Source organism: Rhodococcus sp. GA1, from assembly GCF_024321955.1.
GTDB classification, from domain to species: Bacteria; Actinomycetota; Actinomycetes; order Mycobacteriales; family Mycobacteriaceae; genus Rhodococcus; species Rhodococcus pyridinivorans.
On sequence record NZ_CP097186.1, the window covers coordinates 4,826,816 to 4,942,158 of the forward strand.

At 68.7% G+C, this 115,343-nt stretch carries 101 protein-coding genes and 7 pseudogenes (2 of these 108 running past the window's edge); 43 read left to right on the top strand and 65 right to left on the bottom strand.

Annotated features, from left to right (window positions below):
* A protein-coding gene (locus M3330_RS22510) for a non-ribosomal peptide synthase/polyketide synthase (RefSeq protein WP_255026408.1) crosses the window boundary here: on the bottom strand, window positions 1-2,131 show its 5' portion. It extends 19,943 nt beyond the left edge of the window; the window shows 2,131 of its 22,074 coding nt (coding positions 1-2,131); its start codon is at window positions 2,129-2,131; its stop codon lies beyond the left edge, outside the window.
* A 541-nt stretch (window positions 2,132-2,672) separates the two neighbouring features.
* On the opposite strand from M3330_RS22510, the gene M3330_RS22515 reads away from it, so the two are divergent.
* Window positions 2,673-3,260: a hypothetical protein gene (locus tag M3330_RS22515; protein WP_033098325.1), complete on the top strand. Its 588-nt coding sequence runs from the start codon at window positions 2,673-2,675 to the stop codon at window positions 3,258-3,260.
* A gap of 24 nt (window positions 3,261-3,284) precedes the next feature.
* On the opposite strand, the gene M3330_RS22520 is transcribed toward M3330_RS22515, so the two are convergent.
* Window positions 3,285-3,626: a hypothetical protein gene (locus M3330_RS22520; RefSeq protein ID WP_006554803.1), complete on the bottom strand. Its 342-nt coding sequence runs from the start codon at window positions 3,624-3,626 to the stop codon at window positions 3,285-3,287.
* A gap of 232 nt (window positions 3,627-3,858) precedes the next feature.
* Between M3330_RS22520 and M3330_RS22525 the strand changes: the two genes are divergently transcribed.
* The 5 genes from M3330_RS22525 (at window position 3,859) to M3330_RS22545 (ending at window position 8,920) form a co-directional block, all read left to right on the top strand.
* Entirely contained in the window at window positions 3,859-4,197 is a 339-nt protein-coding gene (locus tag M3330_RS22525) for an RNA polymerase-binding protein RbpA (RefSeq protein ID WP_006554802.1), read from the top strand.
* Window positions 4,198-4,456: 259 nt separating this feature from the next.
* Entirely contained in the window at window positions 4,457-4,837 is a 381-nt protein-coding gene (locus tag M3330_RS22530) for a chorismate mutase (protein WP_019289573.1), read from the top strand.
* 8 nt (window positions 4,838-4,845) lie between these two features.
* Window positions 4,846-7,017: an aminodeoxychorismate synthase component I gene (gene pabB, locus M3330_RS22535; protein ID WP_255026414.1), complete on the top strand. Its 2,172-nt coding sequence runs from the start codon at window positions 4,846-4,848 to the stop codon at window positions 7,015-7,017.
* Window positions 7,014-7,928 carry a prephenate dehydrogenase gene (locus M3330_RS22540; RefSeq protein ID WP_033098292.1) on the top strand — a complete coding sequence of 305 codons (915 nt, stop codon included), beginning with the start codon at window positions 7,014-7,016 and terminating at the stop codon, window positions 7,926-7,928. The genes pabB and M3330_RS22540 overlap by 4 nt, the downstream gene beginning before the upstream one ends.
* A complete protein-coding gene (locus M3330_RS22545; protein WP_006554798.1) occupies window positions 7,925-8,920 on the top strand; it encodes a diiron oxygenase in 996 nt (331 codons plus the stop codon). The genes M3330_RS22540 and M3330_RS22545 overlap by 4 nt, the downstream gene beginning before the upstream one ends.
* 114 nt (window positions 8,921-9,034) lie before the next feature.
* Here M3330_RS22545 and M3330_RS22550 read toward each other — a convergent pair whose 3' ends face one another.
* The 4 genes from M3330_RS22550 to M3330_RS22565 are packed head-to-tail and all read right to left on the bottom strand — an operon-like array spanning window position 9,035 to window position 13,607.
* Entirely contained in the window at window positions 9,035-9,811 is a 777-nt protein-coding gene (locus M3330_RS22550) for a polyprenol monophosphomannose synthase (RefSeq protein ID WP_006554797.1), read from the bottom strand.
* Entirely contained in the window at window positions 9,811-11,439 is a 1,629-nt protein-coding gene (gene lnt / locus M3330_RS22555; RefSeq protein WP_200886518.1) for an apolipoprotein N-acyltransferase, read from the bottom strand. Before lnt ends, M3330_RS22550 begins: the two co-directional genes overlap by 1 nt.
* On the bottom strand, window positions 11,436-13,046 hold the full coding sequence (locus M3330_RS22560) for an amidohydrolase (protein WP_039586453.1): 1,611 nt from the start codon (window positions 13,044-13,046) through the stop codon (window positions 11,436-11,438). Before M3330_RS22560 ends, lnt begins: the two co-directional genes overlap by 4 nt.
* Window positions 13,047-13,064: 18 nt before the next feature.
* Window positions 13,065-13,607: an FxsA family protein gene (locus M3330_RS22565; protein ID WP_219129115.1), complete on the bottom strand. Its 543-nt coding sequence runs from the start codon at window positions 13,605-13,607 to the stop codon at window positions 13,065-13,067.
* 105 nt (window positions 13,608-13,712) lie between these two features.
* On the opposite strand from M3330_RS22565, the gene M3330_RS22570 reads away from it, so the two are divergent.
* From M3330_RS22570 to M3330_RS22580, 3 genes are all read left to right on the top strand, one after another.
* Window positions 13,713-14,477, top strand: a complete 765-nt coding sequence (locus tag M3330_RS22570; RefSeq protein WP_039586459.1) for a TSUP family transporter — start codon at window positions 13,713-13,715, stop codon at window positions 14,475-14,477.
* Window positions 14,478-14,540: 63 nt separating this feature from the next.
* Complete coding sequence (locus M3330_RS22575) at window positions 14,541-16,052, top strand: TldD/PmbA family protein (RefSeq protein ID WP_255026417.1); 1,512 nt, start codon at window positions 14,541-14,543, stop codon at window positions 16,050-16,052.
* Window positions 16,049-17,419: a metallopeptidase TldD-related protein gene (locus tag M3330_RS22580; protein WP_255026418.1), complete on the top strand. Its 1,371-nt coding sequence runs from the start codon at window positions 16,049-16,051 to the stop codon at window positions 17,417-17,419. Before M3330_RS22575 ends, M3330_RS22580 begins: the two co-directional genes overlap by 4 nt.
* Before the next feature lie 45 nt (window positions 17,420-17,464).
* On the opposite strand, the gene M3330_RS22585 is transcribed toward M3330_RS22580, so the two are convergent.
* The 3 genes from M3330_RS22585 to M3330_RS22595 all read right to left on the bottom strand — a co-directional run bounded on the left by M3330_RS22585 (window position 17,465) and on the right by M3330_RS22595 (window position 19,026).
* Window positions 17,465-17,998, bottom strand: a complete 534-nt coding sequence (locus M3330_RS22585; protein ID WP_006550017.1) for a glutathione peroxidase — start codon at window positions 17,996-17,998, stop codon at window positions 17,465-17,467.
* Between the two features lie 105 nt (window positions 17,999-18,103).
* Entirely contained in the window at window positions 18,104-18,604 is a 501-nt protein-coding gene (locus M3330_RS24440) for a DapH/DapD/GlmU-related protein (protein ID WP_006550018.1), read from the bottom strand.
* Between the two features lie 5 nt (window positions 18,605-18,609).
* Complete coding sequence (locus M3330_RS22595) at window positions 18,610-19,026, bottom strand: PPOX class F420-dependent oxidoreductase (RefSeq protein WP_039586457.1); 417 nt, start codon at window positions 19,024-19,026, stop codon at window positions 18,610-18,612.
* Between the two features lie 74 nt (window positions 19,027-19,100).
* On the opposite strand from M3330_RS22595, the gene M3330_RS22600 reads away from it, so the two are divergent.
* The 3 genes from M3330_RS22600 (at window position 19,101) to M3330_RS22610 (ending at window position 22,949) form a co-directional block, all read left to right on the top strand.
* On the top strand, window positions 19,101-19,865 hold the full coding sequence (locus M3330_RS22600; protein ID WP_255026419.1) for a precorrin-3B synthase: 765 nt from the start codon (window positions 19,101-19,103) through the stop codon (window positions 19,863-19,865).
* A 96-nt stretch (window positions 19,866-19,961) separates the two neighbouring features.
* A complete protein-coding gene (locus tag M3330_RS22605; RefSeq protein WP_255026421.1) occupies window positions 19,962-21,425 on the top strand; it encodes an NAD(P)/FAD-dependent oxidoreductase in 1,464 nt (487 codons plus the stop codon).
* A 1,251-nt stretch (window positions 21,426-22,676) separates the two neighbouring features.
* On the top strand, window positions 22,677-22,949 hold the full coding sequence (locus M3330_RS22610; protein ID WP_157126969.1) for a hypothetical protein: 273 nt from the start codon (window positions 22,677-22,679) through the stop codon (window positions 22,947-22,949).
* A 773-nt stretch (window positions 22,950-23,722) separates the two neighbouring features.
* Here M3330_RS22610 and M3330_RS22615 read toward each other — a convergent pair.
* Entirely contained in the window at window positions 23,723-24,703 is a 981-nt protein-coding gene (locus tag M3330_RS22615) for an IS481 family transposase (RefSeq protein ID WP_255029009.1), read from the bottom strand.
* Between the two features lie 111 nt (window positions 24,704-24,814).
* A complete protein-coding gene (locus M3330_RS22620; RefSeq protein WP_041803832.1) occupies window positions 24,815-25,921 on the bottom strand; it encodes an IS110 family transposase in 1,107 nt (368 codons plus the stop codon).
* A 599-nt stretch (window positions 25,922-26,520) separates the two neighbouring features.
* Here M3330_RS22620 and M3330_RS22625 point away from each other — a divergent pair.
* Window positions 26,521-27,558, top strand: coding sequence for an Lrp/AsnC family transcriptional regulator (locus M3330_RS22625; protein ID WP_100167941.1), 1,038 nt, complete (start codon window positions 26,521-26,523; stop codon window positions 27,556-27,558).
* Between the two features lie 46 nt (window positions 27,559-27,604).
* On the opposite strand, the gene M3330_RS22630 is transcribed toward M3330_RS22625, so the two are convergent.
* From M3330_RS22630 to M3330_RS22670, 9 genes are all read right to left on the bottom strand, one after another.
* Window positions 27,605-28,258, bottom strand: coding sequence for a 3,4-dihydroxy-2-butanone-4-phosphate synthase (locus tag M3330_RS22630; protein WP_006553257.1), 654 nt, complete (start codon window positions 28,256-28,258; stop codon window positions 27,605-27,607).
* A complete protein-coding gene (locus M3330_RS22635; protein ID WP_039958322.1) occupies window positions 28,242-29,696 on the bottom strand; it encodes an NAD-dependent succinate-semialdehyde dehydrogenase in 1,455 nt (484 codons plus the stop codon). Before M3330_RS22635 ends, M3330_RS22630 begins: the two co-directional genes overlap by 17 nt.
* Before the next feature lie 59 nt (window positions 29,697-29,755).
* Window positions 29,756-31,417 carry an amidohydrolase gene (locus M3330_RS22640; RefSeq protein WP_006553255.1) on the bottom strand — a complete coding sequence of 554 codons (1,662 nt, stop codon included), beginning with the start codon at window positions 31,415-31,417 and terminating at the stop codon, window positions 29,756-29,758.
* On the bottom strand, window positions 31,414-31,740 hold the full coding sequence (locus M3330_RS22645) for an EthD family reductase (protein ID WP_006553254.1): 327 nt from the start codon (window positions 31,738-31,740) through the stop codon (window positions 31,414-31,416). Before M3330_RS22645 ends, M3330_RS22640 begins: the two co-directional genes overlap by 4 nt.
* Window positions 31,741-31,745: 5 nt before the next feature.
* On the bottom strand, window positions 31,746-33,191 hold the full coding sequence (locus tag M3330_RS22650) for a cytosine permease (RefSeq protein WP_006553253.1): 1,446 nt from the start codon (window positions 33,189-33,191) through the stop codon (window positions 31,746-31,748).
* Entirely contained in the window at window positions 33,188-33,361 is a 174-nt protein-coding gene (locus M3330_RS22655) for a hypothetical protein (RefSeq protein WP_170318536.1), read from the bottom strand. The genes M3330_RS22650 and M3330_RS22655 overlap by 4 nt, the downstream gene beginning before the upstream one ends.
* Window positions 33,361-34,536, bottom strand: coding sequence for an LLM class flavin-dependent oxidoreductase (locus M3330_RS22660; protein WP_255026425.1), 1,176 nt, complete (start codon window positions 34,534-34,536; stop codon window positions 33,361-33,363). Before M3330_RS22660 ends, M3330_RS22655 begins: the two co-directional genes overlap by 1 nt.
* A gap of 103 nt (window positions 34,537-34,639) precedes the next feature.
* Window positions 34,640-36,127 (bottom strand): aldehyde dehydrogenase, encoded by a 1,488-nt coding sequence (locus M3330_RS22665; RefSeq protein ID WP_006553251.1) that lies wholly within the window; start codon window positions 36,125-36,127, stop codon window positions 34,640-34,642.
* A gap of 40 nt (window positions 36,128-36,167) precedes the next feature.
* Window positions 36,168-36,680: a flavin reductase family protein gene (locus tag M3330_RS22670; protein WP_170318535.1), complete on the bottom strand. Its 513-nt coding sequence runs from the start codon at window positions 36,678-36,680 to the stop codon at window positions 36,168-36,170.
* A 358-nt stretch (window positions 36,681-37,038) separates the two neighbouring features.
* Between M3330_RS22670 and M3330_RS24565 the strand changes: the two genes are divergently transcribed.
* The gene (locus M3330_RS24565) at window positions 37,039-37,533 is read left to right on the top strand and encodes a helix-turn-helix domain-containing protein (protein WP_369683126.1); all 495 of its coding nucleotides are present in this window, start codon (window positions 37,039-37,041) and stop codon (window positions 37,531-37,533) included.
* Between the two features lie 438 nt (window positions 37,534-37,971).
* Window positions 37,972-38,829 (top strand): CoA ester lyase, encoded by an 858-nt coding sequence (locus tag M3330_RS22675; RefSeq protein WP_006553248.1) that lies wholly within the window; start codon window positions 37,972-37,974, stop codon window positions 38,827-38,829.
* A gap of 416 nt (window positions 38,830-39,245) precedes the next feature.
* Here the strand turns inward: M3330_RS22675 and M3330_RS22680 are convergent, their stop codons facing one another.
* Window positions 39,246-40,490 (bottom strand): IS256-like element IS1164 family transposase, encoded by a 1,245-nt coding sequence (locus tag M3330_RS22680; RefSeq protein WP_255026428.1) that lies wholly within the window; start codon window positions 40,488-40,490, stop codon window positions 39,246-39,248.
* 314 nt (window positions 40,491-40,804) lie between these two features.
* On the opposite strand from M3330_RS22680, the pseudogene M3330_RS22685 reads away from it, so the two are divergent.
* Window positions 40,805-41,831: pseudogene (locus tag M3330_RS22685) on the top strand (integrase); the annotation flags it as partial.
* Between the two features lie 281 nt (window positions 41,832-42,112).
* On the opposite strand, the gene M3330_RS22690 reads toward M3330_RS22685, so the two are convergent.
* Window positions 42,113-43,267, bottom strand: coding sequence for a cell wall metabolism sensor histidine kinase WalK (locus M3330_RS22690; protein ID WP_255026430.1), 1,155 nt, complete (start codon window positions 43,265-43,267; stop codon window positions 42,113-42,115).
* Complete coding sequence (locus tag M3330_RS22695) at window positions 43,264-43,941, bottom strand: response regulator transcription factor (RefSeq protein ID WP_033098383.1); 678 nt, start codon at window positions 43,939-43,941, stop codon at window positions 43,264-43,266. Before M3330_RS22695 ends, M3330_RS22690 begins: the two co-directional genes overlap by 4 nt.
* 76 nt (window positions 43,942-44,017) lie before the next feature.
* On the opposite strand from M3330_RS22695, the gene M3330_RS22700 reads away from it, so the two are divergent.
* The 5 genes from M3330_RS22700 to M3330_RS22720 all read left to right on the top strand — a co-directional run bounded on the left by M3330_RS22700 (window position 44,018) and on the right by M3330_RS22720 (window position 49,789).
* Window positions 44,018-44,455, top strand: a complete 438-nt coding sequence (locus tag M3330_RS22700; RefSeq protein ID WP_225623907.1) for an SHOCT domain-containing protein — start codon at window positions 44,018-44,020, stop codon at window positions 44,453-44,455.
* Entirely contained in the window at window positions 44,448-45,956 is a 1,509-nt protein-coding gene (locus tag M3330_RS22705; protein WP_303627220.1) for a multicopper oxidase family protein, read from the top strand. Before M3330_RS22700 ends, M3330_RS22705 begins: the two co-directional genes overlap by 8 nt.
* A gap of 77 nt (window positions 45,957-46,033) precedes the next feature.
* Window positions 46,034-46,690 (top strand): DUF305 domain-containing protein, encoded by a 657-nt coding sequence (locus M3330_RS22710; RefSeq protein ID WP_230810838.1) that lies wholly within the window; start codon window positions 46,034-46,036, stop codon window positions 46,688-46,690.
* Between the two features lie 46 nt (window positions 46,691-46,736).
* Window positions 46,737-48,905: a copper-translocating P-type ATPase gene (locus M3330_RS22715; RefSeq protein WP_255026435.1), complete on the top strand. Its 2,169-nt coding sequence runs from the start codon at window positions 46,737-46,739 to the stop codon at window positions 48,903-48,905.
* Window positions 48,906-48,946: 41 nt separating this feature from the next.
* Complete coding sequence (locus M3330_RS22720) at window positions 48,947-49,789, top strand: F510_1955 family glycosylhydrolase (protein ID WP_006554866.1); 843 nt, start codon at window positions 48,947-48,949, stop codon at window positions 49,787-49,789.
* 96 nt (window positions 49,790-49,885) lie between these two features.
* Here the strand turns inward: M3330_RS22720 and M3330_RS22725 are convergent, their stop codons facing one another.
* On the bottom strand, window positions 49,886-50,248 hold the full coding sequence (locus tag M3330_RS22725) for a metalloregulator ArsR/SmtB family transcription factor (protein WP_006554865.1): 363 nt from the start codon (window positions 50,246-50,248) through the stop codon (window positions 49,886-49,888).
* Between the two features lie 97 nt (window positions 50,249-50,345).
* Here M3330_RS22725 and M3330_RS22730 point away from each other — a divergent pair, with 97 nt between their 5' ends.
* Window positions 50,346-52,313 (top strand): heavy metal translocating P-type ATPase, encoded by a 1,968-nt coding sequence (locus M3330_RS22730; protein ID WP_052040155.1) that lies wholly within the window; start codon window positions 50,346-50,348, stop codon window positions 52,311-52,313.
* Between the two features lie 211 nt (window positions 52,314-52,524).
* Here M3330_RS22730 and M3330_RS22735 read toward each other — a convergent pair whose 3' ends face one another.
* The 3 genes from M3330_RS22735 to M3330_RS22745 all read right to left on the bottom strand — a co-directional run bounded on the left by M3330_RS22735 (window position 52,525) and on the right by M3330_RS22745 (window position 54,259).
* Window positions 52,525-53,073: a recombinase family protein gene (locus M3330_RS22735; protein ID WP_065996229.1), complete on the bottom strand. Its 549-nt coding sequence runs from the start codon at window positions 53,071-53,073 to the stop codon at window positions 52,525-52,527.
* 227 nt (window positions 53,074-53,300) lie between these two features.
* A complete protein-coding gene (locus M3330_RS22740; protein WP_255026438.1) occupies window positions 53,301-53,903 on the bottom strand; it encodes a cadmium resistance transporter in 603 nt (200 codons plus the stop codon).
* The gene (locus M3330_RS22745) at window positions 53,900-54,259 is read right to left on the bottom strand and encodes a helix-turn-helix transcriptional regulator (RefSeq protein ID WP_006590980.1); all 360 of its coding nucleotides are present in this window, start codon (window positions 54,257-54,259) and stop codon (window positions 53,900-53,902) included. The genes M3330_RS22740 and M3330_RS22745 overlap by 4 nt, the downstream gene beginning before the upstream one ends.
* A 193-nt stretch (window positions 54,260-54,452) precedes the next feature.
* On the opposite strand from M3330_RS22745, the gene M3330_RS22750 reads away from it, so the two are divergent.
* Genes M3330_RS22750 through M3330_RS22760 form a run of 3 tightly spaced genes read left to right on the top strand, consistent with a single transcriptional unit; the run spans window position 54,453 to window position 57,269 of the window.
* Entirely contained in the window at window positions 54,453-55,049 is a 597-nt protein-coding gene (locus M3330_RS22750) for a recombinase family protein (protein WP_064441666.1), read from the top strand.
* A 7-nt stretch (window positions 55,050-55,056) separates the two neighbouring features.
* Window positions 55,057-56,454 carry a Mu transposase C-terminal domain-containing protein gene (locus M3330_RS22755; protein ID WP_082937603.1) on the top strand — a complete coding sequence of 466 codons (1,398 nt, stop codon included), beginning with the start codon at window positions 55,057-55,059 and terminating at the stop codon, window positions 56,452-56,454.
* Entirely contained in the window at window positions 56,451-57,269 is an 819-nt protein-coding gene (locus M3330_RS22760; RefSeq protein ID WP_064851817.1) for an AAA family ATPase, read from the top strand. The genes M3330_RS22755 and M3330_RS22760 overlap by 4 nt, the downstream gene beginning before the upstream one ends.
* 468 nt (window positions 57,270-57,737) lie before the next feature.
* Here the strand turns inward: M3330_RS22760 and M3330_RS22765 are convergent, their stop codons facing one another.
* Both M3330_RS22765 and M3330_RS22770 read right to left on the bottom strand, forming a co-directional pair.
* Window positions 57,738-58,484, bottom strand: coding sequence for an SDR family NAD(P)-dependent oxidoreductase (locus tag M3330_RS22765; RefSeq protein ID WP_006552186.1), 747 nt, complete (start codon window positions 58,482-58,484; stop codon window positions 57,738-57,740).
* Window positions 58,485-58,631: 147 nt separating this feature from the next.
* Window positions 58,632-59,762, bottom strand: a complete 1,131-nt coding sequence (locus M3330_RS22770; protein WP_255026439.1) for a Xaa-Pro peptidase family protein — start codon at window positions 59,760-59,762, stop codon at window positions 58,632-58,634.
* Between the two features lie 35 nt (window positions 59,763-59,797).
* On the opposite strand from M3330_RS22770, the gene M3330_RS22775 reads away from it, so the two are divergent.
* The gene (locus M3330_RS22775; RefSeq protein ID WP_006552184.1) at window positions 59,798-60,775 is read left to right on the top strand and encodes a 5'-3' exonuclease; all 978 of its coding nucleotides are present in this window, start codon (window positions 59,798-59,800) and stop codon (window positions 60,773-60,775) included.
* A 10-nt stretch (window positions 60,776-60,785) separates the two neighbouring features.
* Here M3330_RS22775 and M3330_RS22780 read toward each other — a convergent pair whose 3' ends face one another.
* The 7 genes from M3330_RS22780 to pafA all read right to left on the bottom strand — a co-directional run bounded on the left by M3330_RS22780 (window position 60,786) and on the right by pafA (window position 69,446).
* Entirely contained in the window at window positions 60,786-61,667 is an 882-nt protein-coding gene (locus tag M3330_RS22780; RefSeq protein ID WP_255026440.1) for a DUF4333 domain-containing protein, read from the bottom strand.
* A gap of 106 nt (window positions 61,668-61,773) precedes the next feature.
* The gene (locus M3330_RS22785) at window positions 61,774-64,530 is read right to left on the bottom strand and encodes an RNA helicase (protein WP_033098354.1); all 2,757 of its coding nucleotides are present in this window, start codon (window positions 64,528-64,530) and stop codon (window positions 61,774-61,776) included.
* A complete protein-coding gene (gene tatC / locus M3330_RS22790; RefSeq protein ID WP_019289529.1) occupies window positions 64,527-65,489 on the bottom strand; it encodes a twin-arginine translocase subunit TatC in 963 nt (320 codons plus the stop codon). Before tatC ends, M3330_RS22785 begins: the two co-directional genes overlap by 4 nt.
* A 104-nt stretch (window positions 65,490-65,593) precedes the next feature.
* The gene (gene tatA, locus M3330_RS22795) at window positions 65,594-65,848 is read right to left on the bottom strand and encodes a Sec-independent protein translocase subunit TatA (RefSeq protein WP_254582888.1); all 255 of its coding nucleotides are present in this window, start codon (window positions 65,846-65,848) and stop codon (window positions 65,594-65,596) included.
* 127 nt (window positions 65,849-65,975) lie between these two features.
* Complete coding sequence (locus M3330_RS22800; RefSeq protein ID WP_071935038.1) at window positions 65,976-67,007, bottom strand: YafY family protein; 1,032 nt, start codon at window positions 67,005-67,007, stop codon at window positions 65,976-65,978.
* On the bottom strand, window positions 67,004-67,999 hold the full coding sequence (locus M3330_RS22805; RefSeq protein WP_064062096.1) for a YafY family protein: 996 nt from the start codon (window positions 67,997-67,999) through the stop codon (window positions 67,004-67,006). Before M3330_RS22805 ends, M3330_RS22800 begins: the two co-directional genes overlap by 4 nt.
* Before the next feature lie 88 nt (window positions 68,000-68,087).
* Window positions 68,088-69,446 carry a Pup--protein ligase gene (pafA, locus tag M3330_RS22810; protein WP_006552177.1) on the bottom strand — a complete coding sequence of 453 codons (1,359 nt, stop codon included), beginning with the start codon at window positions 69,444-69,446 and terminating at the stop codon, window positions 68,088-68,090.
* Between the two features lie 31 nt (window positions 69,447-69,477).
* On the opposite strand from pafA, the gene M3330_RS22815 reads away from it, so the two are divergent.
* Entirely contained in the window at window positions 69,478-71,076 is a 1,599-nt protein-coding gene (locus M3330_RS22815; protein ID WP_064255671.1) for a bifunctional phosphatase PAP2/diacylglycerol kinase family protein, read from the top strand.
* Here the strand turns inward: M3330_RS22815 and prcA are convergent.
* The 6 genes from prcA to arc form a co-directional block, all read right to left on the bottom strand.
* Window positions 70,977-71,789, bottom strand: coding sequence for a proteasome subunit alpha (prcA, locus tag M3330_RS22820; protein ID WP_006552175.1), 813 nt, complete (start codon window positions 71,787-71,789; stop codon window positions 70,977-70,979). The genes M3330_RS22815 and prcA overlap by 100 nt on opposite strands.
* Window positions 71,786-72,547 carry a proteasome subunit beta gene (gene prcB, locus M3330_RS22825; protein ID WP_228045135.1) on the bottom strand — a complete coding sequence of 254 codons (762 nt, stop codon included), beginning with the start codon at window positions 72,545-72,547 and terminating at the stop codon, window positions 71,786-71,788. Before prcB ends, prcA begins: the two co-directional genes overlap by 4 nt.
* A gap of 89 nt (window positions 72,548-72,636) precedes the next feature.
* Window positions 72,637-72,828 carry a ubiquitin-like protein Pup gene (locus M3330_RS22830; protein ID WP_006552173.1) on the bottom strand — a complete coding sequence of 64 codons (192 nt, stop codon included), beginning with the start codon at window positions 72,826-72,828 and terminating at the stop codon, window positions 72,637-72,639.
* Between the two features lie 166 nt (window positions 72,829-72,994).
* The gene (dop, locus tag M3330_RS22835; protein WP_006552172.1) at window positions 72,995-74,488 is read right to left on the bottom strand and encodes a depupylase/deamidase Dop; all 1,494 of its coding nucleotides are present in this window, start codon (window positions 74,486-74,488) and stop codon (window positions 72,995-72,997) included.
* 55 nt (window positions 74,489-74,543) lie between these two features.
* Window positions 74,544-74,930 (bottom strand): nitroreductase family deazaflavin-dependent oxidoreductase, encoded by a 387-nt coding sequence (locus tag M3330_RS22840; protein WP_064255670.1) that lies wholly within the window; start codon window positions 74,928-74,930, stop codon window positions 74,544-74,546.
* A gap of 92 nt (window positions 74,931-75,022) precedes the next feature.
* Complete coding sequence (gene arc, locus M3330_RS22845; protein ID WP_024101038.1) at window positions 75,023-76,792, bottom strand: proteasome ATPase; 1,770 nt, start codon at window positions 76,790-76,792, stop codon at window positions 75,023-75,025.
* A gap of 187 nt (window positions 76,793-76,979) precedes the next feature.
* Between arc and M3330_RS22850 the strand changes: the two genes are divergently transcribed.
* Window positions 76,980-77,459 carry a hypothetical protein gene (locus tag M3330_RS22850; protein WP_024101037.1) on the top strand — a complete coding sequence of 160 codons (480 nt, stop codon included), beginning with the start codon at window positions 76,980-76,982 and terminating at the stop codon, window positions 77,457-77,459.
* A 21-nt stretch (window positions 77,460-77,480) separates the two neighbouring features.
* Here M3330_RS22850 and M3330_RS22855 read toward each other — a convergent pair whose 3' ends face one another.
* Window positions 77,481-78,332 (bottom strand): tRNA (adenine-N1)-methyltransferase, encoded by an 852-nt coding sequence (locus tag M3330_RS22855; protein ID WP_019289521.1) that lies wholly within the window; start codon window positions 78,330-78,332, stop codon window positions 77,481-77,483.
* An 89-nt stretch (window positions 78,333-78,421) separates the two neighbouring features.
* On the opposite strand from M3330_RS22855, the gene M3330_RS22860 reads away from it, so the two are divergent.
* Both M3330_RS22860 and M3330_RS22865 read left to right on the top strand, forming a co-directional pair.
* Window positions 78,422-79,297, top strand: a complete 876-nt coding sequence (locus M3330_RS22860) for a RecB family exonuclease (protein ID WP_255026450.1) — start codon at window positions 78,422-78,424, stop codon at window positions 79,295-79,297.
* The gene (locus M3330_RS22865) at window positions 79,294-80,133 is read left to right on the top strand and encodes a thioesterase family protein (RefSeq protein ID WP_255026452.1); all 840 of its coding nucleotides are present in this window, start codon (window positions 79,294-79,296) and stop codon (window positions 80,131-80,133) included. The genes M3330_RS22860 and M3330_RS22865 overlap by 4 nt, the downstream gene beginning before the upstream one ends.
* Before the next feature lie 41 nt (window positions 80,134-80,174).
* Here M3330_RS22865 and hisG read toward each other — a convergent pair whose 3' ends face one another.
* The 6 genes from hisG to metH form a co-directional block, all read right to left on the bottom strand.
* Entirely contained in the window at window positions 80,175-81,038 is an 864-nt protein-coding gene (gene hisG / locus M3330_RS22870; protein WP_006552165.1) for an ATP phosphoribosyltransferase, read from the bottom strand.
* A gap of 93 nt (window positions 81,039-81,131) precedes the next feature.
* The gene (locus M3330_RS22875) at window positions 81,132-81,413 is read right to left on the bottom strand and encodes a phosphoribosyl-ATP diphosphatase (RefSeq protein WP_170318512.1); all 282 of its coding nucleotides are present in this window, start codon (window positions 81,411-81,413) and stop codon (window positions 81,132-81,134) included.
* A 40-nt stretch (window positions 81,414-81,453) separates the two neighbouring features.
* Window positions 81,454-82,341 carry a pseudouridine synthase gene (locus tag M3330_RS22880; protein WP_255026456.1) on the bottom strand — a complete coding sequence of 296 codons (888 nt, stop codon included), beginning with the start codon at window positions 82,339-82,341 and terminating at the stop codon, window positions 81,454-81,456.
* A 4-nt stretch (window positions 82,342-82,345) separates the two neighbouring features.
* Window positions 82,346-83,206 carry a rhodanese-related sulfurtransferase gene (locus M3330_RS22885; protein WP_255026458.1) on the bottom strand — a complete coding sequence of 287 codons (861 nt, stop codon included), beginning with the start codon at window positions 83,204-83,206 and terminating at the stop codon, window positions 82,346-82,348.
* Between the two features lies 1 nt (window position 83,207).
* Window positions 83,208-83,915: an HAD family phosphatase gene (locus M3330_RS22890; protein WP_255026461.1), complete on the bottom strand. Its 708-nt coding sequence runs from the start codon at window positions 83,913-83,915 to the stop codon at window positions 83,208-83,210.
* A complete protein-coding gene (metH, locus tag M3330_RS22895) occupies window positions 83,908-87,477 on the bottom strand; it encodes a methionine synthase (protein WP_024101032.1) in 3,570 nt (1,189 codons plus the stop codon). Before metH ends, M3330_RS22890 begins: the two co-directional genes overlap by 8 nt.
* Window positions 87,478-87,528: 51 nt before the next feature.
* Here metH and M3330_RS22900 point away from each other — a divergent pair, with 51 nt between their 5' ends.
* Both M3330_RS22900 and M3330_RS22905 read left to right on the top strand, forming a co-directional pair.
* Window positions 87,529-88,428: a PAC2 family protein gene (locus M3330_RS22900; protein ID WP_006552160.1), complete on the top strand. Its 900-nt coding sequence runs from the start codon at window positions 87,529-87,531 to the stop codon at window positions 88,426-88,428.
* The gene (locus M3330_RS22905) at window positions 88,425-89,570 is read left to right on the top strand and encodes an MFS transporter (RefSeq protein ID WP_071935030.1); all 1,146 of its coding nucleotides are present in this window, start codon (window positions 88,425-88,427) and stop codon (window positions 89,568-89,570) included. The genes M3330_RS22900 and M3330_RS22905 overlap by 4 nt, the downstream gene beginning before the upstream one ends.
* A 151-nt stretch (window positions 89,571-89,721) precedes the next feature.
* Here the strand turns inward: M3330_RS22905 and M3330_RS24570 are convergent, their stop codons facing one another.
* Both M3330_RS24570 and M3330_RS24575 read right to left on the bottom strand, forming a co-directional pair.
* On the bottom strand, window positions 89,722-89,871 hold the full coding sequence (locus M3330_RS24570) for a helix-turn-helix domain-containing protein (protein WP_369683109.1): 150 nt from the start codon (window positions 89,869-89,871) through the stop codon (window positions 89,722-89,724).
* A 272-nt stretch (window positions 89,872-90,143) separates the two neighbouring features.
* Window positions 90,144-90,611: pseudogene (locus tag M3330_RS24575) on the bottom strand (AraC family transcriptional regulator ligand-binding domain-containing protein); the annotation flags it as partial.
* Between M3330_RS24575 and M3330_RS22915 the strand changes: the two are divergent.
* The gene (locus M3330_RS22915; RefSeq protein WP_255026468.1) at window positions 90,499-91,098 is read left to right on the top strand and encodes an SDR family NAD(P)-dependent oxidoreductase; all 600 of its coding nucleotides are present in this window, start codon (window positions 90,499-90,501) and stop codon (window positions 91,096-91,098) included. The pseudogene M3330_RS24575 and the gene M3330_RS22915 sit on opposite strands and share 113 nt — an antisense overlap.
* A 25-nt stretch (window positions 91,099-91,123) precedes the next feature.
* Here the strand turns inward: M3330_RS22915 and M3330_RS22920 are convergent, their stop codons facing one another.
* Window positions 91,124-91,585, bottom strand: coding sequence for a 6,7-dimethyl-8-ribityllumazine synthase (locus M3330_RS22920; protein ID WP_006552156.1), 462 nt, complete (start codon window positions 91,583-91,585; stop codon window positions 91,124-91,126).
* A gap of 120 nt (window positions 91,586-91,705) precedes the next feature.
* On the opposite strand from M3330_RS22920, the gene M3330_RS22925 reads away from it, so the two are divergent.
* The 4 genes from M3330_RS22925 (at window position 91,706) to M3330_RS22940 (ending at window position 96,961) form a co-directional block, all read left to right on the top strand.
* Window positions 91,706-92,773 (top strand): helix-turn-helix domain-containing protein, encoded by a 1,068-nt coding sequence (locus tag M3330_RS22925; RefSeq protein WP_255026470.1) that lies wholly within the window; start codon window positions 91,706-91,708, stop codon window positions 92,771-92,773.
* A 72-nt stretch (window positions 92,774-92,845) separates the two neighbouring features.
* Window positions 92,846-93,697 (top strand): trehalose-phosphatase, encoded by an 852-nt coding sequence (otsB, locus tag M3330_RS22930; RefSeq protein WP_230810854.1) that lies wholly within the window; start codon window positions 92,846-92,848, stop codon window positions 93,695-93,697.
* A gap of 65 nt (window positions 93,698-93,762) precedes the next feature.
* Window positions 93,763-96,180: a glycoside hydrolase family 65 protein gene (locus M3330_RS22935; RefSeq protein WP_198162506.1), complete on the top strand. Its 2,418-nt coding sequence runs from the start codon at window positions 93,763-93,765 to the stop codon at window positions 96,178-96,180.
* A 16-nt stretch (window positions 96,181-96,196) separates the two neighbouring features.
* Window positions 96,197-96,961, top strand: coding sequence for an HAD family phosphatase (locus tag M3330_RS22940; RefSeq protein WP_006552152.1), 765 nt, complete (start codon window positions 96,197-96,199; stop codon window positions 96,959-96,961).
* Between the two features lie 3 nt (window positions 96,962-96,964).
* Here M3330_RS22940 and M3330_RS22945 read toward each other — a convergent pair whose 3' ends face one another.
* Window positions 96,965-99,331: a phosphoketolase gene (locus tag M3330_RS22945; protein WP_255026471.1), complete on the bottom strand. Its 2,367-nt coding sequence runs from the start codon at window positions 99,329-99,331 to the stop codon at window positions 96,965-96,967.
* Window positions 99,332-99,604: 273 nt separating this feature from the next.
* Between M3330_RS22945 and M3330_RS22950 the strand changes: the two genes are divergently transcribed.
* Window positions 99,605-99,787 (top strand): hypothetical protein, encoded by a 183-nt coding sequence (locus M3330_RS22950; protein ID WP_230825377.1) that lies wholly within the window; start codon window positions 99,605-99,607, stop codon window positions 99,785-99,787.
* Window positions 99,788-99,870: 83 nt separating this feature from the next.
* Window positions 99,871-102,890: pseudogene (locus tag M3330_RS24580) on the top strand (Tn3 family transposase).
* A 389-nt stretch (window positions 102,891-103,279) separates the two neighbouring features.
* Here M3330_RS24580 and M3330_RS22970 read toward each other — a convergent pair.
* The 9 genes and pseudogenes from M3330_RS22970 to M3330_RS23010 all read right to left on the bottom strand — a co-directional run bounded on the left by M3330_RS22970 (window position 103,280) and on the right by M3330_RS23010 (window position 108,058).
* Window positions 103,280-103,750: a hypothetical protein gene (locus M3330_RS22970; RefSeq protein WP_255026475.1), complete on the bottom strand. Its 471-nt coding sequence runs from the start codon at window positions 103,748-103,750 to the stop codon at window positions 103,280-103,282.
* A gap of 51 nt (window positions 103,751-103,801) precedes the next feature.
* Complete coding sequence (locus M3330_RS22975) at window positions 103,802-104,230, bottom strand: hypothetical protein (RefSeq protein ID WP_255026477.1); 429 nt, start codon at window positions 104,228-104,230, stop codon at window positions 103,802-103,804.
* A gap of 167 nt (window positions 104,231-104,397) precedes the next feature.
* Window positions 104,398-105,531 (bottom strand): NAD(P)/FAD-dependent oxidoreductase, encoded by a 1,134-nt coding sequence (locus tag M3330_RS22980; RefSeq protein WP_255026479.1) that lies wholly within the window; start codon window positions 105,529-105,531, stop codon window positions 104,398-104,400.
* A 100-nt stretch (window positions 105,532-105,631) separates the two neighbouring features.
* Window positions 105,632-105,778, bottom strand: a pseudogene (locus M3330_RS22985) (FAD-dependent oxidoreductase); the annotation flags it as partial.
* A 66-nt stretch (window positions 105,779-105,844) separates the two neighbouring features.
* Complete coding sequence (locus tag M3330_RS22990; protein ID WP_235194085.1) at window positions 105,845-106,390, bottom strand: cytochrome C biosynthesis protein; 546 nt, start codon at window positions 106,388-106,390, stop codon at window positions 105,845-105,847.
* Entirely contained in the window at window positions 106,387-106,749 is a 363-nt protein-coding gene (locus M3330_RS22995; RefSeq protein ID WP_235194086.1) for a hypothetical protein, read from the bottom strand. The genes M3330_RS22990 and M3330_RS22995 overlap by 4 nt, the downstream gene beginning before the upstream one ends.
* Window positions 106,749-107,264, bottom strand: coding sequence for a hypothetical protein (locus M3330_RS23000; protein WP_005180213.1), 516 nt, complete (start codon window positions 107,262-107,264; stop codon window positions 106,749-106,751). Before M3330_RS23000 ends, M3330_RS22995 begins: the two co-directional genes overlap by 1 nt.
* A gap of 87 nt (window positions 107,265-107,351) precedes the next feature.
* A complete protein-coding gene (locus M3330_RS23005) occupies window positions 107,352-107,675 on the bottom strand; it encodes a hypothetical protein (RefSeq protein ID WP_005180211.1) in 324 nt (107 codons plus the stop codon).
* The gene (locus tag M3330_RS23010) at window positions 107,672-108,058 is read right to left on the bottom strand and encodes a helix-turn-helix transcriptional regulator (protein ID WP_004018626.1); all 387 of its coding nucleotides are present in this window, start codon (window positions 108,056-108,058) and stop codon (window positions 107,672-107,674) included. Before M3330_RS23010 ends, M3330_RS23005 begins: the two co-directional genes overlap by 4 nt.
* A gap of 122 nt (window positions 108,059-108,180) precedes the next feature.
* On the opposite strand from M3330_RS23010, the gene merA reads away from it, so the two are divergent.
* The 3 genes and pseudogenes from merA to M3330_RS24590 all read left to right on the top strand — a co-directional run.
* Window positions 108,181-109,617 carry a mercury(II) reductase gene (gene merA, locus M3330_RS23015; RefSeq protein ID WP_005195274.1) on the top strand — a complete coding sequence of 479 codons (1,437 nt, stop codon included), beginning with the start codon at window positions 108,181-108,183 and terminating at the stop codon, window positions 109,615-109,617.
* Window positions 109,618-109,651: 34 nt separating this feature from the next.
* Window positions 109,652-109,789: pseudogene (locus M3330_RS24585) on the top strand (MerR family DNA-binding transcriptional regulator); the annotation flags it as partial.
* A gap of 333 nt (window positions 109,790-110,122) precedes the next feature.
* Window positions 110,123-110,380: pseudogene (locus M3330_RS24590) on the top strand (alkylmercury lyase); the annotation flags it as partial.
* A 32-nt stretch (window positions 110,381-110,412) separates the two neighbouring features.
* Here the strand turns inward: M3330_RS24590 and M3330_RS23025 are convergent.
* Window positions 110,413-110,801, bottom strand: a pseudogene (locus tag M3330_RS23025) (IS3 family transposase); the annotation flags it as partial.
* Window positions 110,802-110,909: 108 nt separating this feature from the next.
* Here M3330_RS23025 and merB point away from each other — a divergent pair.
* Window positions 110,910-111,245 carry an organomercurial lyase gene (merB, locus tag M3330_RS23030; RefSeq protein WP_255029056.1) on the top strand — a complete coding sequence of 112 codons (336 nt, stop codon included), beginning with the start codon at window positions 110,910-110,912 and terminating at the stop codon, window positions 111,243-111,245.
* Between the two features lie 35 nt (window positions 111,246-111,280).
* On the opposite strand, the gene M3330_RS23035 is transcribed toward merB, so the two are convergent.
* Entirely contained in the window at window positions 111,281-114,292 is a 3,012-nt protein-coding gene (locus M3330_RS23035; protein ID WP_005203168.1) for a Tn3 family transposase, read from the bottom strand.
* Window positions 114,293-114,561: 269 nt separating this feature from the next.
* Window positions 114,562-115,343, bottom strand: the 3' portion of a protein-coding gene (locus M3330_RS23040; protein WP_204650704.1) for an IS3 family transposase. 103 nt of this gene lie beyond the right edge of the window; 782 of the gene's 885 nt are visible here — the last part of the coding sequence; the start codon falls outside the window, past its right edge; the stop codon is at window positions 114,562-114,564.

A 115,343-nucleotide genomic window follows, 5' to 3' on the forward strand; every position in this document is an offset into this window, starting at 1 on the left:
GCCGGTCCTCGCACACCACCGCCTCGGTGTCCGGCACCACCGCGGCGACCGCGCACAGGATCTCCGGCAGGGTCTGCGCGGAGCGGGCCGGGTCGCCGTGCGCCGGGACCAGACCGGCGACCTCGTCGCTGCCGACGAACGGCAGATCCCCGATGGGCAGGTGCGGGTCGGTGAGCACCGCGGTCAGGGCGCGGCCGAGTCGCCGGCCGGTGGTGGTGGCGGTGTGCGCGTCCACCCGGTCGGGCCGGTAGCCGGTGCGGACCTGCAGGGCAGTGCCGGTGGTGTCGATCGTCACGCGTAGCACCGCGTCCGCGGGGGCGGAGGTCGGGTCGTCGAGGGTGAGCACCACCGGGCAGGCGGAGGCGAGGCCGGCGAGCACGGCCGGGTCGACCTCGGCGTGGGCGGCGAGATCGGCGCCGAGGGTGCGCACGCGCCGCACCAGCTCGGCGAAGGGCTCGGCCGGGTCCAGCTCGACGCGTAGCGGCAGCACCCGCCCGTCGCGGGCCACGCCGACGAGGACGTCGTCGTGACCGGTGAGCCGGGCGATGAGAGCCGCCGTGGCGGCGTGCAGTACGGCGGCGACGGTGGTGTCCGGGGCGTCGCCCTCGGTGGTGGCGAAACGCGCGGCGAGCGCCGCGGCCGTGACCGCCAGGCGGTCCTCGACGTCGGCGGGGGTGTCGTCGGCGGGGGCGGTGACGGGGCGGGGCAGTTCGAGGCGTTCGGCGGCGTCGGCGAGCTGCTGCCGCCAGAAACCGGCGTCGGCGGCGGCGCGGCGGCGCTGCTCGCCCAGGGTCACGCTGGCCGGATGGATCACGGCGACCGCGCGGTCGGGGGCGCTGCGCAGGAAATCGTCGAGCAGTTCGACGAACCGGTCGTGGTGGGCACGGAGTTCGTCCTCGTCGTAGCGGTGCGGGTTGCCGCGGAAGTCGAGGAAGGTCCGGGCCGGGTCGCCGCTCTGATAGATGTTGACCAGCAGGTCCTCGACGGGACCGGAGGTCATGATGTGGAACTCGCCGCGGATGTCGCCGAGCACGATCTCCTGCCGGAACAGCATGACGTTGACCATCGGCCCGGCATAGCGGTACGGGTCGCCGGCGGCGCCGGTCTCGCGGCGGATGTCCTCGAGGCTGAATCGCTGGTGGCGCAGCGCCCCGGTGAGTTCGAGCTGCACCCGCCGCACCAGGTCGGTGCGGGTGTCGTCCGGTTCGAGAAAGATGTGCAGCGGCGCGGTGTTGACGAGCATGCCGCCGGAGCGGCGGGCCATGGCGGTGGTGCGGGCGAAGACCGGCAGGTTGATCATCACGTCGTCGCGGCCGGTCATCCGCGCCAGATAGCACGCGAACGCCGCGATGACCGCCGCCGTCGAGGACAGTCCCGGTTCGTCGTCGACCGCGGTCAGCGCGTCGACGAGGTCGTCGGGGAGGGTGTGGCTCGACAGCAGCGACACCGCCGCGGTGGGGGCGTCGCGTTGCGCCAGAGTCGAGCCGTCCTCGAGTCCGGCGACCCGCTCGATCCAGTAGTCGCGGTCGGTGCGGTAGCGCTCGGAGGTGCGGTACTCGCGGTCCCAGTCGTACAGGGCGCGCAGGTCGGCGGCTTTCGACGGTTCCGGCTCGCGGCCGTCGATCTCCGCGGTGTAGAGGGCGGCGATGCGGTTGACCATGGTCATCGCCGCGAATCCGTCGAGGGCGACGTGGTGGATGCGGGCGTACCAGAGGAACCGGTCGTCGGCGACCTGCAGGATCGTCATGTTCACCAGCAGGTCGTTCGCCAGGTCCACCGGGGTGGCGTAGTCGGCGGTCATCCACTCGTGCGCCGCGGCCATCGGGTCGGGTTCGCCGCGGAAGTCGAGCAGCGGGATCCCGTTGCGGTCCTCGACGGTGGGGTCGACGTACTGGACGGGTTCACCGTCGACGTCGACGACCCGCAGATAGGCGGACCGGAACTCGGCACCGGCGCGATATCCGCAGCGACGCAGCAGATCCAGGTCCGGGGCGCCGCGCAGATCCACATACTGCGCGATGCACACGGGTACCTCGGGTGCGAGCTGCTGCGCGAACCAGATGGCCCGTTGCGCGGACGACAGCGGGAAAGCGCCGGCCGGTATCTGCGGACGACGGTGTCGCAGCGACATGTCCCCTCCGAAAGCGATGTTGTTGGCCGTGATCGGCGTGTGTCCCCCGACATCGCGTGCAGGGGCCGACCCCGGTGCCGCTGGGCGTGCGGCGCCGCGATCGGACCCCCGTTCGATCGTGTGATCCCGTGTGACCGGGACCACACAACAAGCTAGACCACCTGTGCGACCGGTACGACCGGATTGCGGCGACGACCGCACCACTACCCGCCGATGCGCCCCGGAGGCCGTGCCCGTGCCGCGACAGGACCGGTACGGAACCGCGAGTGACCTCGGAAATCGTTCCCGTGCAGGGGATCAGTCGCGTTTCGATAACGTTTTCCCGACGGCCGGGAGGAATGCCCTGTTCGTGACCGGAGTGACGAATGAGGTCGGCGTCGAAGCAGGATCGGGCTCGCCGGAAACGCCCCGAAACCGGACAGCTCTCCTTATTCTCGAAGCGGCCGTCACCTTCGTGCCCCCGTGCCGCGACCCGTGCGTGATCGGATCGCGACCGGATCGTCTCGTCCCGCCCGCTCGACCCGATTCGAAGGAGCCCGAGATGTTGCGTCGCCGATCCGCCCCGCTCGTCACCGCCCTGCTCGCCGCAGCCCTGCTCGCGGCCCCCGCCCAGGCCGCCGCCGACACCGCCCCGCCGGGGGTGCCGCTCGATCAGCTGCGCGCGGAGGTCGCCGACTCCCCCGAGACCCTCGCCGCGCTCGAGCGGCTCGTCGCCGACTCCGGCTCGGCGGATCCGTTCGCGCCGCCACCGAAGAACATCCCGCAGCCGTTCTCGTCACCCGCACCGACCGTCGGTCCGGGCTGCGGCGGCGGTTTCGTGCCGTTCGCGATGACCACCGCGTGGGTGCATCCCGGCCCGCACGGTCAGGTGCCGTTCGGGTCGATCGAGGTGATCGTCGAACCCACCGCCGGTGCGCCGGTGACCGCCTCGGACCTGAAATTCGTGTGGATCAACATGGAGAACATCCGGGCCGGGGTCGCCACCCTCGACAACAACGGCGGCGGATTGCAGTCCACAGTGATCGACAGCGGTCCCGGCGCGGTGCTCGGCGCCCTGTTCGGCTCGCTGCAGTACGCCAACGGTGCGTTCTGCCAGGTGATCTACACCATGGGTGGCTTCTTCGCCTGAGCCCGCGCTCCCCGATCGGGGCGGTCAACGCAGCCGTTCGGCGTCGCGGGCCAGATCGAGCAGCTCCGCGCACAGGGCGGTCAGCTCGTCGGCCGCGGCGCCCTCGGCGACCGCGGTGGCGACGTCCTCGGCGGCGCAGCGCGCCCGGAACGCGCGGTCGGCGAGTGCCTCGACCTCGCCGGCGGTGAGCACCACCGAATCCTCGGGCAGTCCGGCGCGGCGGGCGCTGCTGCGCTGCTCGTAGGCGCGTTGCCGACACGACTGGCGGCAGTAGCGGCGTCGCCGCCCGGTGCCGATCTCCGGTACCGGGCGCCCGCACCACAGGCACGTGCTCGCTCGGGTGTCACGTCCGGTCACGAGCGTCACTGTACTGCCCACCTGCACCCCCGGCGGGGCGGCGGGAACCCCGGACGCACGGGCCGGTGCGGGCACCGTGCGCGCGGCGGTGCGGCGAGTCGGTAGACTGGTCCCTCGGCTCCTCGGTGGGCCGCGGGAACGGAATCGGCTCCGCAGACGTTGAGCACAGTGGACGTCGAGCCCGGTGTCGATGCCGCACGGCATCGTCACCCGGGCGGAGCACACAAGGAAGGACACCACCATGGCAGATCGTGTACTGCGAGGCAGCCGACTCGGGGCGGTGAGCTACGAAACCGACCGCGACCACGATCTGGCGCCGCGGCGAATCGCGCGCTACCGCTGCGACAACGGCGAGGAATACGACGTGCCGTTCGCGGACGACGCGGAGATCCCCGGCACCTGGATCTGCAAGAACGGCCTCGAGGGCACCCTGGTCGAGGGCGCCGCACCGGAGCCGAAGAAGGTCAAGCCGCCGCGCACCCACTGGGACATGCTGCTCGAGCGTCGCTCCGTCGAGGAACTCGAGGACCTGCTCAAAGAGCGCCTGGACCTGCTCAAGGCCAAGCGCCGCGGCGCCTGACACCCGCGCCGCCGAACACGTACGTGTGCCGCCCCGGACGATCGTCCGGGGCGGCACACGTCGTTACGGACCCCGCAAGCGCAGCCCGACGGGACGGTGGTTCCGCGAATTCGATTGCGGCCCCGCCACGAATCGATCAATCGTCGATATCGGCCGGACGGTGCGTGCAATCATGATCGCACGCCGATCGATCATGATCGGCACGCCCGATCCACGACCTTCGCGCCGGTGCTCCGGCGGGTCGCTTGCAAGGGGGTGAATGTCCGTGACCGACCGTCACCACACTGCGGCGGACGCGCCGTCGACACAGGCCGCCGCCGATTTGGCCGACCTGCGTGCCGAACTCGACGACATCGACCGGACCCTGCTCGACGGGATCCGCGCCCGCCTCGAGGTGTGCGGACGCGTCGCCGAACTCAAGCAACGCCACGGCCTCGACGTGCTGCAACCCGGCCGCATGGAGGTCGTGCACCGCCGCGCCCAGGACTACGCGCACAGGCACGGCCTGTCCGGCGACTTCGTGCGCTCGCTGTACACCCTGCTCATCGACGAGGCATGCCGGGTCGAGGACCGCATCGTCTCCGGCGGCGCCCCCGCGGACCGGGTCGGCTCCGGTCGCCGCGGCGACGGCACGAACTGAGGCCCGTCGTGTCCGCGCCCCGACCGATCCGCACGGTGTTGATCGACAACTACGACTCGTTCACCTACAACCTCTACGACCTGATCACCCGCGTCAACGGCATCCCGCCGCGGGTGCTCACCAACGATCGCAGCTGGGACGAGCTCGTCGCCGAACCGTTCGACAACATCGTCATCTCCCCCGGCCCGGGCCGACCCGACCGGGCCAGGGACTTCGGGATCAGCGCCCGCGCCCTCACCGACGCCGAAGTGCCGCTGCTCGGGGTGTGCCTGGGCCATCAAGGGCTGTGCCAGCTGTTCGGCAGCGCCGTGATCACCGCCCCCGAACCGGTGCACGGCCGCACCAGCCCGATCCTGCACGACGGCACCGGCCTGTTCGCCGGGCTGCCGTCGCCCTTCGAGGCGGTGCGCTACCACTCGCTGATCGCCGACCCCGTCCCCGACGAGCTCGTCGCCACCGCCCACACCCCGGACGGGTTGCTCATGGCCGTCGCGCACCGGCACCGGCCGCTGTGGGGGGTGCAGTTCCATCCCGAATCGATCGGCACCGCCCACGGCGCGCAACTGCTCGCCAACTTCCGCGACGCCACCCCGCCGCGCAGCCCGATCACCGTCACCGCCCCCGTCGATCCGGAACCGGTACCCGAACCGGCTCCGCGCTATCTGCTGGCCAGCCGCCGGCTGCCGCTGCACCCCGACCCGTCCGCGGTGTACGAGGCGCTCTTCGCCGCCGGCCCGCACGGCTTCTGGCTCGACGGCAGCGCCGCGCTGGAGCCGCAGTCGCGGTTCACCGTCCTCGGCAACGGCGCCGGACCCCGCGCCGACTACCTGACCTACCGGGTCGGGGAGGGCATCGTGCGCGAACACCGCGCCGACGGCACCGTCGAGGAACACCGCCGCCCCGTCTTCGACCATCTCACCGCCCGCCTCGCGGAGCGCCGCGCCGCCGCCCGCGACGACCTGCCGTTCGGGTTCGCGCTCGGCTACGTCGGGTATCTCGGCTACGAACTCAAGGCCGACGCCGGCGCGCAACTCGTGCACACCTCCCCCTACGCCGACGCCGCGCTGGTCTTCGCCGACCGGGCGGTGATCGTCGACCACGACGACCGCTGCTGCTATCTGCTCGCCCTGACCGAGGACACCGACGATCCCGAGACCCTTGCCTGGTTCGACGCGACCGCCGCGATCCTGTCGGCGCTGCCCGAACCGGTGACCGACGAGCAGATCCCGGTGCCGCTGATCGGCGCGGACGGTGGCCCGCAACTGCGGCTGCGGCACTCCCCGCAGCGCTATCTCGATCTGATCGCCCAGTGCCAGAACGAGATCCGCAGCGGCGAGACCTACGAGGTGTGTCTGACGAACACCGTCACCGTCGACGGCGGCATCGACCCGCTGAGCACCTATCGGGCGTTGCGCCGCATCAGCCCCACCCCCTACAGTGCGCTGCTCGACTTCCCCGAGGTCGCGGTGCTCAGCGCCTCCCCGGAACGGTTCCTGCGGATCGACGCCGACGGCACCGTCGAATCGAAACCGATCAAGGGCACCCGCCCACGTGGCCGGACCCCCGGCGAGGACGCCGCGTTGCGGGACGAACTGTGGGCCAGCAAAAAGGACCGCTCCGAGAACCTGATGATCGTCGATCTGGTGCGCAACGACCTGTCGCGGGTGTGCGTGCCCGGCTCGGTGCACGTGCCGGCACTGTTCGCGGTGGAAACCTATGCGGCGGTGCATCAGCTGGTGTCCACGGTGCGCGGCACGCTGCGTCCGGACGTCTCGGCGGTGGACTGTGTGCGCGCCGCCTTCCCCGGCGGATCGATGACCGGTGCCCCGAAGCTGCGCACCATGGAGATCATCGACAAGCTCGAGGACGGCCCCCGCGGGGTGTACTCCGGGGCCATCGGATATCTGTCGCCGACCGGCGCCGCCGACCTGTCGGTGGTCATCCGCACCCTCGTCGCCACCGCCCACGAGGTCACCTTCGGGATCGGGGGGGCGATCGTGGCGCTGTCCGATCCGGACGACGAACTCGACGAGACCCTCGTCAAATCCGTGGTGATGCGCCGCTGCCTCGCCGCGGCCCGCGACACCACCCCGACCAACGGGACCGATGCGGTCGGCTCCGCGGACCCGGACGATCTCGTCGACGGGCCACCGGTGCTGCCGGGGCGGGCCGGGCCGTGACCACGCCCGGCCGGGTGATCGTCGCCGGCGGATGCGGCGCCGTCGGCGCCTTGCTCACCGCGGCGTTGCGCGAGGCCGGCCGTCAGGTGCTCGTCGTCGACCCGGCCGCCGCCCCGGCTGCACCCGGGATGCTGCGCGCCGATCTGACCGCCCCCGACACCCGCCTCGCCGCGGCACTCGACGGCGCCGACATCGTGGTCCTCGCCGTCCCCGACGTCGTCGCCGGTGCCGCCCTGCCGGTGCTCGCGCGGCTGCTGCCCCCGCACACCCTGCTGGTGGAGACCCTGTCGGTGAAGACCCCGATCGCCGCGGCGCTGCACACCTACCGGCCCGGCGCCCCCACGCTCGGCATCAACCCGATGTTCGCCCCCGATCTCGGATTGCCCGGCCGGCCCGTGGTGGCGGTGCGTCACCACGACGCACCGGTCGTGACCGAGTTCGTCGCGGCGCTGCGCGACTGGGGTGCCACCGTGGTCGAGACCACCGCCGACGAACACGACCGGATCACCGCCGCCGTGCAGGTGCTCACCCACGCCGCGATCCTCGCGTTCGGTATCGCCCTCGACCGGCTCGACGTGCCGGATGCCGCCGCGCGGGTCGCCGCGCCCCCGCACACCGTGCTGCGCGCGCTGCTCGCCCGCGTCTCCGGTGGCACCGCCGAGGTCTACCACGACATCCAGCTCACCAACCCGTACGCCGCCACCGCCCGCCGCGCCCTCGCCGGCGCGGTCGCCGATCTCGACGCCGCCACCGACGCCCTGCCCGACTTCGCGGCGCTGCTCGACCGGGCCCGCGCCGCGCTCGGCGACGGGCAACCGGCCGCCACGCAGCTGTGCGGGCAGCTGTTCGCGGCACTGCCCCGCGATCCGGGCGCGGTCGGCGGTCCGAGCGAGGAAAGGAGCCGGACATGAACGAATCCGACATCCCCGGCCCGCAGCTGCGCGCGCCGGAACTCCCGCAGTACGACCCGTCCGATCCGGCGGAGAGCGCGGTGATCGCCGGGCTGACCCGCTCGTGGCCGCGCCGCGCCGCCGTCAAGAAACCCGAGGTCGACCTCGACGCGCTGTTCGAGGCGGACCGCGCCGACTATCCCGAGCAGATGCTGCCCTTCGCCGAGCATCCGCGTTATCTCGCGCTCGACGAACAACAACAGGCGCGGCTGCGGGCCTGGGCGTGGATCGCCTACAACAAGAGCGTCGTCGACATCGAACAGCACGTCGTCAACCCCGGCTTCGCGTTGATCACCGAGGACGCCTTCGGTATCGGCCCGTCCGACACGGTGGTCACCGGGGTGCTCCAGGCGATGGTCGACGAGCAGTACCACACCCTCATGCACCAGCAGGCCAACGTGCTCACCCGCCGCCGCCGCGGCTGGGCGCTGAAGGAGTCGGTGCTGCCGCCGTGCCCGACCGTGCGCGAGCATCGCGCCGCGGTCGCGCACGCCGAGACCCCGCGGGACGCGGCGCTGGTGCAGCTGGCGTTCACCACCGTCGCAGAGACTTCGATCAGCGCCTATCTGGCGTTGCTCACCACCGACCCGGAGCTGCAACCGGTCAACCGCGCGACGGTGGCGGTGCACCGCCGCGACGAGCTGTGCCACGCCTCCCTCGCGGGTGGGCTGCTCACTGCGGTGCTCACCGAACTCGACGACACCGATCGGGTGCGGCTGCTCGACGCGCTTGGTACCGCGGTCGCGGCGTTCACCGGCGCCGACACCTCCACCTGGGCGGCGATCATCGCGCGCGAGAACATCCCCGGCGGCGACGAGTTGGTCGCCGACACCATCGCCGTGACCGAGGGCCGGCCGGTGGTGCAGGACTGCAGCGCCATCCGCCGGCTGTGCGCGGGACTGGGGCTCGGGGAGGAACTCGACGCCCGCTGGCCGTGGCCGCGCAGCGCCTAGCGCCGTGGCCGCACAGCGCCTAGCGCCTCGGCCGCGCAGCGCCTAGCGCCGTGGCCGCACAGCGCCTAGCGCCTCGGCCGCACAGCGCCTGGTATCCCGGCCGCGCGGGCCGAGTCAGCGACCCAGCAGTGCCCGCAACCGCGCGAGACGACTGCGCAGCCCCCACACGGTGACCCGCACGAGGGCCTCCTGCACGATGTTGCCGTTCATCTTCGACTCGCCGATTTCCCGTTCGGTGAACGTGATGGGCACCTCGGCGACGGTGAATCCGGCCTGCAGGGTGCGCCACGCCAGATCGACCTGGAAGCAGTAGCCGTGCGAGGCGATCGCGTCGAGGTCGAGCTTCTCGAGCACCTCACGGCGGTAGGCACGGTAGCCGCCGGTGATGTCCTGGATCGACACCCCCAGCGCGAGACGCGAGTAGATGTTGCCGCCGCGGGAGAGCACCTCGCGGTGCCACGGCCAGTTCACCACCGTGCCGCCGGGCACGTAACGGGAGCCGAGCACCAGATCAGCGCCGGCGTCGACCTTCTCCAGCAGCAGGTGCAACTGCTCGGGGGCGTGGCTGCCGTCGGCGTCCATCTCCACGAGCACCGTGTAGCCGTGCTCGAGCCCCCACCGGAAACCGGCGATGTAGGCGGCACCGAGACCGTTCTTCTCGGTGCGGTGCAGCACCGCGATGCGCTCGTCGGCGGCGGCGAGGTCGTCGGCGAGGTCACCGGTGCCGTCGGGACTGCCGTCGTCGACGACGAGGACATGGGTGTGCGGCAGCGCAGCGTGCAGCCGCGTGATGATCCGACCGAGGTTCTCCCGCTCGTTGTAGGTCGGAATGATCACCAGGGTGCGGGCGCTGGGTGCGCTGTCGTTCCCGGCCGGCGTCGCCGCTGCCATCAGAGGTCCTCCTTGTCGAACCGGCCACCGGCCGGTGCTCCTGCTGCGCCGGTGCTGGTGCGAGCTGCCGCACCGGCCTTCTCCCGCCGTCCTCGCACCAGGACGAAACCGGCGGCGGCCACGGCCGCGGCGCAGAGCACAAGCTCCGGCGCCACTCCGAGCCGACTAGCCAGCGTAACGTCTGCGCGCACGGGCACCTGCGCCACCAGGGCATCGGGCACGAACAACGGTGTGCTCTGCTGCACCCGACCGGCCGGATCGACGATCGCGCTGACCCCGCTGGTCGCCGCGACGATCACGGCCCGGCCGTGCTCGACGGCCCGCACTCGCGACATCGCCAGCTGCTGATAGGTCATCTCGGTGTCGCCGAAGGTGGCGTTGTTCGTCGGCACCGCCAGCAACTGGGCGCCGGCGTCGATCGAGTCGCGGAACGCCCGGTCGAAGGCCACCTCGTAGCAGGTCGCCACCCCGATGTCGATGCCGCCGGCGGTGACCATGCCGTCGCCGTCGCCGGGCACGAAATGGCCGGCGCGGTCGGCGTACTCGGAGAACAACCGGAAGAACGACCGCCACGGCAGGTACTCGCCGAACGGCTGGATGATCTTCTTGTCGTGCCGCTCCCCCGGACCGGTCTGCGCGTCCCACACGATCACCGAATTGGTGGTGGTCCGGTCGTCGTTGACGAGCACCGCCCCGACGAGGATCGGCGCGTCGATCGCGGCGGACGCGGCGGAGATGTCGCGTGCGGCATCGGCGTTGCGCAGCGGGTCGATATCGGAGGCGTTCTCCGGCCAGATTACCACATCCGGGGCCGGGGCCCGTCCGGCGGCGACGTCCTCGGCGAGGACGAGGGTGCGGGCGACATGATTGTCGAGCACCGCCTTGCGTTGGGCGTTGAAGTCCAGGCCCAGGCGCGGCACACTGCCCTGGATCGCCGCGACCGTCACCGTCGACGACTCGTCGGTGGCGGTGCGCACCAGCGGCCACGCCGCCGCGGCGAGCAGCGGACCGAGCAGCGTCACCGCGACCGGCACCGTCCAGGCCCGCACGGGGCGGGGACGGCGGGAGGCGGTCAGGGCGAGGGCGGCGAGCCCGGCGCCGGTCGCGGCCACGGCGAACGACACCAGCGGGGCGCCGCCGACGACGGCGAGGGAGACGAACCCACCGTCGGGCTGGCCGAACGCCAGCCGACCCCACGGGAACCCACCGAACGGCACGCTCGAGCGCAACCATTCGGTCAGGCTCCACGCCGCCGCGATCCACAACGGCGCGACCGGCAACGACCGCAGGTGCACCACCAGCGCCCCGAACAGGCCGACGAAGACCGCCTCGGCGGCGGCGAGCGCCAACCACGGCAACGGACCGACATAGACGCCGATCCAGGGCAGCAGCGGCACCAGGAAACCGAGGCCGGCGAGATAGCCGTAGCCGAACCCGGCGCGTCGCCGCATCGGTACTGCAGTCGATACACCGACCAGGAGCGCGATCCCGACGGGGGCGAGGAACCACAGCGGCCGCGGCGGGAACGACGCGAACAGCAACACTCCCGCGACGACGGCCAGCAGCGCGCGCAGCGCGACGACACGCACCGCCCGCACGGTGACCGTCGCGAAGGGCCGGCCGGTCACCGCGCGTACACGACCCGGCCGCGGTGCACACTGCGCACCAGCACCGGATCGGCGGTGCCCGGGGCGAGATCCGGCAGCGGCGCCACCCGCGACCGCGGATCCGTCGACCACCGCTGCACCGAATCCTTCGGAGCGCTGACCACCAACTCCCCGACCTCCCAGATCGCATACGACGCCGGCGCCCCCGGATCGAGGGTGCCGGCCAGACCGTCACGCACCCCACCAGCGCGCCACGCCCCGCGGGTCGCAGCGGCGAACGCCGCCCGCGGCGAGATCCCGCTGCCCTCGGTGCGGTGGTGCACCGCCGCCCGCAGCATCGGCCACGGCCGCGGCGCCGTCACCGGCGCATCCGAGCCGAACGCCAACGCCAGCCCGGTCGCTGCCAGCGGCGCGAACGCGTTCAACGCCGCGGCGCGGTCGGCGCCGAGCCGCTGCGCGTACATCCCGTCCGCCCCGCCCCACAAGGCGTCGAAGCTCGGCTGCATGCTCGCGATCACCCCGTACCGCGACAACACCTCCGCCTGCGCGACCGTCAACGACTCGACGTGCTCGAGCCGATGCCCGCGCGCGGCGAGCACCGGTCCCCCGACCTCCGCGGCGACCGCCTCGAAGGCCGCGACCGCGGCGGTGGTCGCCGCGTCACCGATGACGTGGAAACCGGCCTGAATGCCCGCCGAGGTGCACGCGCGCACGTGCGCGGTCAGCTCGTCCTCGGTCAGATAGCGGGTGCCGCAGCAGTCCGGCAGATCGTCGTACGGGCGGGCCAGCGCGGCGGTGTGCGAACCGATCGACCCGTCGACGAACAGATCCCCGCCCAGGGCATCGGCGCCGGTCTCGGCGAGCAGCTCCGCGGCTTCCTCGCCGGTGCGCACCGCCTGACCCCAGTAGCCGCGCACCTGCACCGGATGGTCGGTGCCGAGCAGTTCGGTGAAGTCGTCGAGCCCGGAGATGTCGGGGCCGGCGCATTCGTGCACCGCGACGTAACCGTGCGCGGCGAAATCGTCGAGGGCCGCCAGGCGGGCGCGGGCACGCTGCGCGGCGGTCAGCCCGCGGCGGGCGGCGCCGCGCACCGCATGATGCGCCGCGGCGGTCAGCGGCTGCTGCGGATCGAAGCCGGCCAGCTCGTCGAGGGGTTCGGCGACGGCCCGCAACGCGCTCGACGCCGCCGCCGAATGCGCATCGATCCGGCCGAGATAGACGAGCCGGGCCGGGGCGGCGGCATCGAGGTCGGCGGTGGTCGGTGGCGTCGGGTCGGGCCAGCGGGTCTCGTCCCAGCCGTGCCCCCAGATCACCGCGTCGTCGTGCGCATCGGCGTGCGCGCGGACCCGGCGCAATGCGTCGTCGCGGTCGACGGCATCGGTCAGATCCAGCCCGGTCAACGCCAGGCCGTGGCTGGTGGTGTGCACGTGGGTGTCGACGAAACCGGGGGCGACGAACGCGCCGTGCAGGTCGACGATCTCGGCGTCCGGGTGCAGGGCGCGGCCGGGCCGGTCCTGCCCGACCCACACGACCGTGCCGTCGGTGACGGCCATCGCGGTGGCATCGGGGGCGCTGGCGCTGTAGATGCGGCCGCCGACGAGAAGCTGGGTGTGCGGTGCAGGGCTCACGAGTGCCCAGTCTGCCCGTTACCGCTCCTCGCGGCGGCGCGGGGTCTCCACGATCTCCCCTTCGAGCACGGTGCCACGGTCGTCGACCTGCTCGGTCACGGCCGCACCACCGGTCAGGTGCGGGGCACCACCGACGACACTGTGATCGACGACCTGCCCGTCGACCACCACCAGCCGCTGCGCGGAGAACCCGGTGACGCGGGCCCGCCGCGCGACCAGCGTGCGCACCGCCGGACGCAGCGCGGCGCGGGACGGCAGCAACAGCAGCACCCCGAGCACGGTGCTGACGATGCCGGGAATCAGCACCAGGGCCGCGCCGGCGCCGACGAGCGCGCCGTCGGTGAGCACCCGCTCCGGGGAATTCGCGTGCGGCGCCCGGCCACCGCGCAGCTCACCGAGGTTGCGCAGCGCGCGGCGACCCAGGGCGGCGAGCACGAGATAACCGGCGGCGCTGACACCGAGGAAGATCAACACGGTGGCCAGGGCTCCGAGGGTGGAGCCGAGCCAGGCCAGCACCGCGATCTCCGCCACGACGTAGAGCACGAACAACAACGGGTACACGGCGGGACTTCCTTCCGTCGGCGGTTTCTGTCCGGTCAACGAACGGGCCACCGGTTTTGCTCCCGCACCCGACCCGCGGATGCGGCGCGTGATCGAATGGCCGCCATGACTGCAGGTGACTGGGCGTTGCTGATGACCGCCGCGACAGCCGCCGGCTGGGTGGACGCGGTGGTCGGCGGCGGCGGGCTGATCCTGCTGCCCGCCCTGTTCCTCGTCGCCCCGCAATTGACGCCACAGGCGGCGCTGGCGACGAACAAGCTCACCGCGATCTGCGGGACCGGCGCGGCGGTGCTGACCTTCGCGCGGCGCATCCCGCTGCGCTGGTCGCTGCTCGGCCCCGCCGCCCTGGTCGCCGCGCTGGCCGCGGCGGCGGGGGCGGCGGCGGTCTCGCTCATCGACCGGGAGGTGTTCATCCCGATCGTGATGGTCGTGCTCGTCGCGGTGGCGGTGTTCGTCACCGCCCGCCCGAAACTCGGCACCGGCAACACCCGCCGCCCGTCCACGCTGCGGCTGGCCACCGTCGTGGTCACGGCCGCGGCGGTGATCGGCTTCTACGACGGGATCCTCGGGCCCGGCACCGGCACCTTCTTCATCATCGTGTTCGCGGCGATGCTCGGCAGCGAGTTCGTCACCTCGGCGGCGATGGCGAAGGTGCTCAACTTCGGCTCGAATCTCGGGGCGCTGGTCCTGTTCGCCGTCGGCGGGCACGTGTGGTGGGCGCTCGGGGCGGCGCTGGCGGTGTGCAATGTCGCCGGCTCGGTGCTCGGCTCCCGGATGGCGCTCGCCCGCGGCGCCGGGTTCGTGCGGGTGGTGTTGCTGGTCGTGGTGATCGCCATGGTGATCCGGCTCGGCATCGAACAGTTCGGCTGAACCACCCCGCGGGGCTCGGTGCGGCGACCCCGATGCCGCACATCCCGGCGTTACCGTGGGCGGGTGAATGCGGTGGACGACAATTTCCTGGCCCTGCCGTTGCACGCGGCCGCCGACGCGGGCCTGACGGTCGCGCGGGCGGCGGGCGCGAGTCACGCCGATGTGCGGGTGCATCGGATCCGGACCGGGACGAGCACCCTGCGCGACGGCGCCCTGCAGGCGGCGGTGGACGACAGCGACTGCGGGGTGGCGGTGCGGGTGCTGCTCGACGGCACCTGGGGATTCGCGTCGCATCCGGTGCCCGGCCCGGACGGCGCCGCCGACGCCGCGGCCCGCGCCGTCGCGGTCGCCCGCACCCTGCGCGCGTTGAACCGGGATCCGGTGCAGTGGGCCGACGAAGCGGTCCACCGGGACGCGGTGTGGGTCTCGCCGTACGAGATCGACCCGTTCACCGTCCCCGCCGCCGAGCGCATCGCGGTGCTCGAGGACCGTTCGCGGCGACTGCAGGACGCCGACGGCGTCGACCACGTCGCCGCGAATCTGACGCTGGTCAAGGAACAGACCTTCTACGCCGATCTCGCCGGGTCGACGATCACCCAGCAGCGGGTGCGGATCCACTCCGACCTCGACGCGACCCGCGTCGACCGTGAGGCCGGCACCTTCGAGTCGATGCGCACCCTGGCCCCGCCGGCCAGCCGCGGCTGGGAGTATGTGGCCTCGGACCGGTGGTGGGACTGGAGCCGTGAGCTCGCCGAACTGCCCGAGCAGCTCGCGGAGAAGGCGCAGGCCCCGTCGGTGATCCCGGGCCGCACCGATCTGGTGATCGACCCGACGAATCTGTGGCTGACGATCCACGAATCGGTCGGGCACGCCACCGAATACGACCGCGCCATCGGCTACGAGGCCGCCTACGCCGGCACCTCCTTCGCCACCCCCGACCTGCTCGGCAGCCTGCGCTACGGCAGCGACGTCATGCACGTCACCGCCGACCGCACCGAACCGCACGGCATGGCCACCGTCGGCTACGACGACGACGGGGTCGCCGCCCAGTCCTGGGATCTCGTGAAGGACGGGGTGCTCGTCGGCTACCAACTCGACCGGGCGTTCGCCCCGAAGCTCGGGGTGGCCCGCTCGAACGGCTGCGCCTACGCCGATTCGGCGCATCACGTGCCGATCCAGCGGATGGCGAACGTGTCGCTGCGACCCGATCCGAGCGTCGATCGCAGCACCGCCGATCTGATCGCCGGGGTCGACGACGGGCTGTACATCGTCGGCGATCGCAGTTGGTCGATCGACATGCAGCGGCACAATTTCCAGTTCACCGGTCAGCGGTTCTACCGGATCCGCGGCGGCCGGCTCGCCGGGCAGGTCCGCGATGTGGCCTATCAGGCGTCGACCACCGAGTTCTGGGGTGCCCTCGAGGCGGTCGGCGGCGCGTCGACCTGGCAGCTCGGCGGCGCGATGAACTGCGGCAAGGCGCAACCCGGGCAGGTCGCGTCCGTCTCGCACGGCTGCCCGTCGGTGCTGGTGCGCGGCGTGAACGTGCTCAACACGGTGCAGGAAGGTGGCCGATGATCCCCGGAGACCGACTCGTCGAAACCGCCCTGGCGACCTCCCCTGCCGACGAGACCATCGTGATGGTCACCGACAGTGCCGAGGCGTCGCTGCGGTGGGCCGGCAGTTCGATGACCACCAACGGCTCCGCCCGTGCCCGCGGCGCCACGATCCTCGCGATCCGCCGCACCCCCGACGGCGCACACTGTGGGGTGGTCAGCGCCCCGATCGTCGACGCCGACGACATCGGCGCGGTGGTTGCCGCGGCGTGGGCGGCCGCGCAGCAGGCCCCGGCGGCCCCGGATGCGATGCCGTTGATCGACGGCGACGACACCGACCCGCAGTGGGGCGACGAGGCCGTCGGCACCGACGTCGAGGTCTTCGCCCCGCTCCTCGACGGGCTCGCCGCCGGCTTCGACGACACCGACGCCCTCTACGGATTCGCCCACCACCAATCCACGACGATGTGGCTGGGCACCTCCACGGGGGTGCGGCGCCGCTGGGTGCAACGCGACGGGTCGCTCGAGATCAACGGCAAACGCGGCGGCCTGGCCGGGGCGAGCGCCTGGGTCGGCGCCGGCACCGTCGACTTCACCGACATCGCGATGGATCCGCTGCGTGCCGAACTGGCGCGGCGGCTGGACTGGGCCGGTACCCGCGTCGACCTGCCCGCCGGACGGTACGAGACGCTGCTGCCACCCTCGGTGGTCGCGGACCTGATGATCCCGCTGCTGTGGTCCCTGGACGGGCGCGGCGCCGAGGAAGGCCGGTCGGTGTGGGCGGGGCCCGGCGGAACCCGCCTCGGCGAGCAGATCGCCGCGCTGCCGGTGACGTTGACGTCCGATCCGGCCGCCCCGGGGCTCGGTTATGCGCCGTTCGTGGTCGCCACCGCCTCCACCGACAGCGTCTCGGTGTTCGACACCGGGATGAGCGCCTCGCGGGTCGACTGGCTCCGCGACGGCGCCCTGCACGCGCTGGCGTATCCGCGGGCCGCAGCCGCCGAATTCGGGGCCACCCCCACGGCGCCGGGTGAGAATCTGCTGCTCACCGGTGGCAGCACTGCCGATGTGGACGACATGATCGCCCGCACCGAACGCGGTCTGCTGCTGACCACCGTGTGGTACCTGCGGGAGGTCGATCCGGCGGTGCTGTTGCTGACCGGCCTGACCCGCGACGGGGTGTATCTCGTCGAGGACGGGCAGGTGCGGGCGGCGGTGAACAACTTCCGGTTCAACGAATCCCCGGTCGATCTGCTCGGCCGCGCCACCGAGATCGGCGCCACCGAACGCACCCTGCCGCGGGAGTGGAAGGACTGGTTCACCCGCACCGCGATGCCGCCGGTGCGCATCCCCGACTTCCACATGTCCTCGGTCAGCGCCGCCCACTGACCTCCGGTCCGGTCGGTGACGTCCATCGATCGGACCGGTAGGGGCTCAGAGCAGGTCGGTGAGTTCCTTGCCGATCTCCTCGGGGGTGACCGTCGGCTCGAAGCGGCGCACCACCGCGCCCTGCGGGTCGACGAGGAACTTGGTGAAGTTCCACTTCACCTCGTCGGTGCCGATCGCCTCGGGGCGGGTCTTGCTCACGTGCTCGAACAGGAAGCCGTGCTGCGGCCCGAAATCACCGGGAGCCTCGGCGCGCAGGTGCCGGTAGAGCGGGTGCGCATCGTCGCCGTTGACATCGACCTTCGCGAACACCGGGAAGGTGACGTCGAAGTTCACGCGGCAGAACTCCTGGATCTCGCTGTCACTACCCGGTTCCTGACCACCGAACTGGTTGCACGGGAACGCGAGGATCTGCAGGCCGCGCTCGCCCAGCTCGCGGTGCAGCGCCTCGAGGGCCTCGTACTGCGGGGTCAAGCCGCACTTGCTGGCGACGTTGACGATCAGCAGATGCCGGCCGGCGAAGCGGGCGAGATCCTCGCTGCCGCCGTCGGCGGTGGCCACGGTGTACTCGTGCACGGACATGCGCTCTCCTGAACTGGGTTCGATCGGCTCGGCCCCGCAGGTGAGGCCGAGATCACCACGGACCCTACGGGATCGGACGACCCGGGCGGGGCTGCTGGTGCGGGGTCAGTCCAGGTCGCGGACGTGCCGGGCGGGGCTGCCCAGATGCAGCGTGTGTGGGGCACAGTCCTTCGTCACCAGCGAGTTCGCGCCGATCACCACACCGGCGCCGATGCTCACGCCCGGCATGATCACCGCACCGGAGCCGATCCACGCGCCGTCGCCGATGGTCACCGGCTCCCCCGTCAGCGTCGACGCGCGCTGTTCGGCGGTGCCCATGCGGTGGCTGCTGGTGAGCACCCGCACGTGGTCGCCGAGGAACACCCGCTGCCCGAGGGTTATGTCGGCGACCGTGTCGAAATAGCAGCCGTGGTTGACGAACGAGCCCGCGCCGAGGGTGAGCCGGCCGAGGCCCTGCACCACCACGCCGGTGTGGATCAGGCTCGGCGGTGCGGCGTCGACACCGGCGCGGCGCAACCACTTCCAGCGACTCGAACCGGAGATCAGCGGGTTGCTCGCGAGCGCCACCGCGATCGCCTGGGACCGGTAGGTGTGAGAGCGCGCCACGACGTCTACCGGCCTGCCGTGTCGTCGGCGGGATCGAGCGCACACGCCAACCCGACGGTGCCGGTGCGGCCACGACGCACCACGCTCGCGCCGACGATGATCCGGCCGAGCAGCCCGTACTTGCGGGCGATCACCGACCGGGCGTGCGCCGAGCCGTCGGCTTCGAGCACCTCCCCGGTGCCGGGCACCGCCGCCGACTTCGGGTTGCCGCGCGCGTCGCAGATCGCCAGGGACACCCGCGGATCGCGGCGCAGTCGCCGCACCTTGTAGGCGTCGGCGACCGTCCACACCAGCAGCCGGTTCCCGTCGGGCGCCGCCCACACCGGGGTGTCCACCGCGCTGCCGTCCTTGCGGTAGGTGGTCAGCAGCACGAACTTGGCGGCGGCGAGGTCCGCGAAGGTGGGGGTCGTCGACTCGGGCATGGCCACCACCCTACAAACCGCACGGTCTCACGGCACCGCTCGTCCCGCCGGCGCCGCGTTCTACGCTGGCGGTCATGGCCGATACCGCTGTCGACGTGCACCTGCCCGCCGGGCATCTGACCTCCGCGCAGGTACAGCTGCTCGCCGAACTCGCCCACACCCACGGCGGCGGCGAACTGCATCTGACCGCCCACGCCCAGCTGCAGGTGCGGGGTGACCACGCCGCGATCAGCGCGGCGCTCACCGCCGCCGGTCTCACCGTCGACGTGCCCACCCGCGCACGGCTTCTCGTCTCCCCGCTCAGCGGCCGCATCGGCGGACACCACGACCTGCGCGAACTCACCGCCGCGGTGCTTGCGCGCCTCGACGAGCGGCCGGTGCCGGCCGGCACCGTCCTCGGGCTCGACGACGGCACCGGCGACATCGTCGCCCTCGCCCCCACCGTCGCGGTCCTCGCCCGCCCCGACGGCCGCTTCGCGGTGATCCGCGACGGCGCCGACACCGGGGTGCGCGTCGACCCGCAGGACGCCGCAGAGGCGCTGCTCACCCCACCGACCGACCCCACCGGGGATCCGGAACCAGTGCCCGAGCAACCGCGGCCACCGATCGGCTGGCTCGACCAGCCCGACGGGGCCGTCACCCTCGCCGGCGGGCTGCCCAGCGGGATCCTCCCCGCGCGCCTGGCGGAATTCCTGGCCGCCGTCGAACGTCCGGTGATCGTCACCCCGTGGCGGTCGGTGCTGCTGTGCGATCTCGACGAGTGGACCGCCGAACAGGTGGTGCGGGTGCTCGCCCCCATGGGGTTGATCTTCGACGCCGACTCCCCGCACCTGCACTGAGCCGCCGCTGACCTGCACGAACGGGCGGACTTCGCGAACCGGGCCGTCGCCCCCGATCCGGCCCGCCGACGGTTCGGCCGCGTCTATCGTGGACGGATGAGCGGTCCGACAGCGGAATCCGACAGCTATGACGTGATCGTCCTCGGCGCGGGCCCGGCCGGGGAGAACGCCGCCCAGTACGCCATCGCCGGCAGCGACCGCACCGCGGTGCTCGTCGAACACGAACTCGTCGGCGGCGAATGTTCCTACTGGGCCTGCATGCCCAGCAAAGCCCTGCTGCGCCCCACCCAGGTGCTCACCACCGCCCGCAACATGCCCGGCGTCGCCGACAAAATCAGCGCCCACGGCGTCGAGGTACCGGCCGTACTCGCCCGCCGCGACAGCTTCACCCACAACCGCGACGACAGTTCCCAGGTGGACTGGGCCGAGGGCGCGGGTATCGACGTCGTCCGCGGCCACGGCCGCCTCGCCGGCGAACGCACCGTCACCGTCACCGGCAGCGACGGGGAGCGTCGCCTGCAGGCCCGGCACGCCGTCGTCCTGGCCACCGGCACCGTCGCGTCGATCCCGGACCTGCCCGGTCTGCGCGACGCGCTGCCGTGGACCTCCCGGGATGCGACGAATCTGCTCGAGGTCCCCCGCCGGGTGCTGGTGGTCGGCGGCGGTGTCGTCGCCTGCGAAACCGCCACCTGGCTGCGGCAACTCGGCGTCGAGGAACTCACCCTCGCGGTGCGCGGCGACCGGTTGCTGCCGCGCGTGGAGCCGTTCGCCGCCGAACGCGTCGCCACCCGCATGGCCCACAAGGGCCTGAATGTGCGCTACGGCACCGAGATCCGCTCGGTGCAGCGCCCCGACGTCAAGGACACCGGCGTCGGCCGCATCCACGGCGGTCCCGCCACCGTGGAGTTGTCCGACGGCAGCACTGTCGAGGTCGACGAGATCGTCGTCGCCGCCGGCCGCTGCCCCGCCGTGGACGGGCTCGGTCTCGACACTGTCGGCCTGACCGACGGGAAGGTGACCGTCGCCGACGATCTCACCGTCGACGGGGTCGACGGCCAGTGGCTGTATGCGGTCGGGGACATCGCCGGTCGCGCCGCACTGACCCACATGGGCAAATACCAGGCGCGGGTGTGCGGGGACGTCATCGCCGCCCGCGCCGAGAACCGCCCCACCGACGGGTCACGATTCCGGGCGAGCGCCGACCACGGCCAGGTCCCGCAGGTGATCTTCACCGTCCCGGAGATCGCCGCGGTCGGCCGCACCGCCGAGCAGGCCCGCGCCGACGGACTCGACGTCGAGGTCCTCGAGTCCGAGATCGACGTCGCCGGGGCCTCGCTCGCCCGCGACGACTACGCCGGACACGCCGCGCTCGTCGTCGACCGCGCCACCGACACCCTGGTCGGCGCGACCTTCGTCGGTCAGGAGGTCGCCGAACTCGTCCACGCCGCCACCATCGCCCTGGTGGGGAAAGTGCCGCTGGACGCCCTGTGGCATGCGGTGCCGTCCTACCCCACCATCAGCGAGATCTGGTTGCGGCTGCTCGAATCCCACCGCAGCTGACCGCTTCTCGAACGTGCAGTTGTCGTCGTGACACGCCGCGTGGCGACGAGAACTGCACGCCGACGGTCAGCGCGGCAGACGCCGCCACACCGCGCGCGGCAGCAGGCGCATCCCGAAGAACACCGACGACATGCTGCGCCGCACCCTGCGCTCCCCCGACGGTGCCGAGGGCACGCAGTTCCCCGCGGTCTACGTGCATTTCGGCACGTAGACCGGCGACTTGTTGGAGCCCGGGCCGACGATGAGCGCGGGTTGCCTCCGGTGATGCGGACGCCACGGACCTCATCAACAGCGGTGACTGTCACCTGATGCGCCGGTGCCGCCACCTACCTGCTCACCGTTAGTTTCACGCCCGTAGTTCCCTGGCTCCGACCGACACCACCACCAGGACGGTGGGTTTGACAATGTGACGGCCGACCGGCGCGGACGACATCGTGAACGATCGAAGATCGTCATTCCGATTCCCTGTCGATGTCCTTGTCGGCTCCCCGCGCCGGTGAAGGACAGTCGGACCGTAGGCTGGGACCAGGACGCGAGCGAGGGAAGGAGGCGATTGTGCTGGTAGGTGTGCTGGCCACAGTCCTCGGTTGTCTGCTCCATAAATGGGCAGCCGTGGCAGCCGCTCGACTGAATTTCGGCTCTCGGTTTCCTTATCTGTGGGGCATGTATCCGGTGCGTCCGACGCGTCGGGTCAAGCGCGCTCAGACAGCAGGGTGGCTGCTCAGCATTGTCGGTGCGTTCGGTGTCGCGAGGCGTTGTGGAATACGGCCCCTGGACGGAGTCTCGACGCCGTCCTCTCCATACTCGTCGTGGTCAACGCAGGTCCGAATCTCGTCACGACAGTCATTCATAACCGCACTGTTCCCCAACCTTGAGCAGTGGCGGTATCGGCTGTCGGGAACTTTCGCTCACGAATATTCAACATTCCCACAGACATCCGGCTGGTCCTGCAAGGTCGTGGACGCGATCGAGCGCTCCGAGACGGGCTGGACACGGACAAACGTCTACCTCGGGGTGCACGAGCGACGATGACCCTAGTCTCGGAAAGGTGCCTTTCGGAGAACTGGTCGCTCCGTCTCTGGGGCGGTAGGTGGACCCCTACCCGCAACGTCGCTGCTGAGGGGACCCCTGTGACTTTCCGAGACACGTCTCGACACCGATATCGTCCGGGTGTTCGCGCTGGCAGGTGTCGCCGTCGGCCTGATCTTGTATGTCGCTGCCTTCTTCATCACCGCACCGACCGAGGTGTGCATGACTCGACTGACATCGCACATGACCGGCTCCGAGGCAGTGGTAGCGACCTCAGCGAGCGCCGACAAGCAGTGGGTGGGGATCGTCGCATCCCGCTGTCAGTGGACGTTCGCGACCGGGCCCCACGCCGGCGCTTCCGTGTCCGAGCATGTCGTGGAATGGGGGCCGTCGGCATTGGCGATCGTTGGCCTTGTCGTCGCGGTGGCCGGCGTGGGGAGCTGGATGTGGTTCCGCACCAAGCACATAAATGTTGCGCGGACCGACCGCGGGTGACGTCACATCACGGAGGCGCGGATCGAGCGAGCGACACAGCAGACTCGGGGTCGTCTACCGATGCTGAATGCCGTTGTCGCTACGACAATATTTGTCAGACCTGCCCCTGGTTCTGCAAAGTTATGGACGCGATCGGCCGGTCTCCGGCACCGTCCCGGTCCAGAAAACGCGCTCACCTTGGGTTTCGAGGCTGATGGTGCGTAATTGGCGATTAGCAGCACTGACGTCGCACAAACCATGAGTGACAAGGGTCAGCGTCAAGTTATCGTGCGGTTTCGCTCAGCTGTAGGTGTCGAGATGCAGCGAAGATTAGCGAGATGGGCGGGGCAGATTAACTGGGCCGACGGCAGCTTCATAAGGCTTCTGAGCTGCGGTTTCCCGGAATGAAACCCTGACCGGCGCTCACGTCTCACCGAGCCTCTGTCAATCTGTAGCGGCGTGTCCTGTCAATCTTCACTGCATCTCGACAGTGTAGGTTCCGCCGGAACGTGTCATTTCTAGATTCCGTTTCGGTAGGGCGCCCTCATCTCCGCATTTCCCCAGTTCAGGGGATCAGGAACACAGCGAGACGGGGCCGGAATTTCTGAGGATTCCGACAAGTTCGTTCTCGATCCACGGGTAGTCGCGGAGCACCCAAAAGAAATCTGATGCCGTTACGAACACAGAATCGCGATCACCTCGGTATTTGGAAGTTACCGCACCAGTCGAGAGACGATGCATGTTCCGGAGGTTTCCGTGCCAGCTCCTGCCCCTGGCCGATGCGATACGGAAGGCTAGCTGTATGAGGCCATGACGTTGGTGACACCGGTCCGGAGTTTGCTCGCGGGCGGCCGATTACCGACGGCAGTATGCGGACGATGATAGTTGTAGTGCACATTCCACACCTGTAGCGACTGGGCGCGTTGCCGTTCGCTGACCCAGACGCGGGCGTAGAGGAACTCCTCGGCCAGAATCCGGTTGTAGCGCTCGACCTTCCCGTTGTGACGAGGGGTGTACGGGGTGATCCGTTGATGCCGGCCACCGTGGAGCACTTTCGCGAAGTCCTTCGCCCGGTAGCAGGACCCGTTGTCGGTGACCACCCGGTGGATGTGCACGATGCCGTGGGCGGCGAAGAACACCCTCGCCCGGTGCATGAACCCGATTGCCGTGGCGGCTTTCTCGTCGGCCAGGGCCTCGGTGTAGGCGAGGCGGGAGAACCCGTCGACCGCCGAGTGCAGGTAGACGTAGCCGGCGCGGGCACCGGCGGTCTTGGCGCGCTCGACTTTCTTGGCCTGATCCGAGCCCTTGCCGTGGACCCGCCAGCCACCGCCGTCGGGGATTCGGCCGACTTTTTTGATGTCGACGTGCACCATGTGGCCGGGCCAGCGGGCGATGATCCGGCGTGGCTGGCGGTTGTTCTCGCCGTTCGGATCGAGGAACCTGCGCCGGTTCAAGCCGAGGTGAGCGAGGTGCCGACTGACGGTGCGTACCGAGATGCTGATGCCGTCGGCGGCGAGCTCGTGTGCGATACGAGCCGCGGACCACTTGTGCTTCCGTCGCAGGGTCTCGATCCGCGCCACAGTCTCGGCCGGGGTCGCGGTGGGCTGGTGGTGCGGGACGCTGGGGCGGTCGAGCAGGCCGAGTTCACCGTGTTCGCGGTAGCGGGCCATCCATTTGCTGGCGCAGGCCCGGGAGATCCCCATCTCGGCGGCGACATGGGACAGCGGACGAGTCTGGCACCGCTCGACGAGACGGCGGCGACCTTCGACGGACAGCGGGGCGTTACGGCACCTCTCTGTGTCAACCGGGAAGCTGCGTCCGGGGTTGTAGAGTTGCCTGTGGTGGGTCCGGGAAGTGACCGATCCGAAGTGCCGGTGTGCGGGGTGTCAGCCGGCCGCGCAGGACATGAGAGCCGCCCCCGACTGTCCTCCCGGATCTGCCGCCAGCGCCGTTGCCGCATCGCGGAGGAGCTGTCGGTAGACGACATCGGACAGTTTTCTCTTCAAGCAGCGCAACGCTTCCCGGTGGCTCTTACCGGCTTTTCTTTTCCGTTGGTAATAGGCGCGGCCGGGGGTGTCTCGGCTGATCTGGGTGATGGCCATGATGTGCAGGCAGCAGTTCAATTGCCGGTCACCGGCGCGGGAGAGCCGGTGCCGAACGACATCGCCGGAGGACGCCTCGATCGGAGCGGTACCGGTATACGAGGCGAACGCGGCCGCGGACCGAAACCGGTGGATCGATCCGACCCGGGCGACGATCTTGCCCGCGGTCAAGTTCCCGATCCCGCACAGCTCGGTCAGTGAGCTGCCGGATTCAGTGACTGCAGATTCGATATCACTGGCGGCCTTGGAGATCCGCCGGTCGAGTTGTCGCACCTCAGCGACCAGGTCCACCGCCAACCCGCGAAGTGTTCTATCGGCGACGTCGCGCGGACGCACCCGGCGCAGCATGTTGGCGGCCTGGTCGGCGGTCAGTCCCCGGGGAGCGCCCGCAGCGATCAGGTGTGTAAGCACGACGTGGAGCCGGTTGACGGTTTGGGTGCGCGTCTTGACCAGGTCGTCGCGGTGCTCGACGATCGCCCGTAGCGCGATAACCGCGGCGTCCATCCGGGTTGTCTCCAGGCCCTGTGCGGTCCACGCAGCGACCCCGACGGATATGGCGTCGGCATCGTCGCTTTTACGGCCGTGGCCGGTGGAGAGCAACCTCACCCGAGCGGCAAGCTTGGCGGGGACGTCGACCACGTCCATGCCGTCCGCATTCAAGCGCCTGGTCAGCGGGGCCCCGAGACCGGTAGCTCCCTCGATGGCCCATCCGGTGTCCGACCAGCGCCCTGCGAATCGGCGTAGCCTTCGGTATCCGTCGTCGCTGACCGGAACTCGGAGGGTGGCCAACGGCCGCAGCGAGGCGTCGACCGCAGCTGCGGTCCACGACACTTTGTGCGGGTCGATGGCGATCACCACCGGAGTTGTGCAGTTGTTGAGTTCCTGCGTCATCACCACTCCCTCGACTCGATTCGATTCGATGAGCGAGGAGGGCACACCAACTTCCGGCTATGCAGACCTCTCTCGAGCCACTCCCCGCGGCGGAGATGGCCGGACCGCATGCCGTAACTGAGTCGACCCGCAACGGGCGACAGGTGGAGCATGAGCGTTGCCCGACCACCGCCTCGGACATCATGGCTGCAGACCACGACGCCTGCACCAAATTGAACAAGTTGGTGGAGCACGGACGGGTTCTTTCGTTCGGCGGATGAGTTGGTGGTACTTCCCATCCTGCCGTCGGAAGGCCCGTCCGCCTTCGTCAGCCCCTGGTGGTGTCTACAACGTCATGACCCGCAACAGCTAGCGGCGGTGTGTACTAATTGACTGCTGCGCGTCGATGTCGGCTACCGCTGAACCTCACCGCGCTGGTCCAGAGCAGATTCCCGGACAATGCCGGCGGTGAGCTATCGCGGTGAGAGCGGTCGACGTGTTTCGCCCGGGCTACCGCCGTCAACAAAGGATCTCCGACCTTTCCGAGAAGTGTGTGCGACACAACTGCGTTGACTCACTCGTCCTCGGGCCTTGTCGGGGCCGGAATGTAGGGTTCATGGGTGAAGGTTCAATCGACTGACCGTGAGGACGTAGGTGAGCCGGTGGCCGTACATGCTTCGGGAGGCAACGGTCGGACTGCGTCCGCTCTCACATCGCTTCCGGTCGATGATGTCCGACTCGACGACCTCGATCGACTGCTGATAAACGAACTTCAGCACGATGGAAGAGTGCCGTTCTCTGATCTGGCTCGGCTCACCACCAGTACCGAGAAGACGATTCGGCGCCGTGTCAACCGCCTGATCGCCGAGCGCTACCTCACTATCTCCGCTGTGACCGACCCCACCCTGCTCGGCTTCGGCGCCCTTGCATTGGCCATGATCACTGTCGGGGACTCCGGGGACCTGTCGGCATTGGCCGAGGATTTGGCGGGATTCGAGGAAGTTGACTACGTCACGATCACAACGGGTCGGTTTGGTCTACAAGCTGAGTTGATCTGTGTCGATTCCGCGGAGTTACAGTCGGTCACTCGCCGTATCCATCAGTTGGCAGGTGTGCTGAATGTCGAGTTGCTGGCATACCTGCGCGTGCATTACCAACAGGCAGAGATGACTCCCTCCACGTCCGGCACATCCGGCCTGGGGGTCCGGCCGCGGGTGTTGGACGACCTGGACCAGAAGATCATCGCCCGACTGGCCGCCGACGGCCGCATTTCGCTCCGCGAGATAGCACGAGACGTTGATATGTCGGAAGCTACTATACGGCAACGCTATTCACGCCTGTGCGAGTCCCGAGCTGTGCGCGTCATGGCTATCGTGAATCCGCTGCGCATGGGCTATCGATACACCAGCTGGGTGGGCATTCGAGTGTGTGGATCGAGTCGTGTGCAGGACATTGCCGAGATACTTGCCGATCTTCCCCACGTCAGCTACGTCGTGCTGACTGCTGGCCGTTTCGACGTCCTGGCTGAAGTGGTCAGTTCATCAGGCGGAGAACTCATCTCGTTGCTCGATGACAGTATTCGACCGATTCCCGGTATCGCCGTGACGGAGACATGGGTGTATCAGGATCTGTTCTACAAGCCGCTGTATCCGCGTTGACCTGGCGAGGGCCCGATCCTTTTAAGATGTCGGGCCCACCGCCAGGTCAGCGATATACGCTGAGGTCGTGCAATGCGGCGAACTCACGCCCGTCGTTCTCGTCGAGGACTTCCCCCTGATCGTCGACGAGTCGGCATGCGCCTGCAACGGGGGCGTAGCCATGGGCGACGAGGACCGCCAACACCCGTTCCCACACAGTGGCCGCGAGTCCTGACTGGTGCGGCCGGCACCGGACGGGAAGCACGTGACCAGGGCGCCGTAGGTCCGAGGTCGTGGTGGTGGGGTCGGCGAGGGTACGCAGGGTAAGTGCCCGATCGAATGCCGAGATACCGGTTCCGACGCCGACAGCGTCCACGGCAACAGTGAAGTCCAGACCACTGAGTTCCGTGGCGAAGACGGGCTGATCCGGTATCCGTAGGCGGTCGAGATCGTCAGCGTGCATCGCTGCGTGGATCAGACCGGATGAGAACCGGATGGCGAACGCCATTTGTTGTGTTGTGACCGCCTGCGCGTTAGCGAACAGTACTGCTCCATCGTGGTCGAGGAGAACTCCCATCCCGTCGGCCTCCAGACTCCCTGGCGCCGCGGCAGTGGTGTGATCGAGGACGAATGACGTCATGGCGTGCTCCTCACCAGACATGGGTGGCTGCTGTTCAGCCCTGCGCTGCAGTCGGGTGAAGGGTTCATCGGAAGGCCACATACTTTGCCTCCAGGTATTCCTCGATCCCCTCGCTTCCGCTTTCGCGGCCCAGCCCGGATTCCTTGACCCCACCGAATGGTGCGGCCACATCGGAGATGATCCCCCGGTTGACTCCGATCATTCCGGCATGCAGAGCGTCGCTCACACGCCACGCCCGCTCGAGACCCTCGGTATAGATATAGGCGGCCAGACCGTATTCGGTGTCGTTGGCGAGTTGGATACCCTGCTCTTCGCCGTCGAAGCCGACGATCGCAGCGACCGGTCCGAAGATCTCTTCCTTGAGCAACTGGGCAGTAGGCGGAACCTCGGCCAGAACTGTCGCTGCGTAGAAGTAGCCGGGGCCCTCGACCGACTTTCCGCCGACGGTCGCCGTGGCCCCCTTCGACAACGCGTCATCGACCAGCGCGGTGACGGTGGATCGTTGCTTGTCGCTGATCAGCGGCCCGAGCTGAACACCTGATTCGGTACCGGGTCCAATCGTTACTGCTGCCATACGTGCACTGAGTTTCTCGGTGAATTCCGCACGGACCCGGTTGTCGACGTAAATGCGATTGGCCGCAGTGCATGCCTCGCCGCCGTTGCGCATCTTCGCTGCCATGGCGCCCTCGACCGCTGCATCGATGTCCGCATCGTCGAAGACGATGAAGGGCGCGTTACCGCCCAACTCCATCGACGAGGTCATCACGGATCCGGCGGCTTGTGCGAGCAATCTCTTGCCCACTGCCGTGGATCCGGTGAAGGTCACCTTGCGCAGTCGTGCGTCACTGAACATCGGCGCGGTCAGCTCCGCGGCACTGCGGGTGGGCAGTACCGACAGAACGCCGGCAGGAAGACCGACGTCAGCGAAGACCTTCGCCAGCAGGAGCATCGTCAGCGGGGTTTCCTCAGCAGGCTTCAGGATCACCGGGCACCCCGCCGCGAGGGCCGGCGCGATCTTCCTGGTCCCCATGGCGAGGGGAAAATTCCACGGTGTGATCGCCAGGACGGGCCCGACCGGAGTCTTGGTGACCAGGATCCGACCGTTTCCACTGGGCGAGCGGGTGATCCGACCGTTGATACGTACCGCTTCCTCGGCGAACCAGCGCAAGAAATCAGCACCGTAGTCGACTTCACCGTAGGCCTCGGCTAGGGGCTTGCCCATTTCGAGGCAGATCAACAATGCGAACTGGTCACGCAGTTCGGTCACACGTTCCCAAGCAGCATTAAGCAGTTCGGCTCTGATCCGCGGAGCTGTCCCGGCCCACTCGTCGGCAACGGCCACCGCCGCGTCGAGCGCGCGACGCCCGTCCTCCGGTTGAGCATTGGCGACCGTCGCGAGTACCTGCTCTGTCGCCGGATCTACAACGTCAAAAGTGCTCGCGTCTGCAGCCGGTAGCCACTGGCCGGCGATGCACAGACTGGTAGGAACCGATGCGAGCAGGCTTGTGCGGTCGATCACCTCGGTGTCTCCCCGCAGATTCGTGTCAGGGCGACCCGGTGTGGTGTTCTCGGTGTCCGTCATCGCGTACCTCCGGTGTAGACCTGTTCGCCGCCGAGGAGCACGTCGGTGACTCGGATGCAGAGAAGGCGGTCCGGGTTGGCTGTTAGCGGATTGTCATCGAGGACAATGAGATCCGCATACTTCCCGGTCTCGATGGTTCCGCGGGTGTCGTCGATTTCCATGGCTTGCGCGGCGGCGATGGTGTGCATCTGCAGCGCTTCGTAGGTGGTGACCGCCTGTTCGGGTGAGAGCACCTGACCATGGAAGGTCCGGCGAGCGACGGCACTGGCGATGCTCAGGAACGGGTTGGTCTGCCCGACTTCGGAGCCCACCCACACGTCAGAGCTACCGGAGATGGGCCACCCGTCGTCGAGCATCCGTCGGAACGGGAATTGCCGCTCTCGGGCATACTCGCCGAGATAGTCGGGCATGAATTCGCCGAAGTTGTAGATGAACACTGGCTGCGGCACCGGCACGATCGCCGCAGCCTTCCATGCTGCGGACAGAGCGTCGTAGTCGGGAACGAAGTTGCCTGCATGTTCGATGCGGATCCCGGGGCCGTCGGTGAGTTCACCGGCAGCCTTGGCGAGCGCCTCACAGACCGACAACTGTGCCCAGTCTCCGTTGGCATGGATCGCCAACTGTAGGCCGGCGCTGCGCGTGGCGCGTGCGATCTCGGCGACCTGCTCGACAGACAACGCCAGCTCACCGTGTGAGTGGCTGTCGTCGGCGTAGGGCTGGGACAAGGCGGCGCGTTTGGCGGAGTATCCGCCGTCGGCGAAGACCTTCACACCTCGAATTGACATTCTCTCCGGCGGCGCGGTGAATTGCGTCCACTCGGCGTGCGTGCATGCTTCTTCGAGAGTGACTGTGCCCGGTGCCCACAGGTAGACGTGCATGCGCACGCCGATGCGTTTCGCGGCGATCGCCCGGTCGAAGGTCCGCAGGCCGTCCACAGACTCGGAGATCTCCCCGATGGTGGTCACGCCGTTGGCGGTGAACAGCTCGGTGATTCCCTGCTCGAGTGCCTTCTCGATCTCGGTGTCGCTGAGGCTGGGGAACGGGATGAGCTTGTCCATCTCGGTGATGACACCAGTAGGTTTGCCGGCTTCGTCACGTTGGACGGTGGGCTTGCCGGTGATGCTGTAGTCGACCGCCTCGTATTCGGAGGTGATGCCTGCCAGCTCGAGTGCGCGGCTGTTGAGGATGCTCAGATGACCCCCTGCGCGCACTGCCACTGCGAGTTCCGTGCTAACCGAATCAAGTTCTCCGCGGGTGGGGAATCGACCTTCGGCCAGCTTCTGATCGAAGAACAGGTTGGCCTGTCCGACGAGCCAACCGTCGCGGGCCTGCGGGATGGAATCCCGAAGCCTTTGCAGTACGGATGGGATGTCAGGACATTCCGGAGCACGCACATCGACCATCTGGTACGTCGCCTTGGCGGCGACCTCGCTGTGCGCGTGCGGATCGACGAAACCCGGCATGACGGTACGGTCACCGAAGTCGTGGACCACGGTGTGCTCACCGATCCACGGCTGCGCCGCATCGGCTGGCAGCACCGCGGCAATCTTTCCGTCTCGGATACACACGGCGGTCCGCACGCCCGGTTCGTTCTCCTCACCGGTCATGGTGAGAACTCGATCGGACAGGACAACGGTATCGGCGCTCGGTGTGTTCATTGGGTGAGTTCCTCGCTCGCAGCAGCAGCGGCCCGTGGGACGTGGAGGACCGTGACGCCGGCGCCCGCGAAGCGGTCGAGGTCCTCGACCGAGGCCGTGCCCGCTGGCGATCCGAATGAGTCTGCCGCGGCCTGAGCATCGGCGAAAGTCATTCGCGCAATCACGTAGTACGGTGCGGCCTCGTTGTCTGCATCGACTTTGCCCCAGGTGAATTCGATCAGTCCCGGAAGCTGGTGGACCAGGTGAACGTGGGTACTCGCGTAGTGCTGGTCGAATGACGGCCGGTCCTCGGGATGGTTGTAGAGAACGATGACGTCGTGCACAGGTTTCACCTCACGAGGTTGTGTGTCGAGTTGAACAAGTACCCGCCTGTGTTGCTTCGTGAGTACGCCAGGCGGGAAAGGATCCAGTACGTCGCGCCGGAGACCACGACTGTGGGGATAGACGCCGTCAGATACTGGAATGGGGTCCGCGACAGGTATGTCACGGGGTTGAGCAGGTACAGGTAGAGCGCGACGCCCACAGCAACGGAGGTGAATGCGACCGGGTTGATGCCGCGCCAGTAGTGGTAACACGACTCGCGCGTGGTGTCGTACATTGCGGCGACCTCGTAACGTTGGCCGCGCAGGAGGAAGTAGTCGACGATCTGAATCCCGCACATTGGTGCGAACGCGATGGCCAGGAAGGCCAGGAACACGCTGAAGTTGTCGAAGACCTGACGGTGGAAAAGCCCGACCGACACGAGAATGGGAAGCGCCCCGACGAGCGTGGTCGACCTCCATCCCCAACTTCCGAAAATCGGAAGCTGACGCAATGCCAGTGTCGCGGAATACATTCCAACCGTCGTCGTGCCGAAGCTCGACACGATGATGAACCCCATCGCCACGATCCCGAAGGCGGTGCCTCCGAGCGCAACGATGAACTGCGTCGGGTCGCCGGCGGAATCCGGTACTGCGAGCCCGCCGTAGAATCCCGCCAGCGATCCAAGTCCGACACCGAGTCCGAGCGCGAACACGACTGGCCATAGCGAGGCGCGGGCGCTCTTGCCGTTTCGGACGATTGCACCTGTGTAGGCCCACCATGAGAGGTTCACCGAGATCAGCACTTCCAGGCCGCTGGCCCAGTTCGCTTTCGAGTCAGTGTTCGGGCCTGCCGGCGGCAGGGAAAACAATGTCGACCAGCCGGTGTGGGTGCCGATGAGCACGATGATGACGGCGGCAAGGACGATCACCACGACCGCGATGAGGCGGGTGAAGTCCTTCACCGAGGCTGCTCCGTTGCGGAGGATCAGCACGACCAACAGTGCGGCGACAACACCGGTCCCGCCGACCCAGCCCTGGGCCAGGTGCAGGCCCAGAGTGTCGGCGATCGACACCACCGACCTGCCCAGCAACACGATCAGGTAGATGTTCCACCCCGTGGTGGCCAGATAGATCAGTGCGACGGCGAAGTACTTCCCCCGTGTACCCAGCTGCGGCACCGTCGAGGTGACAGCGTCGAAACCGTACTTCGCCGTGACCGGCACGCAGGCCAGGGCGATGAACAGGATTCCGATCAGTGAACCGGCGATGATCGCCAGCGTTCCAGGCCGTGCGGACAGAAAGTACGACACGAAGCCGCCGATGATGAAACACCAGGTGGCCACGGCGGTCGCGGTCGCGGTGGAGAAGATCGAGTAGGTGCTCCAGGTTCGCTGTGAACGCACCAGCGGCCACCCGTTGTCGAGCGCGGCGGTGTCGGCCGGGAGGCTGGCCTCGTTGGCGCTGTCGTTCACGACACTGCTCCGATCACCATCAGCAGTGCGGGAATCATCACCGTGATTGCGACCAGCCAGAGGTAGTCGCTGGTCCGCAACGGGATCCCTTGCTGGTCGACGTCGTCGATTGCGTCGATCAGCTGGGCCAGACGGACGTCGGTGCCTGGCCCGCCCGTCACCGCGGACATCAGCCCTTCATTCCGGCTGCCGCGGGATCAACCACCGGGATCACCTCATGGCCGATCAGCTCCAGCGATTTCATGATGTTGTCGTGTCCGACACCGTCGATTCGCAGCAGCACCTCGTCGATGCCCATGGCCTCGAGCTTCTTGATCCGCTCGATGAAGTCGGCCGGCGTGCCGACCATTACCGATGGGCTGTACTCACAGAGCCAGTCCATGTCGTCCTGGTGCTCGATCAGCTGCTCGAGGGTGTCGAGGTAGGTGTAGCCGGGCTTCTTCGCCAGCGGGATGTAGAGATCGAGGATGAACTTGAAGTAGTCCATGGTGACCCGTCGGGCCACACTGCGCGCCTCCTCTCGGGACTCTGCACAGTAAGCGGTGGCGACGTAGAGACCACGGTAGTTGTTCGGTGCCAGTACCGCGCTGTGGTCGGCCTCGGCGAAGACCTGGTTGTAATCGTCGATGCATTCCTGCAGGTAGTCGAATCCGAAGTAGTTCTCGAAGGAAATGACTCCGATCCCCCGACGTGCGGCGTTGCCGTGGCTCTCGACGCTTGAGGCCGCGACCGACACCGGAGGGTGCGGCATGGTGATCGGCTTCGGGACGACCTCGACCGAGGGGATCTTCCACGTCGGCCCATCATGCTCGAGCCGCTCCTCGGTCATCGCCTTGAACAGCACGTCCATCGAGTCTTCCCACTGGGCGCGGGTGTCCTTGGGATCGACACCGAACGCACCGAGCGTGGTCAGGTTATTCGACCGCGCAGTACACACCTCGGCCCGTCCGCGAGAGACGATGTCGAGAGTGGCCAGACGCTCGGCCACCAGGATGGGATGGTTCCACTTGAGCATGACCGACGCCATCGTGCGTAGCTTGATGTTCTGCGTGCGCATCGCGATCGCCGAGTACAGAACCTCGGGCGCGGCGATGGAGAAACTTGGCGGGCTGAAGTGCTGCTCCGAGGTTCCCCACGTGGAGAATCCGAGGGTGTCGGCGAGAGCGACTTCTTCGATGAGTTGGTGGTAGCGATTCTCAACGGTAGTGCCGGTGAGATCACCCTCCTGCAGTAGACCGACTCGCATGACTATTCCTCCTCGTATGGATGGTGCTGTTGATGGTTGCGGGGACGGACCTCGCATGGCTGGTATTCGGTGCCGGTGGCCGTGGGTGTGGCCGGTCAACGGCGGTGAGGTTCCCCGTGTGACCTGGGACGGTGGGTCAGACCACGCCGGGAGGCGTGGGCATGCGCGAGATCAGCGGTTGGCTCCGCTGACGGGGATCCACCTAGGCCAGAGACATCCAGACCGTCTGGGTGTCGAGGTACTTGTCGAGTCCTTCGGGGCCACAGTCTCGGCCGATTCCGGAGCTCTTGAAGCCGCCGAACGGTGCCGCGGCGTTGTAGTCGGCGTAGGTGTTCACCCACACGGTGCCGGCGCGAAGGTTCTGCGCTACTCGATGTGCCTTGCGTGCATCGTCGGTCCACACGCCGGCAGTGAGTCCGAAGTCGCTGGCGTTCGCGCGAGTGAGCACCTCGTCTACGGAGTCGAAGGTCTGGATGGTCAGCACCGGACCGAAGATCTCCTCGCTGACAACGGCATCGGTGTCCTTTGGGTTGACGATGGCTGTCGGCTTCAGGAAGTACCCTTGGCCAAAGTTGGGGCGAGAGCCGCCGAAAGCGATCGTGGCACCGGTCGATCCGACCGAGGACACATACCCCTCCACCTTTTCGCGATGCTCACTCGAGACCAGGGGTCCCAGTGTGGTGTCGCGCTCCAGCCCGGGACCGATCACCAGGTTTGCGGCGTAGGACTCGATAATGTTCAGGACTTCGTCGAGTGCCGATGATTCGACCAGCAGCCGGGAGCCGCTGAAGCACACTTGTCCGGAGTAGAAGAACGCCGTCGTTGCGGCTGCGGTGGCGGCCTTGGTGAGATCGGCGTCGGCAAACACGATGTGCGGGTTCTTTCCGCCCAGTTCCAGCGACGAGTGCTTGAGAAGGCGCCCCGCCTCGGCCCCGAGGTGGCGACCGACTCGTTCGGATCCGGTAAACGAGATCTTGGCGACGTCGGGGTGCGACACCAATGTCTGTCCCGCCGTCGTACCGCGACCGGTCACGACGTTGACGGTGCCTGACGGCAGTCCCGCTTCTCGGGCCAACTCGGCCAGTCGCAGGGTAGACAGTGAGGTCAGTTCGGAGGGCTTGATGACAACGGTGTTCCCCGCGGCCAGAGCCGGTGCGATCTTGATCGCTGCCTGACAGAGCGGAAAGTTCCATGGCGTGATGGCCGCAACGACGCCGAGGGGTAGTTTGCGTGTGTACACGTGTGCGTCTGGCGTCGATACAGGAACCGTCTGCCCCGCGATTTTCGTCGGCCATCCGGCGTAGTAACGGAACTGTTCCACTGCCAAGGGCAGGTCTACGGCTTCGACGAAGCTCACCGGCTTGCCGCCTTCGAGGGCGTCATAGCCGGCAAGTTCGGCGGTGTGCTTCTCGATCAGATTGGCGAAGCGGTTCAGCAGGATTTCACGCTGTGCCGGCAGCATCGCCCCCCACTCCGACTCGAAGGCAGCCTTTGCCGAAGCGACTGCCTGGTCGACGGTATCCGGATCGGCATCGGCGATGGTGGTCAGCGTCGCGCCGGTCGACGGGTCGACGGTGGTGAAAGACTCGGTCGCGGTGACGATCTCCGCATCGCCGACCAATGACCCGTGTGGACGATGGGCGTAGTCGAGAACAGCGGACAAGGTGTCCTGCTGCAAAGTCGAAGTCATTTCGATACTCCTCGGGTGTTGAATAGCTTGCGGCGGAGGCCTACTGGGACGATGTCGCGAACATCCTCTGGCGGTGGTACACGACCGGAGATCGATCAGCGGCATGGTCGATCGCCAGAATGTTTCCCACCACGATCGTGTGATCCCCGCCCGGAGTCATCGACTCGACGGAGCACTCGAAAACGACGGTTGCCTCGTCAAATCTCGGGCATCCAGAGCCAGAAAGAGACCACTCGGTTTTTTCGAACTTCTCCTTACCCTTCCCGGCAAACGCCATCGCGACGTCCTGTTGGGACTCGGACACGATGTGAACCAGGAATCCTCGACCGATCTCCAATGCGGCCAGCGTCTCCGAGTTTGCATCCAGGCATACCAGCAGCATCGGCGGTGTCTTCGACAGCGAGGTGACCGCCGAGATCGTTGCGCCGTGCAACTCCCCTGTCGCCGACGTGGTGGTGACGATCGAGACCGCGGCCGGCAGGTCCGCCATTGCTGCACGAAACGCGTTCGGATCCACCGGTGGGTAGTGGTACGCGTCACTCCGGGAATTCATGGGAGGCACTGTATGCGCGAAAATCTGAACACGCAAGACCTGATTGCGAAGTAGTATGCCGCCAACCGGATTGTTTGCGTATTCGAGTGGTGCTCGGCCTGAGCGGCCAGCTTCCGCCCCGACTGCCCGCCGCATGCGAAGTTCGCCCCCAGCCGGACGTCGCCTCCAGCCCCTTGACAGGTGGATCAACCTGTAGAACACTGCGTGAAGTGCCACTGAACATAAGTGTTCAGTGGAGGTCGTAGGTGTGCACCAAAGGCGGATCATGGAAGAGGGAGCCAGTAACCGAAACCCGGCGACCAATGTGGTCGACGATCCGATCGGACCCCGAGTTCGCGAATTACGTGAAGCCCGACGCATGTCAGTGCGATCGCTGGCAGGTCACGCCGGTGTGAGTCCGAGCTTCCTCAGCCAGTTCGAACGCGGACAGTGTGATGCGAGCGTCGGTACCTTGCGGCGGATCTGCGCCAGCTTGGGGGTCACTCCTGCCGATGTGTTGGCCGGAATCGCCTCGACGGGATATCACCTAGCCCGCGTACACGAGCAACCCCAGATCCACGCCGCGGGAGGCACGCGAAAGTTTGTCCTGTCCCGAACCCCCTCCCTTGATGTCGAGATGTACCGAGGTGAGGTAGACCCAGGCTCGTGCACCAGCGAAGAACCGTATGTGCACGGCGATTCCACCGAGGTACTTCATGTCGTGCGAGGCGAGGTCACCTACGAACTCGGTGGTCGATCGATAGTGATGACCACCGGAGATTCGATCGAACACCGATCGTCAGAGCCACACCGACTGATCAACACCGGCGACGTTGTCGCCGAAATCATCTGGGTCGTCGCACCCCCAGTCTGACCAACATTCAACAGACGGTATCCCGTGAAGAGGATCGTCGATCCAGTCGCGCCTGACCGCTACTACCGTCCCGTTTCCGCGAATCGAATCGCTGAACATGGCTGCACCTGACTCCGCCATCAACTCCCACAACGGAAGGTCTCTCGATGCTGATCCGAATGGCGACCTGGGGCGCCAGGCCAGACACTGACGAGCTCGGTCGCTCGCTGTTGAGCGATGAAGGCGGTCCTATCTGGTACAGAAATCCGGTACTACTGAATGCCCGAATCCTGCAGAAGCGAGATAGCGCCGAACGAATGACGCTATCGGGGTGGCAGGATGCAGGGTCCCGCCAACGCTTCACACAGAGTCCCGACCTCCGGCGTATACAGGACCCATATCTGGAGTTTTACACGCCAGGCAGGCACCCGCGAGCTACCGAGTGGGAGGTTCTCGTCGGTGAATGATAGCCACGAATCCTCTCGCGGCGGCGCGGAACGAGATCCATCGAATACGGCTGATCAAGAACCAATCAGCAGTGAGTACGCCAGATCATGGCTTCTGGTGCCTGCCACACAGGCAGCGGAGCTGCCGTTGGTTACCGCAGACAGGCTTGTTCTCGATCTCGAAGACGGTGTCCCTATCGGACAGCGTTCCCACGCACGGCAGGTACTCCGGGGATGGGCCAACAACGGCGGTCAGGCGTGGGTGCGAATCAATCCTGCGACGACAGCGGACTGGTGTCACGACCTCGAGACGATCCAAGACTGCGTGGGCATCCGCGGTGTGGTGCTCGCCAAGACCGAGTATGGGAGCGAGATCGGCCGCACCACAGCCGCTTTGAACGGCTCGCGTGAGGTTATTGCTCTCATTGAAACAGCCGTAGGAGTGTTGAATCTTAGGGAGATCACCCAAGCTCGACCTACGCGTCTCGCCCTGGGCAGCGGCGACTTCAGCAGAGACACTCGCGCCAAAGACGGATCGCCTACTCTCACCGCGGCCCGAGTCGCGATGGTGTTCTCCAGTGCAGCCGCTGGGCTACCGGCTCCGATCGATGGCCCAACGCTCAGCGGCGACGAAGCCACGATCCTTCACCGCTGTAGTCAAGCCCGTGATTTGGGAATGGGTGGCAAGTTATGCCTACGTGATTCCGACGCGAAGATCGTCAACCGGGGTTTCTCACCATCACAGGATGAAATCTACGCGGCACTTCAGCTGGTGAACCAATCCGCCGATAAGGTCGATGGCAGCTACCCGCCACGACGAAAGCGTGCCCAGGCAATCCTCAACCACGCTGGTGCTCTCAACTTGCTTTGACCGTCCGATCAGATACAGATGACCGACGGGGCCCGACAGTCTGGATGATGGAGATCACCTGCGGCGGTGAGAGCGTAACAGTGATGAGGGCTCATCGAAGATGGATCTGGCGCGATTCTGGGGAGCTTCGCCAGCACGACGGAGTCCGAGCCAGTCCATAGTCCCACGACCGGCCCGAACCGCGCACAGTCGTCAGTCCAGGCGAGCACCGCGTCACGATGGGCGAATTCTGCGGGTCTGGCGCCCACCAACGTGGATCGTCGCCTGCGCGTTGAAGCAGCAGTCCTGGCACCTACCGACGCATGTCCCGTCCGACTGCCTAACCACACGGCTAGGCTGCGCCGCTATCCGCACCCCCTGTGGTCAAGTCCCGTGAGGTGGTGTACGACGTCGTCGCGTGATTCCTCGTCGGTGGATCAGGCGGTCAAGGCCGGTGTCACCTCCTCGGTGCCCTCGGTGACACTGTCGGCGGGCTTGCCGGTGCGGGAGCGGGCGAGTACGTCGAGGCCGAGGTAGCGGCGGCCTTCGATCCACTCGTCGTGCTGCTCGGCCAGCACCGCCCCGACGAGTCGGATCAGAGCGGTGCGGTCCGGGAAGATCCCCACCACGTCGGTCCGGCGGCGGATCTCCTTATTGAGGCGCTCCTGCGGATTGTTGCTCCAGATCTGTTTCCAGATCTGCTTCGGGAACGCGGTGAACGCCAACAGATCCGACCGGGCGGCGTCGAGGTGATCGGCCACCTTCGGCAGCTTCTCGGTGAGTGCATCGATGATTCGATCGTATTGTGCGTGAACGGAATCCGCGTCGGGCTGGTCGTACACGGAGTGCAGCAGTGTCTTCACCCAGGGCCACGACGACTTCGGTGTGACGGCCATGAGGTTCGTCGAGTAGTGGGTGCGGCACCGCTGCCAGGAGGCGCCGGGCAGGGTTGCGCCGATCGCCGCGACGAGGCCGGCGTGGGCATCGGAGGTCACCAACCGCACCCCGGACAGGCCGCGGGCGACCAACCCGCGGAAGAAGGTCAGCCAGCCGGCGCCGTCCTCGGCGGAGGTGACGTCCAGCCCCAGGATCTCGCGGTAGCCGTCGGCGTTGACCCCGACCGCGACCAGGGCGTGCACGTTCACCACCCGTCCGTTCTCGCGGACCTTGAGGACCAGGGCGTCGGCGGCGACGAACGTGTACGGGCCCGCATCGAGGGGTCGGTTCCGGAAGGCCTCGACCTGGGTGTCGAGGTCTTTCGCCATCACCGAGACCTGCGACTTCGACAGCGAGGTGATCCCGAGGGTATCGACGAGTTTCTCCATCCGCCGGGTCGAGACCCCGAGCAGGTAGCAGGTCGCAACAACCGAGGTCAGGGCTCGTTCGGCCCGCTTGCGCCGTTGCAGCAGCCAGTCCGGGAAGTACGAGCCGGACCGCAGCTTGGGGATGGCCACGTCGAGGGTGCCGACGCGGGTGTCGAAGTCGCGGTGCCGGTAGCCGTTGCGAACGTTGACGCGTTCGTCGGAGCGTTGGCCGTAGTCGGCGCCGCACAGGGCGTCGGCCTCGGCGCCCATCAGGGCGTGGATGAACATCGTCAGCAGCTCGCGCAGCAGGTCGGGGCTGGCGCCGGTGAGTCGGTCTTCGACAAGCTGGCGGAGGTCGATATCGTGGGCAGTGGTCATCGCGTGCTCTTTCGTCGAGTCGAGTTGGTAGCTCTCTCGAAGAATCACGCGGTGACCGTCTTTCGTCCGGTTACGACACGCCGGTCATCGGATCCGATCCGGCTCGTACACCATCCTGATGGACGCAACCCCCCCTGTTTTTGTGCTCGTCGGTAGTCAATCCCTCCAGTGAGCTGGGGCGACAGATCAGCATGTAGTCGTCGGCCACACGTGCAATGCGGTCCATCTACGCCCTCTACGTCGATGCCAGCACCGGCTCGCGTCCGCGGCCAGGTCCCTCGGATGTCGGTGGGGACTTTTAGCCTGCCTCTGTGATGCTGCGTGACGCCGATGGTGCTGGTTTGGGTTCGACGCCGACGGTGGTAGGCGGCACTCCGCCCGCGGCAGCTGTGTTGGCGGCCGAGTCGGCTGCTCTGGTGAGCGGGGCGGTGGGGGTATCGAAGTCGGAGAACACCCGGCGGGCGTACGTGTCGGACTGGAGGCGGTTCGAACGCTGGTGCGGCGCCTCGGGCCATCAGATGTTGCCGGCGGACCCACCGGCATCGCGCCGCCGGCTATACGGCGCCGGGGTCCGCGGAGGTGGTCGCGGCGACACTGTCGGGGATCCGCCGCACCTACGCTGCGGCCGGGGACCGCCCACCGAAACGTGTCGCCCCTTTGTTGGCTGAGGATGTGGTCGCGATCGTCACCGCCGCCCGCCAGTCCCCGACCTCGTGGGCGGGCCAGGTGTACGAACGCCGGGACAGTGCGCTGTTGTTGATGGGGTTCGCGGGCGCGTTCCGCCGCTCGGAGCTCTCCGGTTTGCAGGTCGGCGACATCACCAGACACCGGCACGACGGCCTGCATGTGCGGCTGGGGAAGTCGAAGACCGACCAGGACGGGGTCGGCACCATCCGGGCCCTGTCGTACACCGACTCGCACCGATCCTGTCCGCCGTGCGCGTATCTGCGGTGGCTGCAGGTCGTCGCCGCCTTCGACATCGGCGGCCGCCCCTCGGTGATCCGGCTCCTGCGCACTACCCCCGGTTTCGAGGGGCATGGGTGCCGGGGCGCCTGGCCCCAGACACCGGACAGGCTCGCGCCGGTGTTCCGGTCGGTGCGCCGCAACGGCAACCTCTCGACCACCGGGCTGTCGGGGGCGGCGATCCACAAACGGATCCGCCAACGGGCCGCCGCCGCCGGCTATGACTCGGTGCTGGTCGATCAGCTCGGTGGGCGTTCGCTGCGGGCCGGGTTCGTCACGCAAGCCTTCCGCAACGGCGCCGATGCGCACGCGATCATGCGGCAAACCGGGCACGCGAGCCCGGCCATGCTCGAGGTCTACGCCCGCAAGCATTCCCCCGACGCCACCGGGCACAGGGCCACCTCGCCGACACACTACCGCCTCATGTCAGCCGGGTACCGGTACGAACTCGTTCTTCGGCTGACCATCGACACCGGTGCTGTTTGACGATCCCTAACCAGCATGATTTCGAGTACAGGGCCAGAGCAGTGGTGAGACTTCGTTGCGCCGGGATGGACGCCCTGACTCTGGCAGTTGAAGTGGCTCCTGGTTCTTTGCAGCAGTCAATTCGTGGCCGAATCCGATGCTTGGCGGAGTAGGAACTTCGTGAGGTGAGCGCCCTACATCCGCGGTGCGCTGCTGATGGGCAGGTCGATGATGAACCGTGCCCCGCGGCCAGGGCCAGCACTGTCGGCGCGGATCCGGCCCTGGTGGGCCTCGACGAGTGCGCGGGTGATGGTCAGGCCGATTCCGCTGCCGCCGTGGCGGCGGTTGCGGGCGAGATCGGCTCGGTAGAAGCGGTCGAAGAGGTGATCGAGGTGTTCGGCGGCGATACCTTCTCCGGTGTCGGCGACGACGATCTCGGCGTGGGTGGGGTCGGTCTGGCGGCAGGTGATGGTGACGGTGCCCCCGTGGGGGGTGTGGCGCAGCGCGTTGTCGAGCAGGTTGCCCAGGACCTGCCCGAACCGGTCCGGGTCGACAGTGACCGGCACGGAGTGCTCGATGCAGGTCTCGAGGGTGACGCTCTTGTCGTCGTAGCGCGTGCGGACCGCCTCGGCGGCTGCGGTGATCAGGGTTGCGGTGTCGGTGGGGACCGGGATGATGCGGGTGAGATGTTCCTCGGCGCGGGAGACGGCGGTGATGTCCTGGGCGAGGCGGTCGAGGCGTTGGGTGGCGGCACGCAGGATTTGCAGAGTGTCCTCGTCCAGGCTGCGGACGCCGTCTTCGAGGGCTTCGAGGTAGGAGTCGAAAGTGGCGATCGGGGTGCGCATCTCGTGACCGAGGTCGGCGAGCATCCGGCGCCGGGTGGTTTCGGTGGCTTCGAGGCGGCGGGCGACTTCGTTGACGGTGACGGTGAGATCGTCGAATTCGCGGCCAAGTCCGGGGCTGTGCATGCGGGTGTCGTAGCGGCCGGCGGCGATCTGGGCGGTGGAGGTGGTCACCGCCGTCAGCGACCGTTGAACGCGCCGGGCGATGTACCAGCTCACCGCCAGGGACAGCAGCACCGCGATGGCGATGGCCAGTCCCCAGGCGAGGATGATCGCCCAGGTGAAGGCCTCTTCGACGTGATGGGCCTGGTTGGAGTTGTGGTCGATGCCGGCTTGACCGAGGTGATCGTGGAAGATGCCGGGTGCGAGCGCCGAGGCCACGATCCAGGCGCTGACGGCGCAGCCGAGCACCACCACGGTCAGGGCGAGGAACAGTCGGGTGCCGAAACTCGCGGTGTTGATGGTGCGGCGCAGGGACCCGCCTGGTGTGGACGATCGGGCGGTCATGATCCGGTGCCCATTCGGTAGCCGACACCGCGGATGGTGCGCACGTAGCGGCCGCGGGTGGCGTCGTCGCCGAGTTTGCGGCGCAGGTGCCCGATGTGCACGTCGACCAGGTGTTCGTCGCCGACCCAGCTCGGCCCCCATACCGCTTCGATCAGCTGGGTGCGGGTGAGCACCACTCCGGGATCGCGTGCCAGGGCGGCAAGGATGTCGAATTCGGTGCGGGTCAGGGCGATCGGCCGCCCGGCGACGGTGGCCTCGCGGCCGTCGACGTCGAGGGCCAGGTCCCCGAAGCGGTGTGGCTGCGCAACGGTCGCGGCGATGGTGGTGCGGGGACGGCGCAGCATGGCCTGGATGCGCGCTGTCAGCTCGCGGGGGCTGAACGGTTTGGTCATGTAGTCGTCGGCGCCGACGGACAGCCCGATCAGGGTGTCGATCTCCTCGGTGCGGGCGGTGAGCATCACGACGTAGGCGTCGGAGAAGGTCCGCAGTTGCCGGCACACCTCCACCCCGTCCAGGCCCGGCAGTCCGAGGTCGAGGACCACCACATCGGGATCGACCTGCCGGGCGAGGGGAACGGCCTCGGCGCCGTCGCCGGTGACCGCGACCTCGAAACCGTCCCGCTCGAGATAGGAGCCCACCAGATCCGCCAGTGACGGTTCGTCCTCGACGACCATCGCCCGCAAGCCGGTGGAGGGACGCGCCGGCGTCGCCGGGTCGCTGCCGGGTGCGGGTGGTCGAGCAGAGGAGGTCATGGGGTCCATCATCGCCAGCACCGTCGCGGTGCCGGTATCGCGGCGACGCGACAGGGAGTTTCTTGAGCAAATCTTCATACGACCTCCATCGAACCTGTGGGGTGGGAACCCGATGCTGAAGCTACGAAACCGAGGGATGGAGACGATCATGATGGGCTGGGTCGGTGACATCGGTTGGGCGGGATGGACCGTCATGGCCGTGTGCATGCTCGCGTTCTGGACGGTGGTGATCTATCTGGTGGCCGTCATGTTCCGCGCCGACCGTACGAGCGGTCCTGCTGGCATCGAGCATGAGGGTGATCCGCTGCGGATGCTCGAAGAGCGGTTCGCCCGAGGCGACATCGACTCCGATGAGTTCGTCGCCCGGCGGCAGGTATTGACGCAGACCGGCAACCTCGCTGCGATTGCTGATCGGCGAGGGCAGGTCCGTGGGTAGATTGACCCGCCGAGCCTTCCTGATCGGCTCGATGCTGACCGGTGCCGGAGTCCTGGCGGCCTGTTCCGGGGCGGGGGCGGCGACCGGCGTGCCGGTGGCCGCCACGTCACCGGTGGTGCGTCGTCTCGAGCAGCAGCGACGTGTCCCGGGCCAGCAGGTGGTCTCGGCCCGGTTGACGCCGCGTCCGGTCGAGGTGGACCTCGGGGGACGCATCGTGTCCACCTGGGCCTATGACGATCAGGTGCCGGGACCGCTGATCCGTGCCCGAGCCGGGGATCTCCTGCGGGTGGAGGTCGACAACCAGCTACCAGCGGAGACGAGTGTGCACTGGCACGGGCTGGCGTTGAGCAACGACATGGACGGTGTTCCCGGGCTGACCCAGGACCCGATCGCCACCGCAGACCGATTCGTCTACGAGTTCACCGTCCCTCATGCGGGCACGTACTTCTATCACTCGCATTCGGGTCTGCAACTCGACCGCGGGCTCTACGGTGCGCTGATCATCGATGATCCGGCCGAGCCGGGCGACTACGACCACGAATGGATCGTGGTGCTCGACGACTGGCTCGACGGCACCGGCCGCACCCCCGACCAGGTGGCCCGCGAGCTCGGCATCGGCAGCGGAGCAGGAAACGGTGACGGCGCCGCGATGGGCACGATGGACCACGACGCCACGGACATGGACATGGGTGGGGAAACGATGTTCTCCCCGCTGCTCGGGGGCGCCGGGGACGTGCGCTATCCCCACTTCCTGCTCGGCGGGCGCGTGCCCGAAGATCCGATGGTCTGGACCGCCGCACCCGGACAACGAGCACGGATCCGGTTCGTCAACGCCGCCGCCGACACCGCCTTCCGGGTCGCGTTGGGTGGACACCGGATGACGGTCACCCACACCGACGGTTTCCCGGTCGTACCGCAGGACACCGACGCAGTGCTCATCGGCATGGGTGAGCGTGTCGACGTACTCGTCACCCTCGACGACGGGGTGTTCCCGCTGTTCGCTCAGGCCGAGGGCAAGACCGGGCACGGGCAGGCCGTGGTGCGCACCGCCTCTGGCGAGCTGCCACCACAACCCCGTCCCGACGAGCTCGATCGGCGGGTACTGCTCGGCACCGACCTTGCGCCACGGGAGTACGTGCGGCTGACCGAACGTGATCACGATCTGTACCACAGCGTGGACATGGGCGGCACCATGTCGCCGTACCGCTGGACCCTCAACGGTCGCGCCCACCCCGACAGTGCACCGCTGACCGTCAACGAAGGGCAACGGGTGCGCATGCGGATGCGCAACATGTCGGACATGTTCCACCCCATGCACCTGCACGGACACACCTTCGCGCTCACCGATACCGGACTGCGCAAGGACACCGTCACCATCGGGCCCATGCGCACCGTCGAGATCGAATTCGACACCGACAACCCCGGTCAATGGGCGTTGCACTGCCACAACGCCTATCACCAGGAAGCCGGAATGATGACCACCGTGTCCTACCTGGCGTGACCTGGGTCCTGCCGACCGGCGAGGCCGAACTGGGCCATCACGATGCCTGTGCTCGTTCGAGAAAGGAACACACCCTGATGAACAAGAAGACCCTTGCTGCCGGCGTCACCGCCCTGGCGGTGGTGTTCACCGCCGCTGCCTGCAGCGACTCCGACACCGGCACCACGGCCGCGACCTCGACCTCGCCAGCTTCGGCGAGCACGCCCACCGAACAGACCGCGGCACACAACGATGCCGATGTGATGTTCGCGCAGATGATGATCCCGCACCACAGTCAGGCCATCGAGATGAGCGACATGATCTTGGCCAAGGACAACATCCCCGCCGAGGTCAGTGCCTTGGCCGAGCAGATCAAGGCCGCGCAGGGTCCGGAGATCGACCAACTCGAGTCCTGGCTCGATCAGTGGGGTGCACCCACCTCGATGCCCGACGGGGCTCACGACATGCCCAGCATGGACGAGGACATGGGCATGGATGGGATGAGCGACGGCATGAGCGGGATGGACGGGATGATGAGCGACGAGGACATGCAGGCACTATCGGATGCCCAGGGCACCGACGCGGCCCGCCTGTTCCTCAAGCAGATGATCACCCACCACGAAGGCGCCGTCGAGATGGCACGGACCGAGATCGCCGAGGGACAGTTCCCCGAGGCGGTGGTGATGGCCCGCAGCATCGTCGAGACCCAGCAGCAGGAAATCGAGACGATGCGCCAACTGCTCGACACCCTCTAACGCACCCCGCTCACCCCCGTCGGCCGCCCCAGACAGGAGCTTTTCGATGTCGCACCCGGAACACCGACACTCCCATCCGGCACCGGCCGGACACGATCACGGCACCTCCACACAGAGCCCGCCGCCCGACGCGGAAGATGCGCATGCCGGGCACGGCGAACACCTCGCCCACCTCGGCGGGTCCGCCGAACACACCGGGCACGGCGGCCACGACCGGCACGCCGGGCACGGCGCGCACGGGGAGATGTTCCGCCGCCGCTTCTGGGTGTCGCTGATCCTGTCGATCCCGGTCGTGGGGTTCAGCCACATGGTCGCCGAGCTGCTCGGCTATCCCATGCCGGACTTCCCCGGGGCCATGTGGATTCCGCCGGTGCTGGGCACGGTGATCTTCGCCTACGGCGGCATGCCGTTCCTCACCGGCGGCTGGGCCGAACTGCGTTCGCGCCGCCCAGGAATGATGCTGCTGATCGCGATGGCCATCAGCGTCGCCTTCGCCGCCTCGTGGATCACCACGCTCGGCCTGGGCGGCTTCGACCTGGACTTCTGGTGGGAGCTGGCGCTGCTGATCGTGATCATGCTGCTCGGGCACTGGCTCGAGATGCGTGCCCTCGGTTCGGCCTCGGGAGCGCTCGACGCGCTGGCGGCGATGCTGCCCGACACCGCCGAGAAGATCACCGACGACGGCACCGAGGAGGTGCCGCTGTCGGAGTTGACCCTCGACGACGTGGTGCTCGTGCGGGCCGGGGCCCGCGTCCCGGCCGACGGCACGGTCGTCGACGGGCGCGCAGAGGTCGACGAGTCGATGATCACCGGCGAATCGAAGACCGTTACCCGCGAGAGCGGTGACACGGTGGTCGCCGGCACCGTCGCCACCGACAGCGCCCTGCGCGTACGGATCACTGCCATCGGTGAGGACACCGCCCTGGCCGGCATCCAACGCATGGTCGCCGACGCTCAGGCCTCCTCCTCGCGGGCACAGGCGCTGGCGGACAAGGCCGCGGCGTTCTTGTTCTACTTTGCCGCCATCACCGGGCTGCTCACCTTCGTGGTGTGGGCGTTGCTCGGCAACGTCGACGAAGCGGTGGTGCGCACGGTCACCGTGCTGGTCATCGCCTGTCCCCACGCCCTGGGGTTGGCGATCCCGCTGGTGATCGCGATCTCCACCGAACGCGCCGCCAAGGCCGGGGTGCTGGTCAAGGACCGTCTCGCCCTCGAACGCATGCGCACCGTCGAGGTGGTGCTGTTCGACAAGACCGGCACCCTGACCCAGGGCCAGCACCAGGTCACCGGCGTCGCGACCGCCGATGGGATCGGCGAGTCGTATCTGCTGGCCCGCGCCGCCGCGGTCGAAGCCGACAGTGAACATCCCGTCGCGCGTGCGATCGTGGCCGCAGCGGACACCGGTGTCCCGACGGGCGAGAAGATCACCGCCACCGACTTCCGGTCGTTGCCCGGCCGTGGCGTGCGCGCGGTCGTCGACGGCACCGAGGTCACCGTCGGCGGCCCCGCGATGCTCACCGACCTGGCGTTGTCGGTACCCGAGGAGGTCACCGCCGTCACCGAACAGTGGGTGCAGCGCGGAGCGTCGGTGCTGCACATCGCCGAAGGTGGTCGGGTGCTCGGTGCCGTGGCGCTCGAGGACGCGGTCCGGGAGGAGTCCCGCCAGGCGATCGACGCCCTGCACGCCCGCGGAGTCAAGGTCGCGATGATCACCGGTGATGCCCGGCAGGTCGCCGACGCCGTCGCCGCCGATCTCGGCATCGACGAGGTCTTCGCCGAGGTGTTGCCCGAGCACAAGGACGCGAAGGTCACCGAACTGCAGCAGCGCGGGCACAAGGTCGCCATGGTCGGCGACGGGGTGAACGACGCCCCGGCCCTGGCCCGCGCCGACGTGGGGGTGGCGATCGGTGCCGGTACCGATGTGGCGATCGAATCCGCCGGGGTGGTGCTGGCGGCGAACGATCCGCGGGCGGTGCTGTCGATCATCGAGCTCTCCCACGCCAGTTACCGGAAGATGTGGCAGAACCTGGTGTGGGCGACCGGCTACAACATCATCGCTGTGCCCCTGGCCGCCGGTGTGCTCGCCTTCGTCGGGGTGGCGATCTCCCCGGCGGTGGCCGCGGTGCTCATGTCGGTTTCGACCATCGTCGTTGCCCTCAACGCACAACTGTTGCGCCGCCTCGACCTCGACCCCGCCCACTTAGCCCGCACCTGACCTGCGTGGCCCTGCCCCAGAGAGAAAGTTCTTCTGCGTCCATGTGGATATCGTTCGCGCGCCCCTGCCGGGGTGTGCTCGTCGCCGCTGCCCTGACCGTGCTCGTCGGATGCTCGACCCAGCAGCCCGCTACGACACCGACCCGATCGGGGTCTGTCCCGACCGCGGAGGTGCCCGCGGTGGCATTGACCCCTGCCCTCGATCACCTGCACGGGTTACACCTCGGTGCCGACGGCACGATCCTGGCCGGCACTCACACCGGCCTGGTCACCCTCGGCGTCGACGGGCGCACCACCCGGGTCGGCACCTCCGACGACGACTTCATGGGACTGACCGGGGTGCCCGGCACCGATCGGCTCTTCGCCTCCGGACATCCCGGACCGTCGAGTTCGGCACCGAACCCGCTCGGACTGATCGACAGCATCGACGGCGGACGGACATGGACCCCGAAATCCCTGACCGGAGAGGTGGACTTCCACGCCCTGGCCACCGACGGGACGGTGCTCGTCGGCTTCGACGGAACCACCGGACTGCTGGTCTCCACCGACGCCGGCACCACGTGGAGTTCGGGAGCCCCGCTGGCCGCCGCAGCACTGGCTGTCACCGACAGCGGTGTCTGGGCGGCCACCGCCGAGGGGCTGCAGCACAGCACCGATACCGCCCGCACCTTCACCACCATTCCCGAGGCCCCCACACTGGTATTGCTCTCCGCCGCCGGTGACGGATCCCTGTGGGGTGTCGACACCGACGGTGTCGCCTGGCGCAGCCACACCGGTCGAAATTGGGAACAGAAGGCAATGGTCGGTCCGGTCGAGGCGTTGCTGGCCGTCGATGCCGACACCGCCTATGCCGCCACCGCGCACGATCTCTACACCCTCGAGTGACCCGATACTGCCGAGCGCGGTCCCACCACTCGGCGCCGCCGACCGAGGGGACCGGTACCAAGTGCACCTCGCCTCGGCATCGGTCGCGGGAGGGGCTCAGCCGGCGGTTTCGGGTTGATCGGACAATCCCAGGCGCAGGTGCTCGCTGTGGTAGACGGCCTCGTCGAGAAGTTGGGCGACGTGGTTGTCGTAGAGGCTGTAGACGATGGAACGGCCCGCTCGGGTGCCGACAACCAAGCCGAGATTGCGGAGCAGGCGAAGCTGGTGGGAGACCGCGGACTGCTCCATTCCGACGGCCTCGGCCAGTTCGGTGACCGGGCGCGGGCCGTGGCGCAGTTCGGTGAGGATCAACAATCGGCTCGGCGTCGCCAAGGCCTGCAAGGTGGTGGCGACATGGGCGGCGGACTCGGCGTCCAGCCGGGCGGCCGGGCGGTCGCGGCCCTCGATTCCGTGTCCCATGACCGCGGAGCCTACCCCGAAATCAATACATGAAGACCTCTTCATTTGTTCTGTTATCGTGGTTCGCATCTGTTGTCTGTCGCCCTGGAGGTGACCTGTGGTCGCACCGACCGCCACATCCACCCATCCGCATCCGACGCCCCCGTCGACAGCGGTACGCCGTACGACCCTGTTCGAACTCACCGAGGTCCGCTGGGCCGGCGCAGCCCTCGTCCTGTTCCTCCTCGGTCTGATCGCCCAGTTCGCCGGTGCGCCGACCTGGACATGGTGGGCGCTGTATCTGGCCTGCTACGCCGCCGGCGGCTGGGAACCCGGCGCGGCCGGGATCCGGGCGCTGCGGGACAAGACCTTGGATGTGGATCTGCTGATGGTCCTCGCCGCGATCGGCGCGGCGGCCATCGGGCAGATCACCGACGGCGCACTGCTGATCGTCATCTTCGCTACCTCCGGCGCGTTGGAAGCATGGGCGACCGCCCGCACCGAGGACTCGGTGCGCGGACTACTGGAGCTCGCCCCGGAGACCGCCACCCGCCTCGATGCCGACGGCCGGGAACACTCGGTTGCCGCGGCCGAACTCGAGGTCGACGACCTGGTGCTGGTGCGCCCCGGGGAGCGGATCCCGGCCGATGCGACGGTCATCGGCGGGGGCAGCGAGGTCGATCAGGCCAGCATCACCGGCGAGCCCCTGCCGGTGGACAAGACCGCCGGGGACGAGGTGTTCGCCGGGACCGTCAACGGCACCGGTGTCCTGCGGTTGCGGGTGGTTCGCCGGGCCGCCGATTCGGTGATCGCCCGCATCGCCACTTTGGTCGAGGAGGCCGGCCGCACCAAGGCCACCACGCAGTTGTTCATCGAGAAGATCGAGCAGCGCTACTCGGTGGGCATGGTCGCGGTGACCCTCGCGGTGTTCACCATCCCACTGCTGTTCGGCGAACCGCTCGAACGTGCACTGGTGCGGGCGATGACATTCATGATCGTCGCGTCCCCGTGTGCGGTGGTGCTGGCAACGATGCCACCGCTGCTGGCTGCCATCGCCAACGCCGGCCGCCACGGGGTGCTGGTCAAATCCGCCGTGGTGATGGAACAGCTCGGCACCGCCACCCGCCTCGCATTCGACAAGACCGGCACCCTGACCCACGGCACCCCCGAACTCGTCCGGATCGAGGCGGTGGACCCGCGAGTCGACCCCGACGAAGTGCTGCGGTGGGCGGCCGCTGCCGAACACCCCAGCGAGCATCCGCTCGCCGCGGCGATCATGCGCGCCGCACATACCCGCACCCTGACCTGGCCGGCAGCACAGCAATTCACCGCACTGCCGGGCCGCGGGGTCTCCGCCCTGATCGACGACCACATCGTCACTGTCGGCGCCCCGGCCGCGCTGCTCGAACGACACAGCACCCACACCCCCGCCGTTACCGTGGTCGAGGACTTCCAGAACCAGGGTTACACCGCGGTGGTCGTCACCCGCGACGATCATCCCGTCGGGGTGCTGGGCCTGACCGACACACTGCGCCCGCAGGCAGCGATCGCCGTGGCCGCCACTCGGGCGCTCATCGGCACCGCCCCCACGCTGCTGACCGGCGACAATCCGGTCGTCGCCGCACGGCTCGCCGCCGAGGTCGGCATCAGCGAGGTACAGGCCGGGCTGCTGCCCGACGACAAGGTCGCCGCCGTACGCGCGCTGCAGGCCGACGGAGAAAAAGTTGTCGTCGTCGGCGACGGCATCAACGACGCCCCCGCGCTGGCCGCTGCGCATGTCGGTATCGCCATGGGCGGCGCCGGATCGGACCTGACCTTGCAGACCGCCGACGCGGTCGTCGTCCGCGACGACCTCACCACCATCCCCACGGTGATCCACCTGGCACGGCGGGCCCGACGCGTGGTCATCGCCAACCTCGCCATCGCCGCCTCGGTCATCGCGGCCCTGGTGACCTGGGACCTGGTCGGCACCCTGCCGTTGCCGCTGGCGGTGGCCGGCCATGAAGGCTCCACCATCCTCGTCGGCCTCAACGGACTGCGGCTGCTGCGAGAGACCGCATGGCGCCGTGCTGTCCGCACAGGCTGACACGGTCCCGCGGCACACGTGTGACCTCGCCACCGGTGGTGATCTGGCCGAATCCACCTTCGGCGCTCACCCAACCCGGCCGTGCGGGACAGCACGGTCGAACCCGAACGCCGCGGAACGATCAGCCCTTCGCTGCGTCGGCGCTCGCACAGTTCATTACGGGCGAAGCGTTTCCGCAGGGCGTGACTGCCGGACTGTGGTCACCCCACCTCTACTGCAAATGCCGATACAGCGTCGTACGACCAACCCCAAGAATCTCCGCGATCTCGACCTGACTCATTCCGTTGTCGCGCATCAACTTCGCCTGCTTGATCTTCTTCGCCGTCATCTTCGGCGGCCGGCCCCCGACCCGGCCCCGAGCTCGGGCCGCTGCAAGTCCGGCCGAGGTGCGTTCACGGATGAGGTTGCGCTCGAACTCGGCGAGCGCACCGAAGATCGAGAAGATCAGCTTGCCGCCGGCCGTGGTGGTGTCGATCGACTCGGTCACCGACCGGAACCCGATGCCCCGTTCCTCGAGATCGGTGACCACCTGAAGCAGATGCGGCAGGGAGCGGCCGAGCCGATCGAGCCGCCACACCACCAGGGTGTCGCCAGCCCGCAGGTGCGAGAACAGGTCGTCGAGTTGCGGCCGGGCGGTCGTGGCACCGCTGGCGGTCTCGGTCCAGATCCGCGAACACCCCGCCGCCCTCAGCGCGTCGCTCTGCAGATCGAGGGTCTGATCGGTCGTCGAGACCCTCGCATAGCCCAAAAGTTCGCTCACAAGCTCGCAGTGTTCCATAACTCGCCGACAAGGCTGGTTTTGAACCAGAGGTTTTAGACATGGGTTTCGGAACAGTTTGTGGCTTCGTTCGCTTGGTGGCGGGGTTTTTGCAGCGCTCCGTGGCGGTCTTGTTGCCGCGATCGCACAGGACTGGCTGCAGGTAGGTGTCGCGGTCTGAACCGAGAGGGGTGCGCCCGGTCGGGGCCGTTTGGATCGCTGCCGCTACGTCAGAGTCCGAAGGCTCCGCCGCTGACGAGGATCACGATGCCGAGGCCGATGAGAACGATGGGGAAGAGGATGTGCTCCCAGCGTTCGAGCACTTCGGCGATCGGGGGGCGGGTGGCGACGAACTTTGCCAGGGCCACCAGGGCCGCGACGAGCGCGAGGAAGACGATGCAGTAGGCGACTACTGCGAGAGGTTCCACGCTGAGGAAGACAGGGGTGTAGACGCCGATGTTGTCGCCGCCGTTGGCAAGGGTGACGCCTGCGACTGTCCACACGCCGACCTTCTTGCCGGCAACCTTGGCCTCGTCGTCATCGTCGTCATCGTCTCCGCGCCAGGCCTGCCATGCGGCCCAGAGGCCGAGGCCCAGAGGGATGAGACCGAAGTACGGGATGGCTGCCGAGGGCAGGAATGCTCCGGCACCGATGGTCACCAGGACCGCGGCACCGAGGATGCCGGCGAATCCGAGGTACTGGCCGGCCAGAATGCGGGCGGTAGTGCCGCGCTGGCCTGCCCCTCGCGCGAAGAAGAGGGAGAGCACGATGATGTCGTCGATGTTGGTCGCTGCGAACAGGCCCATCGCCTGCAAGACCGAGGTGAGGATCATGCGCCCTCCCCAGCTGCGTCGCATCCGGGAAGCGAGCAGGCGGGATCGATGCACGGGGCGTCTTCGTCCACTGCCAGGGTGGCATCGACCAGTGCCGTCAGCGCCTGCGCCAGGTGCGAATCGGCGATCTCATATCGTGTCCGACGACCCTCGGGCTCGGAGACGACGATCCCGCAATCGCGCAGGCATGCCAGGTGGTTGGACACGTTCGGGCGTGTCAGGTCCAGATCTCGGGCCAGTTCCGCCGGGTAAGCGGGATGGTCGAGCAGGGTCAAGATGATCCGGGATCGAGTGGGGTCGGCCAGTGCACGACCCAGGCGGTTCATCACGTCGAGACGCGAAGCAATAGTCAGCATGAACTGAACTATACAGCGCGTACTGAACACTCGTTCACAGGCGTCAGCCCAGATCGCATGCCCGTAAGGGGAACCCTCACCGGACACCACCGCTACTTATCGAGAGGAACGACGGCACGCCTGGCGGGCTGTCCCGTAAGACCCGTCCGGTGAACTGTCCGGTGAAGGGAGGCTATATGACACACTGGGGAGCATGTCCCCCTTGAAGGTCGGCTATGCCCGAGTCTCCACCGACGAGCAGGACCTGACCGCGCAGCGTGACGGACTCGCGGCGTTCGGCGTCGATCCCAAGCGCATCTACGTCGATCACGGGCTCACGGGCCGCAACGCCGACCGTGAGGGCCTGCAGCAGGCGCTGGCAGCGTGTCGGGACGGCGATACATTCGTGGTCACCAAGCTCGATCGGCTGGCGCGTTCGGTCCGTGATGCCCACCAGATCGCCGACGACCTCGCGGCGCGGGAAGTGAAGCTGAGCATCGCCGGATCGGTGTACGACCCGACCGACCCGATGGGGAAACTGTTGTTCAACGTGCTGGCGATGGTCGCCGAATTCGAAGCCGACCTCATCCGTGCCCGCACCCGCGAGGGGATGAAGGTCGCCAAGGCCAAGGGCCGGCTGCGCGGGAAGTCACCGAAACTCACCCCCCGGCAAGAAGCTCACCTCGTCCAGCTACATGCCGCCGACGAGCACACTGTGGGCGAGCTGGCCGAGCTGTTCAGCGTGGGCCGCTCGACGGTCTACCGCGCCCTTCAGCGCGCCGAGCGCGGGCGCGAGAACGCCTTGCAGTAGGTGCGTCGTGGACGCTCGAGCGCGGTGGCGAATCCTCAGGCTCCACGTCGAGGACCAGGTGCCCCTCGCGCGCTTAGCTCGCGAGACCGATGTTGGGCTGCGGACCCTGGAGCGCTGGCACGCCCGCTACCGCGCCGACGGCTACGCCGGACTGGAGACAGCCTCGCGAGCGGACACCGGCTCCCGCCGCCTTCCGCCCGACCTCGTCCACCTGATCGAGGGCCTGGCACTGAGCAAGCCGCGGCCGGCCATCGCCACCATCCACCGCAAAGTCACCGGCATCTGCGCCGCCCGGAGATGGCCGGTCCCCTCCTACTCGGTGGTGTGGGACATCGTGCGGACCCTGGATCCCGGCATGGTCACCCTCGCCCTGGAGGGCGCAGCGTCCTACCGCGACAAGCACGAGCTGGTGCTACGCCGGCAAGCAGAGCTGCCCAACGCGATGTGGCAATCCGATCACACCATGCTCGACATCCTGGTGGTGGGCACCGACGGCAAGCCCGCACGGCCATGGCTGACAACGATCCTCGACGACTGCTCCCGGGCGGTCTGCGGCTACACAGTCTTCCTGGGCGCACCGTCGGCGATGAACACCGCCCTGGCGCTGCGCCAAGCGATCTGGCACAAGACCGACCCGGCCTGGCCGATGTGCGGCCTGCCCGACGTGCTCTACGTCGACCACGGCAGCGACTTCACCAGTGACCAGCTCGCCCACACCGCCGTCGACCTCCACATCCGACTGATCCACTCCACCGTCGCCCGACCCCAGGGACGGGGCAAGATCGAGCGGTTCTTCGGCACCATCAACACCGAGCTACTCGCCACCCTGCCCGGACACATCACCGAAGGGCACCCCTGGCCGACACCGAAACTGTCCCTGGCCGCCCTCGATAGCGCCCTGGAGGCGTTCGTGGCCACCTACAACGACCGCACGCACAGCGAGCTCGGAACCTCCCCGCGCAGCGCGTGGATCGCCGATGGCTGGCTGCCCCGAATGCCCGAGAGCCTGGAAGACCTCGACAGACTGCTGTTGACCGTCGCCAAGACCCGCGTCGTGCGCCGCGATGGCATCCGCTTCCAGGGCCTGCGCTACGTCTCGCCAACTCTGGCCGGCTACGTCGGACGCTCGGTCGTGATCCGCTACGACCCCCGCGACATCACCGAGATCCGCGTCTTCGATCACGACGAATTCGTCTGCAAGGCCGTCAACCAAGAGCACCACGACCAGAAGGTCAGCCTCAAGGAGATCCAGGCCGCGCGCAACGCCCGCCGCCGGGCGCTGCGAGCCGGCATCAACGAACGCATCGCCCTCGTGGCCGCACCTACCGAGACGCCACGGATCACCGAAGCACCGGCTCCGGCGCCGAGGTCCGCGTTGAAGATCTACAAGGAGGACCTCAGGTGAGCCAGCGCTTCATCGTCACCAAGGAGCACCGCCGCTTCACCGAGTTCGCCGACGCCGTGCGCCGCGGGCACACCATCGGTTTGTGCTTCGGATCAGCCGGCGTAGGAAAGACACTCTCCGCGCGCCGCTACGCACACGACGAGAAGGCTCATGACCTGCTGACCTACTGGGGGCCGCGCTCCGACAACGACGCCAAGATCTACGCCGCCTTGAACCGGAGCCGCACCGTGCTCTACACCCCCAGCGTGCTGACCACCCCGCGGACCCTGAAGGACGAGCTGACCCAAGCCATCACCCGCACCAACATGTGCATCGAGCAGCACCTCGTACCTCCCGGCACGGCCACTCCCGAGGCCTGGGGATGGCGACACGGCAGGAACTACGTGGAGCTGATCATCGTCGACGAGGCCGAACGACTGCGTCCCGCCGCTCTGGAACTGCTGCGCGATCGCTACGACCGCGACGACATCGCCCTGATCCTGATCGGCATGCCCGGCCTGGAGAAGCCGTTCAGCCACTACCCCCAGTTCTACAGCCGAGTCGGCTTCGCCCACCAGTACCGGCCCCTGGGACAAGACGAACTGCTGTTCGTCCTCGAGCGACACTGGCGATCCCTCGGCAAGACCCTCGACCCCGACGACTTCACCGACGCCCAAGCCATCGCAGCCATCGCACGGATCACCCGCGGCAACTTCCGGCTCCTCGAACGCCTCTTCCCCCAGATCCAGCGGGTCCTGAAGATCAACGAACTCGACACCATCACCAACGACGTCATCGAAGCCGCACAGAGCACCCTGGTCATCGGTGTCACCTGACCCCGCCACGAAGCGACCGAAGAACCCCGCCATTCAGCAGACGAAGTCACAACAGTTGTCGCGCCTAGTCGGTCGATTCGGTCGCGGACGTTTCATATACGTTCGTTTTCGGAACAAGATCAATTTTGCGGACCGATCCTCAAACAGCACACCCCGACACGGTCCGGCACTCGATCGCGTCCTGCGGAAGACGGCCGTCCGACCGTCCTGCTTAACCGTCCTGCATGTCGGTCTCGAATAGCTGACCCAAACAGCACTTTCGTCGCCTCATGGATGGAATCCTGATCGGCTATTCCCGATGCAGCACCGCGGGCCAAGATCTGCGAGCGCAACGCACAGCCCTCAAAGGCCGGAGTCCGCGACGACCGGATCTATACGGACAAGGGCGCTCTATACGGACAAGGGCTACGCGGGAGACAAGCGACATCGGCCCGGTCTGTGCGAAGCGCTCGCCGTCTGCCGCAGTCGTCAGCGCGGCAAACGCCGCCACATCGCCCGCGGCAGCAGGCGCATCCCGAAGAACACCGGGCGCAGCACCGCCGGCACCCACACCTCCCCGCGCCCGCGGTGCAGCGCCTGCACCGTCGCGCCGGCGACCTGCGGTGGGGTGCTCGACAACGGTGCAGGGCTCATGCCCTCCGTCATCCGGCCGATCACGAAACCGGGGCGCACCAGCAGCAACGACACCCCGCTGCCGTGCAAGGCATCCGCCAGGCCGGACGCGAAACCGTCGAGGCCGGCCTTCGCCGACCCGTACACATAGTTGGCGCGGCGCACCCGCCACCCGGCCACGGAGGAGAACACCACCAGCCGCCCCGAGCCCTGCGCGCGCAGCCGCTGGGCCAGGTCGGTGAGCAGCGCGACCTGCGCGAGATAGTCGGTGTGCACGATCGACACCGCATGGGCCGCATCGGTTTCCGCGTGGGCCTGGTCACCGAGGATGCCGAAGGCCAGCACCGCCACATCGATCGGCCCGAAGGCGGCGATCCGGTCGAGCACCGCGGTGTGTGTGTCGAGGGCGTCGGCGTCGAACTCGACCGGGTGCACCGCCGTCGCGCCTGCTACCCGCACGGCGGCGCACTCGTCGGCGAGGTCGTCGGCGCGACGGGCGGCGAGGATCACGGTGCGGCCCGGCGCGAGTCGGGTGGCGACCTCGACGCCGATCTCGCTGCGTCCCCCGAAGATGACGACGGTTCCCTGCGCGGTGTGGTTCATGCGGCCAGTGTCCCGGGTCGAGCTCCGGGATGCAGTGGCGGGGTTCTACTCTCTGCGGGATGGACAGTGACCGCACCCCGAGCATCGACGTCTCCCTCGCCGACAAGCTGCTCGCCCTGCTCGACGAGCGGTGAACCCGGCCGGGTGTCAGCCCGGCAGCACCGTCAATCCGTGCGGGCGCAGGTTCATCGACTCGCAGCCGTCCTCTGTGACGACGACGATGTCCTCGATCCGCGCACCCCACTCACCGCGGAAGTAGATGCCCGGTTCGATGCTGAACGCCATGCCGGGCTGCAGGATGTCGTCGTTGCCGGAGACGATGTACGGCTCCTCGTGCACCGACAGGCCGATTCCGTGCCCGGTGCGGTGCACGAACGCCTCCCCGTAGCCGGCGGCGGCAAGCAGGTTGCGGGCGGCGGCGTCGACGTCCTCGGCGCGCACGCCGGGCCGCACCGCATCCACTGCGGTCTGTTGTGCCTTCTCGAGCACCGCAATCTTCGTCGCGATCTCCGGGTCCGGTTCGCCGATGCTGTAGGTGCGGGTCGAATCCGAGTAGTAGCCAGGTTCGACGGGACCACCGATGTCGACGACGACGATGTCGCCGGATTCGATGACCCGCTCGGACACCTCGTGGTGCGGGTCGGCGCCGTGCGGGCCGGAACCGACGATGACGAACGCCGCCGCGGTGTGTCCCTCTTCGAGGATCGCGGCGGTGATGTCTGCGGCCACCTCGGCTTCGGTGCGCCCGGCGCGCAACCATTCACCCATGCGGGCGTGCACCCGGTCGATGGCGGCACCAGCGCGGCGCAACGCCTCGACCTCGTCGGTGTCCTTGACCATCCGCAGCTGCCGGATCACCGACGTCGCAAGCGCCGGGGCGTTGCCGAACCGGGCGGTCAGCGGCACCAGGTGCAGCGCCGGCATCGCCTCGGTCACCGCGAACGCCCCCGCCGTCGCGACGAGTTCGCGCACGAGCGCGTAGGGATCCTGACCGTCCACCCAGTCCCGCACCGGCAGACCGAGCTCACCGATCGCGGAGTCGTTCAGCGACGCCAACTCCAGCCGCGGCACCACCACGGTGGCGCCGGAGCCGTCGGTGGGGATCACCAGGCAGGTCAGGCGCTCGAACGACTCGGCGCGCGAACCGGTGAGATACCGCAGGTCCGGTCCGGGGGTGATGAGCAGCGCGTCGAAGCCGGCGGCGGCACCGAGTTCGGCGGCGCGGGCCAGGCGGGCCGCGTAACGGTCGGCGGGGAATAGGGGGGCGGCAGTGGTCATGTCTTCGAGCCTAGTGGCCGCGGCCGGATGGCAGGATGTGGTCCGTGACCGCACCGGAGAACCCCACGCCCGCACCGGACCCCACGCTGATGTTGCTCGACGGCGCGAGCCTGTGGTTCCGCGCCTTCCACGCCATCCCGGAGAAGGTCACCGCCCCCGACGGCAGCCCGGTCAACGCGGTGCGCGGCTTCGTGGACATGGTGGCCTCGCTGATCCGCACCCACCGCCCCACCCGGCTGGTGGTGTGCCTGGATCTGGACTGGCGGCCGGCCTTCCGTGTCGCGGCGATCCCCAGTTACAAGGCGCACCGGGTCGCCACCGGGTCGGACGGCACCGTCGAGGAGGTCCCACCCGCGCTGCTGCCGCAGGTGCCGGTGATCCTCGACGTGCTCGCCGCCGCCGGCATCGCCACCGGCGGGGCGGCCGGTTTCGAGGCCGACGACGTGCTCGGCACCCTCGCCGCCCGCGAGACCATCGACCGGGTGATCGTGGTCAGCGGCGACCGCGACCTGCTGCAGGTCGTCGCCGACAGTCCGGTGCCGGTGCGGGTGCTCTACGCCGGGCGCGGATTGGCCAAGGCCGAGTTGTTCGATCCGGCGTTGGTCGCCGAACGCTACGGGGTGCCCGGCGAGCGGGCCGGCGCCGCCTACGCCGAACTCGCGGTGCTGCGCGGCGACCCGTCGGACGGACTGCCCGGCGTCAAGGGGGTCGGGGAAAAGACCGCCGCGTCGTTGCTGCAGCAGTACGGCTCCCTCGACGCGGTGCGCGCGGCCGCGGTCGACGAGTCGTCGTCGATGGCGAAGGGCATGCGGGTCAAACTCGCCGCTGCGGCGGACTATCTGGATGCGGCGCTGCCGGTCGTGCGGGTCGCCACCGACGCGGACGTGGACCTGTCCCGCTCGGACGTGTTGCCGGCGGCACCGGCCGCTCCGGAGCAGCTCACCGCGCTGGCGCAGCGGTGGGGTCTGGAACGGCCGGTGTCCGCGCTGGTCGCGGCCCTGGCCGACCGATGACCGCTTCCGGTCAGTTGGGGCGGCCGACCTCGTAGGTGCCGTTGTCGTCGGTGATGGTGACGGTCACCTCCCGGAACTGGTCGTCCACGGTGACCGCGCAGGTGAAGCTGTGGCCGGCCTCGACCTTCTGATCGCTCGGGCACTGCACGTCGCCGACCTGCCCGGCCCCGTAGGACTCGGTGAGCACCTTCGCGATGCCCGCCTGGGTGGATTCGGTGTCGAGGACTTTCCCGCCGAACATCGTCGTGGCGAGGATCCCGACGATGGCGAGCACCACGACGAGCCCGGCGCCGCCGAGGATCCACGGCAGCTTCGACTTGCCGTTCTGCTGAGGCGCGCCGCCGGGCTGCTGCCAGGTGTTCGCGGGCGCTCCCCAGGGCTGCGCCCCGGCGGGCTGCTGCCCACCCCACCCGGGGACGGACTGCGTCGGTTGCTGACCGGGCGCGCCCCACGGCTGCTGTGCGCCCGGTTGCTGACCCCAGCCCGGTGCCTGTCCTGGTGCCTGCTGACCGGGTGCCGGCTGCCCCCAGCCGGGGGCGGGCGGCTGTGGGGCCGGACCCCAGCCCTGTTGCGGCGCACCGGTCGGCGCACCCCACGGATTCTGATGCCCGGCACCGGGCTGCGCGGGAGTCTGCTGGCCGGCGGGCGGCGCCCACCCGGGCTGCGGAGCGTTCCCGCCCGCACCGGTGTCGGGTTGCCACGGCGACTGCCCGGCGGTCGACTGTCCCCAGCCGGTGCCGCTGCCCTGCCCCCACTGCTGCTGGCCGGCGGGCGGCGCCCACGGTGATCCGGGCTGCTCACCGCCCCCGGAGGTCGGGTTGGGTGCCCATGGATCCGTCGATTCCGGCGGCTTCTGCCCCGGCGAGTCCTGCGGTTCGTTCGGCCCGGTCATCGTCGTCTCCACTCACCCTTCCCGTTGTGTGCCCATACGGTAGCGTCCACCCGCCGCGCGGGCATCCACGCCTACCGGGCGTCCCGGACACCCCGCAGGGGCCGGGTCATTCGGCGGTGGGATCGACGGCGACGACCCCGCGACGCACCGCCCCGACCGCCTTGCCGGCGGTGCGGGCGAGTTCCGGATCGTCCGCGCAGGTGCGGATCTGGTCGAGCAGATCGATCAGCTGCCGGCACCACCGCACGAAATCTCCGGGTGAAAGTTCCTTGCCGGCGGCCTCCGCGGCGACGAGCGCCTCGGTCAGCGACGCGGTCGACGCCCAGGTGTAGGCGGCGGTGACGAAACCCAGATCCGGTTCGCGGGTCGGGGGCAGCCGGTGCCGGATCTCGTCGGCCCGCAAGCCGTCGCAGATCCGGGTGGTTTCGGCCAGCGCGTGCCGGATCGGGCCGGTCGGCCCGACGACGGTGACCGGTTCGTCGGTGCGCGACTCGTAGATCACCGCCGAGGCGACCGCCGCGAGTTCGGCGGCGGACAGTCCCGCCCAGGCACGGCGACGCACGCATTCGGCGACCAGCAGATCCGATTCGGTGTAGATGCGGGCGAGCCGCTCCCCCGCCTCGGTGGTCGCCGGATCGTCACCCTCGGTGAGATAGCCGCGTTCGGTGAGCAGCGCGACGATCCGCTCGAAGGTGCGCGCCAGCGAATCCGTCGCCGCGGCGGCCTTGCGGCGCTGCTGCTGGGTTTCGCGCAGCAACCGGTGGTAGCGCTCCCCGGCACGCGCCAGCGAGTCCAGATCGGGGTGCTTGCGGGCCGGATGGTGCTTGAGTTCGCGGCGCAACGCGTCGATCTCGCGGGTGTCGCCCTTGGACGTGCTGCGCTTGGGACGGCGCGGCGGCACGAGGCCCTTCGACCGCAACGCCGACGCGATGTCGCGGCGCCCACGGCCGGTGCGGTGATCGACGTGCCGCGGCAGCCGCAGCGTGCCCAGCACCGTCGCCGGGGTCGGGAAGTCCCCGGCGGAGAGGCGACCGGACCACGCGTCGGCGGTGACGACCTGCGGCCGCGGATCGCCGGCGTCGGTGTCCGGCAGCACCACCACGGCCAGGCCGGTGTGTTTACCGGCGGGCACGGCGATGATGTCACCGCGCCGCAGTGTCACCAGCGACGCCACCGCCGCGGCCCGGCGATCCTGCTTGCCGCGCCGCTCGTGGGCGCGTTCGGCGTCGGTCAGTTCGGCGCGCAACCGCAGATAGTCGAGGATCTCGCTGCCCTCACCGCCGAGTTGGTCGCGCAGCTGTGCGAGGGTGGCCTCGTTGCGGTCGATGCCGCGTTTGAGACCGACCACCGACTTGTCGGCCTGGAACTGGGCGAAAGACATCTCCAGCAGCGCCCGCGACCGCTCCACCCCGACGGCGTCGATGAGGTTGACCGCCATGTTGTAGGACGGGCGGAACGAGCTGCGCAGCGGGAAGGTGCGGGTGGAGGCGAGCCCGGCGACCGCCGCCGGTTCGATGCCCGGCTGCCACAGCACCACCGCGTGGCCCTCGACGTCGATGCCGCGCCGCCCGGCCCGGCCGGTCAGCTGCGTGTACTCGCCGGGGGTCAGCTCGGCGTGGGTGTCGCCGTTGAACTTGACGAGCTTTTCGAGCACCACGGTGCGGGCCGGCATGTTGATGCCCAGCGCGAGGGTCTCGGTGGCGAACACCGCCCGCACCAGCCCCCGCACGAAGAGCTCTTCGACGGTGTGCCGGAAAGCCGGCAACATCCCGGCGTGGTGGGCGGCGATGCCGCGTTCGAGGGCGGTGCGCCACGACGCGTAGCCGAGGACCTCGAGGTCGCCGCGCGGCAGATCCCGGGTGTGCTCGTCGACGATCCGGCGGATCTCGGCGGCTTCGGTCTCGTCGGTCAGGTGCAGACCCGAGCGCAGGCACTGCTGCACCGCGGCGTCGCAACCGGCGCGGCTGAACACGAAGGTAATCGCCGGCAACAGACCGTCGCGGTCGAGACGGACGATGACCTCCGGGCGCGGCGGCGGCCGGAAGCGGGGGCCGCGTTCACCCCAGCGGTCCATCCCGGACAGACTCTGCCGTTGCCGCACCGCCGACGCCAGCTCCGGGTTGACGACGATGTCGCGGCGCCGCCGGGTCGGGGCGGTGTCGGTGTCGGCGCGGCGGTCGAACAGGTCGTAGATGCGGGAGCCGAGCATCATGTGCTGGTGCAGCGGGATGGGCCGCACCTCGTCGACGACGACGGTGGTGTCGCCGCGCACCGTGGTCATCCAGTCGCCGAACTCCTCGGCGTTCGACACGGTCGCCGACAGCGACGCCAGCCGCACGTCCTCGGGCAGGTGCAGGATCACCTCTTCCCACACCGCGCCGCGGAACCGGTCGGCGAGGAAGTGCACCTCGTCCATCACCACATGGGTGAGCCCGATCAGGGCGGTGGACGACGCGTAGATCATGTTGCGCAGCACCTCGGTGGTCATCACCACCACCGGCGCATCGGAGTTGATGGACTGGTCGCCGGTGAGCAGACCCACCGAGTCCCGGCCGTGCCGGGCACACAGATCGGCGTACTTCTGGTTGCTCAGCGCCTTGATCGGGGTGGTGTAGAAGCACTTGGAACCGCCCTGCAGCGCCAGATACACCGCGAACTCGCCGACGACGGTCTTGCCGGCGCCGGTGGGGGCGCACACCAGCACCGAATGCCCACCCTCGAGGGCGCGGCACGCCTCGATCTGGAACGGATCGAGCGGGAACCCGAGGCCGGTGGCGAACTCCGCGAGCTGCGGGGTGGGGACGAGCGGCGCGGTGCCGGTCTCGTCGTTACCGGCAGGGCCGGGAGTGGGGTCGCCGGTCACAGGGTGTCGGAGTAGTCGGTGCGGGCCGGATCGGTCCGTACGGTGTCGGTGGGCGCCGTCGGCGCTGCCGGCTCCACCGGGCTCGGGGCCGGGATCGTCGAACCCTCGTCGTCGTCGAGATCGGCCCAGCCCTCGGCGCGGGCCTTGCGGGCACGGCGCCGGTCGGTCAGCCGGGCGATCTGGATGGCGAACTCCACGAGCAGCGTGAGCGCCAACGCCAGGGCGAGCATGGAGAACGGATCCTGGCCGGGGGTGGCGATGGCGGCGAAGACGAACACCGCCATGATCAGCCCGCGCCGCCACGCCTTGAGCTTGGCGTAGGGCAGCACCCCGACGCCGTTGAGCGCGACGATCACCAGCGGGATCTCGAAGGACACCCCGAAGATCACCAGCAGGTTGATGAGGAACCCGAAGTATTCGGCGCCCGAAAGGGCGGTGACCTGCACGTCGTTGCCGACGGACAGCAGGAACGACAACGCGTGGGAGATCACCAGATAGGCCAGTACCGCGCCGGTGACGAACAGCGCCGCCCCGCAGGTGACGAAGCCGATCGCGTAGCGGCGTTCCTTGCGGTACAGGCCGGGGGTGACGAACGCCCACAGTTGGTACAGCCAGATCGGGCACGCCATGACGATGCCGGCGGTCGCGGCGACCTTCAGGCGCAGCATGAACTGCTCGAACGGTCCGGTGGCGAGCAGTCGGCACGAGCCGTCGTTGCTCAGGTCGGCGCGGGCCGAGGCGGGTAGGTCGCAGTAGGGGCCGCGCAGGATCTCCCCGAGGCTGTCGAGGCCGAACAGGCTGCGGCTGTACCAGACGAAGCCGAGGATGGTGGTGAGCACGATCGCAGCGAGAGCGATCAGCAGACGCGTGCGCAATTCGTAGAGGTGCTCGACCAGCGACATGGTGCCGTCGGGATTGGTCTTGCGCCGGCTTCGGCGCGGATCGAACGGGATGCGCACGGTGCGGTTCTCAGCTCCTGTCGAGACCACCGGCGTGCGGGCGTGCCGGGGTCAGCGGAACGCCGGGACACCCGTGGTGGGCGCCCCGGCAGGATGAACGTCGGTCAGGCAGACCGCGGTTCGGTGTGCGGGTTCGGCGCGGCGGGATCGGCTGTCGGCTGCGCGGCCGGCAACGGATTCGGCGCCGGCTGCGGCGTGGATGCCCGGGCGTCGTCGTTCTGCATCTCCTTGACCTCGCTCTTGAAGATCCGGAGCGAACGACCGAGACCGCGCGCGGCGTCGGGCAGCTTCTTCGAACCGAAGAGAATCACGACCACCAGCGCCACGATGGCCCAGTGCCAGGGGCTCATTGCACCCATTTACAACAACCTCCACTGATCGGCTCCGATCGATGCTACCGGACCTCGAGCACACACCGAGGCTTCGCGCCGGTGTATCCACCCACAATTTGCGGAGGGTTCACGCCGATGTTGCACAACGCGACCGTCACGGTGTCGGACCCGCACCGCGGGTCGCGTTCTCCCCGTCGAGCTCGGCATAGGCCGCCAGCGCCGCCTCGGCCCGCGCCCGCACCGCGGCCCGCAACTCCGGTGGGTCGAGCACCTGCACCCCGGCGCCGAGACCGACGAGCAGCCGCGCCATCCACCCCGGCGACGCGTACCGCATCGACGCCTCGCACCTGCCGTCGGGAAGCACCTGCACGTCGGTGAGCGGGTAGTAGTCGAGCAGCCAGGTATACGACGGGGCGATGCGCAACCGCGCGGCGGGCAGCGACGGGTCGCCCTCGAACAGTTCGAGGTGCTCGTCGTCGGTGATCGCCCGGTGCGGCGGTCGCGTCGGCTCGTCGAGCACGGTGGCGGCGTCGATGCGGTCGAAGCGGAACAGCCGCACTCCTTCGGCGCTGCGGCACCACGCCTGCAGGTAGGCGTGTTCGTCGATGATGACGATGCGGATCGGGTCGACGTCGCGTTCGGAGACGGTGTCGCGGGACGCCGAATAGTAGGTCAGGTGCACGGCGCGCCCGTCGCGCACCGCAGCCCGCACCTGTCCGGCGGCGTCGGAGTCCCCGGCTGCCTCCGGATCAGGCTCGGCAGTCGCCGCGGTGGCGGTGTCGGTGGTGGCGGTGTCGGCGGGCAGCGCGGCGGTCCCGGCGGCCGCCTCGATCTTCGCGATCGCCGACTGCGCCGCGGACGGGTCGACGACGCCGGGCATCTCCTGCAGCGACCGCAGCGCCACGAGCAGCGCGGTGGCCTCGGTGGAGGTCAGCCGCAGGGGTCGTTCGATGCCCGCGGTGAAGGTCACCACGATGCTGTCCTCGGAGAACGACAGGTCGATCAGATCACCGGGTCCGTAGCCGGGCAGGCCGCACACCCACAGCTGGTTCAGATCGTCCATCACCTGCTTGGGGGTGACCCCGAGATCGCGGGCGGCCTCGGCCGCGCTGATCCCCGGGTGCGCCAGGAAGTAGGGCACGAGATTGAGCAGTCGTCCCAGTCGCGCCGACAGTCGTGTGCTCATCGCTCCTCCTCCCCCGCATCCGTGACCGCCTGTTCGAGGATGCGGTGCACCTCGGCCCGCAACTCCGGTGGGTCGAGCACCAACGCGTCCGCGCCCTGCCCGGCGACGATCCGGGCGATCCATTCCCACGAGCGCACCGGCACCTCGAGTTCCACCCCGTCGCGGTCGCCGATCCGCCGGGCCGCGCCGGTCCGTCCGAGCCGGCGTAGCTCCCACGCGCGTCCATCGGCCACCCACAGGCGTGCCGATCCGCTGACCTCCGCCGGGGAGGTCGCGGCGAGCACCCGCCCCCGCAGATCCACGCCCCCCGGGATCTGCACCGCCCCCTCTGGGCCGATCGCGGTGATCTCGTCGCCGATGCGCGAGAGCCGGAAGGTGCGTACCGCGTCGCGATCGCGGTCGTGGCCGACGAGATACCAGCGGCCGTGCACGGTGACCACACCCCACGGTTCGACGGTGCGCGTCGACCACGGCTCGGTGGGGGAACTGCGGTGGGTGAACCGCACCGCGCGACGCGCGTCGATCGCGGCGAGCAACGCCGTCAACGCGGGTTCGGAACCGCGGGCGCGCGGCGGCAGCGGCGCGACGACCTCCCCGCCGTCCGAGTCGACACGGATCCCGGCGGCGCGCAGCTTGAGCACCGCGCCCTGCGCCGCGGCGGTCAGCTCCGGCGATTCCCACAGCGCGGCGGCGACGGCCACGGCGGCGGTCTCCTCGCGGGTGAGGTCGATCTCGGGCAGTTCGTAGGCGTCGCGGTTGATGCGGTAGCCCTCCACCGTCGACGACCGCGACGGCCGGCCCGTCTCGAGGGGCACCCCGAGATCGCGCAGTTCGTTCTTGTCCCGTTCGAACATGCGGCTGAACGCCTCGTCGCTCGCGCATTCGGAGTAGCCGGCCACCGAGGCCCGGATCTTCTCCGCGGTCACGAACTGTCGGGTGGACAGCAGCGCGATGACCAGGTTCACCAGCCGTTCGACTTTCGAGATCGCCACGCGCCAACCCTAGTGCCCGCGCGCCGCCGGCACCGCATCACCGTCCATCGGAGCGGACCGGACGGTCCGCTCCGATGGACGGTGGTACTCACATGGAGGCGATGAGCCGTTCGACGCGTTCGTCCACGGACCGGAACGGGTCCTTGCACAACACGGTGCGCTGCGCCTGGTCGTTGAGCTTCAGATGCACCCAGTCGACGGTGAAATCGCGGCCCGCGGCCTGCGCGGCGGCGATGAAATCACCGCGCAGCTTCGCGCGGGTGGTCTGCGGCGGGGTGTTCACCGCGGCGTCGACGGACTCGTCGTCGGTCACCCGCGCCGCCAGTCCCTTGCGTTGCAGCAGGTCGAACACACCGCGTCCGCGTTTGATGTCGTGATAGGCCAGGTCGAGCTGGGCGATCTTCGGGTCGGACAGCTCCATGTTGTAGCGGTCCTGGTAGCGCTGGAACAGCTTGCGCTTGATCACCCAGTCGATCTCGGTGTCGACCTTCGCGAAGTCCTGCGATTCGACGGCGTCGAGGACGCGGCCCCACAGGTCCACCACCTGCGCGACGTGCGGGTCGGGTTCGCGCTGGTGCAGATATTCCACCGCCCGCGCGTGGTATTCGCGCTGGATGTCCAGGGCGCTGGCCTGCCGGCCGCCGGCCAGGCGCACCGGGCGCCGGCCCGTCAGGTCGTGGGAGACCTCGCGGATGGCGCGGATCGGGTTGTCGAGCGCGAAGTCCCGGAACGGCACCCCGGCCTCGATCATCTCGAGCACCAGCGCCGCCGACCCCACCTTGAGCATGGTGGTGGTCTCGGACATGTTCGAGTCCCCGACGATCACGTGCAGGCGCCGGTACTTCTCGGCGTCGGCGTGCGGCTCGTCGCGGGTGTTGATGATCGGCCGCGACCGGGTGGTCGCCGACGAGACGCCCTCCCAGATGTGCTCGGCGCGTTGCGACAGGCAGAAGGTGGCGGCTTTGGGGGTCTGCAGCACCTTCCCGGCGCCGCAGATCAGCTGGCGGGTCACCAGGAAGGGCAGCAGCACATCGGAGATGCGGGAGAACTCGCCGACGCGGGCGACGAGATAGTTCTCGTGGCAGCCGTAGGAGTTGCCCGCCGAGTCGGTGTTGTTCTTGAACAGGAAGATGTCGCCGCCGATGCCTTCCTCGGCCAGACGCTGCTCGGCGTCGATGAGCAGTTCCTCGAGGACCCGCTCACCGGCATGGTCGTGCTCGACGAGCTGGAGCAGGTCGTCGCACTCGGCGGTGGCGTACTCGGGGTGCGAGCCGACATCGAGATACAGTCGCGCCCCGTTCCGCAGGAAGACGTTCGAACTGCGCCCCCAGGACACCACCCGGCGGAACAGATAGCGGGCCACCTCGTCGGGGCTCAACCGACGATGCCCGTGGAAGGTACACGTGACGCCGAACTCCGTCTCGATACCCATGATTCGTCGCTGCACACTTCGACAGTACCGCGCGAACCCGACCCACATGGGTCGCAACGACATCTACGGTCGAGGTGTGATCGTTCCCGAGCGTTACCGCACCGCCGACCGGGCCCTGTTCGAGCGCTCCGGGGCGCTGCGCGCATCCCCCGCCGACCCGCTGCTGCGCGATCTCGGACGCGCCGCCAACCACAGTGTGCTGTGGGTGGCGTGCGCCGCGGTGTGCGCCACCGCCGGCGGTCACGCCCGCCGCGGAGCGGTGCGGGGTCTGCTGTCGGTAGCCGGGGCCAGCGCCTTGACCAACGGGCTGCTCAAACCGCTGTTGCCGCGCCGCCGGCCCCCGGCGCGCACCGACCCGAAGTTTCGACGCCGCACGGTGCCGATCCCCCGCTCGTCGTCGTTCCCGTCCGGGCACGCCGCGTCGGCGGCGGCGTTCGCGACCGGGGTGGCGCTCGAATCCCCTGCGGCTGGGGCGGTTCTGGCGCCGCTGGCCGCGGCGGTGGCCTATTCGCGGGTGCACACCGGCGTGCACTGGCCCGGCGACGTCGTCGTCGGCGCCGCGGTCGGGGCGACGGTGGCGTGGTCGACGCGCCGCTGGTGGGCGGTGCGCAGCCGCGAACCGGCGACCGTGCAGGTCGCGGCGGCCGCGCCCGCCCTGCCCGGCGGCGACGGAATGCTGCTGGTGGTCAACCGCGATGCCGGGACCGCCGAGGAGATCGCCGCGCGGGTCACCGCCGCGCTGCCGAGGGTGCGTCGCGTCGATCTGGATCCCGACGGTGATCCGGCGGAGCAGTCGGAACGTCTGCTGACCGAATATCGGCCGCAGGCGGTGGGGGTGTGCGGCGGGGACGGCACCGTCGCGGCGGTGCTCGACGTCGCCGTCGCCGCGCGGCTGCCGGTGGCGGTCTTCCCCGGCGGCACCCTCAACCATTTCGCGCTCGATCTCGGCGTGGTGGACCTGGACGAGACGGTGCGGGCGGTCACCGCCGGGCAGGCGGTGGCCGTCGGGCTCGGGCAGGTCACGGTGACCGGGCCGGACGGGCGCACGGTGCGGCGGTTCGTCAACACCGCCAGCCTCGGTGGCTATCCGGATGCGGTGCGGTTGCGGCAGCACTGGGAACCGCGGATCGGCAAGTGGCCGGCGGCGGGGTTGGCGATGCTCGCGGTGCTGCGCACGGCGAGCCCGATGCCGGTCCGCATCGACGGGGCGGGGCGGGCGGTGTGGTTGCTGTTCGTCGGCAACGGCCGCTACACCCCGGCAGATCAGGTGCCGATGTCCCGGGCGCATCTGGATCCGGGCACCCTCGACGTGCGGTATCTACCCGCGGAGAGTCGGTTCTCGCGGCTGCGTCTGCTCCTCGCTGCGGCGACCGGCACCCTCGGCGCGTCACCGATGTATCGGCAGCGGCACATCCCGGGCCTGGCGGTGGAGGTCATCGGGGATCCGGTGGCGTTGGCCACCGACGGGGAGGTCCTCGCCGACGGCACCGGTTTCGACTTCGAGGTGGTGCCGTCGGCGTTGACGGTCTATCGGCTCGCGGTGGATCAGCCCGCGTCGGGACCGGACTCGGTCTCCGAGCCGGTCGCGGTGTCGGACCCCGATTCGGGGGCCGGATCGGCGGGCGTCTCCGACGGCGCCGCCTGAGCGGACCCGGTGCTGGGCAGCAGCGCGTCGAGCGCCGCCCCCGAGATACGCCGGAAGGCGCGGCGCGGCCGCTGCTTCTCGAGCACCGCGACCTCGAGTTCCCCGCGGCCGAGCACCCGCGGCGCCGCGTCGGCGGTGGCGGGCTGCTGCAGCGCGGTCACCGCCACGGCGACCGCCTCGTCGAGCGGCAGACCCGGCTTGTACGACGAGCGCAGCGCGGTGATGATCGGTTCGGTGTTGCCGCCCATCACCACGAACTGCGGTTCGTCGACGATCGAGCCGTCGTAGGTGATGCGGTACAGCTGCGGGCCGTCGTCGGTGTCGGCGCGCCCGACCTCGGCGACGCAGATCTCCACCTCGTACGGCTTGGGCTGCTCGGTGAAGATGGTGCCGAGGGTCTGCGCGTAGGCGTTCGCCAGTGCCCGCCCGGTCACGTCCCGCCGGTCGTAGGAGTAGCCGCGCATGTCGGCGTGCATGATCCCGGCGCGCCGCAGATTCTCGAACTCGTTGTACTTGCCGACGGCCGCGAAACCGACCCGGTCGTACAGTTCGCTGATCTTGTGCAGCGCCTTCGACGGATTCTCCGCCACCAGCAGCACACCGCCGGCGTAGGTCAACGCGATCACCGACCGGCCGCGGGCGATGCCCTTACGGGCCAGCTCCGAGCGATCGCGCATGATCTGCTCGGCGGACGCATAGTACGGAAGTGTCACCGGGCATCTCCTGCGGTGCGGTCGGCCACGATGGTGCGGGCCAGCTCGGACAGGGTTTCCTCCGCGACGGCCACGGCCCCGGCCGCGGTGATCACCACCGCCGTCGGGTAGATCCCGCGGGTGGTGTCGGGACCACCGGTGGCGGTGTCATCGTCGGCCGCGTCGTACAGCGCCTCGACGGCGCTGCGCAGCGCGCTCTGCTCGTCGGCATCGGCGCGGTAGAGCTTCTTGAGCGACGAGCGGGCGAACAACGATCCGGAGCCGACCGCGTGGTAGCCGGCGCGTTCCTCGTAGCGGCCCCCGACCACGTCGTAGGACACGATCCGCCCGGCGCGGTGCGCATCGGACGCGTCGAGGTCGAAACCGACCAGCAACGGCACCACGGCCAAGCCCTGCATGGCCGCACCGAGATTGCCGCGCACCATCGACGAGAGCCGATTGGCCTTGCCGTCGAAGGTCAGCGGCACACCTTCGATCTTCTCGTAGTGCTCGAGTTCGACCGCGAACAGTCGCACGAGCTCGATCGCCAGACCCGCGGTGCCGGCGATGCCGGCCGCCGAATAGTTGTCGGTGATGAACACCTTGTCGACATCGCGGGAGGCGATCAGGTTACCCATGGTCGCGCGCCGGTCGCCGGCGATGAGCACACCGCCGTCGAAGGTCAGCGCCACGATGGTGGTGCCGTGCGGGGCGAGGTCCACGTGGTCACCTCGTTCGAATCGGAACCGGTTCTCCGGCAGCATCTCCGGGGCGTGCATCCGCAGGTGGTCGGAGAACGACGACAAGGGCGACGCGAGGTGCAGCTTCGGCTGCACCTCGCGGTAGGGAAGAGAGGATCGTTCGGCTGTCACTGGCCACCTTTCTGCACATATGCCCGCACGAAGTCCTCTGCGTTCTCCTCGAGCACGTCGTCGATCTCGTCGAGAAGATCGTCGGTGTCCGAGGCGAGCTTCTCGCGACGCTCCTGACCGGCACCGCCGTCACCGACGACCTCGTCGTCGTCTCCGCCGCCACCGCGTGTGGTCTGCTCCTGTGCCATCGCCGCCGACCTCCTCCTGTACTCGGCGCGGAACCGTCACCGGTCGACGATCGGTGTGGTCACCGCTGCTTCGAACTCCTACCCTACCCAGCGAACCGGTCCACCGGTGGCGACACGCGTACTCGCGGCCTGTGATCCGGCCACCGCCCTCCGCCGGGAGGGGCGGTCAGTGAGTGAGCTGATCGACCAGTTCCGCCGCCGACTGCGCAGTCTCGAGCAGCTCCCCGACATGCGCGCGGCTGCCACGCAGCGGCTCGAGCGTCGGGATGCGCACCAGCGATTCGCGACCGAGATCGAAGATCACCGAATCCCAGCTCGCCGCCGCGATATCGGCACCGAAACGGCGCAGGCACTCACCGCGGAAGTAGGCGCGGGTGTCCGAAGGCGGGGTGTGCACCGCATCGAGGACCTGCTGCTCGGACACCAGCCGCTGCATCGACCCGCGGGCCACGAGGCGGTTGTACAGGCCCTTGTCCAGGCGCACATCCGAGTACTGCAGGTCGACCATGTGCAGGCGCGGCGCTGACCAGGACAGTCCCTCGCGGTTGCGGAAGCCCTCGAGCAGCCGCAGCTTCGCGGGCCAGTCCAGCAGGTCGGCGCATTCCATCGGGTCGCGTTCGAGCAGATCGAGCACCATCGCCCACTTGTCGAGGATGTCGAGGATCCGCTTGTCCTCGGTGCCGTCGTGGAACTTCGCGACCCGCTCGTGGTAGATCCGCTGCAGCGCCAGACCTGTCAGCTCCCGGCCGTCGGCGAGCGCGACGGTCTTGCGCAGCGACGGGTCGTGGCTGATGTGGTGCACCGCGGTGACCGGGCGGGCGAGCTGCAGATCCGACAGGTCGATGCCGGCCTCGATCAGGTCGAGCACCAGCGCGGTGGTGCCGACCTTGAGGTAGGTGGACATCTCCGCCAGATTCGCATCGCCGATGATCACGTGCAGGCGCCGGTACTTGTCGGCGTCGGCGTGCGGCTCGTCGCGGGTGTTGATGATGCCGCGCTTGAGGGTGGTCTCGAGACCGACCTCGACCTCGATGTAGTCGGCGCGCTGCGAGAGCTGGAAACCGGGCTCGTCACCGGACTGGCCGATCCCGACCCGGCCGGAGCCGGTGATGACCTGCCGGGAGACGAAGAACGGGGTCAGGCCCGCGACCACCGCGGAGAACGGGGTCTCGCGGTCCATCAGGTAGTTCTCGTGGGTGCCGTAGGAGGCGCCCTTGCCGTCGACATTGTTCTTGTACAGCTGCAGTCGCGGCGCGCCGGGCACACTCGACGCGTGCCGGGCGGCGGCCTCCATCACCCGTTCCCCGGCCTTGTCCCAGATCACCGCGTCGAGGGGGTCGGCGACCTCCGGGGCGGAGTATTCGGGGTGGGCGTGGTCGACGTACAGGCGCGCCCCGTTGGTGAGGATCATGTTCGCGGCACCGACCTCGTCGGCGTCGATGACCGGGGCCGGGCCGTTGAACCGCCCCAGATCGAAGCCCCGCGCGTCGCGCAGGGGCGATTCGACCTCGTAGTCCCAGCGGGTGCGGCGGGCGCGCGGCACCCCCTCGGCGGCCGCGTAGGCCAGCACCGCCTGCGTGGAGGTCAGGATCGGGTTCGCCGATGGCTCGTTGGGTGAGGAAATCCCGTACTCGACCTCGATACCGATGATCCGCTGCATGCCCTCGAGCCTAGGCGATCCGGACGCTCACGGTCGTGACCAGCCCCGCCACCGGTCAGCGGTGCGGCTGCGGGGTGCAGTCCAGATAGCCGTGCGCCCCGATCGCCTGCAGCGCCACCCGCACCGGCAGCGGCGCCCAGCTCGCCTGCGGATCGGTCCCGAGCCGCGGGTCGCGCACCGGGATCGCCCTGCCCCGGGTGTGCACCACCGCCTCGTCGGCGGCGCACACGTTGCGCACCCAATCGGTGTCGGCGCCGTAGGTCAACGCGATCCGCAGATCGTCACCGACGGTGAACAGCAGCACCGGGGTGCGGAACACCCGGCCCGAGCGGCGCCCGCGATGCTCGACCACCGCGGTGCCCGGCAGCAGCTGCGCGAACGGGGTGGTGACCCGGTTGGTGACGATCTTGTTGAACCGGGCCAGGGTGCGCGGCAACGGCACGGTCGGTCCTCCCCCTGGATAGGCCGCGACGGCCGGACCTTCCGGAGGAGGGAAGACCCGGCCGTCGCGGATCGATTGTCGCGGGTCGATTCCTACAGGTACTGGCCGGTGTTCGACTCGGTGTCGATCGCGCGGCTCGCGCTGGCGTTCTTGCCGGTGACCAGGGTGCGGATGTACACGATCCGCTCGCCCTTCTTCCCCGAGATCCGGGCCCAGTCGTCCGGATTCGTGGTGTTGGGCAGGTCCTCGTTCTCGGCGAACTCGTCGACGATCGAATCGAGCAGGTGCTGCACCCGCAGACCGGGCGCCCCGGTCTCGAGCACCGACTTGATCGCATACTTCTTCGCCCGGTCGACGATGTTCTGGATCATCGCGCCGGAGTTGAAGTCCTTGAAGTACAGGACCTCCTTGTCGCCGTTGGCGTAGGTGACCTCGAGGAAACGGTTGTCCTCGGACTCGGCGTACATCCGCTCGACGACCCGCTCGATCATCGCCCGCACGCACGCGACCCGATCGCCGCCGAACTCGGCGAGATCGTCGGCGTGCACCGGCAGGCTCTCGGTCAGGTACTTCGAGAAGATGTCCTGCGCGGCCTCCGCGTCCGGACGCTCGATCTTGATCTTCACGTCGAGGCGGCCGGGCCGCAGGATCGCCGGGTCGATCATGTCCTCACGGTTCGACGCGCCGATGACGATGACGTTCTCGAGCCCTTCGACACCGTCGATCTCGGCGAGCAGCTGCGGCACCACCGTGGTCTCCACATCGGAGGACACACCGGAACCGCGGGTGCGGAAGATCGAATCCATCTCGTCGAAGAACACGATCACCGGGGTGCCCTCGGACGCCTTCTCCCGGGCCCGCTGGAAGATCAACCGGATGTGCCGTTCGGTCTCACCGACGAACTTGTTCAGCAGCTCCGGGCCCTTGATGTTCAGGAAGAACGACTTCGCTTCCTTCGAATCGTCCCCGCGGGCCTCGGCGATCTTCTTCGCCAGCGAGTTCGCGACCGCCTTCGCGATCAGGGTCTTACCGCAACCGGGCGGGCCGTACAGCAGCACACCCTTCGGCGGGCGCAGCGAGTACTCGCGGAACAGGTCCTTGTGCAGGAAGGGCAGCTCCACCGCGTCGCGGATCTGCTCGATCTGCCGGCCCAGACCGCCGATGTCGCTGTAGCCGACGTCCGGGACCTCCTCGAGCACGAGATCCTCGACCTCGGCCTTGGGGATCCGTTCGAAGGCGTAGCCGGCCTTGCTGTCGACCAGCAACGAATCACCGGGGCGCAGCGTGAACGAGTTCTCGTCGTCGACGAGCAGATCGGTCTTGTCGTCGGCGGCGGCCGCGGCGAGCGGGGCGGCCAGCCACACGATGCGTTCCTCGTCGGCGTGCCCGACCACCAGCGCGCGGGTGCCGTCGTCGAGCACCTCCCGCAGGGTGGTGATCTCGCCGACGCGTTCGAAACCACCGACCTCCACGACGGTCAACGCCTCGTTCAGCCGCACCGTCTGACCGGGCCGGAAGGTGTCGAGTTCGAGATTCGGGGACACCGCGACCCGCATCTTGCGGCCCGAGGTGAACACGTCGACGGTCTGATCGTCGAACGTCTCGAGCAGCACCCCGTAGCCGCTCGGCGGCTGGGCCAGCCGGTCGACCTCCTCGCGCAGCGTGATCAGCTGCTGGCGCGCATCCTTGAGGGTCTCGAGCAGTTTGCCGTTGCGGACCGTGAGGGACTCGAGCCGGGCTTCGAGGTCGCGTACCTGATCGGACGGTTCGCCGAGCCGACGACGCAAGGTCGCCACCTCTGCGCGCAACTCTTCGATTTCGCGTGCCGCCGCAACCGCATCCGGCTTCTCTGACGAGCTCATAGCGACTCCCTCCACTGTCGGTCATTCCACGCTACCGGGACATCGCCCCACATGGGGGAGGACACGAAACAGTCGTGTTCCGAACATGTGTCGCGCGTGGGGCGCGCCATGGCGCCGCACCTCCGGCACGCTGTTAGGCTCCCCTAAATATCGTGCGTCGACCGTTTCTCTCGAAAGGTACTCCTCCGTGACCCCACGTCCAGTTCGCACACTCTGCGCCGCCACCGCGATCGCCGCCCTCACCGCCCTGACCGGCTGCAGCTCCGACGACGCCGGCGACGACACCGCTGCCACGACCAGCGCAACGACGACCACCAGCACCACCGTGACCGCCGCGGTCACCGTCGAGCAACTGCAGGAACAGATCGACGTGTTCTTCGACCCGGCCGCCACCACCGAGGACCGTGCCGCGGTCGTGGAGCACGGCGCCGCGCGCACCGCCGTGCTCGATCAGTTCACCGGTGTGCTCGCCGGTTACCCGCTCACCGGCACCGTCGGCGAGATCACCACGGTCGACGCCGACACCGTCACCGCGACCACCGAGGTCGCCGGCCCGCACGGCGGCGCCCCGATGCCGCTGACCTTCGAGCAGATCGACGGCACCTGGGTCATCGCCGACGAGAGCGCCTGCTCGATCCTGGCCGCGGGCACGCTCAGCTGCGAATAACCCCTGCGGGTCGGCGTCGGCTCAGCCCTTGCTGGGCCGGCGCTGCGGCTTCGGGGTCTCCACCCCGTCCTGCAGGCGCCGGGCACTGACCAGGAACGCCGTGTGCCCCTGCATCCGATGCTCCGGCCGCACCGCCAGCCCCACCACGTGCCAGCCGCGCACCATCGACTCCCACGAACGCGGCTCGGTCCAGCAGGTCTGCTCCCGCATCGCCTCGACCACCCGCGACAGCTGCGTCGTCGTCGCCACATAGACGATGAGTACCCCGCCGGGCACCAGCGCCTTCTTCACCGTCTCGAGCACATCCCAGGGGGCGAGCATGTCCAGCACCACCCGGTCGACGCGGCCGTACTTCTCGACGTCGTAGTCCGCCAGATCGCCGAGCACCGTCGTCCAGTTCGCCGGGCGCTGCCCGAAGAAGGTGTCGACATTGCGCTCGGCGTATTCGAGATGGTCCTCGCGCACCTCGTAGGAGATCACCCGGCCGCTCTCGCCGACGGCGCGCAGCAGCGAACACGTCAGCGCGCCGGAACCGGCGCCGGCCTCGAGCACCGTCGCGCCGGGAAAGATGTCGCCCTCCTGCACGATCTGCGCGGCGTCCTTCGGGTAGATCACCTGCGCACCGCGCGGCATCGACATCACATAGTCGACGAGCAGCGGACGCAACGCCAGATAGGGGGTGCCGTTGGTGGAGGTGACCACCACACCCTCGTCGGTGCCGATCAGATCGTCGTGCAGGATCCCGCCGCGATGGGTGTGGAACTCCTTGCCCGGTTCGAGCACCACGGTGTACTTGCGGCCCTTGGCGTCGGTCAACTGCACCCGGTCCCCCACCTGGAAGGGTCCGCTGCGCCCGAGTCCGCCTACCGCCATCGCCGTGTCCACCTTCGTTCCAGCCCCGCACCCGGGATCGGGCACGCGGGTCCGGCACCGTGTCGGACCCGCGTCCTAGCCTGCCAGGTGTGACCACAGCTGCGCCCACACCCCCCACCGACTCGACGCGGCCGGTCGCCCTGTCCCCCTCCCGGGCCGCCGACTTCACCCGCTGCCCGCTGCTCTACCGCTTCAAGGCCGTCGACCGGCTCACCGCACCCCCGACCCGCGCCCAGGCACGCGGCACCGTCGTGCACGCCGCCCTCGAAGCGTTGTTCGGCCTCGACGGACCGGCCCGCACCGCCACCGCCGCGCAGACCCTGCTGCCCGACGCCCTGGCCCGGGTCCTCGCCGCCACCCCCGATCTGGGCGTGGACACCGACGACGCGGGGTTCCTCGCCGAGGCCGCCGCGCTGCTGGACACCTACTTCACCGTCGAGGACCCCACCGCGGTCACCGCCGACGGCTGCGAACTGCGGGTGGAGACCACCCTCGACGGCGACGTCCCGCTGCGCGGCATCATCGACCGCCTCGATGTCGACGCCACCGGTGCGGTGCATGTCGTCGACTACAAGACCGGCCGCGCCCCGTCCCCGCGCGGCGAGCGGGCGGCGCTGTTCCAGCTGAAGTTCTACGCGCTGATCGTGTGGCGGCAACGCGGCATCGTCCCGGCCTCGCTGCGGCTGCTGTATCTCGGCGACGGTCAGGTGCTGCACTACCGGCCCGACCCCGAGGAACTGCGTCGCTTCGAACGGATCGTGCGGGCGATGTGGGCGACGATCCGGCAGTTGCGCGCCAGCGGCGACTTCCGCCCCGATCCCGGTCCCGGCTGCCGGTGGTGCGATCATCGGGCATTGTGCCCGGCGTTCGGCGGTACCCCACCGCCGTATCCCGCCGATGGCGTTGCGACGCAATCGACACCGGGCGCGCCCCACCGCATCGAGCAGCAGGAGAATCCCGAGTGAGCGACGCCGCCTACTACGTGCCGGTCCCCCGGCCGACCACCCCCACCGGCCCGGTCGACGACGTCGAGATCGCGGTGTTCCGCCCCACCGAACACACCGTCAGCACCTGGGGACCGCACCTGCAGCACGGCGCCCCACCCTCGGCGCTGCTCGCCCGCGCCATCGACCGGCACCGGCCCCGCCCCGACACCCGCCTGAGCCGGCTCACCGTCGAACTGCTCGGCCCCGTCCCCCTCACCGACCTCGAGGTGCGCACCCACATCGAACGACCCGGTCGCCGCATCGAACTGGTCGTCGCCGAATTGTGGGCCACCGCCCCCGACGGCACCGACCGCCCGGTGGCGCGCGGCACCGGCTGGCGCCTCGAAACCATGGACCTGCCGCAGGTCGCGCGGACCTCCGAAACCCCGCTGCCCGCCCCCGACCACGTCGAAGCCACCGCCCCGCACGTCTTCTGGAAGGGCGGCTACATCGACACCGTCGAATGGCGCATCATCGTCCCCTTCGGCGCTCCCGGCCTGTCGTCGGCGTGGGTGCGCAGCGAGATCGCCCTCGTGGAAGGCGAAACCCCCAGCGGGCTCGACCGGTTGATGAGCGTCGCCGACGTCGCCAACGGTGTCGGATCCAAACTCGACCCCCGCGAGTACACCTTCCTCAACACCGAACTGACCGTGCACCTGTTCCGCGCCCCCGAGTTCCGCGAACAGGACTGGGTGGGGATCGCCGCGGAGATGTCCGTCGGACCCGACGGGGTCGGCATGACCGCCGGTCTGCTCTACGACGAGACCGGCGCGCTCGGCCGCATCGCCCAGAACGTGCAGGTGCGGTCCCGCTGATCAGCGGGACCGCACCGGAAGATGTCGGGATCGGTGCGCGTCTATTCGGGGGCGCGCATCGCCCGGCACGAGCGGATGTTCGACGCGAGGATCGCGCGGGCACCGATCTCGGCGAGCCGGTCCATCACCGCGTTGTGGCCCTTGCGCGGCACCATCGCCCGCACCGCCACCGAATTCTCGTTCGCCAACGGCGAGATCGTCGGCGACTCGAGACCGGGCGTGACCTGCACGGCCTGCTCGAGCAGGTGCTTCGGGCAGTCGTAATCGATCATCACGTACTGCTGCGCGAAGACCACACCCTCGAGACGGGCGATCAGCTGGTTGCGGGCCCGATCCGAGCGATCCGAATCCTCCCGCTCGATCAGCACACCCTCCGAATCGCACAACGACTCGCCGAAGGCGACGAGATCGTGCTGCCGCAACGTCCGGCCCGAGCCGACCACATCGGCGATCGCGTCGGCGACCCCGAGCTGGATGGAGATCTCCACCGCACCGTCGAGCCGGATCACCTCGGCCTCGATGCCGCGGGCGGCGAGATCACGACGCACCAGATTCGCGTACGAGGTGGCGATGCGCAGACCCTGCAGATCCTCGACCGACCAGTCGCGGCCCTTCGGCGCGGCGTACCGGAAACGCGAGGACCCGAAGCCCAGCGACAACCGCTCGGTGACCGGAGCCCCCGAATCCATCGCCAGGTCGCGGCCGGTGATCCCCAGATCCAGCTCGCCGGAACCGACGTAGATCGCGATGTCCTTCGGCCGCAGGAAGAAGAACTCGACGTCGTTGACCGGGTCGATGACCGTCAGATCCCGCGAGTCGGTGCGCCGACGGTAGCCGGCCTCCTGCAGGATCTCGGCGGCGGACTCGGACAGCGAACCTTTGTTGGGGACTGCGACGCGCAGCATGACGGATTGGGTCCTTTCGAACGACGAGCAGAAGCGAGGAAGGGATCTACAGGGGGCACGGACGGCGGCACCGGCACAGCGGGCCACCGGCCGTCACAGATGCTTGTAGACGTCCTCGAGCTTCAGACCCCGCCCCACCATCAGCACCTGCACCCAGTACAGCAGCTGCGAAATCTCCTCGGACAGTTCCTCGTCGGACTGGTACTCGGCGGCGATCCACACCTCACCGGCCTCTTCGAGTACCTTCTTGCCCTGGAAATGCACGCCGGCGTCCAGGGCGGCGACGGTGCCGGAGCCCTCGGGGCGGGTCGCGGCGCGTTCGGACAGCTCGGCGAACAGGGAATCGAAGGTCTTCACAGGGGTCGATTGTTTCATGCCCCGCCACCGGCCCCACAGCCAGGACACCAACCCTCGCTCAGAACTCGAGTTCCCGCCCGCTGACGAACCGCCGCTCCACCCCGCTGATCGGATCGGTGAACTCCAGCGACCGCGCCAGCAACCGCAGCGGATCGGTGAAATTGTCCGCGTCGCGCCGCCGGAACCACGGATAGAAGTTGTCCCCCACGATCGGCACCCCCAACGACGCCAGATGCAGCCGCAGCTGGTGGGTGCGACCGGTGCGCGGGAACAACCGGTAACGGGCCAGCTCCCCACGCCGCTCGACCAGCTCGATGCGCGTCTCCGAATTCGGTTCGTCGGCGAACTGCTCGGCCGTCGGCTCCCCGTGCCGCTTGACGATCCGCGTGCGCACCACCTGCGGGAACGACAGGTCGGACCGATAACCGGCGACCGCCTCGTACACCTTGCGCACCCGCTGACGCTCGAACAGCTCCTGATAGGGCCGCCGCCATGCCGGATCCGTCGTGCACAGCAGCACCCCGGCGGTCATCCGGTCGAGCCGGTGCACCGGCACCAGATGCGGCAACTCCAGCTCGCGCCGCAACCGCACCACCACCGACTCGCGGATGTGCGCTCCGCGCGGGATCGTCGCCAGGAAATGCGGCTTGTCCACCACCACGAGACCGTCCTCCCGATGCAACACGCGCACCGGGAACGGCACCGGCACCTCCGGCGGCGGATCGCGGTAGAAGTACACGAACCGCGTCGGCTGATACGGCGTGCACGCATCGACGCGGCGGCCGTGCTCGTCGACCAACTCCCCCGCACCCATGTGCGCCGCCCAGTCCTCCTCGGGGTGGCCGGCCTGCAGGAACTCGACGATCGTGGCCGCGTCGACATCGGCGGGCATCCGGATGCGGTCGGGGCCGAGCCCGTCGCGCACCGGCAGCGGTGCAGCACGCACCGGTCTACGCCTCCACGAGGTCCGGGACGCAGCCCTCGCACACCAGAGTCAACTCCCGGCCGTGGAGATCCGGATGATTCCGGTACCGCGAGGTCGGCGTCCCGCACAGGGTGCAGCGGCCGATCACCGGCGCCTCGGCGCTGAACTCGACGTTCATCCGCCCGTCGAAGACGTACAGCGAACCCTCCCACAGGCCCTCGTCTCCGAAGGTCTCGCCGTAGCGGACGATGCCACCGTCGAGCTGGTAGACCTCTTCGAACCCGCGATTGCGCATCAACGCCGACAGCACCTCACAGCGCACCCCACCGGTGCAGTAGGTGACCACCGGGCGGTTCTTGAGATGGTCGTAGCGTCCGCTGTCGAGCTCGGCGACGAAATCGCGGGTCGTGGCGACATCCGGCACGATCGCATCCCGGAACCGGCCGATCTGCGCCTCGAAGCGGTTGCGGCCGTCGAAGAACACCACCTCGTCGCCGCGCTCGGCGACCAGCTCGTGCACGCCGTGCGGCGACAGATGGGTGCCGCCGTCGACGATGCCGTTCTCGTCGACCTTCACCTCGTCGGGCACCCCGAACGTCACGATCTCCGGACGTACCTTCACCGACAGCCGCGGAAAGTCGTCGCCGGTGCCGTCGGACCACTTGATATCGGTGTCCCTGAAGGCCGCATAACCGCGCAAGCCACGCACGTACTTCTTCACGTCGGCGATGTCACCGCCGACGGTGCCGTTGATGCCGTGCTCCGAGATGAGAATCCGCCCGGTCAACCCCAACGACGACGCGAGGGTGTGCTGCCACAACCGGATCGCCTCCGGGTCGGGCAACGGGGTGAACTTGTAGAACAGCACGATCTTCGGGACCGCCACCTCAGGGCACCCCCGCACCGTGCAGCTCGTGCAGATCCTCGGCGCTCAACCCCTCGAGCGTGGACCGGAACACCCGCCGCTCCGAGCCGGGCACATCCACCAGTGACGGCACCACCAGCACCGTGCACCCGGCCGCATCCGCCGCGGCCGCCCCGGTCGGGGAATCCTCCACCGCCAGACACTGCGCCGGATCCAGACCGAGCAACTCCGCAGCCCGACGGTAGGGCGCCGGATCGGGTTTGCCGGCCGGCACCTCGTCGCCACACACCGAATGATCGAAATGCTCACGGCCCAGGGTCGCGAGGGCCACCTCACACAACGCCCGCTCGGTGTTGGTCACCAGCACCGACCCCAGTCCCGCCTCGCGGACGGTGCGCAGCGCGGCCTGCGCGCCGGGCCGCCACGTGAGCCCGTCGGCGAACAACCGGCCCATGTAGTCGGTCAGCCACGCCGCCGCAGCCGCCGCCTCGTCCCGGGTCGGTTCCAGACCCAACCCGGCGAAGGTGCGCAGCACCGCCAGATCCATCGGCCCCCCGATCGTGGAGATGCGGGTCTCGTCGCTCATCGGCCCACCGAGATGCAACGACAACTCGTGCATCCCGATGTCCCACAAGCGTTCCGATTCGAGCAGGGTGCCGTCCATGTCCCACAGCACCGCCCGCAGCGCACCGGTCTGCACCGCGAGCGGCGCCTCCACCCGATCAGACATTGAAATACTTCGCCTCCGGGTGGTGCAGCACGAACGCATCGGTGGACTGCTCGGGGTGCAACTGCAGCTCCTCCGACAGCTCCACCCCGATCCGCTCGGGTTCGAGCAGCTCGACCAGTTTGATGCGGTCCTCGAGATTCGGGCACGCGCCGTAACCGAACGCGAACCGGGCACCGCGGTAGGCAAGCTTGAAGTACTCCGCGACCTCCTCCGGATCCTCGTCCGCGGCCGTGCCGCCCTCGGCGAACGCCAGCTCCTGCCGCACCCGCCGATGCCAGTACTCGGCCAGCGCCTCGGTCAGCTGCACACCGATGCCGTGCACCTCGAGATAGTCGCGGTACGAATTCGACGCGAACAACTCGTTCGCGAAGTCCGCGATCGGCTGCCCCATCGTCACCAACTGGAACGGCCACACATCCACCTGGCCCGACGCGAGCGCATCCTCCCGCGACCGCACGAAATCGGCGATGCACAGGAACCGCGAACGCTGCTGCCGCGGGAAGGTGAACCGGTAACGCTCGGGAGCATCCGGGCGCGGCTCGGTCAGCACCACCACGTCGTCACCCTCGGACACCGCCGGGAAGTAGCCGTACACCACCGCCGCGTGCTGCAGGATGCCCTCGGTCGCCAACCGGTCCAGCCAGTATCGCAACCGCGGCCGGCCCTCGGTCTCCACGAGCTCCTCGTAGCTCGGGCCGTCGCCACCGCGCTGCCCGCGCAGGCCCCACTGCCCCAGGAACAGCGCACGCTCGTCGACCAGCGCCGCATAGTCGGCCAGCGGGATGCCCTTGATCACCCGGGTGCCCCAGAACGGCGGCGTCGGCACCGGCAGATCCTTCGCGACGTCACTGCGCTCGGGGATCTCCGCCGGCGTTTCCGCGGCCTTGCGCTTCTCCGCGATTCGCTTGCTGCGCTCGTGCCGCTCCTTGCGCTCGGCGGCCTTGCGGGCGGCCTCGATCGCCTCCGGACTGTCCGGCGCCGGACCCTCACCGCGCTTCTCGGCCATGACCCGGTCCATCAGCGACAGACCCTCGAACGCATCGCGCGCGTAGGACACCTTGCCCTCGTAGACCTCCGCCAGATCGTTCTCGACGTAACTGCGGGTCAGCGCCGCACCACCGAGCAACACCGGGAACTGCTCCGCGACCCCGCGGGAGTTGAGCTCCTCGAGGTTCTCCTTCATCACCACCGTCGACTTCACCAGCAGACCCGACATGCCGATCACATCGGCGCGCTTGTCCACCGCCGCGTCGAGGATCGTCGCGATCGGCTGCTTGATGCCGAGGTTGACCACCTCGTAGCCGTTGTTCGACAGGATGATGTCCACGAGGTTCTTGCCGATGTCGTGCACATCGCCCTTGACCGTCGCCAGCACGATCCGGCCCTTGCCCTCGTCGCCCGTCGACTCCATGTGCGGCTCGAGGAACGCCACCGCGGTCTTCATCACTTCGGCGGACTGCAGCACGAACGGCAACTGCATCTGACCCGACCCGAACAGCTCACCGACAGTCTTCATGCCCGACAGCAGCGTGTCGTTGATGATCGCCAGCGGCGGGGTGGTCCTCATCGCCTCGGTCAGATCGTCCTCGAGACCGTTGCGCTCGCCGTCGACGATGCGCCGCTCGAGCCGCTCGAACAGCGGCAACGCCGCCAGCTCCTGCGCCCGCGACTCGCGTGCCGACGCCGCCGACACCCCCTCGAACAGCTCCATCAGCTTCTGCAGCGGGTCGTACCCCTCGCTGCGCCGGTCGTACACCAGATCCAGCGCGACCTGCCGCTGTTCCTCCGGGATCCGCGCCATCGGCAGAATCTTCGACGCGTGCACGATCGCCGTATCCAGACCCGCCGCGGTGCACTCGTTCAGGAACACCGAGTTCAACACCTGCCGCGCCGCCGGATTCAGACCGAACGACACATTCGAGATGCCCAGCGTGAAGTGCACCTCCGGATGCGCCTCATGGAGGCGGCGGATCGCCTCGATCGTCTCGATCGCATCGCGCCGCACCTCCTCCTGACCCGTCGAGATCGGGAAGGTCAACGCATCGACGATGATGTCCTGCGGCGACAACCCCCACCGACCGGTCAGATCCGCGATCAACCGCTCGGCGATGCGCACCTTGTGCTCGGCGGTGCGGGCCTGGCCCTCCTCGTCGATCGTCAACGCGACCACCGCCGCGCCGTGCTCGACGACGTGCTCCATGATCCGCTCGAACCGCGAACCCGGACCGTCACCGTCCTCGTAGTTCACCGAGTTCACCGCACACCGACCACCGAGATGCTCGAGGCCCGCCTTGATCACGTCCGGCTCCGTCGAGTCGATCATGATCGGCAACGTCGACGACGTCGCGAACCGCGACGCCAGCTCCGCCATGTCCGCCGCCCCGTCACGCCCGACGTAGTCGACGTTCAGATCAAGCATGTGCGCACCGTCGCGGATCTGATCCTTCGCGATGTCCAGGCACTTCTGCCAATCCGCGGCGAGCATCGCCTCACGGAACGCCTTCGACCCGTTCGTGTTGGTCCGCTCACCGATCATCAGGATCGACGCGTCCTGCTCGAACGGCACCGAGGTATACAGCGACGACACACCCGGCTCCGGCTGCGCGGCGCGCGGCGCCGGCTGCACCCCCCGCACCGCCGCCGCAACCTGCCGGATGTGCTCGGGGGTGGTGCCGCAGCAGCCACCGACGAAGGTCAACCCGTACTCGGAGACGAAACCTGCCAGGGCCTCGGCGAGCTCCTCCGGCTGCAGCGGGTACTCGGCGCCGTTCGCGCCCAGCACCGGCAGACCCGCATTCGGCATCACCGACACCGGGATCGTCGCGTGCTGCGACAGATACCGCAGGTGCTCGCTCATCTCCGCCGGACCGGTCGCGCAGTTCAACCCGATCAGGTCGATGCCGAGCGGCTCGAGGGCGGTCAGCGCGGCACCGATCTCGGAACCGAGCAGCATCGTGCCGGTGGTCTCCACTGTCACGTGGGTAACGATCGGGATCCGGCGACCGGCCTGCTCCATCGCCCGCTTGCTACCGATGATCGCGGCCTTCGCCTGCAACAGGTCCTGACAGGTCTCCACCAGGATCGCGTCGGCACCACCGTCGAGCATGCCCAGCGCCGCCTCACCGTAGGCGTCGCGCAGCGCAGCGAACGGCGCGTGGCCGAGGGTGGGCAGCTTCGTACCCGGACCCATCGACCCGATCACCATCCGGGCCATGCCGTCGGCGCCGGGACCCATCTCGTCGGCGACCTCGCGGGCGAGGCGGGTACCGAGCTCGGACAGCTCACGGATACGGTCGGCGATGTCGTAGTCGGCGAGGTTGGGCAGGTTGCAGCCGAAGGTGTTCGTCGAGACGACATCGGCGCCGGCCTCGAAGTACGCCCGGTGGATCCCCCGGATCACATCGGGACGAGATTCGTTGAGGATCTCGTTGCACCCCTCCAAACCGCGGAAGTCGTCGAGCGACAGATCCGCGGCCTGCAACATGGTGCCCATCGCCCCGTCTCCGATGACAACGCGCTGGCTCAGCGCATCGAGCAGGACAGAATGAAGTGGGGTGGACATGCCCTTCAGACTAGTGGGCGCCCGGATCGGGCCGGGTCGTAGGCTGGACGAGTGAGTACACCCGAGTTTCCCGAGACCCCGGACCAGGACGTCCCCGTCCTGCGCGATCCGGTGCTCGTCGCCGCCTTCGAAGGGTGGAACGACGCCGGCGACGCCGCCAGCGGCGCCGTCGAACACCTCGAGTTGATCTGGGACGCCGAGCCGTTCGCGGAGCTGGACTCCGAGGAGTACTACGACTACCAGGTCAACCGGCCGCAGGTGCGGCTCGTCGACGGGGTCACCCGCGAGATCGACTGGCCCACCACCCGGCTGTCGCTGTGCTCCCCGCCCGGCAGCGACCGCGACATCGTCCTCCTGCACGGCATCGAGCCGAGCATGCGCTGGCGCAGCTTCTGCGACGCCATCATCGAACTCGTCGACGAGTTCGAGGTCCACACCGTCGTCCTGCTCGGCGCACTGCTCGCCGACACCCCGCACACCCGCCCGGTCCCGGTGACCGGCACCGCCTACAGCTCCGAGGCCGCCGAACGCTTCAAGCTGCAGACCTCCCGCTACGAAGGACCCACCGGGATCACCGGCGTGCTGCAGGACGCCTTCGTCCGCGCGGGCATCCCCGCGGTGTCGTTCTGGGCGGCGATCCCCCACTATGTGTCCAACCCGCCGAACCCCAAGGCCACCGTGGCGCTGCTGCGCCGCGTCGAGGACGTCCTCGACCTCGAGGTGCCCCTTGGCGAACTCCCCCTCCTCGCCGAGGAGTGGGAACAGACCGTCACCGACATGATCGAGGACGACGAGGAGATCGCCGAGTACGTGCGCACCCTCGAGGAGCGCGGCGACGCCGAGGCCGAGGAGGACATCTCCGAGGTCATCGCCAAGATCGACGGCGACGCCCTCGCCGCCGAGTTCGAACGCTATCTGCGGCGACGGGGCCCCGGCGGCTTCAACAAGTGAGGGATCTGCGCGAACCGCTGCAGCGCACGGCGCTGTACGCGGGCGGCTTCCTCGGTCCCTTCGGCGGCAGTGTCGTCGTGTCGATGCTGCCGGAGATCGGCGCCGACACCGGTGTGTCCACCGGCACAGCCGCGACGACGGTCACCGCCTATCTCGGTGTGTTCGCCGCCGCGATGCTGTTCTCCGGCACGCTCGGCGCACGGTGGGGACGCGTCCGCACCGTGCGCACCGCCTATCTCGTCTACGCGGCGGTCTCGATCGCCGCGGCGCTGGCGCCGACCTTCTCGGTGCTCATCGGCACCCGCATGCTGCAGGGCGCGGCCAACGCGTTCACCACTCCGCTGCTGCTCGCGGCGCTGGCCGTTATCACCCCGAAGGACAGGCTCGGCCGCGCTCTCGGATTGTTCGGGGCGATGCAGGCCGCCGGCCAAACCGTCGCCCCACTGATCGGCGGTCTCGCCGCCGAGGTGAGCTGGAGATGGGCGTTCGTCGTGCTTGCCGGCGCCGCGCTGCTCCTGGCGCTCGCCGGCCTGCCCGAATGGGTGCGCGACGACCCGTCCGGTACCACTCGGGTCCGACTGCGCGACGCGCTGACCCCGCGCGTCCTGCGTATCGGGCTGGTCGCATTGCTCGGTTGGGGTGCGCTCGGCGGACTCGGATTCCTCCTCGCCTTCCGGGTCGAGGACGACTTCGGGTTGTCCCCGTCCGAACGCGGCGTGGTACTCACCGTGTTCGGACTCGCCGGCATCCTCAGTTCCCGGCCGGTCGGGATGCTCATCGACCGCGTCGGTGCCCGCGCGATCGTGCTCATCGGCGCGGTGAGCGGCGCAGCGCTGGTCGTGGTCGTCGGTACCGTCCCGTGGCTCGTCGTGCTCGGCGTCGCGTGGTTCCTGGCAGGTATCGCTTCGCAGTTCATCCTCGTCGGGGTCAACGCCGCGGTGCTCGGTGGGCCGGGCGGCAACCGCGGTGGCGCGGTGTCCGTCGTGCAGGCCTTCCGCTTCGGCGGTGCGGCCTTCTCCCCTCTCCTGCTGACGCCGGTGTACGGCGCCGACCCGGTCCTCGCGTTCCTGCTGCCTGCCGCGCTGCTCGGTGTGCTCGTTCCCCTGGCCATGACTCGACGCCCTGAGGCATCGAGCCGCTGACACCGACGTTTTCCTGGCAGGTTTGGTGGTTGGTAGCTGGTGCCGCGCTGTGTGGTGAGTAGGTCCTGAAGGAGGATGGGTTCTGGTTTTCTATGATTTCCGTATTATTCAGAATATCTCCAAGAGCTCTCAAACCGGTCCCGCAGTCGCCTCAGACCGAGCGCCTCTCCCATCCTCGCCCACCCGGCGTCCGGCCGGTCCACCGCTGGAACGCCACCGAGAAGCTCGACGCATCGACGTAGCCCAGACGGTGCGCCACCCTCTCCACCGGCAGGCCCGCATCCAGCAGCTCCCCCGCCATCGTCCCCCAGCGTCTCGGCCACGATCGCCCGGTACGAGGCCCCCCTCCTCCCCCAGCGTCTCGGCCACCTGGTCCTGCGTGGGGCCCTCCGCGGCCCGGCGCAGCAGCACTTCCCGCACGCGGGCGCCGAGCTCGCCGTGGTTCTGTCTGCGCTGCAGCAGTTCCGCGCACTCCCGCAGCAGTACGGCGGCGGCCTCCGGGCTCGTGGTCGGCATGGGCCGGTCCAACGCCCGCGCGTCCACTACCACCGCATGCGTCGACGCCGTCGTCTTCACCAGGAACCCCCGGTCGCGAAACACCGGCGCGATCCGCTCACCGAGCGATTCGGCCACCTCGATGCGACGGATCTCGGACGGCTGCCCCCACAGCGCACCCCAATGGGCGAGAATCCCCGGGACGTCGCGCTCCAGCAGGAAGCCCCGCAGCTGCGCCGGCACGTGCCGGTCGTCGAGGCAGAAGCGGACTTCGTCGCCCGCATACTCCAGGGCGGCGCGCGAGAAGGCGAAGGTGAGATCGAAGAAACGGGTGCCCACCTCGATGCCGTCGCGCACCGTCGCACAGCTCATCAGGGCGTAACCGAAGATCCCGTGCACCGCCGCCCGGATCGATGCGCGCTTCGGCACCACGGTGTTCCGGTGGCCTCTGGACGTCACCGACCGAGGGTCCTTCGACGAATTCCTCAGCCTGGCCCACATGGAGTTCGGCGGGATCGACGTGCTCGTCAACAACGCCGGTATCATGCCCACCGGCGCGTTCCTCGAGGAGACCGACTCGGTCACCGACCGGCAGATCGACATCAACGTCCGCGGTGTGATCTTCGGTTCGAAGCCGGCCGCGGCGCGGTTCACCGAACAGGGCTACGGACACATCGTCAATCTCGGCTCCGTCGTGGGCATCGAAGGCGCCCCCGGCCTCACGGTGTACTCCGCGACCGAGCACGCCGTGATCGGCCCGGACGAGGTCGCCGCCGCGATCGTGCAGGTGATCGCGACGGCTCGTCCCGGCCTGCGGTACGTGCCCCGCACGGCGGGCGCGATCCTCGGAGCGCGGAAGGCGGTGCCGGAAGCGACCCGTCACCGCATCACCGCGGCATTCGGTCTGCAGTCGCTGGCACTGAACACCGACGAGACCGCGCGGGCGGCCTACCGTCGGCGCACCGAGGCTCCGAACCAGGCAGCGGCCGGCGAGGACTCGGCGGCGAAGAATCCCTCCGGCAGCGCACGCTGATCCGACGCGCGCTGCCGACCGGGGCTCAGTCTCCGGTCGGCAGCGCGCGCAGCGAGCGCACCGTGGCGTCGACGGCGCGAGCCGCCTCGGCGCCCTTCTTGACGAAGTGCCGCGTGAAGTACTCGACGTGCTCGTCGTGCTCGTGGAAGTTGTGCGGGGTGAGCACGACGGAGAAGACCGGCACATCGGTGTCGAGCTGGACGCGCATCAGGCCGTCGATCACCGCGGTGGCGACGAAGTCGTGCCGGTAGATGCCGCCGTCGACGACCAGCCCGGCCGCGACGATCGCGTCGTAGCGCCCGGTCTTCGCCAGTCGCTTGGCGTGCAGCGGGATCTCGAAGGCGCCGGGGACCTCGAAGAAGTCCAGGGCGTCCTGCGAGACGCCGAGGCGGGTGATCTCCTCGGTGAAGCCTGTACGTGCCTGGTCGACGATGGTGCGGTGCCAGGTCGCCTGAACGAACGCGATGCGCCCGGTGATGTCGGTCATGGTCACGAAACTAGCGCATGCCGCGTCATAGTTTGCGGTGCGGGAGAGGGGCTGTTCCGCCCTATGGGATTTCGATTATTTCTCTTTTCCGTCATGCACAGAGTGACTACGGTGGTGGATGTGACACAATCGGCTCCCGTCCCCGAGAACACCATCGGTCCCCGCCCCGAGCGGTACATCGACATCTACCGTCGCGCCACCGCCCGACTCGAGGCGTGCCTGCCGCTCGGCTGGTCGCTGTCGAGCGACCGCCCCCGCTCCCCCGAGGCACCCACCCGGATGCTCGTCTCCGCCCCCGACGGCGACACCGTGTCCTTCTCCGTGGTCGCCTCCCGAGGTGTGCTCTCCGGCGACGTCGCGCGCATCGCCGCCGACCTGTCCGACTCCGACCGCGGCTTCGTGTGCGCCCACTATCTGTCCGATCCGGTGCGCCGCCAGCTCGACCGGCACGGCATCTCCTACGCCGACGCGACCGGCAACCTCTCGCTCGTCGCCGACCGCCCGGCGGTGTGGGTCCGCGACCGCGGCGCCGACGCCGACCCGTGGCGCGGCCCGGGCCGCCCGTCCGGGGTGCTCACCGGCGAACCGTCCGACCGCGTGGTGCGCGCACTCGCCGATCACGTCGGGGAGATCTCCGTCCCGGAACTGATCAAGCTGTCCGGCGCGTCTACCGGCGCGACCTACCGCGTCGTCGAGGTGCTCGTCGAACGTGAGCTCGTGCGCCGGGTCCCGCGCGGCCCGATCGTCGAGGTGCGCTGGGAACCGATGCTGCGGGCCTGGGCCGCCGAGCGGAAGGTGTGCGCGGTCCGCCGGTTCACCGCCCCCGAGGGCGTCACCGCGACCCGCGCGAGACTGGCCGAACGCATCGACATCCCCTACGCGCTCACCGGCGTCGGCGCCACCGACTACGCGGCCCCGACGCTGCTCGAGGTCTACGCCGACGACCCCGACGACTTCGCCGACAGTCTCGGCCTGCGCCCGGTCGAGCACGGCGGCGACGTCGTGGTGGCGATCCCCTGGTCGCCGGTGATCTTCGAACGGATGGACCGTCGCGGCGGACTGCGCCATGCCGCCGTCTCACACGTCTACGCCGACCTGCTGGCCGGCCCGTTCCGCAACGACGATGCCGCCGAACACGTCCGCTCCCGGCTCACCGCGGACGAGCACTGGCGACGCCCGGTCCGCTGACCGCTGCATCCGGCCGATCCCCCTCCCCGGATCCACGGCCGAGCCTTTCGATCTTTGTGTACGGTGCGAACCATGACGGGTCGCCGCGACGACAGGAGTACCGATCAGATGACCGCGCCGCGCACCGTGGAGGACCTACCGTCGGCACTCGACGGCGCCGCTCTGTCCGATCGTCTCGCGGGCCGCCGGCCCGCGGTCTTCCTCGACTACGACGGTGTGCTCACCCCGATCGTCGCCCGTCCCGAGGACGCGGTGTGGTCGGATGCCATGCGCCGCACCGTCCGTGAACTCGCCGACCGCGTGTCGGTGTGCATCGTCACCGGCCGCGACCGCGACGTCGTCCAGCAGCTCATGGGGGTCGACGATCTCGTCGTCGCCGGCAGCCACGGTTTCGACATCTGGAGCCCCACCCACGGGCAGATCGCCCACGACGTCCTCACCGACTTCACCGATCTGATCACCGAGACCACCGAGACCCTGCGCACCCGCCTGGACGGTCTCGACGGTGTCGGCATCGAACCGAAGCGCGCGTCGGTTGCCGTGCACTACCGGCAGGCCTCCCCCGAGGTGCACGACCGGGTGGGTGCGATCGTCGAGACGCTGTTGCAGGAGAACCCCGACCGGCTCGCCGTGGTGCCGGGAAAGATGGTCTACGAACTCAAACCGGCCGTGGACTGGAACAAAGGCAAGGCGGTTCTGCACCTGATCGAGGTCCTCGGTCTCGCCTCCGACGACGTCGTGCCGCTCTATCTCGGCGACGACATCACCGACGAGGACGCCTTCCGGGCGTTGCGGGGTCGCGGCATCGGGATCCTCGTCGGCAGCCCCGACGACCCGGAGATGGCCGGACGCCGCACCGACGCCGAGTTCGTCCTCGCGTCGGTCGACGACGTCGAACGTTTCCTGTCGGCCCTGGGCAGATGACAGCGCCGCCGGGTGACAGCACCGCCGGACAGTTCGTGTCGAGTACGACCCGCCAGGAGGTTCGCGTGTACGACCCGGAGTTCACCCTCGACTACGACGGTTTCGATCCAGACGACGAACCCCTGCGCGAAGCCCTGACCTCGACGGGCAACGGCTACTTCTGTTCACGCGGCACCGCCGAGTGGGAAGACATGGGCGAGGTCCATTATCCGGGGACCTACGCGCATCGTTGCTACAACCGCGAGACCACCATCATGGGTGGCAGCCCGGTCCTGAACGAGGATCTGGTCAACCTCCCGAACTGGCTCGTGCTGAAGCTGCGCATCGACGGCGGCGAGGCGATCCGCCTGGCACAGGTGGAGATCCTCGACTACCGGCACGTCTACGACATCCGCACCGCCACCGTGGTCCGCGAACTGCGGTTCCGGGATCGGCACGGCCGCGAGACGTCGCTGTGCAGCAGGCGGTTCGTGAGCATGGAGCATCCGAACCAGGGGGCGCTCGAATGGTCGCTGACCCCGGAGAACTGGTCGGGGCGGGTCGAGATCGTCACCGCCCTCGACGGCCGGGTCTCCAACCGCGCCGTGGCCCGCTACCGCGATCTCGAGGCACGGCACCTCGATCCGGTCTCGCCGCGCACCTACGGCCCCGAGACGATCGCGCTGAAGGTGCAGATCCGCCAGTCCGACACCTACATCGCCCAGGCCGCCCGCACCCGGGTGTTCCGGGAGGGCTCGTGCGGGGCGATGCTCGTCGACCGCGATCTGTACCAGATGGAGGACTACATCCAGCAGGTCCTCTCCTTCGACATCGCCGAGGGCTCGACGGTGCGCATCGAGAAGATGGTGGCGATGTTCACCTCCCGCGACGACGCGATCACCGAGCCCCTCGCGTCGGCGGGCCGGCACGTGTTGCGCTATCCGGATTTCGCCGAGGCGTACGACGAGCACGTCGCGGCCTGGGACGAGTTGTGGGACATCTGCGACATCCGGCTGCCGCGGGAGCCGCGCGCGCAGTTGCTGTTGCGTCTGCACGTCTCGCACGTGCTGCAGGTCTGCTCACGGCACACCGCGCGCCTCGACGCGGGAGTGCCGGCGCGCGGACTCAACGGCGAGGCTTATCGCGGGCACGTGTTCTGGGACGAGATGTTCGTCTATCCCTTCCTGAACATGCGGGTCCCCGAGATCACCAAGGGACTGATCCTCTACCGTTACCGCCGGTTGGGCGAGGCGCAGGCCGCGGCGAGCGAGGCCGGTTACCGCGGCGCGATGTTCCCCTGGCAGAGCGGCAGCGACGGCACGGAGGAGACCCAGACGGTGCATCTCAATCCGATGTCGGGGCAATGGGATCCGGACTTGAGCCGGAACCAGCGTCACGTCAGCGCCGCGATCTTCTACAACGTGTGGCACTACTACCAGGCCACCGACGACGTCGACTTCCTGGCCGACTACGGCGCCGAGATGATGCTCGAGATCGCGCGGTTCTGGGCGTCGATCGCGCACTACAACCCCGACCGGGACCGCTACGAGATCCATGGGGTGATGGGCCCGGACGAGTTCCACGAACGGTATCCGGGAGCCACCGAGGGCGGTCTGCGCAACAACGCGTACACCAACGTGATGGTCGCGTGGATCGCGGCGCGCGCCCTGGACGTCTTCGAGGTGTTGTCGAAGAGCCGGCGCACGGCCCTGCGGGCCCGGTTGCGGGTCACCGACGAGGAACTGCGCACCTGGTCGGAGATGAGCCGGAGAATGTTCGTGCCCTACCACGACGGGGTGATCAGCCAGTTCGAGGGCTACGAGGATCTCGAGGAACTCGACTGGGAGCACTACCGCACGAAGTACGGCAACATCGGTCGGATGGACCGCATCCTGCGCGCCGAGGGCCGCGACCCGGATGCCTACAAGGTGGCCAAGCAGGCCGACACGGTGATGCTGTTCTTCCTGTTCGACGACGCCGAGCTGCGCCAGGTGTTCGAGCAGCTCGGTTATCCCTACGATCGCGACCTCGTGCGCCGCACCGTCGACTACTACGACCAGCGCACCTCGCACGGCTCGACGCTCAGTCACGTGACGTTCGCCGGTGTGCTCGCGACCTTCGATCCGCAGTCGTCGTGGCTGCGGTTCAAGCTCGCGCTCGAGAGCGATGTCAGCGACCTGCAGGGCGGCACCACCAAGGAAGGCATCCACATGGGGGTCATGGGCGGCACCCTCGATCTGGTGCAGCGCTACTACGTCGGTGCCCGCGCGTACGGCGACGTGCTCGTCTTCCGGCCCAAGCTCGTCTCGCACCTCGACGGGGTGTCGTTCTCCATGCGGTACCGCGGCACTCCCCTGCGGGTGCGGATCGACGGCGACAAGCTGTCGGTGCGCGCCGAGACCGAGGGCTTCCGGGTGCCGGTGCAGGTCGCGGTGGACGGCGAACTCGTCGAGCTCGGCGCCGGCGAGTCGCACGAGTTCCGGCTCGCCGCCGTCCCCGCCTGACCGCGAGGAGGACATCGTGCCCGAGACGCAGTCGCGGTTCCGTGCGGTGATCTTCGACGTCGACGGGGTGCTCGTCGATTCACCGCACGAGACGGCGTGGCGGGAAGCGCTGGCGGAGTTGATGACCGGCGACTGGCGCGACCTGCAACCCGAGACCTCCTGGACCGACGACGCGTTCACCGCGGCGGTGTACCGGCAGGTGCTGTCGGGTCGGCCGCGGATGGACGGCGCCCGCGCCGCGCTCGAATACTTCGCGGTGCCCGACGCCGAGCGCCGCGCGGTGGACTACGCCCAGCGCAAGCAGGCCCGGTTGCTGCGGTTGATCGACGAGCGCCGGTTCCGCGCCTACGACGACGGGGTGCGCTTCGTCGCGGCCGTGCAGGCGGCGGGGATCGCGGTGGCCGCGGCGTCCTCGTCGAAGAATGCCGGGCTGTTCCTGCGGGCGGTCCCCGCCCACGACCGTCCTGGCGAGGCGCTGCTCGACCGGTTCGACGCGGATCTGTCCGGCCGCCCGGTCGCCCACGGCAAACCCGACCCGGAACTGTTCCTCACCGCCGCCGACGAACTCGAGGTGCCCGCCCAGGCGTGCGTGGTCGTCGAGGACGCGATCAGCGGGATCCGGGCGGCGAAGGCCGGCGGCATGTGGGCGCTCGGTGTCGCCCGTTTCGACGACGCCGCCGACCTCGAGGACGCGGGCGCCGATCTGGTGGTGACCTCCCTCGACGAGGTCGACGTCGACGCCTTCACCGCCGGGCGACTGGCCCGCCGCGGATCGGTTTGACGCTCAGTCTATTCCGACGCCCTGCCAGTGCCAGTCGGTGATCACCGGCATGTCCTCGCCGTGGGTACGCACGTAGCGGGTGTGTTCGGCGAGGATGTTCTCGAGTTCCTCGCGGGCGTGCCCGGCGATCGGCCGGATCCGCTCGACGCGGTCGAGGACGTCGAGCGCGAGGTGGTAGCGGTCGATGCGGTTGAGCACGCACATGTCGAACGGTGTGGTGGTCGTGCCCTCCTCGATGTAGCCGTGGACGTGGAAGTTCTCGTGGTTGGTGCGCCGGTAGACGAGACGGTGGATCAGCCACGGATAGCCGTGGTAGGCGAAGACCACCGGCTTGTCGGTGGTGAACAGCGCGTCGAAGTGCGCGCCCGGCAGCCCGTGCGGGTGCGCCCGGTCGTCCTGCAGCCGCATGAGGTCGACGACGTTGACCACCCGGATCCGCAGGTCGGGGAAGCGGCGGTGCAGGATGTCGACGGCTGCGAGGGTTTCCATCGTGGGGATGTCGCCGGCGCAGGCGAGCACCACATCCGGTTCGACGTCGCGGTCGGTCGAGGCCCACTGCCAGATCCCGATGCCCTTGCGGCAGTGGGTCATCGCGTCGTCGATATCGAGGAACTGTACGGCCGGTTGCTTCCCGGCGACGATCACGTTGATGTACTGGCGGGTGCGCAAGCAATGATCGGCCACCGAAAGCAGGGTGTTGGCGTCCGGCGGCAGGTATACGCGCACGACCTCGGGTTTCTTGTTGACGACGTGGTCGATGAATCCGGGATCCTGGTGCGAGAAGCCGTTGTGGTCCTGCCGCCACACGTGGGAGGTGAGCAGGTAGTTCAGCGACGGGATGGGGCGGCGCCAGCGGATCCGGTTCGTGGTGAGCAGCCATTTGGCGTGCTGGTTCACCATCGAGTCGACCAGGTGCGCGAAAGCCTCGTAGCTGGAGAACAATCCGTGCCGGCCGGTGAGCAGATACCCCTCGAGCCAGCCCTGGCAGGTGTGTTCGGACAGGATCTCCATGACGCGGCCGTCGGGGGCGACCCGGTCGTCAACCGGCTCGATGCGCGCGTTCCAGGTGCGGTCGGTGGCGTCGAGGACCGCGTCGAGGCGGTTGGAGTTGTTCTCGTCGGGCGCGAACATCCGGAAGTTCGTGGCGTTGCGCCGCATGACGTCGCGCAGGAAGGTGCCGAGGATGCGGGTGGCCTCGCCGGTGGCGGTGGCCGGTTCGGGAACGTCGACGGCGTAGTCGCGGAAGTCGGGCAGGATCAGATCCCGCAGAACCGCTCCCCCGTTGGCGTGCGGGTTGGCGCTCATCCGCCGGGTGCCACGGGGCGCGAGGTCGCGCAGGGCCGCGACGGGAACGCCGTCGTCGTCGAACAACTCCTTCGGCCGGTAGCTGCGCAGCCACTCCTCGAGGAGGTGGCGGTGCTCGTCGTTCCTGCGCGGATCACCGATCGGCACCTGGTGGGCGCGCCACGTGCCCTCGACCGGGGCGTCGTCGACCTCCACCGGGCCGGTCCAGCCCTTCGGGGACCGGAGCACGATCATCGGCCACGCCGGGCGGGTCGCGTTTCCCGAGCTGCGGGCGGTCTGCTGGATCTCGGAGATGCGGTCGAGCGCCGCGTCGAGGGCGGCGGCGAAGCGCCGATGCATGTCGGCGGGATGGTCGCCGGCGACGACGATCGGTTCGTGCCCGTAGCCACGCAGCAGCGAGATCAGTTCGTCCTCGCCGATGCGCGCGAGCACCGTCGGGTTGGCGATCTTGAAACCGTTGAGGTGCAGGATCGGCAGTACCGCGCCGTCGCGGCGCGGGTCGACGAATTTCGTCGAATGCCAGCTCGCGGCCAGCGGCCCCGTTTCGGCTTCGCCGTCGCCGACGACCGCGGCGACGATCAGATCGGGATTGTCGAAGGCGGCGCCGTAGGCATGCGAGAGGGAGTAGCCGAGTTCACCGCCCTCGTGGATCGATCCGGGGGTCTCGGGGGCGACGTGGCTGGGAATGCCGCCGGGGAACGAGAACTGGCGGAACAGGCGCCGCATGCCGTCCTCGTCGCGGGAGATATCCGGGTAGACCTCGCTGTAGGTGCCTTCGAGCCACGCCGCGGCCACCGGTCCGGGTCCGCCGTGACCGGGACCCATGACGTACATCATGTCCAGGTCGCGGGTGGTGATGGCGCGGTTGAGGTGCGCGTAGACGAAGTTCAATCCCGGTGTGGTGCCCCAGTGTCCGAGCAGCCGCGGTTTGATGTGTTCGGGCCGCAGCGGTTCGCGCAGCAGCGGATTGTCCATGAGGTAGATCTGGCCGACGGACAGATAGTTCGCGGCCCGCCACCACGCGTCGAGGGTGCCGAAGTCGGTGTCGGTGGTGGGGAGCTGCATCGTTCTCCTCGTCGTCGCTGATATCCGGCGCCGGCCAGGGCTTTCCCGCGAATGCGCATGCGGGGCCCGGCCTGCCGCGTACCCTCGCTCGGAACGGTACCCAATCGCGGAGGTACCCACTCCCGGTACCGACCGGAACGATCCGACACCGGAAGTCGAATGCGAATGCCCTGGGCCAGGACCGCACAGGAACGCACAGTCGATTACGAAGCACCGCAACGGCGGGTGATCCATCCCGTTCGCAGGCCGCGCGGTGGGGGTGATCGGGCGCTCGTGGCGTTCGCACACCTGGTCACGGCGGTGGCCGGTGGCCGCGGCTACTGGTTCGACGAGATGTACATGCTGGCCGTGGGCCGCAATCACCTCGACTGGGGGTTGGCCGACCAGCCGCCGGTCGCGCCGCTGATCGCATGGGTCGCCGAGGTGGTCGTGCCCGGGTCGGTCCTCGTGGGGTAGCCGTAGTACTCGGGAAAAATCGGGCGGATATGGCCAGGTAACCTGCTGACCTGGGAGTCTTCGTACTCAGGTGGGAGATGCGGGTGGCAGGCCAGGTGTTCACCGAAGAAGAGTTGATGTCCCTGCGGAGGTTCCCGGAGATCGGGCGGGAGGAGCTGTTCCGCTTCTTCACATTAACCCCGGCCGATGCGGCGTTCGTCGACCCAGGTCGAGGTCGCGGTCCAGCCGACCGGCTGGGTCGTGCTGTTGCCCTGTGCACGCTGCCGTGGCTGGGTTTCGTACCCTATGACGTGACCTCCGCACCACGGTCAGCGGTTCTGCGGCTGGCCGAGCAGCTTCGAGTCGATCCGGATGCGATCGGCTCCTACGGGCGGCGAGCAAAGACCCGCACAGATCATTTACTACTGGCGGCAAGGTATCTCGGGTGGCGGACGCCGACGACGTTGGAGTTCAAGGAACTCGACGAGTTCCTGTTGGCGCGGGCGATGGAGCACGATTTGCCGACCCTGCTGTTTCGGCTGGCCTGTGAATACCTGACCTCGGCGAAGGTGATCCGGCCGGGTCCGCTGACGGTGGTCAAGCGGATTGCCCATGCACGAGAGGTGGCGCAGGGAGAGACATTCGCCCGGCTGGCGCACGAATTCACCGCCGAACGCCGGACCGGACTCGATGGCCTGCTGGTGACCGATCCGATGATCGGAATGACCCGGCTCCGGTGGCTGGGTACCGGACCGGTGGAGGCCTCACCCGCCGCGGTGAAGGCCGAGATCGCGAAGTTGGAGTTCCTGCGCTCCCTCGGCGCGGACACCCTGGACTTGTCGGCACTGCCCGCGGAGCGGCGCCGGTTCCTGGCCACGATGGGTCGCCGCCTGACCGCGCAGGCGTTGACACGACGTGAGCCGCAACGGCGGTACCCGATCCTGCTGACGCTGGTGGCGCAGTCGGCCACCGAGGTACTCGACGAGGTGATCCAGTTGTTCGACCAGGCCATCTCGGCGCGGGAGAGCAAGGCCGGACACAAGATGCGCGAAGCGCTGGCCGAACGCGCCAAGTCCGGGGAGGACCGGCAGTCGCTGTTAGACGCGATCCTAGCCATCGTCGCCGACCCGGCGATGCCGGACGAGCAGGTCGGCGCACTGATCCGCGGCGAGAAGATCGGATGGCAACGGTTGCGGCCGGCGCAGTCGACCGCGCTGCCACCATTGCCGCGCGATCACGGCCACCTCGCCTCGCTGGACGGCTCCTACGGGTACCTGCGGCAGTTCACCCCACAGGTGCTGGCAGCAGTGACCTTCGCCGGCGGCACCGCCGCCACCGAGCTGCTGGGGGCGGTGGCGATCCTGCGGCACTTGAATGCCACCGGTGCCCGCAAGGTCCCCGACGATGCTCCGAACGGGTTCGTACCCGCCCGCTGGCGCGGCTACCTGGACACGGCGACCGAAAGCGGCAACACCAGCGCGTACCGCCCGCCACTACTGGGAGCTGTGCGTGCCGCTCGCCTTGCGCGACGGGCTGCGGTCGGGGGATGTGTGGGTGCCGGGCTCGCGCCGCTACTGCGATCCGACCGCCTACCTGCTCACCCGCGAAAAGTGGGCCGACCAGCGTGCAGAGTTCTGTCGACTGGTCGGCAAACCCGCCGACGCCACCACCGCGCTGGCCCAGCTGCAGGACGAGCTGCACACGGCGCTGGGCGAACTGGAACAGACTCTCAGCGAAGGCGACGGCCCGGTCCGCCTCGATGAGCGGGGCGATCTGGTGATCTCTCCATTGCCTGCGGAGGACGTGCCAGCCGAGTCGGTGGCACTCAAGGCGGAGCTGACCGAGATGCTGCCGTTCGCGCCGATCGTGTCGCTGTTGATCGAGATGGACCAGCGCACCGGGTTGCTGGACTGCTTCACCCACGCCGGCGGCAAGGCGACCCGCAGCCCGGAGCTGAAACGGAATCTGATCGCGGTGCTTCTGGCGCACGCGACCAACCTCGGGTTGACCCGCATGGCGGATGCCTGCGGCATCTCCTACGACACGCTGGCTTGGACCGCAGAGTGGTACGTGCGGGAGGAGACACTGCGGGCGGCGAACCTCGCGCTGATCGGCTACCACGGCCGTGTTGCCGCTGACCCCGATTCTCGGCTCCGGCACGCTGTCGTCCTCGGATGGGCAGCAGTTCCCCACCCGCGGAAAATCGATCACGTCCAGGGCATTGAGCAGGTACTTCGCGCACGAGGGGCTCTCGACGTACACGCACGTGACCGACCAGCACACCACCTACGGGACCAAGATCATCGTCGCGACGAAACGCGAGGCGCACTATGTGCTCGACGAGATTCTCGGTAATGCCACCGATATCCCGATCACCGAACACGCCACCGACACGCACGGGGTGACGCTGGTCAACTTCGGCCTGTTCGACCTGCTGGGGTTGCAGCTCTCCCCGCGGATCCGGGATCTGGGCAAGATCACCCTGTACCGGACCGGCCCGAAATCACAGGCAGAGGCAAAGTCCCCGCTCGCGGGGCCGCTGCTGACCCGGCGGGCCAACCTCGAGCTGATTGCCGCGCACTGGGACGATCTGTTGCGCCTGTCCGGATCGCTAAAGTTCGGGCATGCCACCGCGTCGCTGCTGGTCGGCAAACTCTCCGCGTCGACCCGGCAGAACGCGCTCGCCGCAGCCCTCAAGGAGTACGGTGCGGTGCGGCGCACCATCTACGCTGCTCGCTATCTGTCCGATCCCGCGTACCGACGCAGGATTTCCCGTCAGCTCAACAAGGGCGAGTCGCTGCACGCCCTCAAACGTGACTTGCTGTATGCCCACGAGGGCACGATCCGTGCCCGCCACCTCGAGCAGCAGACCGAGCAGGCTTGGTGCCTGACGCTGGTCACCAACGCTATGGTGACCTGGACAACCGAGTACTACGGGCTGGCGGTCGAGTCGATGCGCAAGTCCGGACGGGCTATCGACGACGAGGTCCTGACCCATATCTCCCCGGCGCACAGCGAGAACATCAACTTCTTCGGCTCTATCGACGTCGACATCGAGGTTGAGCTGGCTCAGCTCGGCCCCACCGGTTACCGGCCGCTACGGATTGCCGACACCCTGTTCTGAGCGCCGCCTGACAGAGACAACCGCGCCCGATGGCAGGTTCCCGGGCAGGAGCGGTTTACGGATTCGGCGCTCGACGGTGTCGGTCGGTGCGCGGTGACAGCGGTGGTGGACGCCCTCGACCAGAACCCGTCATGGCGCTATTCCAGTACGTCCAGGGGGCGAACCCGTCGGCGTGCTCGTCGCGCAGCACGCCAGCAGGCAGAGCCGTACAGCCCCGTTTCGAGATCGTGGGCGCGGCACATAGCACGCCGAACGCGACCCGGGATCGGACTTCCTCAACATACTGAACATTTGTTTTCTGTTGGGGTCACGGTAGTAATGGCGCAAAAAACAACGAAGTTCGCGTAGTGCCTGGTCAGCGGGTAGACGGACGCTCTTGTTGGTGGCCGCTATCGGTGGCTGCGGTCGGGGCCGATGAGGCTGGTGATGCCGCGCATGGCTGCCGGTGAGGGTTTGAAGTAGCGGCGTAGGTTCTCGGGTTTGCGGTGGCGGGACTTGGCCATCAGCTCCACCAGGCTGGCACCGGCCTCGCCGAGATGCGTCAGGCCGGAATGCCGAAGTTCGTGCAGATCCCAACCGGTGCCGGGCCCATTCGTCGCGGTGGCGGCATCCAGCACGGCGCGGGCCTGGCCGTAGGACAGCCGGGCCAGCCCGGTGTCGGGGCAGATGTCCCGGTCGGCGGCGGCCTTTCCGGGGCCCGGTCGGCGGTGGGTGACGAACAGCGGTCCGCGGGTGCGGCCCTTGGTGAGGCGTGGCAGGAGCCGGGCGGTGCCCGCGTCCCAGTACACGAGCTCGTGCGCGTACTCGTGGTAGGTGGCACCGCGGCGGCGGGTGCGGGGCTTGGCGCCCTTGGACTTCACCGGGCAACACCGCCCGGCCAGATCGAGGTCCTCGATGTTGACCTGGAGCAGTTACTCGGTGCGGGCGCAGGTTTCGTAGAGCATCCGCCACAGCGTCTTCTCCCGGAGGTCGATGTCGCGGCGGGCGATGAGCCGGTCGATCGCGGTGCGCGAGTGCACCGGGGTGGTGGAGTCCGGTGGAGTGGAGCGTTTCACCCAGGCCGGGACCGCCGGGGCGGTGTGGCCGTGCTCGCGGCACCACGCCAGCCACGACGCGACCGCGGCGCGGCGGGCGTTCCAGGTGTTGACTGCTGAGGAGCCCCACAGGGTTTCGAGGGTTTCACCGATCTCATCGTCGGCGACGTCGGCCAGCCGCCGGGTCTCGCCGAGCGTGGCGGTGGTCTTGTCGACGGCGATGCCGTAGGCGCGGCGGGTGTTCGGGGAGCCGATCGAGTCGAGGAAGCTGTCGCCGGCGGCGCGGACGGTGATCCCGGACGGCACGGTGGTACCTCCCTCACTGGGCTTGCCGCAGATAACAGGTCCGCGTCGCGCACCGCCGGAGCGGAGTCGGCGCAGGCCGGATGTCATGATGCTACAGATAACAGGGTGTTATCCGTGGCAGTCGGAAAATGGCCTCACCCGAGTACCGGGCGATGCTCATGGGGTGTCTATGCGCCGATTTCGCGGTGGACGCCGCCGGCGGCGGTGTTGACCGCTTCGGCGAGGGTGGGGTGGATGTGGATGGCTTGGGCGAGTTGGGTGTAGGTGGCGCCGGTGGTCATGGCGGTGACGGCCTCGTGAACGAGGTTCCCGCCGTCGGGTCCGGCGATGTGGCAGCCGAGGATACGGTCGGTGGCGGCGTCGGCGACGAATTTGACCAGGCCGCGGGTGTTGCCGATGGCGCGGGCTTTCACGACGCCGGTGAAGTCCTGGCGCCCGACGACGACGTCGTAGCCGGCGGCGCGGGCGGCAGGTTCGGTGAGCCCGACGGCGCCGACTTCGGGGTCGGTGAACACCGCGTGAGGCACGATGCGCCCGGTCGTGGTGCGGTCCTGGCTTCGGAATATGGTGCGGTAGACGATGTCGGCGTCGTCGCGGGCGGTGTGGGTGAACATGGGCCCGCCGCGCAGATCGCCGAGCGCCCAAACATTTTCGGCGTCGGTGCGCAGGGAGGCGTCGACGGTGAGGAAGCCCTGTGGGTCGGGTTCGAGACCGAGGTACTCGAGGCCGAGATTGTCGCTGTTGGGGGTGCGTCCTGTCGCGATCAGCAGGTGGCTGCCGGTGATGTCGTCGGCTTCGCTGCCGGTGCAGCCGAGCCGGATGTTCCCGGTGGTGCCGGTGGCCGCGGTGCAGGTGGTGCCGGTGAGCACGGTGATGCCGTCGGCGGTCATGCCCTCTCTGACGGCGGCGGAGATGTCGGGGTCCTCGCCGGGCAGCAGCCGGTCGGCGCGTTGGATGAGGGTGACCTCGGAGCCGAATCGCCGGAACATTTGGGCGAACTCGCAGCCGACGTAGCCTCCGCCGACGACGAGCAGATGTGAGGGCAGGTCGGTGAGGTCCAGCAGGGTGCGGGAAGTGAAGTAGGGGACGGTGTCGAGGCCGTCGATGGCGGGGATGGTGCTGCGGGTGCCGGTGACCAGCAAGATCCGGTCGGCGGTCAGGTCGGTGCCGTCGACGGTGAGTGTGCGGGGTGCGGTGAAATGTCCTGTGGCGTGGTAGAAGTCGAGGTCCGTTGATTTCTCGACGGTGCGGTAGGAGCCCGCGCGGATGGAGTCGACGATGGTGTTCTTGCGGTCGACCACGGCGGCCAAATCGACGGTGACCGGTTCCGGGTAGGCGGACCCCGAATTCGGCGGCGCGGCGCGCCTGGTGCGCCACGGCGGCGGAGGCGATCATGGTCTTGGTGGGGATGCAGCCGCGGTTGAGGCAGGTCCCGCCGAGCAGTTCTTTCTCCACGAACGCGACGCGGCCGTGCCGGGCCGCGCGCAGCGCGAGCGGCAGGCCGGCCATGCCGCCGCCGAGTACCAGGGTGTCGTAGCGTTCGCTCATGTGCTCGGTGCCTTTCCTCGATCGAATCGCTCTGGAAGGGGTACGGCAGTCGACCGGTCGGCGCGGTCAGCGCGCGTGTTTCTCCTCGATTGTGGCGGGTGCGGGGGCGCAGCAGTCGTTGTCGGGGGTGGCGTCGCGGTGTCGGGCCCGGGTGTTGCGGGCAACGACGGTGGCGGCAAGCGTGGCGGCCACGGCCGCCACGGCGAGAATGATGACCGTGCCGGTGTGGTTTTGAATCCAGATGCTCACCGCGGCGGACCAGGCGGTGGAGCCCATCGCGGCACCACCGGTACTGCCGATAGCGGCGGGCCACCAATACCAGACGAGGTAGGCGCCGGTAGCGACGAGCACGACGGCGGTGATGCGGGTGCCGTGGCGGGCGAGCACCGCGAGGTAGCGGGTGGCAGCGGTGCCCGCCGCGGCGGTGGCGAGGCTGACCAGCAGCAAGACCGTCGCGGCCCCGGCGGCGTAGACGGCGAACACCACCAGCAGCGCTGCCCATCCGGCGGTGGCCTGGGCTTGGGCGATCACGGCGAGCAGCACCCCGAAGGTGCACGACAGCGACGCGGCCGCATAGCCGGCACCGGCGGCCACCATACCGGTGGTGGTCATCGATGCGCGGGGCGGGCGCTGAGCGCGGCGGGGCAGGCGCAGGCCAAGGCCACGGCCGGTGAGCATGACCAGCCCGAGCACCGCCAGCGCCGCGCCGACGGCCAGGCCGAGGCGGGGGCCGCGGCGATGAGCGCGCGGGCGCCGGCGCTGACGGCCAGGCCCGCCGCGGCGAGGGTGCCCGCGAATCCGAGGGTGAGCGCGGTCCCGGCGCGCAGGGCGCGCGCCATGCGGACCGGGAACGCGTCGGTGGTGGTGTCGCCGAGGGTGTGGGTGATCCAGGCGGGCAGCAGCGCGAATCCGCACGGGTTGACCGGGGCGAGCATCCCGGCGGTGAACGCCAGCGCCAGCAGTCCGCCCATCACGCCGCTCCCGCGTCGCGCAGTGCGGTGGTGATCTGGTCGGCGGACGGGTCGGTGGCGCGGTAGGTGACCTTGCCCGCCGGATCGACCACGACCAGCGTCGAGAGCGACGCCACCGAGAGTCGTGTGGTGAGGGTGGCGCCGGTGTCGATCACGGCGGGCAGCGCCTGGGTGCCGGTGAAGTCCTGGAACCCGGCCACCGTCTGCGCGGATTCACCCGGATCCATGTCGACCAGCACGAACGACGCCTTGTCGCCGAGTTGTCCGGCCGCCTGCGCCACCGATTTCGCGCCGCCCACGCATTCGCCGCAGCCGACGGAGAAGAAGAACAACGCGGTCGGCTTGTCACCGGGCACGCTGATGGAGGTGCCGGTGACGGTGTCGACCTGCACCGGCGCCACCGGATCCTGCGCCGTCGTGTCGGTCGAGGTGCACCCGGTGAGGGCCAGGGCTGCGGACAGCGCCAGCGCGGCGGCGGCGAGGGCGGGGCGGCGAAAGCGTGGCAGAGTGGCCATTCGAGGACAGTGGCCTTTCGTGCGGGGGGCGAGGGAGTGTCAGCGCGGTCTCGCGACCGCTCATCGGGGTGTCAGAGTTCGAGACGGTCATGCCGGGGTTTCCGTCCGGTCGCGGTCGGCCGGAGCCGACCGAGGGGATCCGGGTCGGGGCGGACAACACCCCGTGGCCTTACGGGCGCGGCGCCGCAGGGTGTAGCCGACGGCGGCGGCCACGACCAGCACGCCTGCGGCAAGCAGCCACGGGCTGGTCAAGACACCGCCGAGACCGGCGAGCACGCCGCCGGCGATCAGGGCGGGACCGGCGCAGCAGGCGACCATCACCAGCACGCCACCGGCCACTGCGAGCAGACCACCGAACCCGCCCGAGTCGTTGTCGGGTGTGTTCATCGCCTTGTTGTCGGGTGTGTTCATCGCCGCCCACTACCGTCCGCGGCGGGGATGCGCGGGCAGCAGCCCAGCGCGGCGGAGTTGTCGGCCGCCAGCGACCGCGCCAGCATCACCAGGTCAGCTACCCGCGGATCACCCACGGAGTACCGCAGTTTCTTCCCGTCGCGGCGCGCGAGGACATACCCGCAGTCGGCCAGGCAGGACAGGTGTACCGACACCCGGGGCTGCGAGATGCCGGCGTGTTCGACGCAGTCGGCGGAGGTGCGCTCCCCGGCGAGGATGAATTCGAGGAGCTTGAGCCGGGTCGGATCCGACAGGGCGCGAAAAAACTTCGCCGTCGTATCCAGATGCGTACACGCCGACTCGGCACCGGGCACGGTGACAGTGGCGGTGGTGGACCGGGCCATGGGATCGCCTCCACGAGACTTGAACTATTCGGATAAACGCATAATATGGTTCCGGTAGATATTCGTCAACACGAATAGCAGCCGTTGTCGGTTCAGCGGTTGCCCGACCAGGAGGCACCCTCGTGACCTTGACAGATTCCCGCGCCGATCTGGCGATCATCGGTTCCGGCTCGGCGGCGTTCGCCGCCGCCATCGCCGCGGTCAACCTCGGCAAACGGGTGGTGATGGTGGAGCGCGGGACGGTCGGGGGCACGTGCGTGAACGTCGGGTGTGTGCCCTCGAAGGCGCTGCTGGCCGCCGCCGAGGCCCGCCACGCCGCCGAGGCGGCGGGCCGGTTCCCCGGGCTCACCCCCGCCGAGGTGCCGCTGGATTTCCCCGCCCTGATCGCGGGCAAGGACGCGCTGGTCGGGCAGCTGCAGGCGGAGAAGTATGTCGACCTGGCCGCCGACTACGGGTGGGAGATCGTCTCCGGCACCGCGGTGTTCGACGGCAGCGCCGAGGCACCCGTGCTGCGGGTCGCGCGCGCCGAGGGCGGTGTACGGGTGATCGAGGCCGACCAGTATCTGATCGCCACCGGTGCCGCGCCCTGGGCTCCGCCGATCGACGGCCTCGTTGAGGCCGGGTATCTGACCTCGACCACCGCCATGGACCTCCAGCAGCTGCCGGAGTCGCTGATCGTGGTGGGTGCGGGCTATGTGGGGCTCGAGCAGGCCCAGCTGTTCGCCCGCCTGGGCAGCAAGGTCACGGTGATCGCGCGTAGCCGGCTGACCTCGGGTGAGGAACCGGAAATCTCGGCCGCGCTCGAGGCCGTCTTCGCCCACGAGCGCATCGACGTGCTCACCGCCGCCACCGTCGAGAAGGTCCTCGCCGACGACGGGCACAAGGTGGTGACCGTGCGCACCGGCGGCGGCGCCAGCACCGAGCTGCGGGCCGAGCAGGTGCTGATGGCCACCGGCCGCCGCCCCAACACCGCCGGGCTGGGCCTGGATGCGGTCGGCGTCGCCGTCGACGAGCGGGGCGCGGTCGTGGTCGACGACCGCCAGCGCAGCAGCAATCCGCGCATCTGGGCGGCCGGGGACGTGGCCGGGGATCCGCAGTTCGTGTACGTGGCCGCCGCGCAGGGCACCCTGGTCGCCGACAACGCCCTGGCCGGTGCCGATCGCGTCCTGGACTACACCACGGTGCCGCGCGTGACGTTCACCAGCCCCGCGATCGCCTCGGTCGGACTGACCGACGCGCAAGCCGCCGCGGCCGGGCTGGCCTGCCAGTGCCGGGTGCTGGGGTTGTCGAGCGTGCCGCGGGCGCTGGTCAACCGGGACACCCGCGGCCTGGTCAAGATCGTCGCCGAAGCCGGCACCGGCCGGATCATGGGCGTGCACGCCCTCAGCGACGGCGCCGGGGACCTGATCACCGCCGCCACCTATGCGATGACCGCGGGTCTGACCGTCGACCGGCTCGCCCACACCTGGGCGCCGTACCTGACCATGGCCGAAGCGCTGAAACTGACCGCGCAGACTTTCACCACCGACGTCACCAAACTGTCCTGCTGCGCAGGCTGACGCCGTCGGACGGGAGGCAGTGATGAACGGACACATGACGATCGGGGACCTCTCGGCCCGCACCGGGGTGCCGGTGAAGGCGCTGCGCGAGTACACCGACCTCGGCCTGATCTACACCCTGGGCCGCAGCCCGGCCGGCTACCGCCTCTACACCGACGACGCGGAGTGGTGCGTGCGGTTCATCGGCGAGCTGCGCGGCCTCGGGCTCACCATCGCCGAGATCTGCCAGCTCACCTCCACCGACCGTGACGACCACGGCCGTTCGGTCGGCGCCCATCTCGCCGAGCTGCTGCAGCGGTCGCGGCAGCGGCTGCGCCCGATGCCGAGCAGATCCTCGACCGCATCGACGCCTTCGAAACCGCACACCGTGCGCATCTGGCCACCGACGACCTGTGCTGGGCCGGTGACCCGTGCGGATGCGAGCTACGGGCTTGACCCTCACCCCGGGGACAGACCCTACCGTCGGCACCGTCACTGTCCGATCGCCCTCGAGGAGTCCGATCCCATGAGTACCGACAACCTCACTGCCGACGTTTTCGCCAAGATCCTGCCCGCCGGCCGGGACCGGGCGCTGATGCGCGCCGCGCTGCGGCTGCTCGCCCACGGCACCCCGGTCACCGTCACCGAACTCGCCGCCGCCGCGGGAGTGCCCGACCTCGACCCCGCGCAGACGCCGATCGGCGCCGACGTCGAATACGACGAGGCCGGCCGGATCGTCGGCTGGGGCCTGACCCTCAACCCGACCCCGCACCGGTTCAGCGTCGGGACTGCTGCACGATGGGGTGACAGATACGGTCACGCAGCCTGTGCGGCCGGTGTGGTCATGGTTGTTTCGAACTCGACTGGCGTCAATCTGCCGAGTCTGAGCTAACGGCGTCGGCGGCGGTAGGTTCGCTCAAGCGAGGTGACGATCGCAATGCGCGACTGCTCGCGTGTGACCCAACGCTGTCGGCCGAGGACGTTGCGTTGGAGCAGCGCAAAGAACGATTTCCATCGCGGCGTTGTCGACAGTCGCCGGCCGCCCCGACCCATCGACCCGACCAGGCCGTGGCGGCCCAGGGCGCGGACGAATTTCCGGCTGCGAAATTGCGACCCATGATCGGAATGAACACGCACCCGGCAACCGAACCCCACCGAGCCACTGCGGATTCGAGGGTGGCCACGGTGAGCCTGGACTTCATCCGGTCACTGATGCACCACAGTTCGATGTCACCTGCTCCGACATCAGTCCCGTCGGTGGCCACCAGCTCTACACCTGGTGTGCCCCCGACACCCTCATCTTCCCCGCCGTCATCGGCGCACCCGCCTGCATCGAATCCGACTGCCCGATCACGGGCACCACCGTGCGCCTGACCATCGACCCCGTCACCGGGGTCAGCGACCTGGAACCGGCCACCGCGATGGTGGCCTTCGTCGACCCCGACCGGATCCAGCCCGGTCACCTCCGCGCCACCTGCTGCAACCCGCAGATGTTCCTCGCCACCTCCGACGCCGCCCACCACTGGCAGGCGAAATTCCCAGGCATGACGGTGCTGCCGGTCACCGACGCCTACCACCAGCTCGCCCGCCCCCTCGCCGACGCGATCACCGACCCGACCACGACCACCGGAACCAGCGCCTGCTGCTAGATCGCGCCGCCGCCGATCCGGGCCGGCGCTGCGGGTCAGAACAGGGTGTCCCGCACGCGCAGCGGCCGGTACCCGGTGGGGCCGAGCTGGGCGAGTTCGGCGTCGATGTCGACCTCGATGGCGCCGAAGAAGTTGATGTTCTCGCTGTGGGCCGGGGAGATGTGCGTCAGCACCTCGTCGTCGATGCGCCGCCCGGCCCGCCGCATCTGTTCGGTCGCCAGCCCGTAATACTCTGTGGTCCAGGCGATGACGGCGTTGGTCGCCAACGTGAGGCACCATGCCTGTTCGGTCTGTCCCTCCAGGTGCCTCGCGCGCACGGCGCCTTCGTGCGCGTAGAGCAGGTCGCGGCGGAGCGCGTGCAGGGATTCGCCCTTGTTGAGCTGTCGGGAGATCTTGCGCCGATAGCCCGGGTCGGACAGGTACCGGGCGGCGTAGATCGTGCGCCGCAGCGCCCCGTATTCCTTGAGCGCCGCCGCGAGGGCGTTCTGCCGGCCCGACGCGGAGAGCTTGCCGACCAGCAGCGACGCGGTGGCGTGCCCGAACTTCAGCGACCCGCTCAGCCGGAGCAGGTCGTCGTAGTGCTCGGCGATGAGATCCAGATTCAGCTTGCGGGTCAGCAGCGGCCCGGCGTGCGGGAACGCGGACTCCACCTGGGCCCGAGGCGCCGCCCGATACAGGGTGATCCGGCCCAGGTCCCGGATGCGGGGCGAGAGCTGCAATCCGAGCAGGTCGAACAGCCCGAAGTTCACGAGGGTGACGCCGTGCGTGTCGGTCGCATGCTCGGTGATCGGCAGATCCGTTGCATTGCCGAGGATTTCGTCCAGCACGTAGTGAGCTTCGCGTCTCGTCGCGACGATGACCTTGGTGCCGTAGGTGGCGTGCTGATCGGTGACATGGGTATACGTGCTCAGTCCTTCGTTCGCGAAATAGCGGCTCAACGCTCTGGCGGTGACCGATTTGCCGCGGGTCGGGAACCGTTGCCCATCACTCGACGACAGGGTGCCGGCGCCGAAGACCGGGGTCAGCGGCAGCCTTTGGTGGTAGTCGATGATCGTCAGGTTCGCCGCCCGCAGCGTCTCCTCCCGCACATACCATTCGCTGGTCCAGGCCAGGATGTCGTAGGAGAGGCCCGACGCCTCGGCCATTCGGGTCAGCCCGAGGTTGGTGGAGTAGGCCAGCAGGACGGCGATGAGGTTGCGTTTCAGCTCCGGGCTGCGGGCCTGTTTGCCGCCGGCGTGGGTGAAGCAGTCCAGGTAGCCGGTGCGTTTGTCCAGCTCGATCAGCAGCGACACGATCGGCGCGAACGGCAGCATCTCCGTCAGCTCGGCCTTGAGCGCCGTCGCCTCCGCGGGCACATCCTCCGCCGACAGCGGTGAGATCACCAGGTCACCGGCCTCATCGAGACGGACCGGCCCGTCGCCGCCGGCGAGCACCTTCTCCAACTCGCCCATAGCGGCGTCGAGCTCGTCGGTGGCGGTCGCCAGCGCGCGAGCGGGATCAGCGGACTTGCCGACCAGGCGGCAGAACTCGTCACGCTGCGGCTCCCACGCCTGCGGGGTCAGCAGGTACGCGGCCGGGTCGGCGTAGCGGCGCGACCCCGGCACGAACACATCCCCGCTGCGCAACCCGTCACGCAGCCCCAGCAGCACGCACAGCTCCCAGTAGTGCCGATAGGCGGTGGTGTTACCGGCTTTGCGGGCCTCGTCGAGGTAGCCGCGCCACTTCGTCGGCACGAACCCGGTCGGCGCGTCGTCGGGCACCTTGCGGGTACCGGTCGCGTTCAGCTCCCGCAGCATGTGCACCCCGATCAGCAGCTCGGTCGCGGCGGTGCCGCCGGCGAACCGGACTGTCGACAGCACCTGCGGGGTGAACTGCCGCAGGTAGGAGTACGAGCTGTCCAGAGCGGCCAGGTGCCCGTGATCGCGCGGCAGCCGAGGCTTGGCCTGCGCGACCGCGGCCCGCAACCGCTCCCATCCGATCCGATCGCCCCGGATCAGGCCGCCGATCTCCTCGTCGGGGATCTGCAGGTCACAGACGATCGCCAGCAGGTCGTCGAGCAACCCCTGCCGATCCTCTCCGGCCTTACCGCGCTCGGCCAGCTCGTCGCGCATCCGGCGTTCGGCCTTGCTCAACCTGGCCGAGATCGCCTGATCGAACAGCTGCACCACCTCGTCGAGCACATCGGTGGCCGACTGCGCCAACACGGTGAGCAGAATCGGGTAGCGGCGTTGCGGATCCCGGCGTTCGAGGGCTTGGCCCGTCAAGCGGCGGCCCACCGTCGCCAGGAACCGCCGCCGCTCCGCCGGCAGCACCGACATGTCCAGCTCATCCGCGCCCAGGTTGCGCAGGAACACCAGCTTCTCGACCTCGGCCTTCACCGCGGTCGCCGACGCCTCCACCGGGCCGGTCGACAACCACCGCAACCGCGACATCTCGATCGACGGGTCGACGACCAGCAACGCATCCAGTTCCTTACACCGCTGCGGCGTGAACTCGCGCGCCAACCGGTCGTAGGTCTCCCGCTGCGCCCGCGTGCGAGCGTGCGCGACCCGGCGGACCACCGTTTCCGGGCCCGGCCGGATCACCCGCGCCGAGATCAGGTACTCACACGCCAGCCGGAACAACAGCGTCGGCGAATCGTGCTCCATCGCCCGCGCCAGCAGAAACTCATCCAGCTCCTTCAACTCCATCGCCCCGGCAGGCCGCCACCCCAGATACTGGGCCACCAGCCGCACATGCTCGGTCCGCGTCTGCGCCCGCTTGCCATACGAACGAAGCTGCGCTGCATCGATATTCAGCTGATCCGCCAGCCGGGCCACCGCCACCGGCGGCGCCGACGGCACCTTGTCCGGCACGAACCCCAGCCACGGCAAGGTGCACAACGCCACCGCCAGGCCCAGACGGACCGCAGGGCCCCTGCCCTGCGGAGCAACAAACGCCAGATCCGCCGGGGTCAGCGTGAAGTACCGGAACAACTCCTCACGACTGATCTCCGGGAACTCCCGCAGGCGCTGCAACTCCTCGTCCGCGAATACCCGCGTCGCCACGAACCCCAGCCTCCAACACGCCGACCAACCTCATCGGCAGACAAGCCAAGCACCAACCACCCCGGCCCGCAGCCCGAACCGAGAAATCGCCGCTGACCAGGCACTACGCGAACTTCGTTGTTTTTTGCGCCATTACTACCGGGACCCCCTGTTACCAAAGTGATGCCTGATGCGTTTGCGCTTCATAGGAAAGCGTTTACGTTTTGAGGCAGCGATGGCGCCGCCGCTGACCCTGTACTGGAGTGTTCCCGCTAAAGTGGCCACTGCAATTAAGCGGCGAGTTCGTATATGTCTCTGAATCCTAGTTCAAACTCGGCTGGTGTCAAATAGCCCAGTGTGGAATGTCGTCGGGCCCTATTGTAGTACTCCTCAATCCAGGTGAATGTGCTCTTTTTGAGTGCTTTTAGAGTGGGCCACGGGCGCGTGTGAATGAGTTCCTTCTTGTAGCTCGCGAAGAATGATTCTGCGACCGCGTTGTCGAAACAAATGCCAGTGCGCCCCAATGATCGTCGGATATTGTTTTTCGTGCAGTACTTATCGAAGTCGGTGGACGTGTATTGAGTTCCGCGATCGCTGTGGAATATGACTTTTCCGGGTGGTCGACGACGAGCGATGGCCATGTCCAGTGCGTCGGTGACCAGCTCGGTTCGCATGTGGTCGGCCACGGCCCATCCGACGACCATCCGGGAGTGCAGATCGATGACGGTGGCCAGGTACGCCCAGCCGTTCCAGGTCCGTACGTAAGTAATATCGCCGCACCATTTGGTGTTCGCCTCGGCCGCCGTGAAGTCGCGGCCGATGAGGTCAGGTGCCCCAACGGGGCTGTCTCCGGCGACGGTGGTGCGTTTCCACGCCTTCGGGTGGCGGCCTTCCAGACCTGCGACCTTCATGAGCCGCCACACCCGCTTGTGCGAGACCCGGTGGCCGCCGGCGGCGAGTTCCGCACGCATGCGCCGAACGCCGGGACGGCCGTTGAGGTGCTCGTAGTGGTACTCGATCAGCGCTGTTAACTCGTCGTCTCGGAGGTCTCGAGCTGAGCGCGACTTGCCGC

What these genes read in the sequence shown, in the direction of transcription:
- M3330_RS22570 (WP_039586459.1), top strand. Translation starts at nt 13,713, where the DNA reads ATGACTGCAGGTGACTGGGCGTTGCTGATGACCGCCGCGACAGCCGCC.
- M3330_RS22855 (WP_019289521.1), bottom strand. Translation starts at nt 78,332, where the DNA reads ATGGCGGTAGGCGGACTCGGGCGCAGCGGACCCTTCCAGGTGGGGGAC.
- M3330_RS24570 (WP_369683109.1), bottom strand. Translation starts at nt 89,871, where the DNA reads ATGGCGGGGGAGCTGCTGGATGCGGGCCTGCCGGTGGAGAGGGTGGCG.
- dop (WP_006552172.1), bottom strand. Translation starts at nt 74,488, where the DNA reads ATGCAGCGGATCATCGGTATCGAGGTCGAGTACGGGATTTCCTCACCC.
- M3330_RS22585 (WP_006550017.1), bottom strand. Translation starts at nt 17,998, where the DNA reads ATGTCCGTGCACGAGTACACCGTGGCCACCGCCGACGGCGGCAGCGAG.
- M3330_RS22550 (WP_006554797.1), bottom strand. Translation starts at nt 9,811, where the DNA reads ATGGCAGCGGCGACGCCGGCCGGGAACGACAGCGCACCCAGCGCCCGC.
- M3330_RS22545 (WP_006554798.1), top strand. Translation starts at nt 7,925, where the DNA reads ATGAACGAATCCGACATCCCCGGCCCGCAGCTGCGCGCGCCGGAACTC.
- M3330_RS23005 (WP_005180211.1), bottom strand. Translation starts at nt 107,675, where the DNA reads ATGAACACACCCGACAACAAGGCGATGAACACACCCGACAACGACTCG.
- arc (WP_024101038.1), bottom strand. Translation starts at nt 76,792, where the DNA reads ATGAGCTCGTCAGAGAAGCCGGATGCGGTTGCGGCGGCACGCGAAATC.
- M3330_RS22995 (WP_235194086.1), bottom strand. Translation starts at nt 106,749, where the DNA reads ATGGGCGGACTGCTGGCGCTGGCGTTCACCGCCGGGATGCTCGCCCCG.
- metH (WP_024101032.1), bottom strand. Translation starts at nt 87,477, where the DNA reads ATGTCCACCCCACTTCATTCTGTCCTGCTCGATGCGCTGAGCCAGCGC.
- M3330_RS22530 (WP_019289573.1), top strand. Translation starts at nt 4,457, where the DNA reads ATGTCCGTGACCGACCGTCACCACACTGCGGCGGACGCGCCGTCGACA.
- M3330_RS22610 (WP_157126969.1), top strand. Translation starts at nt 22,677, where the DNA reads ATGACTCGACTGACATCGCACATGACCGGCTCCGAGGCAGTGGTAGCG.
- M3330_RS22770 (WP_255026439.1), bottom strand. Translation starts at nt 59,762, where the DNA reads ATGACCACTGCCGCCCCCCTATTCCCCGCCGACCGTTACGCGGCCCGC.
- M3330_RS22830 (WP_006552173.1), bottom strand. Translation starts at nt 72,828, where the DNA reads ATGGCACAGGAGCAGACCACACGCGGTGGCGGCGGAGACGACGACGAG.
- M3330_RS22600 (WP_255026419.1), top strand. Translation starts at nt 19,101, where the DNA reads ATGGCCGATACCGCTGTCGACGTGCACCTGCCCGCCGGGCATCTGACC.
- M3330_RS22700 (WP_225623907.1), top strand. Translation starts at nt 44,018, where the DNA reads ATGGGGTCCATCATCGCCAGCACCGTCGCGGTGCCGGTATCGCGGCGA.
- M3330_RS22945 (WP_255026471.1), bottom strand. Translation starts at nt 99,331, where the DNA reads ATGCAGCTCCCCACCACCGACACCGACTTCGGCACCCTCGACGCGTGG.
- M3330_RS22740 (WP_255026438.1), bottom strand. Translation starts at nt 53,903, where the DNA reads ATGATCCTCACCTCGGTCTTGCAGGCGATGGGCCTGTTCGCAGCGACC.
- M3330_RS22620 (WP_041803832.1), bottom strand. Translation starts at nt 25,921, where the DNA reads ATGACGCAGGAACTCAACAACTGCACAACTCCGGTGGTGATCGCCATC.
- M3330_RS22775 (WP_006552184.1), top strand. Translation starts at nt 59,798, where the DNA reads ATGTGGTCCGTGACCGCACCGGAGAACCCCACGCCCGCACCGGACCCC.
- M3330_RS22695 (WP_033098383.1), bottom strand. Translation starts at nt 43,941, where the DNA reads ATGGTCGTCGAGGACGAACCGTCACTGGCGGATCTGGTGGGCTCCTAT.
- M3330_RS23010 (WP_004018626.1), bottom strand. Translation starts at nt 108,058, where the DNA reads ATGGCCCGGTCCACCACCGCCACTGTCACCGTGCCCGGTGCCGAGTCG.
- M3330_RS22750 (WP_064441666.1), top strand. Translation starts at nt 54,453, where the DNA reads ATGTCCCCCTTGAAGGTCGGCTATGCCCGAGTCTCCACCGACGAGCAG.
- M3330_RS22725 (WP_006554865.1), bottom strand. Translation starts at nt 50,248, where the DNA reads ATGGGACACGGAATCGAGGGCCGCGACCGCCCGGCCGCCCGGCTGGAC.
- M3330_RS22525 (WP_006554802.1), top strand. Translation starts at nt 3,859, where the DNA reads ATGGCAGATCGTGTACTGCGAGGCAGCCGACTCGGGGCGGTGAGCTAC.
- hisG (WP_006552165.1), bottom strand. Translation starts at nt 81,038, where the DNA reads ATGCTGCGCGTCGCAGTCCCCAACAAAGGTTCGCTGTCCGAGTCCGCC.
- prcB (WP_228045135.1), bottom strand. Translation starts at nt 72,547, where the DNA reads ATGCACGCCCCGGAGATGCTGCCGGAGAACCGGTTCCGATTCGAACGA.
- M3330_RS22715 (WP_255026435.1), top strand. Translation starts at nt 46,737, where the DNA reads ATGTCGCACCCGGAACACCGACACTCCCATCCGGCACCGGCCGGACAC.
- M3330_RS24565 (WP_369683126.1), top strand. Translation starts at nt 37,039, where the DNA reads ATGTCAGTGCGATCGCTGGCAGGTCACGCCGGTGTGAGTCCGAGCTTC.
- M3330_RS22655 (WP_170318536.1), bottom strand. Translation starts at nt 33,361, where the DNA reads ATGTCCGCGGTGACGGGCGGGCCAGGCACCGACGTCCGTCTGGCCCAG.
- M3330_RS22595 (WP_039586457.1), bottom strand. Translation starts at nt 19,026, where the DNA reads ATGCCCGAGTCGACGACCCCCACCTTCGCGGACCTCGCCGCCGCCAAG.
- M3330_RS22580 (WP_255026418.1), top strand. Translation starts at nt 16,049, where the DNA reads ATGATCCCCGGAGACCGACTCGTCGAAACCGCCCTGGCGACCTCCCCT.
- M3330_RS22780 (WP_255026440.1), bottom strand. Translation starts at nt 61,667, where the DNA reads ATGACCGGGCCGAACGAACCGCAGGACTCGCCGGGGCAGAAGCCGCCG.
- M3330_RS22515 (WP_033098325.1), top strand. Translation starts at nt 2,673, where the DNA reads ATGTTGCGTCGCCGATCCGCCCCGCTCGTCACCGCCCTGCTCGCCGCA.
- M3330_RS22815 (WP_064255671.1), top strand. Translation starts at nt 69,478, where the DNA reads ATGGGTCGCAACGACATCTACGGTCGAGGTGTGATCGTTCCCGAGCGT.
- tatA (WP_254582888.1), bottom strand. Translation starts at nt 65,848, where the DNA reads ATGGGTGCAATGAGCCCCTGGCACTGGGCCATCGTGGCGCTGGTGGTC.
- M3330_RS22710 (WP_230810838.1), top strand. Translation starts at nt 46,034, where the DNA reads ATGAACAAGAAGACCCTTGCTGCCGGCGTCACCGCCCTGGCGGTGGTG.
- M3330_RS22670 (WP_170318535.1), bottom strand. Translation starts at nt 36,680, where the DNA reads ATGAATTCCCGGAGTGACGCGTACCACTACCCACCGGTGGATCCGAAC.
- M3330_RS22680 (WP_255026428.1), bottom strand. Translation starts at nt 40,490, where the DNA reads ATGACCACTGCCCACGATATCGACCTCCGCCAGCTTGTCGAAGACCGA.
- M3330_RS22630 (WP_006553257.1), bottom strand. Translation starts at nt 28,258, where the DNA reads ATGTGGCCTTCCGATGAACCCTTCACCCGACTGCAGCGCAGGGCTGAA.
- M3330_RS22745 (WP_006590980.1), bottom strand. Translation starts at nt 54,259, where the DNA reads ATGCTGACTATTGCTTCGCGTCTCGACGTGATGAACCGCCTGGGTCGT.
- M3330_RS22875 (WP_170318512.1), bottom strand. Translation starts at nt 81,413, where the DNA reads ATGAAACAATCGACCCCTGTGAAGACCTTCGATTCCCTGTTCGCCGAG.
- M3330_RS23000 (WP_005180213.1), bottom strand. Translation starts at nt 107,264, where the DNA reads ATGGCCACTCTGCCACGCTTTCGCCGCCCCGCCCTCGCCGCCGCCGCG.
- M3330_RS22990 (WP_235194085.1), bottom strand. Translation starts at nt 106,390, where the DNA reads ATGACCACCACCGGTATGGTGGCCGCCGGTGCCGGCTATGCGGCCGCG.
- M3330_RS22690 (WP_255026430.1), bottom strand. Translation starts at nt 43,267, where the DNA reads ATGACCGCCCGATCGTCCACACCAGGCGGGTCCCTGCGCCGCACCATC.
- M3330_RS22890 (WP_255026461.1), bottom strand. Translation starts at nt 83,915, where the DNA reads ATGTCTGATCGGGTGGAGGCGCCGCTCGCGGTGCAGACCGGTGCGCTG.
- otsB (WP_230810854.1), top strand. Translation starts at nt 92,846, where the DNA reads ATGACGGGTCGCCGCGACGACAGGAGTACCGATCAGATGACCGCGCCG.
- M3330_RS22640 (WP_006553255.1), bottom strand. Translation starts at nt 31,417, where the DNA reads ATGAACACACCGAGCGCCGATACCGTTGTCCTGTCCGATCGAGTTCTC.
- M3330_RS22720 (WP_006554866.1), top strand. Translation starts at nt 48,947, where the DNA reads ATGTGGATATCGTTCGCGCGCCCCTGCCGGGGTGTGCTCGTCGCCGCT.
- M3330_RS22765 (WP_006552186.1), bottom strand. Translation starts at nt 58,484, where the DNA reads ATGAACCACACCGCGCAGGGAACCGTCGTCATCTTCGGGGGACGCAGC.
- M3330_RS22665 (WP_006553251.1), bottom strand. Translation starts at nt 36,127, where the DNA reads ATGACTTCGACTTTGCAGCAGGACACCTTGTCCGCTGTTCTCGACTAC.
- M3330_RS22605 (WP_255026421.1), top strand. Translation starts at nt 19,962, where the DNA reads ATGAGCGGTCCGACAGCGGAATCCGACAGCTATGACGTGATCGTCCTC.
- M3330_RS22920 (WP_006552156.1), bottom strand. Translation starts at nt 91,585, where the DNA reads ATGACCGACATCACCGGGCGCATCGCGTTCGTTCAGGCGACCTGGCAC.
- M3330_RS22800 (WP_071935038.1), bottom strand. Translation starts at nt 67,007, where the DNA reads ATGAGCACACGACTGTCGGCGCGACTGGGACGACTGCTCAATCTCGTG.